This is a genomic window from Marinovum sp. J2-8, from assembly GCF_055808435.1.
In genome coordinates this window covers 1-114,248 of record NZ_JBVVRZ010000003.1, presented here as the reverse complement: position 1 = coordinate 114,248, position 114,248 = coordinate 1, and the positions used below count along the sequence as shown (strand labels likewise).

At 60.4% G+C, this 114,248-nt stretch carries 106 protein-coding genes and 12 pseudogenes (1 of these 118 running past the window's edge); 52 read left to right on the top strand and 66 right to left on the bottom strand.

Annotated features, from left to right (window positions below):
• Positions 1-34, bottom strand: the 5' end (the start) of a protein-coding gene (locus tag AC0L4F_RS09950; protein ID WP_244687934.1) for a hypothetical protein. It extends 401 nt beyond the left edge of the window; the window shows 34 of its 435 coding nt (coding positions 1-34); it begins with the start codon at positions 32-34; its stop codon lies beyond the left edge, outside the window.
• 161 nt (positions 35-195) lie between these two features.
• On the opposite strand from AC0L4F_RS09950, the gene AC0L4F_RS09945 reads away from it, so the two are divergent.
• The gene (locus tag AC0L4F_RS09945; protein WP_244687932.1) at positions 196-981 is read left to right on the top strand and encodes a TIGR00266 family protein; all 786 of its coding nucleotides are present in this window, start codon (positions 196-198) and stop codon (positions 979-981) included.
• Positions 982-1,133: 152 nt separating this feature from the next.
• On the opposite strand, the pseudogene pnp reads toward AC0L4F_RS09945, so the two are convergent.
• The 7 genes and pseudogenes from pnp to rbfA form a co-directional block, all read right to left on the bottom strand.
• Positions 1,134-3,267: pseudogene (gene pnp, locus AC0L4F_RS09940) on the bottom strand (polyribonucleotide nucleotidyltransferase).
• A gap of 311 nt (positions 3,268-3,578) precedes the next feature.
• Entirely contained in the window at positions 3,579-3,848 is a 270-nt protein-coding gene (gene rpsO / locus AC0L4F_RS09935) for a 30S ribosomal protein S15 (protein WP_244687929.1), read from the bottom strand.
• A gap of 185 nt (positions 3,849-4,033) precedes the next feature.
• Positions 4,034-5,152, bottom strand: coding sequence for a calcium-binding protein (locus tag AC0L4F_RS09930; RefSeq protein ID WP_244687927.1), 1,119 nt, complete (start codon positions 5,150-5,152; stop codon positions 4,034-4,036).
• A gap of 85 nt (positions 5,153-5,237) precedes the next feature.
• Positions 5,238-5,756, bottom strand: coding sequence for a DUF1643 domain-containing protein (locus AC0L4F_RS09925; protein ID WP_244687925.1), 519 nt, complete (start codon positions 5,754-5,756; stop codon positions 5,238-5,240).
• A gap of 3 nt (positions 5,757-5,759) precedes the next feature.
• Positions 5,760-6,668: a tRNA pseudouridine(55) synthase TruB gene (truB, locus tag AC0L4F_RS09920; RefSeq protein WP_244687923.1), complete on the bottom strand. Its 909-nt coding sequence runs from the start codon at positions 6,666-6,668 to the stop codon at positions 5,760-5,762.
• Positions 6,669-6,747: 79 nt separating this feature from the next.
• On the bottom strand, positions 6,748-7,479 hold the full coding sequence (locus AC0L4F_RS09915) for a phosphodiester glycosidase family protein (RefSeq protein ID WP_244687921.1): 732 nt from the start codon (positions 7,477-7,479) through the stop codon (positions 6,748-6,750).
• Positions 7,479-7,874 carry a 30S ribosome-binding factor RbfA gene (rbfA, locus tag AC0L4F_RS09910; RefSeq protein ID WP_244687918.1) on the bottom strand — a complete coding sequence of 132 codons (396 nt, stop codon included), beginning with the start codon at positions 7,872-7,874 and terminating at the stop codon, positions 7,479-7,481. Before rbfA ends, AC0L4F_RS09915 begins: the two co-directional genes overlap by 1 nt.
• A 93-nt stretch (positions 7,875-7,967) precedes the next feature.
• On the opposite strand from rbfA, the gene dapB reads away from it, so the two are divergent.
• A complete protein-coding gene (gene dapB / locus AC0L4F_RS09905) occupies positions 7,968-8,786 on the top strand; it encodes a 4-hydroxy-tetrahydrodipicolinate reductase (protein ID WP_244687916.1) in 819 nt (272 codons plus the stop codon).
• Positions 8,787-8,902: 116 nt separating this feature from the next.
• Here the strand turns inward: dapB and AC0L4F_RS09900 are convergent, their stop codons facing one another.
• Positions 8,903-9,094: a DUF1674 domain-containing protein gene (locus tag AC0L4F_RS09900; protein WP_244687914.1), complete on the bottom strand. Its 192-nt coding sequence runs from the start codon at positions 9,092-9,094 to the stop codon at positions 8,903-8,905.
• 72 nt (positions 9,095-9,166) lie between these two features.
• On the opposite strand from AC0L4F_RS09900, the gene AC0L4F_RS09895 reads away from it, so the two are divergent.
• The 5 genes and pseudogenes from AC0L4F_RS09895 (at position 9,167) to AC0L4F_RS09875 (ending at position 15,099) form a co-directional block, all read left to right on the top strand.
• On the top strand, positions 9,167-10,429 hold the full coding sequence (locus AC0L4F_RS09895) for an RsmB/NOP family class I SAM-dependent RNA methyltransferase (protein WP_244687912.1): 1,263 nt from the start codon (positions 9,167-9,169) through the stop codon (positions 10,427-10,429).
• A 131-nt stretch (positions 10,430-10,560) separates the two neighbouring features.
• Positions 10,561-12,309, top strand: a complete 1,749-nt coding sequence (locus tag AC0L4F_RS09890; protein WP_244687909.1) for a heparinase II/III family protein — start codon at positions 10,561-10,563, stop codon at positions 12,307-12,309.
• Positions 12,310-12,327: 18 nt separating this feature from the next.
• Positions 12,328-13,927, top strand: a pseudogene (purH, locus tag AC0L4F_RS09885) (bifunctional phosphoribosylaminoimidazolecarboxamide formyltransferase/IMP cyclohydrolase).
• Positions 13,928-13,985: 58 nt separating this feature from the next.
• Positions 13,986-14,495: a signal peptidase II gene (gene lspA, locus AC0L4F_RS09880; RefSeq protein WP_244687907.1), complete on the top strand. Its 510-nt coding sequence runs from the start codon at positions 13,986-13,988 to the stop codon at positions 14,493-14,495.
• A gap of 55 nt (positions 14,496-14,550) precedes the next feature.
• Entirely contained in the window at positions 14,551-15,099 is a 549-nt protein-coding gene (locus AC0L4F_RS09875; protein WP_336623641.1) for a DUF3035 domain-containing protein, read from the top strand.
• Between the two features lie 78 nt (positions 15,100-15,177).
• Here the strand turns inward: AC0L4F_RS09875 and AC0L4F_RS09870 are convergent, their stop codons facing one another.
• The 3 genes from AC0L4F_RS09870 to AC0L4F_RS09860 all read right to left on the bottom strand — a co-directional run bounded on the left by AC0L4F_RS09870 (position 15,178) and on the right by AC0L4F_RS09860 (position 17,503).
• Positions 15,178-15,723, bottom strand: coding sequence for an NADPH-dependent FMN reductase (locus AC0L4F_RS09870; RefSeq protein ID WP_244687905.1), 546 nt, complete (start codon positions 15,721-15,723; stop codon positions 15,178-15,180).
• A 160-nt stretch (positions 15,724-15,883) separates the two neighbouring features.
• Positions 15,884-16,540 (bottom strand): YiaD family glycine zipper/OmpA-like lipoprotein, encoded by a 657-nt coding sequence (locus tag AC0L4F_RS09865; RefSeq protein ID WP_442920387.1) that lies wholly within the window; start codon positions 16,538-16,540, stop codon positions 15,884-15,886.
• 123 nt (positions 16,541-16,663) lie between these two features.
• Positions 16,664-17,503, bottom strand: coding sequence for a methylated-DNA--[protein]-cysteine S-methyltransferase (locus tag AC0L4F_RS09860; RefSeq protein WP_244687901.1), 840 nt, complete (start codon positions 17,501-17,503; stop codon positions 16,664-16,666).
• 94 nt (positions 17,504-17,597) lie between these two features.
• Here AC0L4F_RS09860 and nth point away from each other — a divergent pair, with 94 nt between their 5' ends.
• Entirely contained in the window at positions 17,598-18,242 is a 645-nt protein-coding gene (gene nth, locus AC0L4F_RS09855) for an endonuclease III (protein WP_244687899.1), read from the top strand.
• Complete coding sequence (locus AC0L4F_RS09850) at positions 18,239-19,237, top strand: adenosine kinase (protein ID WP_244687896.1); 999 nt, start codon at positions 18,239-18,241, stop codon at positions 19,235-19,237. Before nth ends, AC0L4F_RS09850 begins: the two co-directional genes overlap by 4 nt.
• A gap of 128 nt (positions 19,238-19,365) precedes the next feature.
• On the opposite strand, the gene AC0L4F_RS09845 is transcribed toward AC0L4F_RS09850, so the two are convergent.
• Entirely contained in the window at positions 19,366-20,184 is an 819-nt protein-coding gene (locus AC0L4F_RS09845; RefSeq protein ID WP_244687894.1) for a sulfotransferase family protein, read from the bottom strand.
• A 139-nt stretch (positions 20,185-20,323) separates the two neighbouring features.
• On the opposite strand from AC0L4F_RS09845, the gene AC0L4F_RS09840 reads away from it, so the two are divergent.
• Positions 20,324-21,901 (top strand): DUF5928 domain-containing protein, encoded by a 1,578-nt coding sequence (locus AC0L4F_RS09840; RefSeq protein WP_244687891.1) that lies wholly within the window; start codon positions 20,324-20,326, stop codon positions 21,899-21,901.
• Between the two features lie 8 nt (positions 21,902-21,909).
• Positions 21,910-22,287, top strand: a complete 378-nt coding sequence (locus AC0L4F_RS09835; RefSeq protein WP_244687889.1) for an HIT domain-containing protein — start codon at positions 21,910-21,912, stop codon at positions 22,285-22,287.
• 51 nt (positions 22,288-22,338) lie between these two features.
• Here AC0L4F_RS09835 and AC0L4F_RS09830 read toward each other — a convergent pair whose 3' ends face one another.
• A complete protein-coding gene (locus tag AC0L4F_RS09830) occupies positions 22,339-23,244 on the bottom strand; it encodes a LysR family transcriptional regulator (RefSeq protein WP_244687887.1) in 906 nt (301 codons plus the stop codon).
• A gap of 283 nt (positions 23,245-23,527) precedes the next feature.
• Here AC0L4F_RS09830 and AC0L4F_RS09825 point away from each other — a divergent pair, with 283 nt between their 5' ends.
• The gene (locus AC0L4F_RS09825; protein WP_244687885.1) at positions 23,528-23,878 is read left to right on the top strand and encodes a VOC family protein; all 351 of its coding nucleotides are present in this window, start codon (positions 23,528-23,530) and stop codon (positions 23,876-23,878) included.
• A 66-nt stretch (positions 23,879-23,944) separates the two neighbouring features.
• Here the strand turns inward: AC0L4F_RS09825 and AC0L4F_RS09820 are convergent.
• The 4 genes and pseudogenes from AC0L4F_RS09820 to AC0L4F_RS09805 form a co-directional block, all read right to left on the bottom strand.
• Positions 23,945-25,971 (bottom strand): annotated as a pseudogene (locus tag AC0L4F_RS09820) (oxidoreductase).
• 339 nt (positions 25,972-26,310) lie between these two features.
• Positions 26,311-26,688 carry a hypothetical protein gene (locus tag AC0L4F_RS09815; protein ID WP_244687883.1) on the bottom strand — a complete coding sequence of 126 codons (378 nt, stop codon included), beginning with the start codon at positions 26,686-26,688 and terminating at the stop codon, positions 26,311-26,313.
• Positions 26,689-26,698: 10 nt separating this feature from the next.
• Positions 26,699-27,472: a DUF6478 family protein gene (locus AC0L4F_RS09810; RefSeq protein WP_244687880.1), complete on the bottom strand. Its 774-nt coding sequence runs from the start codon at positions 27,470-27,472 to the stop codon at positions 26,699-26,701.
• 133 nt (positions 27,473-27,605) lie between these two features.
• Positions 27,606-28,160, bottom strand: a complete 555-nt coding sequence (locus AC0L4F_RS09805) for a hypothetical protein (protein WP_244687878.1) — start codon at positions 28,158-28,160, stop codon at positions 27,606-27,608.
• Positions 28,161-28,754: 594 nt separating this feature from the next.
• On the opposite strand from AC0L4F_RS09805, the gene accD reads away from it, so the two are divergent.
• Entirely contained in the window at positions 28,755-29,699 is a 945-nt protein-coding gene (gene accD, locus AC0L4F_RS09800) for an acetyl-CoA carboxylase, carboxyltransferase subunit beta (RefSeq protein WP_244687875.1), read from the top strand.
• Entirely contained in the window at positions 29,696-30,982 is a 1,287-nt protein-coding gene (locus AC0L4F_RS09795) for a bifunctional folylpolyglutamate synthase/dihydrofolate synthase (RefSeq protein WP_244687873.1), read from the top strand. The genes accD and AC0L4F_RS09795 overlap by 4 nt, the downstream gene beginning before the upstream one ends.
• Positions 30,983-31,369: 387 nt before the next feature.
• Here the strand turns inward: AC0L4F_RS09795 and AC0L4F_RS09790 are convergent, their stop codons facing one another.
• From AC0L4F_RS09790 to trxA, 3 genes are read right to left on the bottom strand one after another with little or no spacing between them, the layout of a single operon-like run.
• A complete protein-coding gene (locus AC0L4F_RS09790; RefSeq protein ID WP_244687871.1) occupies positions 31,370-31,564 on the bottom strand; it encodes a Trm112 family protein in 195 nt (64 codons plus the stop codon).
• The gene (locus AC0L4F_RS09785; protein ID WP_244687868.1) at positions 31,561-32,205 is read right to left on the bottom strand and encodes an LON peptidase substrate-binding domain-containing protein; all 645 of its coding nucleotides are present in this window, start codon (positions 32,203-32,205) and stop codon (positions 31,561-31,563) included. The genes AC0L4F_RS09790 and AC0L4F_RS09785 overlap by 4 nt, the downstream gene beginning before the upstream one ends.
• Before the next feature lie 26 nt (positions 32,206-32,231).
• Complete coding sequence (gene trxA / locus AC0L4F_RS09780) at positions 32,232-33,152, bottom strand: thioredoxin (RefSeq protein ID WP_244687865.1); 921 nt, start codon at positions 33,150-33,152, stop codon at positions 32,232-32,234.
• 127 nt (positions 33,153-33,279) lie between these two features.
• Between trxA and AC0L4F_RS09775 the strand changes: the two genes are divergently transcribed.
• Entirely contained in the window at positions 33,280-33,921 is a 642-nt protein-coding gene (locus tag AC0L4F_RS09775) for an SGNH/GDSL hydrolase family protein (RefSeq protein ID WP_244687863.1), read from the top strand.
• A gap of 3 nt (positions 33,922-33,924) precedes the next feature.
• Here AC0L4F_RS09775 and AC0L4F_RS09770 read toward each other — a convergent pair whose 3' ends face one another.
• The 9 genes and pseudogenes from AC0L4F_RS09770 to AC0L4F_RS09730 form a co-directional block, all read right to left on the bottom strand.
• Positions 33,925-34,713 carry an exodeoxyribonuclease III gene (locus AC0L4F_RS09770; protein WP_244687860.1) on the bottom strand — a complete coding sequence of 263 codons (789 nt, stop codon included), beginning with the start codon at positions 34,711-34,713 and terminating at the stop codon, positions 33,925-33,927.
• A gap of 131 nt (positions 34,714-34,844) precedes the next feature.
• Complete coding sequence (locus tag AC0L4F_RS09765; RefSeq protein ID WP_244687858.1) at positions 34,845-35,135, bottom strand: DUF1330 domain-containing protein; 291 nt, start codon at positions 35,133-35,135, stop codon at positions 34,845-34,847.
• A 29-nt stretch (positions 35,136-35,164) separates the two neighbouring features.
• Positions 35,165-36,202, bottom strand: coding sequence for an extracellular solute-binding protein (locus tag AC0L4F_RS09760; protein ID WP_244688916.1), 1,038 nt, complete (start codon positions 36,200-36,202; stop codon positions 35,165-35,167).
• Positions 36,203-36,604: 402 nt separating this feature from the next.
• A pseudogene (locus AC0L4F_RS09755) lies at positions 36,605-37,204 on the bottom strand (caspase family protein); the annotation flags it as partial.
• 206 nt (positions 37,205-37,410) lie between these two features.
• Positions 37,411-38,586 carry an MFS transporter gene (locus AC0L4F_RS09750; RefSeq protein WP_244687856.1) on the bottom strand — a complete coding sequence of 392 codons (1,176 nt, stop codon included), beginning with the start codon at positions 38,584-38,586 and terminating at the stop codon, positions 37,411-37,413.
• Between the two features lie 27 nt (positions 38,587-38,613).
• Positions 38,614-39,816: a TIGR03862 family flavoprotein gene (locus tag AC0L4F_RS09745; RefSeq protein ID WP_244687853.1), complete on the bottom strand. Its 1,203-nt coding sequence runs from the start codon at positions 39,814-39,816 to the stop codon at positions 38,614-38,616.
• Positions 39,813-41,204 (bottom strand): mechanosensitive ion channel family protein, encoded by a 1,392-nt coding sequence (locus AC0L4F_RS09740; RefSeq protein ID WP_244687850.1) that lies wholly within the window; start codon positions 41,202-41,204, stop codon positions 39,813-39,815. The genes AC0L4F_RS09745 and AC0L4F_RS09740 overlap by 4 nt, the downstream gene beginning before the upstream one ends.
• A gap of 282 nt (positions 41,205-41,486) precedes the next feature.
• The gene (locus AC0L4F_RS09735; protein WP_244687848.1) at positions 41,487-42,101 is read right to left on the bottom strand and encodes an enoyl-CoA hydratase/isomerase family protein; all 615 of its coding nucleotides are present in this window, start codon (positions 42,099-42,101) and stop codon (positions 41,487-41,489) included.
• On the bottom strand, positions 42,098-42,826 hold the full coding sequence (locus AC0L4F_RS09730) for an SDR family oxidoreductase (protein WP_244687846.1): 729 nt from the start codon (positions 42,824-42,826) through the stop codon (positions 42,098-42,100). The genes AC0L4F_RS09735 and AC0L4F_RS09730 overlap by 4 nt, the downstream gene beginning before the upstream one ends.
• Positions 42,827-43,038: 212 nt before the next feature.
• Between AC0L4F_RS09730 and AC0L4F_RS09725 the strand changes: the two genes are divergently transcribed.
• A complete protein-coding gene (locus AC0L4F_RS09725) occupies positions 43,039-44,553 on the top strand; it encodes a DUF2125 domain-containing protein (RefSeq protein ID WP_244687843.1) in 1,515 nt (504 codons plus the stop codon).
• A gap of 85 nt (positions 44,554-44,638) precedes the next feature.
• Here the strand turns inward: AC0L4F_RS09725 and AC0L4F_RS09720 are convergent, their stop codons facing one another.
• Complete coding sequence (locus tag AC0L4F_RS09720) at positions 44,639-45,250, bottom strand: TetR/AcrR family transcriptional regulator (protein WP_244687841.1); 612 nt, start codon at positions 45,248-45,250, stop codon at positions 44,639-44,641.
• A gap of 141 nt (positions 45,251-45,391) precedes the next feature.
• Here AC0L4F_RS09720 and AC0L4F_RS09715 point away from each other — a divergent pair, with 141 nt between their 5' ends.
• The 3 genes from AC0L4F_RS09715 (at position 45,392) to AC0L4F_RS09705 (ending at position 48,074) form a co-directional block, all read left to right on the top strand.
• Positions 45,392-45,862, top strand: a complete 471-nt coding sequence (locus AC0L4F_RS09715) for an OsmC family protein (RefSeq protein WP_244687839.1) — start codon at positions 45,392-45,394, stop codon at positions 45,860-45,862.
• 93 nt (positions 45,863-45,955) lie between these two features.
• Positions 45,956-47,302: a TldD/PmbA family protein gene (locus tag AC0L4F_RS09710; RefSeq protein ID WP_244687837.1), complete on the top strand. Its 1,347-nt coding sequence runs from the start codon at positions 45,956-45,958 to the stop codon at positions 47,300-47,302.
• Positions 47,289-48,074 carry an inositol monophosphatase family protein gene (locus AC0L4F_RS09705; RefSeq protein ID WP_244687834.1) on the top strand — a complete coding sequence of 262 codons (786 nt, stop codon included), beginning with the start codon at positions 47,289-47,291 and terminating at the stop codon, positions 48,072-48,074. Before AC0L4F_RS09710 ends, AC0L4F_RS09705 begins: the two co-directional genes overlap by 14 nt.
• Positions 48,075-48,169: 95 nt before the next feature.
• Here AC0L4F_RS09705 and AC0L4F_RS09700 read toward each other — a convergent pair whose 3' ends face one another.
• From AC0L4F_RS09700 to AC0L4F_RS09690, 3 genes are all read right to left on the bottom strand, one after another.
• Positions 48,170-48,592, bottom strand: a complete 423-nt coding sequence (locus AC0L4F_RS09700; RefSeq protein ID WP_244687832.1) for a CoA-binding protein — start codon at positions 48,590-48,592, stop codon at positions 48,170-48,172.
• 182 nt (positions 48,593-48,774) lie between these two features.
• On the bottom strand, positions 48,775-49,881 hold the full coding sequence (locus tag AC0L4F_RS09695; protein WP_244687829.1) for a DUF2235 domain-containing protein: 1,107 nt from the start codon (positions 49,879-49,881) through the stop codon (positions 48,775-48,777).
• A complete protein-coding gene (locus AC0L4F_RS09690) occupies positions 49,859-52,156 on the bottom strand; it encodes a xanthine dehydrogenase family protein molybdopterin-binding subunit (RefSeq protein WP_244687827.1) in 2,298 nt (765 codons plus the stop codon). The genes AC0L4F_RS09695 and AC0L4F_RS09690 overlap by 23 nt, the downstream gene beginning before the upstream one ends.
• 190 nt (positions 52,157-52,346) lie before the next feature.
• On the opposite strand from AC0L4F_RS09690, the gene AC0L4F_RS09685 reads away from it, so the two are divergent.
• Positions 52,347-52,541, top strand: coding sequence for a hypothetical protein (locus tag AC0L4F_RS09685; RefSeq protein WP_244687825.1), 195 nt, complete (start codon positions 52,347-52,349; stop codon positions 52,539-52,541).
• Positions 52,542-52,575: 34 nt separating this feature from the next.
• On the opposite strand, the pseudogene AC0L4F_RS09680 reads toward AC0L4F_RS09685, so the two are convergent.
• Positions 52,576-53,417, bottom strand: a pseudogene (locus AC0L4F_RS09680) (LOG family protein).
• Between the two features lie 136 nt (positions 53,418-53,553).
• Here AC0L4F_RS09680 and AC0L4F_RS09675 point away from each other — a divergent pair.
• From AC0L4F_RS09675 to AC0L4F_RS09640, 8 genes are all read left to right on the top strand, one after another.
• Complete coding sequence (locus tag AC0L4F_RS09675) at positions 53,554-55,002, top strand: SH3 domain-containing protein (RefSeq protein WP_244687823.1); 1,449 nt, start codon at positions 53,554-53,556, stop codon at positions 55,000-55,002.
• Between the two features lie 87 nt (positions 55,003-55,089).
• Positions 55,090-55,917 (top strand): 2,3,4,5-tetrahydropyridine-2,6-dicarboxylate N-succinyltransferase, encoded by an 828-nt coding sequence (dapD, locus tag AC0L4F_RS09670; RefSeq protein ID WP_244687820.1) that lies wholly within the window; start codon positions 55,090-55,092, stop codon positions 55,915-55,917.
• 107 nt (positions 55,918-56,024) lie between these two features.
• A complete protein-coding gene (locus tag AC0L4F_RS09665; protein ID WP_244687818.1) occupies positions 56,025-56,375 on the top strand; it encodes a hypothetical protein in 351 nt (116 codons plus the stop codon).
• A gap of 198 nt (positions 56,376-56,573) precedes the next feature.
• Positions 56,574-57,746 carry a succinyl-diaminopimelate desuccinylase gene (dapE, locus tag AC0L4F_RS09660; protein ID WP_244687816.1) on the top strand — a complete coding sequence of 391 codons (1,173 nt, stop codon included), beginning with the start codon at positions 56,574-56,576 and terminating at the stop codon, positions 57,744-57,746.
• Positions 57,743-58,165 (top strand): GNAT family N-acetyltransferase, encoded by a 423-nt coding sequence (locus tag AC0L4F_RS09655; protein WP_244687813.1) that lies wholly within the window; start codon positions 57,743-57,745, stop codon positions 58,163-58,165. The genes dapE and AC0L4F_RS09655 overlap by 4 nt, the downstream gene beginning before the upstream one ends.
• On the top strand, positions 58,162-58,764 hold the full coding sequence (locus tag AC0L4F_RS09650) for a TIGR04282 family arsenosugar biosynthesis glycosyltransferase (protein WP_244687811.1): 603 nt from the start codon (positions 58,162-58,164) through the stop codon (positions 58,762-58,764). The genes AC0L4F_RS09655 and AC0L4F_RS09650 overlap by 4 nt, the downstream gene beginning before the upstream one ends.
• Positions 58,765-58,887: 123 nt before the next feature.
• The gene (gene rnr, locus AC0L4F_RS09645) at positions 58,888-61,164 is read left to right on the top strand and encodes a ribonuclease R (RefSeq protein WP_244687808.1); all 2,277 of its coding nucleotides are present in this window, start codon (positions 58,888-58,890) and stop codon (positions 61,162-61,164) included.
• A 79-nt stretch (positions 61,165-61,243) separates the two neighbouring features.
• A complete protein-coding gene (locus AC0L4F_RS09640; protein ID WP_244687806.1) occupies positions 61,244-62,536 on the top strand; it encodes an acetylornithine deacetylase/succinyl-diaminopimelate desuccinylase family protein in 1,293 nt (430 codons plus the stop codon).
• An 80-nt stretch (positions 62,537-62,616) separates the two neighbouring features.
• On the opposite strand, the gene panC is transcribed toward AC0L4F_RS09640, so the two are convergent.
• Positions 62,617-63,471 carry a pantoate--beta-alanine ligase gene (gene panC / locus AC0L4F_RS09635; RefSeq protein WP_244687803.1) on the bottom strand — a complete coding sequence of 285 codons (855 nt, stop codon included), beginning with the start codon at positions 63,469-63,471 and terminating at the stop codon, positions 62,617-62,619.
• A complete protein-coding gene (gene panB / locus AC0L4F_RS09630; RefSeq protein ID WP_244687801.1) occupies positions 63,468-64,316 on the bottom strand; it encodes a 3-methyl-2-oxobutanoate hydroxymethyltransferase in 849 nt (282 codons plus the stop codon). The genes panC and panB overlap by 4 nt, the downstream gene beginning before the upstream one ends.
• 184 nt (positions 64,317-64,500) lie before the next feature.
• Here panB and AC0L4F_RS09625 point away from each other — a divergent pair.
• The 6 genes and pseudogenes from AC0L4F_RS09625 to AC0L4F_RS09600 all read left to right on the top strand — a co-directional run bounded on the left by AC0L4F_RS09625 (position 64,501) and on the right by AC0L4F_RS09600 (position 69,513).
• A pseudogene (locus tag AC0L4F_RS09625) lies at positions 64,501-65,942 on the top strand (aldehyde dehydrogenase family protein).
• Between the two features lie 30 nt (positions 65,943-65,972).
• Positions 65,973-66,713 carry an SDR family oxidoreductase gene (locus tag AC0L4F_RS09620; RefSeq protein ID WP_244687799.1) on the top strand — a complete coding sequence of 247 codons (741 nt, stop codon included), beginning with the start codon at positions 65,973-65,975 and terminating at the stop codon, positions 66,711-66,713.
• The gene (locus AC0L4F_RS09615; RefSeq protein WP_244688915.1) at positions 66,710-67,060 is read left to right on the top strand and encodes a cupin domain-containing protein; all 351 of its coding nucleotides are present in this window, start codon (positions 66,710-66,712) and stop codon (positions 67,058-67,060) included. The genes AC0L4F_RS09620 and AC0L4F_RS09615 overlap by 4 nt, the downstream gene beginning before the upstream one ends.
• A 57-nt stretch (positions 67,061-67,117) precedes the next feature.
• Positions 67,118-68,125, top strand: coding sequence for a P1 family peptidase (locus AC0L4F_RS09610; protein ID WP_244688914.1), 1,008 nt, complete (start codon positions 67,118-67,120; stop codon positions 68,123-68,125).
• Positions 68,126-68,184: 59 nt separating this feature from the next.
• Positions 68,185-68,863 (top strand): annotated as a pseudogene (gene rpe, locus AC0L4F_RS09605) (ribulose-phosphate 3-epimerase).
• Positions 68,860-69,513, top strand: coding sequence for an HAD-IA family hydrolase (locus tag AC0L4F_RS09600; RefSeq protein ID WP_244687797.1), 654 nt, complete (start codon positions 68,860-68,862; stop codon positions 69,511-69,513). The pseudogene rpe and the gene AC0L4F_RS09600 overlap by 4 nt, the downstream one beginning before the upstream one ends.
• Before the next feature lie 96 nt (positions 69,514-69,609).
• Here the strand turns inward: AC0L4F_RS09600 and uvrC are convergent, their stop codons facing one another.
• The 8 genes from uvrC to hemE form a co-directional block, all read right to left on the bottom strand.
• On the bottom strand, positions 69,610-71,484 hold the full coding sequence (uvrC, locus tag AC0L4F_RS09595) for an excinuclease ABC subunit UvrC (protein WP_244687795.1): 1,875 nt from the start codon (positions 71,482-71,484) through the stop codon (positions 69,610-69,612).
• 686 nt (positions 71,485-72,170) lie between these two features.
• Entirely contained in the window at positions 72,171-72,950 is a 780-nt protein-coding gene (locus AC0L4F_RS09590; RefSeq protein ID WP_244687793.1) for an SDR family oxidoreductase, read from the bottom strand.
• A gap of 11 nt (positions 72,951-72,961) precedes the next feature.
• On the bottom strand, positions 72,962-73,921 hold the full coding sequence (locus tag AC0L4F_RS09585; RefSeq protein ID WP_244687790.1) for a calcium/sodium antiporter: 960 nt from the start codon (positions 73,919-73,921) through the stop codon (positions 72,962-72,964).
• Positions 73,918-74,109 carry a hypothetical protein gene (locus tag AC0L4F_RS09580; RefSeq protein WP_244687788.1) on the bottom strand — a complete coding sequence of 64 codons (192 nt, stop codon included), beginning with the start codon at positions 74,107-74,109 and terminating at the stop codon, positions 73,918-73,920. Before AC0L4F_RS09580 ends, AC0L4F_RS09585 begins: the two co-directional genes overlap by 4 nt.
• A 1-nt stretch (position 74,110) precedes the next feature.
• The gene (locus tag AC0L4F_RS09575; protein ID WP_244687786.1) at positions 74,111-74,908 is read right to left on the bottom strand and encodes a S49 family peptidase; all 798 of its coding nucleotides are present in this window, start codon (positions 74,906-74,908) and stop codon (positions 74,111-74,113) included.
• 130 nt (positions 74,909-75,038) lie between these two features.
• On the bottom strand, positions 75,039-75,800 hold the full coding sequence (locus AC0L4F_RS09570; RefSeq protein WP_244687783.1) for an ABC transporter permease: 762 nt from the start codon (positions 75,798-75,800) through the stop codon (positions 75,039-75,041).
• Complete coding sequence (locus tag AC0L4F_RS09565) at positions 75,797-76,735, bottom strand: ABC transporter ATP-binding protein (protein WP_280520547.1); 939 nt, start codon at positions 76,733-76,735, stop codon at positions 75,797-75,799. Before AC0L4F_RS09565 ends, AC0L4F_RS09570 begins: the two co-directional genes overlap by 4 nt.
• Before the next feature lie 113 nt (positions 76,736-76,848).
• Positions 76,849-77,886 (bottom strand): uroporphyrinogen decarboxylase, encoded by a 1,038-nt coding sequence (gene hemE, locus AC0L4F_RS09560; RefSeq protein WP_244687781.1) that lies wholly within the window; start codon positions 77,884-77,886, stop codon positions 76,849-76,851.
• A 100-nt stretch (positions 77,887-77,986) separates the two neighbouring features.
• Here hemE and hemC point away from each other — a divergent pair, with 100 nt between their 5' ends.
• The 3 genes and pseudogenes from hemC to AC0L4F_RS09545 all read left to right on the top strand — a co-directional run bounded on the left by hemC (position 77,987) and on the right by AC0L4F_RS09545 (position 80,777).
• Positions 77,987-78,949: a hydroxymethylbilane synthase gene (gene hemC / locus AC0L4F_RS09555; RefSeq protein WP_244687779.1), complete on the top strand. Its 963-nt coding sequence runs from the start codon at positions 77,987-77,989 to the stop codon at positions 78,947-78,949.
• Between the two features lie 141 nt (positions 78,950-79,090).
• Positions 79,091-79,849, top strand: a complete 759-nt coding sequence (locus AC0L4F_RS09550) for an electron transfer flavoprotein subunit beta/FixA family protein (protein ID WP_244687777.1) — start codon at positions 79,091-79,093, stop codon at positions 79,847-79,849.
• Positions 79,850-80,777: pseudogene (locus AC0L4F_RS09545) on the top strand (electron transfer flavoprotein subunit alpha/FixB family protein).
• A gap of 137 nt (positions 80,778-80,914) precedes the next feature.
• On the opposite strand, the gene AC0L4F_RS09540 reads toward AC0L4F_RS09545, so the two are convergent.
• On the bottom strand, positions 80,915-81,745 hold the full coding sequence (locus AC0L4F_RS09540; protein ID WP_244687775.1) for a DUF6473 family protein: 831 nt from the start codon (positions 81,743-81,745) through the stop codon (positions 80,915-80,917).
• Positions 81,746-81,915: 170 nt separating this feature from the next.
• Between AC0L4F_RS09540 and AC0L4F_RS09535 the strand changes: the two genes are divergently transcribed.
• Positions 81,916-82,791, top strand: coding sequence for a 3-hydroxybutyryl-CoA dehydrogenase (locus AC0L4F_RS09535; protein ID WP_244687773.1), 876 nt, complete (start codon positions 81,916-81,918; stop codon positions 82,789-82,791).
• Between the two features lie 86 nt (positions 82,792-82,877).
• Here AC0L4F_RS09535 and AC0L4F_RS09530 read toward each other — a convergent pair whose 3' ends face one another.
• The 7 genes and pseudogenes from AC0L4F_RS09530 to AC0L4F_RS09500 all read right to left on the bottom strand — a co-directional run bounded on the left by AC0L4F_RS09530 (position 82,878) and on the right by AC0L4F_RS09500 (position 88,283).
• Entirely contained in the window at positions 82,878-83,753 is an 876-nt protein-coding gene (locus AC0L4F_RS09530; RefSeq protein WP_244687770.1) for a lysophospholipid acyltransferase family protein, read from the bottom strand.
• A 40-nt stretch (positions 83,754-83,793) separates the two neighbouring features.
• Complete coding sequence (locus tag AC0L4F_RS09525; protein WP_244687768.1) at positions 83,794-84,072, bottom strand: HPr family phosphocarrier protein; 279 nt, start codon at positions 84,070-84,072, stop codon at positions 83,794-83,796.
• Positions 84,069-84,469, bottom strand: a pseudogene (locus AC0L4F_RS09520) (PTS sugar transporter subunit IIA). The gene AC0L4F_RS09525 and the pseudogene AC0L4F_RS09520 overlap by 4 nt, the downstream one beginning before the upstream one ends.
• A gap of 34 nt (positions 84,470-84,503) precedes the next feature.
• The gene (rapZ, locus tag AC0L4F_RS09515) at positions 84,504-85,391 is read right to left on the bottom strand and encodes an RNase adapter RapZ (protein ID WP_244687766.1); all 888 of its coding nucleotides are present in this window, start codon (positions 85,389-85,391) and stop codon (positions 84,504-84,506) included.
• A gap of 55 nt (positions 85,392-85,446) precedes the next feature.
• Positions 85,447-85,866, bottom strand: a complete 420-nt coding sequence (locus tag AC0L4F_RS09510) for an HPr kinase/phosphorylase (RefSeq protein ID WP_244687764.1) — start codon at positions 85,864-85,866, stop codon at positions 85,447-85,449.
• 6 nt (positions 85,867-85,872) lie between these two features.
• The gene (locus AC0L4F_RS09505; protein ID WP_244687762.1) at positions 85,873-87,582 is read right to left on the bottom strand and encodes a sensor histidine kinase; all 1,710 of its coding nucleotides are present in this window, start codon (positions 87,580-87,582) and stop codon (positions 85,873-85,875) included.
• Positions 87,582-88,283, bottom strand: a complete 702-nt coding sequence (locus AC0L4F_RS09500; RefSeq protein WP_244687760.1) for a response regulator transcription factor — start codon at positions 88,281-88,283, stop codon at positions 87,582-87,584. The genes AC0L4F_RS09505 and AC0L4F_RS09500 overlap by 1 nt, the downstream gene beginning before the upstream one ends.
• A 365-nt stretch (positions 88,284-88,648) precedes the next feature.
• Between AC0L4F_RS09500 and AC0L4F_RS09495 the strand changes: the two genes are divergently transcribed.
• Positions 88,649-90,247, top strand: coding sequence for a phosphoenolpyruvate carboxykinase (locus AC0L4F_RS09495; RefSeq protein WP_244687758.1), 1,599 nt, complete (start codon positions 88,649-88,651; stop codon positions 90,245-90,247).
• 63 nt (positions 90,248-90,310) lie between these two features.
• Here AC0L4F_RS09495 and lpxK read toward each other — a convergent pair whose 3' ends face one another.
• The 4 genes and pseudogenes from lpxK to AC0L4F_RS09475 all read right to left on the bottom strand — a co-directional run bounded on the left by lpxK (position 90,311) and on the right by AC0L4F_RS09475 (position 93,765).
• The gene (lpxK, locus tag AC0L4F_RS09490; RefSeq protein ID WP_244687756.1) at positions 90,311-91,303 is read right to left on the bottom strand and encodes a tetraacyldisaccharide 4'-kinase; all 993 of its coding nucleotides are present in this window, start codon (positions 91,301-91,303) and stop codon (positions 90,311-90,313) included.
• Positions 91,303-92,487, bottom strand: a complete 1,185-nt coding sequence (locus AC0L4F_RS09485; protein WP_244687754.1) for a 3-deoxy-D-manno-octulosonic acid transferase — start codon at positions 92,485-92,487, stop codon at positions 91,303-91,305. The genes lpxK and AC0L4F_RS09485 overlap by 1 nt, the downstream gene beginning before the upstream one ends.
• A gap of 47 nt (positions 92,488-92,534) precedes the next feature.
• On the bottom strand, positions 92,535-92,780 hold the full coding sequence (locus tag AC0L4F_RS09480) for a DUF4170 domain-containing protein (RefSeq protein WP_244687752.1): 246 nt from the start codon (positions 92,778-92,780) through the stop codon (positions 92,535-92,537).
• A 60-nt stretch (positions 92,781-92,840) separates the two neighbouring features.
• Positions 92,841-93,765 (bottom strand): annotated as a pseudogene (locus AC0L4F_RS09475) (hydrogen peroxide-inducible genes activator).
• A 196-nt stretch (positions 93,766-93,961) separates the two neighbouring features.
• On the opposite strand from AC0L4F_RS09475, the pseudogene katG reads away from it, so the two are divergent.
• Positions 93,962-96,138: pseudogene (gene katG / locus AC0L4F_RS09470) on the top strand (catalase/peroxidase HPI).
• Positions 96,139-96,222: 84 nt separating this feature from the next.
• On the opposite strand, the gene AC0L4F_RS09465 reads toward katG, so the two are convergent.
• Positions 96,223-96,573, bottom strand: a complete 351-nt coding sequence (locus AC0L4F_RS09465; RefSeq protein WP_244687749.1) for a VOC family protein — start codon at positions 96,571-96,573, stop codon at positions 96,223-96,225.
• A 205-nt stretch (positions 96,574-96,778) separates the two neighbouring features.
• On the opposite strand from AC0L4F_RS09465, the gene AC0L4F_RS09460 reads away from it, so the two are divergent.
• The 6 genes from AC0L4F_RS09460 to AC0L4F_RS09435 all read left to right on the top strand — a co-directional run bounded on the left by AC0L4F_RS09460 (position 96,779) and on the right by AC0L4F_RS09435 (position 102,468).
• Positions 96,779-98,035 (top strand): imelysin family protein, encoded by a 1,257-nt coding sequence (locus AC0L4F_RS09460; RefSeq protein ID WP_244687747.1) that lies wholly within the window; start codon positions 96,779-96,781, stop codon positions 98,033-98,035.
• A 72-nt stretch (positions 98,036-98,107) separates the two neighbouring features.
• Positions 98,108-98,353, top strand: a complete 246-nt coding sequence (locus AC0L4F_RS09455) for a (2Fe-2S)-binding protein (RefSeq protein ID WP_244687744.1) — start codon at positions 98,108-98,110, stop codon at positions 98,351-98,353.
• Entirely contained in the window at positions 98,350-98,835 is a 486-nt protein-coding gene (gene bfr / locus AC0L4F_RS09450; RefSeq protein WP_244687742.1) for a bacterioferritin, read from the top strand. The genes AC0L4F_RS09455 and bfr overlap by 4 nt, the downstream gene beginning before the upstream one ends.
• Positions 98,836-98,899: 64 nt before the next feature.
• Entirely contained in the window at positions 98,900-100,429 is a 1,530-nt protein-coding gene (locus AC0L4F_RS09445) for a di-heme oxidoreductase family protein (protein ID WP_244687740.1), read from the top strand.
• Positions 100,429-101,406: an imelysin family protein gene (locus AC0L4F_RS09440; protein WP_244687738.1), complete on the top strand. Its 978-nt coding sequence runs from the start codon at positions 100,429-100,431 to the stop codon at positions 101,404-101,406. The genes AC0L4F_RS09445 and AC0L4F_RS09440 overlap by 1 nt, the downstream gene beginning before the upstream one ends.
• Before the next feature lie 3 nt (positions 101,407-101,409).
• Positions 101,410-102,468, top strand: a complete 1,059-nt coding sequence (locus AC0L4F_RS09435; RefSeq protein WP_244687736.1) for a DUF1513 domain-containing protein — start codon at positions 101,410-101,412, stop codon at positions 102,466-102,468.
• Positions 102,469-102,483: 15 nt separating this feature from the next.
• Here the strand turns inward: AC0L4F_RS09435 and AC0L4F_RS09430 are convergent, their stop codons facing one another.
• Genes AC0L4F_RS09430 through AC0L4F_RS09415 form a run of 4 tightly spaced genes read right to left on the bottom strand, consistent with a single transcriptional unit; the run spans position 102,484 to position 104,307 of the window.
• A complete protein-coding gene (locus AC0L4F_RS09430) occupies positions 102,484-102,705 on the bottom strand; it encodes a hypothetical protein (RefSeq protein ID WP_244687734.1) in 222 nt (73 codons plus the stop codon).
• Positions 102,702-103,472, bottom strand: coding sequence for a hydroxypyruvate isomerase family protein (locus tag AC0L4F_RS09425; RefSeq protein ID WP_244687731.1), 771 nt, complete (start codon positions 103,470-103,472; stop codon positions 102,702-102,704). The genes AC0L4F_RS09430 and AC0L4F_RS09425 overlap by 4 nt, the downstream gene beginning before the upstream one ends.
• Positions 103,469-104,119 (bottom strand): 3-oxo-tetronate 4-phosphate decarboxylase, encoded by a 651-nt coding sequence (gene otnC, locus AC0L4F_RS09420; protein ID WP_244687729.1) that lies wholly within the window; start codon positions 104,117-104,119, stop codon positions 103,469-103,471. Before otnC ends, AC0L4F_RS09425 begins: the two co-directional genes overlap by 4 nt.
• Positions 104,116-104,307 (bottom strand): four-carbon acid sugar kinase family protein, encoded by a 192-nt coding sequence (locus AC0L4F_RS09415; protein ID WP_244687727.1) that lies wholly within the window; start codon positions 104,305-104,307, stop codon positions 104,116-104,118. The genes otnC and AC0L4F_RS09415 overlap by 4 nt, the downstream gene beginning before the upstream one ends.
• A gap of 206 nt (positions 104,308-104,513) precedes the next feature.
• Between AC0L4F_RS09415 and AC0L4F_RS09410 the strand changes: the two genes are divergently transcribed.
• Genes AC0L4F_RS09410 through AC0L4F_RS09400 form a run of 3 tightly spaced genes read left to right on the top strand, consistent with a single transcriptional unit; the run spans position 104,514 to position 107,104 of the window.
• A complete protein-coding gene (locus AC0L4F_RS09410) occupies positions 104,514-105,104 on the top strand; it encodes a VOC family protein (RefSeq protein WP_244687725.1) in 591 nt (196 codons plus the stop codon).
• A gap of 3 nt (positions 105,105-105,107) precedes the next feature.
• On the top strand, positions 105,108-106,034 hold the full coding sequence (locus AC0L4F_RS09405; RefSeq protein WP_244687723.1) for an aldo/keto reductase: 927 nt from the start codon (positions 105,108-105,110) through the stop codon (positions 106,032-106,034).
• Entirely contained in the window at positions 106,031-107,104 is a 1,074-nt protein-coding gene (locus AC0L4F_RS09400; protein WP_244687720.1) for an NAD(P)/FAD-dependent oxidoreductase, read from the top strand. Before AC0L4F_RS09405 ends, AC0L4F_RS09400 begins: the two co-directional genes overlap by 4 nt.
• 55 nt (positions 107,105-107,159) lie before the next feature.
• Here the strand turns inward: AC0L4F_RS09400 and serB are convergent, their stop codons facing one another.
• Positions 107,160-108,035 (bottom strand): phosphoserine phosphatase SerB, encoded by an 876-nt coding sequence (gene serB / locus AC0L4F_RS09395; protein ID WP_244687718.1) that lies wholly within the window; start codon positions 108,033-108,035, stop codon positions 107,160-107,162.
• Between the two features lie 230 nt (positions 108,036-108,265).
• Here serB and AC0L4F_RS09390 point away from each other — a divergent pair, with 230 nt between their 5' ends.
• Together AC0L4F_RS09390 and serA are read left to right on the top strand one after the other, a co-directional pair.
• Positions 108,266-109,420, top strand: a complete 1,155-nt coding sequence (locus AC0L4F_RS09390) for a phosphoserine transaminase (protein ID WP_244687716.1) — start codon at positions 108,266-108,268, stop codon at positions 109,418-109,420.
• A gap of 93 nt (positions 109,421-109,513) precedes the next feature.
• Positions 109,514-111,112 carry a phosphoglycerate dehydrogenase gene (gene serA, locus AC0L4F_RS09385; protein ID WP_244687714.1) on the top strand — a complete coding sequence of 533 codons (1,599 nt, stop codon included), beginning with the start codon at positions 109,514-109,516 and terminating at the stop codon, positions 111,110-111,112.
• Positions 111,113-111,253: 141 nt separating this feature from the next.
• Here the strand turns inward: serA and AC0L4F_RS09380 are convergent, their stop codons facing one another.
• Positions 111,254-111,553 carry a hypothetical protein gene (locus AC0L4F_RS09380; protein ID WP_348524084.1) on the bottom strand — a complete coding sequence of 100 codons (300 nt, stop codon included), beginning with the start codon at positions 111,551-111,553 and terminating at the stop codon, positions 111,254-111,256.
• A 226-nt stretch (positions 111,554-111,779) separates the two neighbouring features.
• On the opposite strand from AC0L4F_RS09380, the gene AC0L4F_RS09375 reads away from it, so the two are divergent.
• Positions 111,780-112,502 (top strand): metallophosphoesterase family protein, encoded by a 723-nt coding sequence (locus AC0L4F_RS09375; RefSeq protein WP_244687712.1) that lies wholly within the window; start codon positions 111,780-111,782, stop codon positions 112,500-112,502.
• A 49-nt stretch (positions 112,503-112,551) separates the two neighbouring features.
• Here AC0L4F_RS09375 and AC0L4F_RS09370 read toward each other — a convergent pair.
• Both AC0L4F_RS09370 and AC0L4F_RS09365 read right to left on the bottom strand, forming a co-directional pair.
• Positions 112,552-113,678 (bottom strand): annotated as a pseudogene (locus tag AC0L4F_RS09370) (saccharopine dehydrogenase family protein).
• 26 nt (positions 113,679-113,704) lie between these two features.
• On the bottom strand, positions 113,705-114,248 hold a 544-nt coding region (locus AC0L4F_RS09365; protein WP_473446305.1), incomplete at its 5' end, for a Rossmann-fold NAD(P)-binding domain-containing protein.

Genomic DNA, 114,248 nt, shown 5'->3' with positions numbered 1-114,248 from the left:
CGACGACAGTGACCGAAAATAGACTTTTGAACATGAACGCCCTCCACTCATTAACTTTGCAGAATCCGCCGCCCCAAACCACTGTGCTCCCTATCGGGGCCAAGCCGACAGGGACAGGGCAGGTATTCCGCCATTTCATCAAAGTAACATTCATGCGAATTTGTAAACGAATTTTTGGACACAAAGGACAGGCAGATGCTGTGCCACGAAGTTGATTACGAAGTTTTTGGCGACGATATGCAGATTGTCGAGGTCGAGTTGGACCCTGGCGAAACCGTGATCGCAGAAGCCGGTGCGATGAATTACATGGAAGACGGCATCACATTTGAAAGCAAGATGGGCGACGGCACCACCCCGACCAGCGGCGTCATGGGCGCATTGCTGAATGTCGGCAAACGGGTGCTGACCGGAGAGTCCATTTTCCTTACCCATTTCAGCAACACCGGGCAAGGCAAGCGCCGGGTCGCCTTTGCCGCACCCTATCCGGGCAAGATCATTCCAATGGATATGGCCGCTCTGGGGGGCGAGCTGATCTGCCAGAAAGATGCGTTTCTTTGCGCGGCCTTTGGCACCCGCACCGACATTGCGTTTCAAAAGAAGCTGGGCGCCGGGTTCTTTGGCGGTGAAGGGTTCATCCTGCAACGGCTGAATGGTGACGGCATGGCGTTTGTTCATGCGGGTGGCACGCTGATCCGGCGCGAATTGCGCGCGGGTGAAGTGCTGCGGGTGGATACCGGTTGTATCGCGGCGTTCACCTCTGGTGTCGATTATGACATCGAGCGCGCCGGCAATCTGAAGTCGATGGTCTTTGGTGGTGAGGGGTTGTTTTTGGCAACGCTGCGCGGGCCGGGAACCGTCTTCCTGCAAAGTCTGCCATTTTCGCGTCTGGCCGACCGTGTGCTGCAGGCCGGCAGCGTCGGCGGCAACAAGGGCGAAGGATCGGTTCTGGGCGGGTTGGGGGATCTGTTCGGCGACCGCTAACGCGCCCTCCTACTGGACGACCCAGTCCCGGACGTGATCCGGGACCTCAGGGAATTTGCCGCGCCGGGATCGACCGTTCAGGCAAAATTCCATAAAAAAAGCCCCGGACAATTATGCCCGGGGCCCTTGGGAGTTTCCGAAAGATCCGCAGATTACTCTGCGTCTTCTTCTTTCTTCGCGTCTTCGCCGGTTTCCTGATCGACGATTTTCATCGACAGGCGCACCTTGCCGCGGTCATCAAAGCCAAGCAATTTGACCCAGACTTCCTGGCCTTCCTTCAACACATCCGACGGATGGTTCAGGCGGCGGTTTTCGATCTGGGACACGTGGACCAGGCCATCGCGCTTGCCAAAGAAGTTCACAAAAGCGCCGAAATCGACGATTTTCACAACTTTGCCTTTGTAGATCTTGCCTTCTTCCGGCTCTGCCACGATCGAATGGATCATGTCATAAGCGCGTTTGATGGCTTCACCGTCTGCCGAGGCGATCTTGATGATGCCGTCGTCATTGATGTCGACCTTGGCACCCGATGTTTCGACGATCTCGCGGATCACCTTGCCGCCGGACCCGATGACTTCACGGATCTTGTCGGTTGGGATCTGCATGGTCTCGATGCGCGGTGCGTGGACGGAGAATTCCGAAGCGCCGGTCAGCGCCTTGGACATCTCACCCAGAATATGCATCCGGCCATCGCGCGCCTGTGCCAGCGCGTTTTTCATGATCTCGGGTGTGATGCCCGCAATCTTGATGTCCATTTGCAACGAGGTGATGCCGTTTTCGGTACCAGCAACCTTGAAATCCATATCGCCGAGGTGGTCTTCGTCACCCAGGATGTCCGACAGGATCGCATATTCGCCGTCTTCTTCCAGGATCAGACCCATGGCCACACCGGCAACCGCCGATTTCAACGGCACACCTGCGTCCATCATCGACAGCGAGCCGCCGCAAACCGATGCCATCGACGAAGAGCCGTTGGATTCGGTGATTTCCGACACCACACGCACGGTGTAGGGGAAATCGGTCGGCGGCAGGCAGAACCGCCTGCAACGCGCGCCATGCCAGTTTGCCGTGACCAATTTCACGACGACCCGGGCCAGACACACGGCCAACTTCGCCAACCGAATAGGGCGGGAAGTTATAGTGCAGCAGGAAGTTGGATTTGAAGTTGCCATGCAGCGCGTCGATGAATTGCTCGTCGTCGCCGGTGCCCAGCGTGGTCACAACCAAACCTTGGGTTTCGCCACGGGTGAACAGCGCCGAACCATGGGTCCGGGGCAGAAGGCCGGTTTCGCAGACGATGTCACGCACGTCGGCGGTGCCACGTCCGTCAATCCGCTTGCCGGTCTTGACCACGTCACCGCGCAGGATCGACGCTTCCAGCTTTTTCAGGGCGGAGCCAAGGTTGGCGTCTTCCAGCTGTTCTTCGGTCAGCGACGCTTTGATGGCGTCACGGGCGGCGGAAACGGCTGTTGTGCGTTCCTGTTTGTCAGTCAGGGCGAATGCGGCGCGCATCTGCTCTTCACCGGCGGCCTTCACGGCTGCAAACAGGTCGGCATAATCCGGTGCCTGGAAATCAAACGGCTCCTTGGCCGCTTCTTCCGCCAGCGAAATGATCAGGTCGATCACCGGTTGGATCTGCTCATGCGCAAAGTTCACCGCGCCCAGCATTTCTTCTTCCGACAGCTCGTATGCTTCGGATTCGACCATCATCACCGCATCTTTGGTGCCGGCCACAACCAGGTCCAGACGCTGTTCGGGGTTGAGGCGCAGATCCTGCATATCCTCGACTTCCGGGTTCAGCACATATTCGCCATCGACAAAGCCAACGCGAGCGCCGGCAATCGGGCCACGGAACGGCGCGCCGGAAATGGTCAGCGCAGCAGAGGCGGCGATCATTGCAACGATGTCGGGGTCATTGACCAGATCGTGGCTCAGAACCGTACACATCACCAGCACTTCGTGCTTGAAGCCATCCACAAACAGCGGGCGGATCGGACGGTCGATCAGGCGGGCAGTCAGGGTTTCTTTTTCGGTCGGGCGCGCTTCGCGCTTGAAAAAGCCACCGGGCACTTTGCCGGCCGCATAATATTTTTCTTGGTAATGCACGGTCAGAGGAAAGAAATCCTGACCCGGCTTGGGGCTTTTGGCGAAGGTCACGTTGGCCATGACGCTGGTTTCACCCAGTGTCGCGATGACCGAACCATCTGCCTGACGGGCAACCTTACCCGTTTCCAGTGTGAGCGTCTCCTCGCCCCACTGCATGCTTTTCTTCGAAATGTTGAACATTTACGTATCCTGTATGGGGCACTCCCGGGCGTATCCCGGGTCCCCGATTGATTGGCGGCCCCATTGCCGCCGACCCCTATATCATTTCATGCGCCGGGGTCCCTGCGTCACGTCTCAGATGCCGGGGCCATACAGGATTTTGCCAACAATGGGAAGTGCGCGTTTCGACGCCTGCCCGATCCATTGGCGCAGATGGGCGGGATACAGACGGCCATTAGGCAAAGAAAAACGCCCACCAACCGGCAGGCGTTTCCAAATTCATCCGCCAACGACACAGCTGTGCCGCCACGGGACCGCAAAGCCAAATGGCCTTAGCGGCGGATTTCCAGACGTTTGATGAGATCCTGGTAACGGGCCTCTTCTTTGCCTTTCAGGTAGTCCAGCAGTTTCCGGCGCTGTGCAACAAGCTTCAAAAGACCACGACGCGAGTGGTTGTCTTTCTTGTGGGTTTTGAAGTGCTCGGTCAGCGTGCGGATGCGCGAGGTCAGGATAGCCACCTGTACTTCGGGCGAACCTGTGTCGCCGTCTTTGGTGGCGAATTCTTTCATCACGCGGGCTTTTTCTTCGACTGTAATCGACATCGGGGTCTCCTTTCAGAAGATCAAGGGTTATGGCGCAAGCCGGGATGTCGTCCAGCAGGGCCCGTGGAGAAATCCGCCAGGCAAAAATGCATGGCGGATGGGGGCGTATAGGGCATTTGTCGATTGTTGAAAAGGGGGCTGTTGCGCCGCAGTCAGGCCGCGCAATCTTAACCACGATATCCGGGTCAGGCCGCCGGTGGCAGCACCTCGTAAACGGCGGCCTCTTCTTCTGTCACCAGCGAAATATCGCTTTCGGTGATGTCCGCACCGCCACGTACCATGGCCACCACAACGCCGTCGATTTCCATCTGGATCAGATCGGGATCATCCGAATCGGGCACAAGGGATATTTCCGCCACCGCATCGGGATCGTCGGTCACCACCAGCAATTGATCTTCGCCGCTGGAGAAATCGATGAACGTCACAACCTGTTCGGCGTCGGAATACAGCAGGATGTCATCTGCGCCTTCGCCGCCGGTCACCACATCGCCGTCATCCGCCAGGATCGTGTCATCACCATCATTGCCGTTCAGGAAGTCCGGTTCGTCCGCGCCGTCCTCTGTGCCGTCCAGCACATCATTGCCCGCGCCGCCAAACAGGGTGTCCGATCCAAACCCGCCATCCAGCGTGTCGTCGTCATGGCCGCCCAGAAGACCGTCGTTGCCTTCCTCGCCACGCAGCATATCCGCACCGGTGCCATCGGTCAGAAGGTCATCACCGCTGCCGCCAAACAAAAGATCGTCGCCAATATGACCGAACAATTCGTCATTCCCGGCATCGCCAAACAGCGAATCCTGTCCGGCCTCACCATGCAGGGTGTCGTTATCTTCACCGCCCCGCACCGCATCATCGCCGTCCCCGGCCCAGATCCAGTCTTCGCCATCGTCACCCGCCAGATCGTCATTGCCACCCTGACCGGCTATGGCATCACTGCCTGCACCGCCAGAAATGACCGAAGCACCATCACCGCCGGACAAGGTATCATTGCCTTCGGTGCCTGCGATTGCATCACCGGTTTCTGCACTTGTCGTGACCGAAGTTTCAGGCGGCTGAAGTGTTGCACTCGGGGGTTCAGCATTCTGGGCTTCGGAAACACGCTCCATCGACCCAGACTCCGATTCCTCGTCGTCGAGCCCATCGAAAAACTCGGCAGGTTCGATCATCCCTTCCGGGCCCGCTTCCTCGACCTCGTCCAAATCTGTTTCGGAACCGGTCGTTTCTTCGTCTTCATCCTCGCCAAAGACACCGATCATCATAACGGATCCAACGGCGGCCATGCCAAGCAAACCTGCAATCAATAACATTGTTTCACACCCTAATACCCCGGGCACAGTATGTTCCCGGCGCCCCGTTCGGTCAAATCCTTTACCGGCAGGTGGTTAATGACGGTTAGAACCCGGCCTGCCAGGGTTCGGGTTTCTGGCCATAGGACACATACAGCGGGTGCCGTGGCAGCCCGTGACGGGTCAAACCCAGTGTAAACAATTTGCCCGATGCAACATTCAGAAGCGGCAGCACCGCGCTGTCACGATCGTGCAACCGCCCGTGCACGCCCCAGGCCGCCAGGACCATATCCGCCGCAGCAAAGGCGTCAGCCAGAAACTGATCGTTTTCCGGCCCGATCGGTTCGGGCGCCGCGCGCAAGTCTTTGGGATCGGTTGCGCGAAACGCAAAAAGATTGACCACGTCCAATCCGCCGTACCCCAACAGACGCGCGCGTCTTTCGCAGCGCGCGATTGTCGGATCGTTCACCTTCTCGTTTGCGGTCGACGGGTTCAGCATGACAAAAGCCACCTGCCCCGCCGTCACATCCCAGCTGCGGCGCAACCGATACCGATAAAGCCCGCAGTCGGAATAAACCGCCTCGGACCTGCAATCCTCGGTTTCGTGGGTTTTGCGGACAACCATGCCTTAATCGAGGACAAACACCCGCGACGGCTGAATCTTGCCCGCGCGGTATTCGCCAACCGCCACCGGAACCCCCTGATGGCTGGCCCAGACCGTGTCGCCGAATTCTGCATTGCCGCCGGTCACCTCGGCCGGATTGCCATTGCGCAACCGGGTCAGCGCCTCGACCCCGCAATGCACCTCTGGCAGATCCTGCAATCCGGTTTCCAACGGCAGCAACAGGGCGTCGATTTCCGCCGTGCGCGCCAGCGCCTCGACCTGTTCCAACGTCACAGCGTTTTCAAGGTCAAACGGCCCGGACCAGATCCGGCGCAGGGTCACAACATGCCCCAAACAGCCCAGAACCCGCCCCAGATCGCGCGCGATGGACCGCACATAGCCACCTTTGCCACAGGTCATTTCAAAAACCGCGGTATCGGCATCGGGCCGATCAACCAGCAGCAATTCCTCAACCCAAAGCGGGCGGGCCGCGATTTCCACGGCTTCGCCATCGCGGGCCAGCTTGTAGGCGCGTTCACCGTCGATCTTGACGGCGGAAAACTGTGGCGGCACCTGTTCGATGTCGCCGACAAATTGGCCCAGCGCATCCTTGATCTGATCATCCGTCGGCAGGCTGTCCGAGGTATCAATCACCTCGCCGTCGGCATCATCGGTGTTGGTCGCCGCGCCCCAGCGCACGGTGAATTCATAGGCTTTCATCGCATCGGTCACAAAAGGCACGGTTTTGGTCGCCTCGCCCAGCGCCACCGCCAAAAGGCCAGTGGCCTCAGGATCGAGCGTGCCGGCATGTCCGGCTTTCTTGGCCTCGAACGCCCAGCGGATCTTGTTCACCACAGCGGTCGAGGTCGGCCCGGCGGGTTTGTCCACCACCAGCCAGCCAGAAATGTCGCGTCCCTTGCGTTTGCGTCCCATGTCGTCCCCGGATTGTCATCAGAACGGGCGGGATAAGTAACGGCGCGGGTCCCGTCAATAGGGCGTCGCCAAATGTCGGCTACGGCGCGACAACCGCGATAATCGGCCCCATGGCAAAGCCAAGATCATTGCGCCCGATATCCGGCGCATACATGCGCGAGATGTTTCCATCCAGAAACAGCGCATTCGGCAGCTTCAGCACATCGCGAAAGAAGCTGGCAAATTCCCAGAAGGTGACGGAATTGTTGGAAATCACAAACACCGCACGCTTGCCATCACGGGTGGCGCCGACGCCGTTGCGGATGTTGCGGGACGTGCTGTCGCGCAGGAACGCGGGGTGCAGGGCCCCGTCGATCACCAGCATTGGCCCGGATTGGGTGGCATGGTCGCACTGCGGCGTCCGCGCCAGATAGTCGAGGGTTTCAAACACCCGCGCCCGGTCGGCTGTGATGCAGAAAATCCCGTTCGGCAGCAGCCCGAAGTTGCCCGGACCCGCGTTCGAGACAACCCGCATATCCTCTTGGCCATCTTCGATATAATGGCCAACCGGCGCGCGATCAGTATGATACATGCCGCCATTGACCGCAAAACTCAGCGACTGGCCCCGGTTGCGCAGCGCCGTATCGAGTTTGGAAAAATGCCCATAAGGCGCGCCGTTTTCGTCGGCGCGAAACAGCCGCAGGTTTTCCGTGACAGGATCAACCGCGCAAACCGTGAACCGATTGCCGTCGTGGCGTTGGTTTTCGCAGGTGACCGCCGCCGCCTGTGACGACAGCGCAATCAGAAATGCAACAGCCAGCGCCCGAAACATCAATCGTCCAGATCGCGCCGCACGTCGTCCCTTTCGAACAGACGTCTGGTGTCGTCCATCCGGTCAAACGTGTCATCCAGCCGAAACCGCAGGTCAGGCGCGAATTTCAAGGTCAGCTGCTTGCTGACAAGATGGCGCAACTCACCTTTGTTGCGCGCCAGCAGCGCCACGACCTCGTCCCCGCCCTGCCCGCCCAGAGGGCAGACATAGACAGTGGCGATTCGCAGATCGGGGGATGTGCGCACCTCGCCCACCGTGATCGAAATACGGTTGAGGTCGGGGTCATGCACATCACCGCGCATCAGCACCTCGGACAATGTACGCCGGATCAGCTCGCCGACGCGAAGCTGACGTTGCGATGGGCCTTGCCCGTCATGAAAAGTATTCTTCGCCATACCTGCCAGATACGCTTTCGCAGGGGCTTTGCCAAGACGTGCAACGCGGGGTATGTGAAGACGGCCATGCGATAAGGCCAAGGAGACAATGAAATGACCGCACCCATTCCCGGAATCGTGATCACTGGGGCCTCTGGCCGCATGGGCCAGATGTTGATCCGCACCGTCTGTGCCAGTGACAAGATGCATCTGGTCGCGGCCCTGGAACGTGAAGGGCACGATTGGATCGGCCGCGATGTCGGCGCAGCCATGGGCGGCGCGGATCTGGGGGTTGTGGTCAGCGATGATCCGCTTGCGGCCTTTGCCAAAGCACAGGCGGTGATTGATTTCACCGCCCCGGATGCCACAGTGGAATTCGCGGCACTGGCCGCACAGGCACGGCTTTGCCATGTGATTGGCACCACCGGGATGGAGGAAAGCCACCTGACCCGGATCAAGGCCGCCGCGCGCCATGCGGTGATCGTGCGGGCCGGAAATATGTCATTGGGTGTGAACCTTTTGACGGTATTGGCCGAGAAAGTCGCCCGCGCATTGGATGACGATTATGACATCGAAGTGATCGAGGCGCATCACAACCGCAAGGTCGACGCACCATCAGGCACCGCATTGATGCTCGGAGAGGCCGCTGCCAAGGGGCGCGGCGTCGAACTGGCGGAGGTCTCTGACCGGGGCCGCGATGGCATTACCGGCGCACGAAAGAAGGGCGATATCGGGTTCGCCGTGATTCGCGGTGGCGATATTGTCGGTGAGCATGACGTGATGTTTGCCGCCGCCGGCGAACGCATCACGCTGCGCCATGTCGCCAGTGACCGGTCGGTCTTTGCCCGTGGCGCATTGAAAGCCGCGCTCTGGGGACAGGACCGGGCCCCGGGTGAATATGACATGATCGACGTGCTTGGGCTGGGCCAGTAGGGTTTCAAGGCCCAGTCAAAGCCCGGTCAGGGTCACCTGCGTTCAGGCCACGCAGGCCTTGGGGCGCTGCCCCAAACCCTGGGATATTTGTGAACAGAAGAAGGACCCGTTCCGCATCAGAAGTCGATGGCGAGGCCCTTTTTCTCCCAATCGCCATAGCGCACCGGTTCGGGACCATCGCGCCCGCCCAGTTCCGTTGGCAGCGGGTCGGCTTTGGCTGCTTCAATGCGGCGGGCATCGGCCTCTTCCAGCGCGCGACGGGCGGCTTCGGGCAATTTGGCGCGGCGTTCTGTTTCGGTTTCAGACATTTGGCTTTCCTCACGGCTTGAGCCTAGATATACGCGCTGAATTCTTATGGGCAAGCGGGCTGGAGGTCGCAGATGGCAGGATCGGCACGACAGGGCGCGTTATGGCTTTTGGGCCAGGTGCTGAATGACCGGCGGCTTTTGTCGGAATTGACCGGTGCGCCGCAGCATCAGCGGTTGGAACCCGGCGATCGCGCACGGGCCTTGCGGTTGACCCTGGAAACCCTGCGCGGGCTGGAACGGGCCGACCGGGTGGTGAAGCCCTATTTGCGCAAAATGCCGCCGCTGGCGGTGCGCAATGTGCTGCGATTGGCCACGGTTGAGCTGTGTCAGGGCGGGGATGCCCATGGTGTGGTCAACGAGGCCGTCGAATATGTGCGCCGGGGCAAACGGACCGCCAGTTATGGTGGCTTGGTCAATGCGGTCCTGCGCAAGGTGGCCACCGAGGGCGCGGAAAAATGGGCGGAATTGCGGGTGCCGCGGCTGGCGAAATGGCTGCGTCAGCCGCTGGTTCAGGCCTGGGGCGCCGACGCGGTGGCGGCCATGGAAGTGGTGCATTTTACCGGGGCGCCGCTGGACCTGAGCCTGAAGGCCGCGGATTGGGATCAAGGTCCGGCTGCGGATCTTGCGGCAGAGGTTTTGCCCACGGGGTCGCTACGGCTGAGCAACCCGGGCCAAGTCAGCGCCTTACCCGGCTTTGCCGAGGGCGCATGGTGGGTTCAGGATGCGGCGGCGGCCCTGCCTGTGCGTGGATTGAGCGATGTTTCCGGGTTGAAGGTGCTGGATATGTGCGCCGCGCCGGGCGGCAAGACATTGCAGCTGGCGGCGGGTGGCGCGGATGTGACCGCATTGGACATCTCGGAGAGCCGATTGGGACGGTTGCGCGAAAACCTGCAACGCACCGGCCTGACGGCAGCGATCGTGGCCTCGGATGCGCTGGCATTTCAGGGGACATTTGATGCGATTGTGCTGGATGCGCCCTGTTCCGCGACCGGCACGATCCGACGCCACCCCGACCTTCCGCTGGCGCGCGACGGGGCCGAGATTGGCGGGCTGATCGAATTGCAGGCCGCGATGATCGACCACGCGCTGACCCTTTTGAAGCCCGGCGGGCGGTTGATATACTGCACCTGTTCGCTTTTGCCGGACGAAGGTGAAAGCCAGATTGACGAGGCGCTGGAACGTCATCCGGGGCTGCGGGTTGTGCCAGAGGCATTTGATCTGCCCGGTATCGAGAAGGACTGGCGCAGCAGCGAAGGGGGCATTCGCCTGCGGCCGGATTACTGGGCCGAACGTGGCGGAATGGACGGTTTCTATATGGCCTGCCTGAGCCGCTGAGCCCGGCTGCCATCCTGCGCCAACCAGGCAACAGAACCGCCGGGGGAATGATTTTTCCAAGGTGACTTTGCCCGATCTGGCGGGTATGATTGGCGAAATGCCGCGCGCAAAGTGCGGATGAGGCAGAGCATATGTCCGAGAACGAAAGCTGGTCAGCGCGACGCACGCGCCTGATGCACCGGGTTCATGCCCGGTTGGCCGCGCGCGGGCGTGCGGCCACGGCATTTGTGTCCCAGCCAGAGCCGCGCACCATCGGCAGTTTCAATCGCGGACGCCAGTTGATTGCCGGAAACCTGATGTTTGCCGGGCATTTGATCGAGGCTGACGACGCCATGCTCTGGGACATAGAGCCGCCCGACGGGGCCTTTGTCGAACAGATTCATGGCTTTGGCTGGCTTGATGATCTGGCCGCCGTGGGGGACATGCGCGCACGCAATGTGGCGCAACGCTGGCTTTTGGGGTGGATCGAACGCTATGGCAACGGCTCGGGGCCGGGCTGGACCCCGGATCTGGCGGGGCGGCGGTTGGTGCGCTGGACCCATCATGCGATTTTCCTGTTGCGCGCGTTGGAAGCCGAGCATTCTGATCGGTTTTTCAAATCGCTGGCACATCAGACCCTGTTTCTTGGACGGCGCTGGTCCAAGGCGGCCCCCGGCCTGCCCCGGTTCGAGGCGCTGACTGGCCTGCTTTATGCGGGGCTGAGCCTGCGCGGGATGGAGGAATTCACTGCCTCGGCCAAAAACGCACTGGCGCGCGAATGCGGCAATCAGATTGATGAACAAGGTGGCATTCCCACCCGCAACCCCGAAGAGTTGCTTGAGGTGTTCACCCTGCTGACCTGGGCGGCGGCGGCGCTGGAAGAGACCGGGAACATGATTGCCCCGGCGCATCAGGCCGCCATCACCCGCATTGCCCCGACGCTGCGGGCGTTGCGCCACAGTGACGGCGGGTTGGCGCGGTTTCATGGCGGCGGACGCGGCATTGACGGGCGGCTGGATCAGGCGCTGTCGGCGTCCGGTGTGCGCCGCGGAGCCGAGGGGCTGGCCATGGGATTTGCCCGGCTGTCGGCGGGGCGTACCTCGGTGATTGTGGACGCCAGCCCACCGCCCGAAGGCGCAGCATCGTTCAACGCCCATGCCTCGACCCTGGCGTTCGAGGTGACCTCCGGGCGCAGACCGCTGATTGTCAGCTGTGGGTCCGGGGCGTTCTTTGGCGAAGATTGGCGGCGGGCCGGTCGGGCCACGCCGTCACATTCCACCTTGGCGTTGGAAGGCTATTCCAGCGCCCGTTTGGGTCGCGAAGGCCGGGTTGGCGGCGCACGGCGGGAAATGCTGGAAGATGCCCCGCGTGAGGTGCCGGTGGAAATCGGCCAGATGCCGGATGGGCTAAAGCTTGAGGCCGGGCATGATGGGTATGTTTCGACCCATGGGTTGACCCATGCGCGTATCCTGGAAATGACCTTTGATGGCCGTGGTCTGGTGGGCGAAGACATGTTGCTGGCGTTGAAAGCGCCGGACAAGAAGCGATTCGACCGGGTCCTGGCCGCTGCCGGGAAATCCGGCGTGCCCTATCACGCACGGTTTCATTTGCACCCCGATGTCGACGCCGAGGTCGATATGGGCGGCATGGCGGTGTCATTGGCGCTGCGATCCGGGGAAATATGGGTTTTTCGCCACGAAGGCACGGTTGAAATGTCGCTGGAACCCTCGGTTTATCTGGAATCCGGGCGATTGCGGCCCCGCGCGACGAAACAGATCGTTTTATCTCACCGGGCAATGGGCTATGCGACCCGCATCCGGTGGTCTTTGGCCAAGGCGCATGACACAGCCGTGGCAACCAGAGACCTGACCCGGGACGACGAATTCGATTTTGACAGCTGACCGCAGGACCCCGAAACCATGACCGATGCAAACCCTCTCGTGCCGATCCGGCGCGCCCTCCTTTCCGTATCCGACAAGACCGGGTTGATCGACCTTGGCCGTGCGCTGGATGAGCGCGGGGTTGAATTGCTGTCGACCGGCGGATCGGCCAAGGCCCTGCGCGATGCCGGGCTGACGGTGCGTGATGTGGCGGATGTGACCGGCTTTCCCGAAATGATGGATGGCCGGGTCAAGACTTTGCATCCCGGCGTACACGGCGGATTGCTGGCGCTGCGCGACAATGCCGACCATGTGGCGGCCATGGAGGAACACGGGATCGGCGCAATCGACCTGTTGGTGGTGAACCTCTATCCGTTTGAGGAAACCGTCGCCAAGGGCGCGGATTACGACACCTGTATCGAAAATATCGACATTGGCGGCCCGGCGATGATCCGCGCGGCGGCCAAGAACCACGGGTTTGTCACCACGGTGGTGGATGTCGAGGATTACGAAGCGCTGCTGCTGGAGCTGAATGCAAATTCCGGTGCCACATCCTATGCCTTCCGTCAGCGTCTGGCGCAGACCGCCTATGCCCGCACCGGGGCCTATGATGCGGCGGTGTCGTCCTGGATGGCGGATGCCTTGGGCGAGGTCGCCCCGCGCCGCCGTGCGGTGGCCGGACAGGTCAAACAAACCCTGCGCTATGGTGAGAACCCCCATCAGAAAGCGGCGTTCTACAGCGATGGCACAGAGCGCCCCGGCGTCGCGACAGCCGTGCAGCATCAGGGCAAGGAATTGTCCTATAACAACATCAATGACACCGACGCCGCGTTCGAGCTGGTGGCGGAATTTGCCCCAGAGGCCGGTCCGGCCTGTGCGATCATCAAACATGCCAACCCCTGTGGCGTGGCCCGTGGCACAACCCTGCTTGACGCCTATAAGTCGGCATTTGATTGTGACCGGACCTCGGCCTTTGGCGGGATTGTCGCGTTCAACCAACCGCTGGACGAAGAAACCGCGCAGGAAATCACCGGTATTTTCACCGAGGTGGTGATCGCGCCCGGTGCCAACGACGGCGCAATGCGTATTTTCAAAGAGAAGAAGAATCTGCGTCTGTTGACCACCGAAGGCTTGCCAGATGTCAAAGTCGGCGGTCAGGTGATGCGCCAGGTGGCCGGCGGCTTCCTGATGCAGGACAAGGATGTCGGCTATGTCGGGTTGGACGATCTGAAGGTGGTGACCAAACTGGCGCCGACCGATGCGCAGATGGCTGATCTTTTGTTTGCCTGGAAAGTGGCAAAACATGTGAAGTCCAACGCCATTGTCTATGTCCGCGATGGCGCGACCGTGGGTGTGGGCGCCAGGCCAGATGAGCCGTCTGGACAGCGCATTGATCGCCGCGAAAAAGGCCGAGCGTATGGCCGAGGCCATGGGATTGGAGACACCGTTGACCCAAGGCTCGGCCGTGGCGTCGGATGCGTTCTTCCCCTTCCCTGACGGGTTGCTGGAGGCCGCAGCGGCCGGGGCAACCGCAGTCATTCAACCGGGCGGATCAATGCGCGACGCAGATGTGATTGCGGCGGCGGATGAGGCCGGATTGGCCATGGTCTTTACAGGAATGCGCCATTTCCGGCACTAAGCCCGGGATAGCGACAGAAGGCAGAGCACGTATGGCAGGCACACAACGCAGCACACAGATGCGCACAATTTTTTGGGCAGCAATCTGGGTCTTTTTGCTGGATCAGATCAGCAAATATGTTGTCGTGCATCTGCTGGACCTGCGCACCTTGGGTGAAATCGACGTTTGGCCGCCCTTCATCAATCTGCGTATGGCATGGAATTCAGGCATCAACTTTGGCCTGTTTTCCGGCCATACCGACCTGGCCCGACTGGTGTTGATTTCAATTGCACTGGGCATTGTCGGGGTTGTGATTGTCTGGGTCTGGCGTGACCCGCCGGGGCGGATCGGGCGAATTTCTGCCGGTTTGCTGATTGGTGGCGCGCTGGGCAATGTCGTGGATCGGGCGATCTATGGCGCGGTGGCGGATTTCCTCAACATGTCCTGTTGCGGCCTGGAAAACCCATATGCCTTCAATCTGGCGGATATTGCGGTCTTTGCCGGGGCATTTGGGCTGGTGCTGTTTTCTGGGAATGATGCGGGACATGGTTCCGGCAACGACAAACGCCCGCGCAAAAAGGGCACGTGACCTTGGCCAAGGATTCCGTTAAGTCTTGGCCAGAGAGCAGGTGGAGAAGATACGTATGACGATGCCGCGCATTGCAAATCCGATTGCAAAGCTGAGTGTGTTGCTGGCCCTGATGGTCGGTCTTGCCGCCTGTGGAAATCGCGATATTGGTCTGCACGAATTGCGTGTGCGTGGCGATGGCCCGGAAGAATTCGCCATTGTGCCCGCCAAGCCGCTGGAAACACCCGAAAGCTTTGCCGCGCTGCCGACCCCGACACCGGGCGGCAACAATCGCACAGACCTGACACCCGAAGCAGATGCGGTCGCCGCCCTGGGCGGAGACGGCAATCGCGCCACCCCGCGCGGTGCTGGGGTTGGTGCAGGGGACGGCGCATTGGTGACCTATGCCTCGCGTCAGGGTGTGAACACCGGCATTCGGGCGCAACTGGCCGCCGAGGATCTGGAATTCCGCAAACGGGCGTCGCTTTTCACCTGGCAGATCATGCGTGAGGATCAATATTACGACGCCTACCGTCGTCAGGCGATTGATCCCTATCTGGTGCTACGTGCCTATCGCCGCGCCGGTGCGCGCACGCCGTCCGCGGTGCCACCCGGTTCCAATTGATTGCATGGCTGAAGGGATAGACCTTTCAGCAGCATGCAGTTGTGTTTCGGGGCGCTGCGTTTCCGGGGCTTGCGGCAGCTAGGCCGCTTTGGATTGAGCGGCGTTTCGCAATGCTGCCATCAAATCACCCAAAGACTTTTCTGTCCGTTCGTTGATCAAACGCCCGGACTCGTCGAATTGCTGACGGCCCTGCGCCAACAGAACCTCTGGTCCCTGCAAGATCCTTGGCCGAAACGCCACCATGCAAGACCGCAGCATGGTCTGCGTGCGTTCGCCGCCGGATCGACCGCTGGCTGACGACATGATGGCCACAGGCTTGTCCGCCCAGGGCGCGCCCTCGGTTCGGCTGACCCAATCCAGGGCGTTTTTCAACACGCCGGAAATACCTTTGTTATACTCTGGCCCGGAAATCACCACCGCATCCGCCGCGGCGATTTGGGTGGCCAGGCGCTGCACTTCGGCTGGAATACCCCGGTCTTCCACATCGCCATCATACAGCGGCAGATGCAGATCCGCTTCGATGAAGTCGCAGTCACCGAACAGGCGCGCCGCTTCTAACATCAATTTCCGGTTGGAGGATTCTGCCCGCAACGCCCCGGATATTCCCAATAGCTTCATCGGCATATCGCCCCCTTTTCTGACAGTGCAAAGTTGGATGTGATTGCACCACATGGCAAGGGGCATGGGCACATATCCACTGTGCGCCATCAAGCATCGCCAAAAATGAAAAGCCCCGGTTCGCGATAACCGCGCCGGGGCTTTTGCTATTCAAAAGACTGCTGATTTAGGCGTTGGGCAGGATCACAATCTCTACCCGACGGTTGCGGGCCTTGCCCTCTGGCGTCAGGTTATCCGAAATCGGCTGATCTTCGCCGCGACCGATGGTTTGAATCCGGCCCGACGACACGCCAGAAGCGGTCAGCACATTGGCCACCGATTGTGCGCGACGCTGCGACAGCGCCAAGTTGTAGCCGGCATCCCCATCGCTGTCGGTGTGGCCGACGATTTGCACTGTGGAATTCGGATAGGCCTGAAGGTTGCCCGCCATGGCGCGCAGATCGCGTTGCAGGTCAGGACGCACAGTCGCGTCATCCACAGCGAACAAAATGTCGTTCGGCAGTGTGACGATCAGACGGTCGCCGGTGTTGTTGATGGTGACATTGCCATTTTGCAGGCTGGCACGAAGGTCTTCTTCCTGTTGGTCCAGCTTGTTGCCGATCACCGCGCCAGCGCCAGCGCCCAGAACCGCGCCACCGATGATCCGGTTGCGTTTTTCTACCTCATTGCCGCCGGCAATCAGACCCGCTGCCGCACCGGCCAGACCACCAATAACCGCGCCTTGGCGGGCTTTCTGGTTCTGGTTCGGACCGTCGGTTGTGCAAGCTGCCAATGCGACGGTTGCCGCGGACACCAAAAGAAGGGATTTGTTCAGTCGAAGAATCATGTTTTGCCTCATAAGATACACGGTCTTTGCGTCGCGTTGTTCTATATATCAGGCGGGACTCTGCGCATGTTCAAACCTTCGTGCAAGGGGGAATCGGCGGAAGGTCGCTGCAGGGCGGAATTACGCCTCTGCCCGCGCGGATTCATAGGCCAGCAGCGCGCGTTTGACCGGCAAGCCCCAGTGATAGCCGCCCAAGCCGCCGGATTTGCGCAAGGCCCGGTGACAGGGGATCAGCCAGGAAATCGGATTGCGCCCGACCGCCGTGCCGACCGCGCGCACCGCACGCGGATTGCCGATGGACTGGGCAATTTCGGAATAGGTGGTGACATGACCCGACGGGATGGCCAACAGCGCCTCCCACACCTTGATCTGAAACGGCGCACCAATCAGATAGAGCGGCGTTTCTGCGCCGGCCACCTCGCCAAATGCGGCGCGCACCCACGGGACCAGCCGCTCCGGCGATTCGACAAATTCCGCCGTCGGCCAGCGGCCACAGAGATCGCGCATGCATTCGCCGTCGCCGGTTTCCGCCGCGAACCCCAATCCGCAGATCCCCTTGTCGCTGCCCATCACCAGGGCACGACCAAAGGGGCTGTCAAACCAACCCCAATAAAGCGTCAGCCCCGCGCCGCCATTGGCGTATTCGCCTGGGCTCATCGCCTCCCACCGCAGGAACAGGTCGTGCAATCGCCCACCACCGGACAGGCCCGCACCATTCGCGGCCTCCAACGTGGTAAACCGCTCGCGCAACAAGGACTTGGCATGGCCCAGCGCCAGATATTGCTGATACCGTTTGGGGGACACCCCCACCCATTTGGAAAACAGCCGCTGAAAATGGGCCGGGCTCATATGCATTTCGCCCGCCAAAGCATCCAGCGTCAGGGGTGTGTCGCTGGCGTCGATCAGGTCAATCGCACGGCGCATGATGTGATAGTGGTATCCGTCTTGCTGGTCCGTCATGGGGCTGATCTCCTTTGCCCGTAATCTAGACATCTGGCCCCGCCACCGCGACCCGAATGTTGCGCATAGCGTCCACCTGGGCCATAGAGCGCATATGGCAAAACAGCTTGATTATCATACGATCCGCGCGATCTTTGAACGGTTCCAAACCGCCGAGGCCGTGCCAAAGGGCGAATTGGACCACGTCAACGCCTATACGCTGGTGGTGGCCGTGGCGCTTTCGGCGCAGGCCACCGATGTGGGGGTCAACAGGGCCACCAAAGAGCTGTTCAAAATCGCCGACACGCCGCAGAAGATGCTGGATCTCGGCGAAGAGGCCTTGATCGAGCATATCAAGACCATCGGGCTGTACCGCAACAAGGCCAAGAACGTCATCAAGCTGTCGCGCATTCTGGTCGAAGACTACGGCGGCGAGGTGCCCAACAGCCGCGCCGCGCTGATCTCGCTGCCCGGCGTCGGGCGCAAGACGGCGAATGTGGTGCTGAACATGTGGTGGCAGTATCCGGCACAGGCCGTCGATACCCATATCTTTCGCGTTGGCAACCGGTCGGGCATTTGCCCGGGCAAGGATGTCGACGCCGTCGAACGCGCCATCGAGGATAATATCCCGGTGGATTTCCAACAACATGCGCATCACTGGCTGATTTTGCATGGGCGGTATCATTGCAAGGCGCGCAAGCCACAATGTGGCACCTGCCTGATCCGCGATCTCTGTGAATTTGAGGACAAGAACCTATGAAAACCTATCAGGTTGTCGGTATCGGCAACGCCGTGGTCGATGTGATCACCCAGGCCGACGACAGCTTTCTCGATCACATGGGCATCCAGAAGGGCATCATGCAGCTGATCGAAAAGGATCGCGCGGAAATGCTTTATGGTGCGATGGGTGAACGCAAACAGGCGGCAGGCGGATCGGTCGCCAATACGCTGGCGGGCATCGGCAATCTGGGGCTGCGCACGGCATTTGTCGGCCGGGTGCATGACGATGCGCTGGGGCGGTTCTATGCCGATGCGATGGAAAAGGCCGGCACGGCCTATGTCAACGCGCCGGTGCCGGGCGGCGATCTGCCGACCTCGCGCAGCATGATCTTTGTCTCGCCGGATGGCGAGCGGTCGATGAACACCTATCTGGGGATCTCTGCCGATCTGGGCCCGGATGACGTCGACGAAAACGTCGCGCGCAATGCCGAGGTGGTGTTTCTCGAAGGTTATCTGTTCGACAAGGACAAAAGCAAACAGGCGTTCATCCGCATGGCGCGCGCCTGTAGTGCCGCGGGTGGCAAATCGGGCATTGCGATTTCCGATCCCTTCTGTGTGGATCGCCACCGCGCCGATTTCCTGAACCTGATCGAACACGAACTGGATTACGTGATCGGCAACGCCGCTGAAATCAAATCCCTATATGAGACTGACGATCTGGATGCCGCGCTGGATAAGGTGGCGGCCATCTGTCCCCTGGTGGCCTGTACCCGGTCAGGTGACGGGGTCACGATCATTGCCGATGGCGTGCGCACGGATGTTGGCGTGCAAAAGATCACGCCGGTCGATGCCACGGGCGCGGGTGACGGGTTTGCGGCCGGCTTTCTCTATGGTCTGGTGACCGGGCAGGATATGGAAACGGCCGGGCGCATGGGCTGTACCGTCGCAGGCGAAGTGATCCGCCACATCGGGCCACGCGCGGAGACCGAATTGAAGCAGGTGTTCGAAGCAGCCGGCCTCGGCGAAGCAGGCTGATATCGCCAGCTGCGAACAGCAAGCCCCGGACATGATCCGGGGCCTCCTGGTCGACAAAATTGATATGAGGTCCCGGATCAGATCCGGGACTGCGACGGATATGCATCGGCGGGCTGTGGGATCAGGCGCTATTCCCCCAGCTTCGCATGCACCTCGTCAAGGTCGATCTCATCCACCGGCTGTTTGTTTGCCGGGTTGGCGACATCATATTTAAAGAGATCGAAATCCCGTTTGTACATTTCATAGACCAGATGCATCGACAGATCGTCGAAATAATCCTCGACCGGATGCAGCCGCTTTGGTCCGTGACCTTCGGATTCGTTGAAACGTGGAATGTCATCCAGTTTTATCGCATGCGGCGTTTCGATCGCATCCAGCACCTGGCTCATGCCCTCGTTGAATTTTTCGGTCCAGATGATCCGATCATACCGGCCACCGTTGGCGATAAAGGTCGACACATGGCCCGAGGTGGCGGACCAATGGATGTCGGGATCCATCGGTTGGCGCCAGCGAATCGTATCCCGGGCAAACAAAAGGAAGCGGCGGAAGCTGGCGATCTGGTCGAATTCGCCTTTGCCATCGTCGCCGCCAACCTCGATCCCGTATTTCTGAATCAGCATCGGCACCAAATTGCCGCGATACCGGTTGCCGTTGCGTTGGATGCCGCAGATCTTGTCAAAGAACGACGACAGGATGCGGGTATAAGGGTTGCGCACACAGGTAAAGGCATAGGCCTGATGCATCTTGACGTTGGCGTTGATCACCTGCTGGCTTTCTTCGCGCGCCCATTTATGCAGCCCCTGCGTCGCATCATGGATGTCGCCATCATAAAACGCGCCATGGTCGGAATAATACAGGATCTGACCGATGGTCGAGCAGGCACATTTCGGCACCACGCGGTACACCACGCTCTCACTTTCTGTCATCCAAGTGCCTGGAAAGCCCACTGTGTTCTGCCTCCTGCCGGTTTTTGCTTTTCAGCGACTATACGCTGGATTGAATTTCGTAATAAAGCCTGTTTATTCAATGGAAATTCAGCCTTAACCTGATACTGCGGCATAATCGTGGGGGAAATCACACAAAGTAATGGCCAAAATCGCCTTCATATTGCTGTGTCACAAGGATCCGGAGGCCATAATCAAACAGGCCCAGCGGCTGACCGCACGCGGCGATTATCTGTCGGTGCATTTTGATGCCCGCGCCCCAAAAGCATATTATGACCAGATCCGTGCCGCTTTGGATGGAAATGAACATGTCACCTTTGCGAAGCGGCGGCTCAAATGCGGTTGGGGGGAATGGAGCCTGGTGCAGGCCACCCTTTACGCCATCGAAGCGGCGGTCGAAGCGTTTCCCGAAGCGACGCATTTCTACATGCTGTCCGGCGATTGCATGCCGATCAAATCGGCCGAGTATGTGCATGAATTTCTTGATGAAAACGACGCCGACTTTATCGAAAGTTTTGATTTTTTCGAAAGCGACTGGATCAAGACCGGAATCCAGGCAGAGCGGCTGATCTACCGCCATTACTTCAACGAACGGCAAAACAAAACGCTGTTTTACGCGGCAATGAACCTGCAAAAGAAGCTGGGGCTGGAGCGTGAGATTCCGGCGGATCTGCAGATCATGATCGGCAGCCAATGGTGGTGCCTGCGCCGTCGCACAATCGAATTGATATTGGATTTTACCCGGGAACGCCGGGATGTGATGCGATTTTTCGCCACCACCTGGATTCCGGACGAGACATTTTTTCAAACCCTGGTGCGCCATCTGGTGCCGGAAGAAGAAATTCGCAGCCGCACGCTGACGTTTCTGATATTCTCCGACTACGGCATGCCGGTCAATTTTCACAATGACCATTATGACCTGTTGCTCAGCCAGGATTTTCTGTTCGCCCGCAAGATCAGCGCCGATGCGCATGAATTGAAGCGGCGGCTTGGGGTGCTTTACTCTTCGGATGGGGCAGAATTTCAGATCTCGAACGAGGGGCGCGGGCTCTATCATTTTCTGGCGGGGCGGGGCCGCGATGGCCGCCGTTTCGCACCACGCTTCTGGGAAAATGAAGGCTCGCTTGGGCGAAACCGCGAAATGCTGATTGTGGTGTGCAAGAAATGGCATGTGGCCAAACGTCTGGTGTCCCGCATTCAGCAGCTGACGAATATTCCCGCGGTCGAATATTTGTTCAACGAAAACAGCTGCCCGCTGCCGGATCTGGGCGGTATTCAGACCACAATGGACAAACGTCACCGCCACCGACGGGCCTTGCTGCGCATGTTGTTCGACAATTTCGATACCAACCGTTTGGTCATCTGCCTCGACCCCGCAAATGTCGATTTGTTGCAGGATTTTTACGGGGACCGGTCTGTGACCCGTATGCTGGAGGTCGAATGCGACTTTTCCGACAGCTACCTTGTGGGCCATGCCCAGCGCGTGGGTCTGGCCGGAGAGCGCACAAAACCCGATGCCTTGAAACGGCTGTTGCCGACAATTCGCAACGATCTGGCGTTTGAAAGCAACCAGATCCGCGATGCCGGATTTGTAAATCACAGCATGATGCGCGAAAGCGACCCGCCAGAGGTCAAGGCCCTGGCGCTTGCAGAATTTCTTCAGGCGACGCCAGAAACGTCACTGGAAATCGCCCTAACCGACAAACTTTTTGCTGATTGAGGACTGCCATGGCATATGCCTATGACGACCAGAACATTTTTGCCCGTATCCTGCGGGGCGAAATTCCCAGTGAACCGGTATTTGAATCCGAGCATTCACTCGCGTTCAAGGATATCACCCCCCAGGCGCCGACACATGTTCTGGTGATCCCGAAAGGCGCCTATGTCAGCTTTGACCACTTTGCGACGGAGGCCAGTGAAGCCGAAATCACCGATTACGTCCGCAGCATTGGGGCGGTCGCCAAGATCTGTGGTGTTTCGCTGGATCAGGGCGGCGGATTTCGCATGATCGCCAATGCCGGTCGTGACGGTGTCCAAGAGGTGCCACATCTTCATGTCCACATTCTGGGCGGGCGGTCGTTGGGCCGGATGCTGAACCCGGCATAACGGCAAAAGGCGGGAACACTCCCGCCTTTCCAATACCTTACTTGATTTGACTTACCATTCTGTCGGGCCTTTGTCGGCAAAGGAATGCACCAGAAAGTCGATAAAGGCACGCACCTTGGGCTGGGTGAACCGGCCCGGCGGGTAGACCGCGTAGATGCCTTGGGTCTCGTTTGGCAGGTCGGGAATTGCATCCATGACCAGACCCTGCGCCATTGCATCCGCATACAGGTAGGACGGAAGATACGCGATGCCCAGCCCGGCAACAGCGGCGTTCAGAAGCGATTGCCCGTCATTGACGCTCAGCCACCCGGCGGTACGCACCTGACGTTTTTCGCCAGAGGGGGCCGTGACCTTCCAGACATTGCCGCTGGATTGGTTGGAATAATGCAGCAGCTTGTGTTCGTTCAGATCGTCAATCCGTTGCGGGCGGCCATATTTTTCGAAATAGGCCGGGCTGGCGATCATGCGCTTGGTGGTCTCGGTCAGCTTGCGGGCGCGAAGCGTGCTGTCTTCCAGCTCTCCGATACGCACGGCCATGTCGAAACCTTCGGAAATCAGTTCGACATAACGATTGTTCAGAACCATGTTGACGGTGATGTCGGGGAATTCAGACAGGAAATCGCCCAAAATCGGTGACATGTGATTGACCCCGAAATCGGTCGCGACAGAAATGCGCAGCAATCCCGAAGGCGCCGATTGCATCGACGTGACAAGCGCATCTGCCTCGCCTGCGTCGTTCAGCACACGCCGCGCCCGGTCATAATAGGCCAGGCCAATTTCGGTGGGGCTGACGCGGCGGGTGGTGCGATTCAACAGCCGCGCACCCAAACGCGCTTCGAGCGAGGATACATGTTTGGACACAGCGGATTTCGAAATCCCCATCTTTCGCGCCGCATCGGTGAACCCGCCTTGATCGACCACTGTGGCAAACGCTTCCATTTCTGTCAGACGGTCCATAAAATATTCCTCGATATAAAAGTTACTCCACAGATCGTTTATGGATTTGAATTCGGGCAGCATCTGGGCCGAGGACTGACAATAAGGCGGTATTTGGTTAACTGTGCGAAAACAAGAAACAAGCCGCCGCACAGAAACCGGCCTTGCCCGGATGGGCCGACGTCATGCCCAAGCCCCTTGTTTTCATGAGGAAAACCCCGGCTTTCCGACGGAAATAATCCCTGAATGACCCAGGGTAAAGCGGTAAGCTTTATTAATTATTCTATAATCTGAGGTAAGTTGGATGGAAAAAGTAACTGGAATTGGCGGGGTCTTTATTCGGTCTTCAGATCCGGATGCATTGGCGGCCTGGTACACGACACATCTTGGCATCGACACCGGCATGTCGGTCTGGGCGCAACCCGCCGGACCAACGGTGTTTGCCCCCTTTCGCAAGGAAAGCGACTACTTTCCGACGTCGCAGCAGGTCATGTTGAACCTGCGCGTTGCAGATATGGATGCGATGACCGCCCAACTGAGGGCGGCGGGCATCGCGGTGGAAACCCGCTCCGAATGGGATGAGCCGGAAATCGGTCGGTTTGCCCGCATTCACGACCCCGACGGGAATGCCATCGAATTGTGGGAACCGGCCTAGGGTCACTAAGGCGGGGAATTTGGTGCGCGCGCCCAAGGTAGGCGCGCTGCACCGGAGATGCCTGCCTTATAGGTCCGCCGCCAGCCGCGTGCCTTGGTTTATCGCGCGTTTTGCATCCAGTTCCGCCGCGACATCCGCGCCGCCAATCACATGTGCGGTGATCCCGCGAGCCGCCAGATCATCGACCAGCGATCGTTCCGGCACCTGACCGGCGCACATCACGATGGTGTCCACTTCCAGAAGCTCCGGGTTTTCGCGTGCTTCGCCGCGCGACACCCAAAGGCCAGCATCGGTGATCCGCTCATAGTTCACCCCGGCCCGCATCTCGACCTGTTTCATCTTTAACGTCGCGCGGTGAATCCAGCCGGTGGTCTTGCCCAACCGCTTGCCCGGGCGTTCCGCCTTGCGCTGCAACAATGTCACCTGCCGTTGCGGTGCCTCGGGCTGTGGTCCTGCGGCCGCCAGCCCGCCCGGTGTCAACGCCGGGTCACCAACACCCCATTGCCGTTTCCATTCCTCTGTATCTTCGGTTGGCGATGGCAGCGCCTCGACCAGATATTCCGCGACATCAAAGCCAATGCCACCGGCCCCAATGATCGCCACCCGCGGGCCAACCACAGCCCCACCGCGCAGCACATCAATATAGCTGAGGACATTGGGCCCATCCTGCCCTGCGATGCCCGGATCACGGGGCGCGACGCCGGTGGCCAGAATGACCTCGTCAAACCCCGCCAGATCGTCGCCGGTCACCCGCGCACCCAACCGCAGGGTAACTGAGGATTGCGCCAGCATGGTCTTGTACCAGTCGACCAACCCGACAAATTCCTCTTTGCCGGGGATACGTTTCGCCATGTTGAGCTGGCCGCCGATCTCATCCGCTTGATCGAACAGGGTCACCGCATGTCCGCGATCCGCCGCCGTCAGCGCCGCCGACAGTCCAGCCGGACCAGCACCCACAACCGCCAGCGATTTTGCCGTTTCCGCAGGGGCGATCACCAGTTCAGTTTCATGGCAGGCGCGCGGGTTGACCAGACAGCTCGAAATCTTGCCGCTGAATGTATGGTCCAAACAGGCCTGGTTGCAGGCAATGCAGGGCGCAATGCGATCCCCCTGCCCCGCCGCCGCCTTGGCGACAAAATCCGCATCCGCCAGGAATGGCCGCGCCATCGACACCATATCCGCACATCCGGATTCAAGAACCTCTTCCGCCACCGCAGGCGTGTTGATCCGGTTCGAGGTGATGATCGGAATTCCAACCTTGCCCATCAGTTTCTTGGTGACCCAGGCAAAGGCCGCACGCGGAACAGAGGTGGCGATGGTCGGGATCCGCGCCTCATGCCAGCCGATACCGGTGTTAAGGATGTCGGCACCAGCGGCCTCGATCTCTTGGGCGAGTTGCACAACCTCGTCATGGGTCGACCCATTGGGCACCAGGTCGATCATCGACAGCCGGTAGATCACGATGAAATCCGCCCCAACGGCGGCGCGCACGCGTTTCACCACCTCGATCGGCAACCGCATCCGGTTTTCATAGCTGCCGCCCCAACTGTCCGTCCGTTTGTTGGTATGGGCGACCAGAAACTGGTTGATGAAATAGCCTTCGCTGCCCATCACCTCGACCCCGTCATAGTCGGCCTCGCGGGCGCGGGCGGCGGCGGTGGCAATGTCGGCGATCTGTTTTTCGATACCGTCTTCGTCCAGCTCCTTGGGGGGAAGGGCGAGATCGGCGATTTGATCGCACTGGGCGCGACACATTCGGGACCATAGGCATAACGTCCGGCGTGCAGGATCTGCATCGCAATCTTGCCCCCCGCGTCATGTACCCGGTCGGTGACACTGCGGTGATTGGCAATATCGTCCGGCGTGAACAACCCCGCCGCGCCGGGGAAAACCCCACCTTCGCGGTTCGGGGCCATGCCGCCGGTGACCATCAACCCAACCCCACCACGCGCCCGCGCCGCATAAAACTCGGCCACCCGTTTCCAGTCCTTGGTTTCTTCCAACCCGGTGTGCATCGACCCCATCAGCACGCGGTTTTTCAACACCGTATGCCCAAGGTCGAGCGGGCGGAACATATTGGGGTAGCTGGTCATATCTGGCGGCCTCCTCTTGCTGGTGCGAGGTCACCCGATGGCCGTGGAATTGTCACGCGGAACGTTGGGTCACAGCGCGCCGATAGAATTGCTGGTGGTGTCTCTGGCTCATGACGCCACAGCACCCTCAATCGGCGGCGTTCAGCACCGATGACACTGCGGATTTGCTAGCCAGGTCCGGTTTTGCCATCAATTGCATCGCCTTTGGGCACCTGCCCCCGCCCCGTAACCCAGGCACGAACAGGTGTCCGAAGATCCGGTCCCGGGCGGCCCACTTGCCGATCCCGGGGCGGAAACGCAGCATGAAATCAAACCTGTGGCCTTTTGTGGTGGGGGGGCTTACCCCGCCTCGCGGCAATGACTGCGAAACGCGCGTTTCAGCAAATCCAGCTCCGCCCGCAAGAGATCCACCTCGGTGCGGATGTCATCGCCCAGCGCCTCTCCCGCCATAAGCGAGAAACTTTCCAGCACATCACCGTTCCCGGCATCGGTAAAAACGATAGTATGGCTGCCCTCGCTCAGAAGTGCCGGAGGTATCCGAAACCGCACCTGCCACGTGCCGGTTTCGCCCTCTTTGCTGAGCTTGATGCCATCCAGCGCGCGATCCCCGTACATTACCTTGATCGACGGGTCGCCCGCGCCGGGCGCGCGGTCACGCAGCACCCCTTCCCAAACACCTTCGAAAAACCGGGTCTTGGTCAGCGTCAGTTCAGACATGGCACATTCCTTATATCTGGGCTCGCAGCCGGCGACTGAACGTCAGATCGCGCATCACCACCTGGTTCATCTGCGGCCCTTCGAAAATCAGGTCGATCCAGGCCTTGTCGATACGTTTTTCGTTCATCTTGGAATAGGCCAGATCAAATTCCACATGCCGATCACCGGATGTCAGCGGCAATTCCCGCACGATCTTTTCCGTATTCGGCCCGCTTTTGATGTTCAGCCGGGCAAAAATTTCCAACGGGCGTTCCATTTCAATCAAGAACTCCATGCGGATCACATGGGCCCGCGTCAGCCCGTCAACCGCCTGTTCCGGAAGATCCAGCGCTACCGACAGGTAAGAGCCGTCAAACCGGAACACATCCATGCGCACGCCAAACGGTGCGAGGTCAGATTTACGCGTATTGCGCAGCTGCCGCAGTGTCAGTTCGGATTCGGCGCAATCGTGGAACACGGTCAATTCCGCGCCCATTTGCGCGCCGGTTTCCACCGAAACCAGCCCCGGTATCGGCAAGGGCCCACGCCACAATTCCGGACGCCAGATCCAATCGCTGTCATGGGGGGCGGAAATCGCATTGCTGTCGATGGCGGGCAGGGCCAGACGATTTTCCGCGATATACAACAATTCATTCAGGTGATGGCGCAAGCGCCGGGCCTGTTTGCGTTGTTTTCGAAGGCGGGGCAAATCGGCTTCGGCCGCGCCCAGGACCGCCGCACGCCAGCGTTTCAATGTCGAGCGATGCCCGATCCGTTCCAAGATACTGCCTGACCGCCGTGCCATGACCCCTGCCTGTCCACCCGCTATGCAATTCCACGCTGAGATGACGCAGTCTTGCTGAAATTCCTTACAATTCTACAAACACCCGAATGTCTACAAACGCCTGAATGCCCCAGCCGGGTCAAGCGCTGTTGCGTCAGAGGTCACCGGAATTGCCCCCCGCGCCACTTTGCGCCGTGCGAATGCCCGCGGCCAGACCCGCCAGCAACATGCTGCCGCCCCGGCTGGCGATCTCGCCATTTTTGGGACCAAAGGCTGCCAGCGACACCATGTGACCGCCATGCACGAACACCGCCCGCCAATGCGGCTCGCCCAGGTCCGTCTCGGTTGCGGCCTGCCCCGATTGCATGCGCATCAACACAACACCGTTGTGCATTTGCTGCTCCAGGATCACCGCATCCGGGATTATGGCACGCAGGGCGTCGGTGGCAATCACCTCGCCCGCCGGGCGGCGGGGCCAGACCGTGACGCTTAACGCGCCCGGCGGCACGAAGGGCCCGGATTTGCCTTCGGTCAGCGCCCGACAGCCCGCCAAAAGCGCAAAACCGCCGCGCCCGCGCGCTTTCAGCGACTTTGGCTCGATGCACCACCCAGCGGGTGCATCGACGATAACGTCGCCATTTGCCAGCGCGACCTTTGTTTGCAGCGCAATGGTCTTTGTCCCGGATTTGGGCGCGTTCAGCGCCGCCAAGAACCCGAGCCCGCCGCCAGCATTGGACTGCGGCCTTGCAGCTGACGCAGACCCCGGCTGCGGCGCATCCTCTGGGATGTCCAAACCACACCCCGCCAGGGTGACGCCCGCGATCAGGCCGACCAGCGCGTATTTCCCCCAACCGGGACGCCCTGACCGAATTCCCTGGCGAAATCGCGTCCCGGACCAAAATTCTGAGTTATGCCGCATCCGTCGCAAAACCGGCTGGCCCGCACAATGGCCAGCGCCTCTCCCTTGGTGATGTCGGCCAAAACACCTTTTCCAAGGGGCAGGCCGACGCATTCGCGCGATTTTGACCGGACAGACCGGGGTCCGCAAGTCCCGTTAACCATCCGTTTTTTGTTTTCACCCCAAGGGTTTCATTCACAACACATCCCGCCCCATCGCCCACCCTATCGGCCACCCCATCCCTCCGGCCATCCCTCTGGCCCACTGGATTTGCAAAATCCGGCCGCGCCGGTCATCCAGCGTTCATCTATCGCTCATCCCTGCAAAGGGTTTGATTGCATTTCCCCGCCACGGGTCTTATTTCAGGCTGAAACCGCCTGCATCAGGCCAAAACACAGGTCGGACATGAACTGGATCACCAACTATGTGCGCCCGCACATCAACTCGATCTTCTCGCGCCGCGAGGTGCCGGAAAATCTCTGGACCAAATGTAGCGAATGCGGAACCATGCTGTTCCACCGCGAGCTTGCCGATAATCTGAATGTCTGCACCTCCTGTGGCCATCACATGGCGATCACGCCGCGCGACCGCTTTGCCGCGCTGTTCGATGGCGGCGTGTTTCACGAGGTTGACGTGCCAGAGGTGCTGGCCGATCCGCTGCAGTTCCGCGACCAGAAACGCTATCCGGACCGGATGAAGGCGGCGCAGAAGAAAACCGGTGAAAAAGACGCGATGCTGGTCGCCCAGGGCGAAATCGGCCGCACGCCAATCGTGGCTGCCGGGCAGGATTTTTCGTTCATGGGCGGGTCGATGGGCATGTATGTCGGCAATGCGATCATTGCGGCGGCCCAACGGGCAGTGGCCCAGAAATGCCCGCTGATCCTGTTTTCCGCAGCGGGCGGCGCGCGGATGCAAGAGGGCATTCTCAGCCTGATGCAGATGCCGCGCACCACCGTGGCGGTGCAGATGCTGAAAGAGGCCGGTCTGCCCTATATCGTGGTGCTGACCCATCCGACCACCGGCGGCGTAACCGCGTCTTATGCGATGTTGGGCGATGTCCAGATTGCCGAACCCAATGCGTTGATCGGCTTTGCCGGACAGCGGGTGATCGAACAAACCATCCGTGAAAAGCTGCCCGAAGGATTTCAGCGCGCTGAATATCTGTTGGAACACGGCATGTTGGACCGGGTGACACGACGCAAGGACATGCGCGACGAGCTGATCACCATCACCCGCATGCTGATGCAATTGCCGCCAGAGATCAAAGGCGATCTGCCCGCACCCGCCGAAGGGGACGACACCGGGGCGCTGACGCCGGACACGGCGGAAAAGCCTGCCACCCCGGAATGAGCGCGACCAAATCTGACGCCATCCTCGACCGGATGATGGCGCTGCACCCCAAGGTGATTGACCTGACGCTGGACCGGATGTGGCGGCTTTTGGCGGCCTTGGGCCATCCAGAGCGCGATCTGCCGCCGGTGATCCACATCGCCGGCACCAATGGCAAAGGCTCGACCCAGGCGATGATCCGCGCCGGGCTCGAGGCTGCGGGCAAACATGTGCACGCCTATACGTCGCCGCATCTGGCGCGGTTTCACGAACGCATTCGCCTGGCGGGTACGCTGATCACCGAAGATGCGCTCACCGCCCATCTGGATGAATGTTACGTCGCCAACGCGGGCGACACGATCACCTATTTCGAAATCACCACCTGTGCTGCGCTTTTGGCCATGGCGCGCACCCCGGCGGATTTTACCCTGCTGGAAGTCGGGCTTGGCGGGCGGCTGGACGCCACCAATGTGATCGACCGGCCGGCATTGACCGTGATCACCCCGGTCTCGATCGACCACGAACAATTCCTTGGCAATACACTGGCCAAGATCGCCGCCGAAAAGGCTGGCATCCTGAAACGCGGTGTCCCCTGTGTCGTTGGCCCGCAACCGGACGAGGCGATGGAGGTGATCGAGGCCACCGCCGCCAAACTTGGCGCGCCCCTGATCGCCCATGGCCAGCATTGGCATGCCTTCGAAGAACGCGGGCGCATGGTGTATCAGGATGAAAGCGGCCTGCTGGACCTGCCTTTGCCCAATCTGCCCGGCGCGCATCAGATCGACAATGGCGGCGCGGCGCTGGCGGCCTTGCGCCATCTTGGCTTTGCCGAACCCGCCTGCGAGGCGGCGGTCACGAACGCGGTCTGGCCTGCGCGCATGCAACATCTGACCTCTGGGCCATTGGTCGATCTGGTGCCCAATGCCCAACTGTGGCTCGACGGGGGGCACAACGCCGCTGCCGGCCAGGCGCTGGCGGCGCATCTGACACGGCTGCCGAAACGGCCAACCCATCTGATTTGCGGCATGTTGAACACCAAGGACATCGCCAACTACCTGCGCCCGCTTGCCGCGGTTGCCGACAGCCTGACCGCTGTGTCCATCCCCGGCGAGGCCAACACATTGCCCGCAGAAACCACCGCCGCCGCCGCGACATCCGTCGGATTGCCCGCACACACAGCCGCCTCGGTGGCCGGCGCCCTGCGCATGTTGTCCCGAAACAGCCCCGCCGACGGTGTGGGCCCGCGTATCTTGATCTGTGGATCGCTTTATCTTGCGGGTTCGGTCTTGCGCGAAAACGGCTAAGCCCTTGGCCCATCAGGATTTGCCGGATCAGAGCGCATCAGCCCCCGGCACTCATCAGCGAATCGCAAAAACGAATCAGGTAATCGTTGACTGATTCGGCGTCTTTTTGCTATATATGGCACAAGCTTTCGATACTGCGACAATATCTCCGCTAAATCTCCAAATCTGGCGGGGCATCCGCAAGGGGCGCATATTCTGCGCGGCCGGGCAATGTGCAGCTGTACCCAAATGGGGGTATCGCCGCGTGTTCGACCCCGGACGTGCACCCGGACGACCGAATACTCAGATAACGTTCAGACCTGTTCACACGACCAACAAGAAACAGGCCAAGAACCACGAGCAGCAGTCACTGGGGCCCTTCGGGGCCCCATTTTTCGTCAAGATCGGCTATTCGATCACCCGCGCTTCATCCACCAGCATCACCGGAATGCCGTTGCGGATCGGAAAGGCCAGCCCCGCCTTCTTCGAGACCAATTCCTGACGCTCGGCATCAAAACTCAACGGTTCCTGGGTGCGCGGGCACACCAGCGCCTCCAGCATCCGGCGGTCAAAGGTATCGGTCTTGGCAGGCGTGTCATTCATTGCATCAAATCCTCGGATGCGCCGCCCCGCAGGGCAAATTCAATCAGCGTGACAAGCGTTTCCCGCCGGGTCGCAAGCGAAGGCGCCTCCAGCAGCGCCTGTTTGTCCTCTGGCGACAGGTCAAGCAGCATGGAGAGCGAGTTGATCAACAGCTCCTCATCCGCATCACGCATGGTTTCCCAATCCGCCTCAAGCGAACGGGCCTCGAAAAACCGGTTCAGCAGCGTCATGAACTGCGCCCGATCCAGACCGGCATCATGTTCTGCATGACCCAGATCGCGGTCAAAGCCGCTCCAATCCACATCACAGCGCCGATAGGCCGAAAACCCGTCGACCTCGCGCTTGATCCGAAACCGCGAAATCCCGGTCAGGGTGATCATATATCGCCCGTCCTCGGTTTCGGAAAACTGGGTCAATCGCCCGGCACAGCCAATGGAATGCAGGCGGCCGTCCTTGCTTTCCGGGCCGGGATTCGGCTGCACCATCGCAATCAGCCGCTGCGGCGTTTTCATGCAATCCTCGATCATCGCAAGGTATCGCGGTTCAAAAATATGCAGCGGCAATCGCGACCGGGGCAACAAAAGCGCCCCGGGCAATGGAAACACCGGGAGAGTATCGGGGAGGTCGGCAGCTTTGATCATACCCCTAACCTAGCCCCCAAAAACGATCAGGCAAATATCATCGAGCTCAATTTGCGGCGACCGTTCAAAACAACCGGATCATTTGGCTTCAATGCGTCGAAAATCGTGAACATCTGCGTCTTGGCGGCGCCGTCGTTCCATTCACGATCCCGGCGGAACATTTCCAGCAATTCGGCAACCGCGCCTTCGGCATCACCCGCGGCATAGATCGCCTGGGCCAGATCAAGCCGCGCCTGCATGTCATCGGGATTGGCCGCCACGGCCGCGCGCAGATCGTCCAGCGGGCCGGCACCTGCCGCCTGTTTCGCCAGCTCCAGCTGGGCAAAGGCCGCCTCCAGTTCTGGCGCTTTGGAAATCTCGGCCGGGGCGCCGTTCAGGATCGCCTCGGCCTGTTCCAGATCGTCCAGCGCGATATGCGAACGCACCAAGCCGCTATAGGCTTTGGCATTGGTCGGCTCTTCGCCAAGGATTGCGGAAAACGTCTGGGCCGCATCAACCGCCGCGCCCTGTTCCAGCATTTCCTCGGCCGCCTCCAGCGCCTTATCCAATCCGCCGCTGGCATCGCCACCACCGGCCGCGACCACCCGTTCCACAAAAGCCTGAATTTCGGATTCCGGCACCGCGCCCTGGAAACCGTCAATCGGCTGGCCCTGCCAAAACGCATAGACCGTCGGGATGGATTGCACCCGCAACTGGCCGGCGATGGACTGTGCCTCATCCACATTGACCTTGGCCATCTGCACCGCGCCTTTGGCTTTGGTCACCGCAGCCTCCAGCATCGGGCCAAGCGTCTTGCACGGGCCGCACCATGGCGCCCAGAAATCGACGATCACCGGCACTTTCATCGAGGCTTCGACAACCTCGGCCATGAAGTCCGCTTCTGTGACGTCTTTGATCAACGCACCGCCCGCGGGGGCATTGTTCTGGGCTTGGCCGAATTCCAGCATGATCCGCTCCTTCAAATGGGTTTCGCCTGATATGGGCGTTGCCGCGGCGCATACAACGCAAAACGGCGGTTTACCTGTGGTTGGCGGCTATCTAGCATTGGCGGCGAGGATATTGAAAGGGCAAGAGATGACGCGCACCGTGATGACCTACGGCGATTCCAACACCCATGGAACCAAACCGATTGTCACGACCGGCGAATCCCGTCGGTTCAAACCGACCATCCGCTGGCCCCGGGTGATGGCATCGGCATTGGGCCCGCGATGGGCGCTGATCGAAGAAGGCCTGCCGGGGCGGACGACAGCGATTTCAGATCCGATCATGGGCCCGCATATGAACGGCGCTCTGGGGTTGAAAATCGCGCTGGCGTCTCACAAGCCTGTGGATGTGTTGACCATCATGTTGGGCACCAACGATCTGAAAACCCGGTTTTTTCCCAGCGGCCCGCGCATTGCGGCCGGTATTGCCGGGCTGCTGGATCATGCGCTGCACCGCGACGTGAGCCCCCATCACCCCAACATGAAAATTCTGTTGATCTGCCCGCCCGCGGTCAAGGAAGTTGGCCCGCTCCGGGGGGAATTCATCGGCGCCGCAGCGCATGGCCCGACCCTCGCCCCGGCGCTGGCCGAATTGGCCAAGGCGCGTGGCGTGGGGTTTTTCGACGCCGGATCAGTGATCGAAACCAGCGATGTCGACGGCGTGCATTTCGAAGCCGATGCCCATCAGCTGCTTGGGAACGCACTGGCCAAGGTGATTGCTGATCTGACCTGAGGGTCAGAGGTCGAAACTGGCAAAAACCGGGGCGTGATCGCTGGGCTTTTCCCAGCCACGCACCGCGCGCAGCACCCGGCTGTCATGACCCGCATTGGCGATATCCGGCGTTGCCCAAACATGATCAAGCCGCCGGCCCTTGTCCGCATTGTCCCAATCGGGCGAGCGATAGGACCACCAGCTATAGAGATTGCCGGTCGGAATATCCTTGCGGGTGATGTCCACCCAACCGCCAGCCTCCTGGGTCTGGGCAAGATGTTCGACCTCGATCGGGGTGTGCGACACCACTTTCAGCAGTTTCTTGTGGTCCCAAACGTCATCTTCGCGCGGCGCAATGTTCAGATCCCCGACTAGGATCGCCTTTTCGGGTGTCTCGGCATGAAACCAATCGCGCATCTCTGTCAGGTAGTCCAGTTTCTGACCGAATTTCTCGTTCACCGCGCGGTCAGGTTTGTCACCACCCGCGGGCACATAGAAATTGTGAATGGTCACCCCGTTTTCCAACTGCCCCGCCACATGGCGGGCATGGCCCAGCGCCGCAAAATCCCGGCCGCCGACATCGGTGATCGGCAGTTTCGACAGGATTGCCACACCGTTATAGCCCTTCTGGCCGCGCGCAACCATATAAGCATAACCCAGTTCCTGAAAGACATCGACCGGGATCTTGTCGACCGGGCTTTTGCATTCCTGCAAGCACAGCACATCCGGCGCCTCTTCGCCCAGCAAACGCGCCACAAGCGGGGCGCGCAGTCGCACGGAGTTGATGTTCCAGGTGGCAAGGGAAAAAGACATGCGCAGCGGCTCCGGCTGGGGAATGGATCGGGCGCGACAATGCCCCCGGCCCCTTCAGGATACAAGCCATTGGCCGCAAAACGGACCCGAAACCGGCGGTTTCCTTTGGTCAGCCTGTTTGCAGACCCCTGTTATTCCGCCCCTTCGACAATCACGAAACTCCCCTCGGCAGAAGCGCGGCGGATCTCTGCGACCGCCTGATATTCCGGGTCATCCCAGGCCGCCAGCGCGGCGGCATAGCTTGGGAATTCCAACACCACATGGCGTTCCTGGCTGTCGCCTTCGACCACCTTGGACTGACCGCCGCGCACGATGAAACGCCCGCCAGAGGCCGCCAATATGGGGGTGTCCCGGCGGATATACTCCTTGTAGGTTTCCGGGTCATGCACCGTGATATGTGCAATGATATAGCCTTTGGGCATTGGTCAGTTCCTTTGGTTGTGCGGGCCTGTCATTCGGCCAGCCAGGCCGCAAACCGATCATTCAGATCCAGAGAATGCCGCGCCCAGAAGTCGTAATTGTAGACAAAGGCATTGCGCATATTCGCCGGGGCAGTGGGGATATGGGCGGCCATGTCGACCCCCAGATCGGCATGAAAGCCCACGAATTCGGCCGAAGACGCACGCGCGGGGCCATAGGGAATGTATTTTGCCTGATCCGCCAAACGTTGGGTATCCGTGGCAAACCACAGGAAATCGCGCACCCGCGCCAGACGTTCCGCGGACAAACCGGTTGGAATGACCCAGACATCCAAATCCAACACCTGGGCATCCCACAACATGGCAACCGGTTGCTTTTGCTCTTCGATCAGCGAAAAGAACCGCCCATTCCAGCTGGACCCCATGACCACCTCGCCATCGGCCAAAAGCTGCGGCGTCTCGGCCCCGGCCTGCCACCAGATCACATGATCCTTGATCGTGTCGAGTTTCGCCAGCGCCCGCCGCTGTCCGGCATTGGTGGCCAGCACATCATAAATGTCGCTATGTGGCACGCCATCACACAGCAGCGCCCATTCCAGATTGTTGTTCGGACGCTTCTCCAACGCGCGTTTGCCGGGATAGCCGTCCAGATCAAACAACGCACAGATGTCACGCGGGGGCCGGTTGCCCACCAGATCGGTGCGATAGGCCACAACAGAGGAATAGACGATCTGTGGAATCGCACAGTCCGAAACCAGGAAGGGCCCAAAATCGCTGGAGGCAGAATTGCCATCCGGGGCGGGCGCGAGGAATGCATCCGGGTTGATGTCCATCACCAATCCCTTGTCGCACAGCCGAATGGCATCGGTGGCCACCACATCCACCAAATCCCACCCAAGGTCATTTCCTGCGGCCCTGGCCTTTGACAACAGTGACACGGCCTCAAACGAATTTTCGTGCCAAGTGATCGAAAGACCGGCATTTTTATCAGCATAAGGGGTGGTGTATGCTCTTTGCTGAGACCGTTGATAGGCGCCCCCCCAGCTGACCAGGTTCAGCGATTTCGACATCGTGACGTCGGACGTCGGTGGTGTGACCACGGCCTTTGGCTGCGGCTCTGGCTGCACTTTGGGCGGGGCGACGGCGGCAACCTGAACTTGGCAATTGCGTTTCAGATAAGCCTCGGCATTGCCGCGAAAGGGATGTGTGCCGCAGCTTTGCAAATAACCGTCAAAGGCAAAACAACTTGGGGCGCCTTTGGCCTCGGCGTAGAGCAAATCACAAAGTGAATCGGGCTCTGGTTGCACCACCGCCGCAGTGACTGTGCCGCAATCCTCGGTCAGGCAGGTATATCCCAAAGTCTGGTCGTAATAAGCGGGATGTTGCAGGTGGCCATCGAAATCCAGCGCCAGCCGGGCGGTTTCCACCTGGGCCTTGGCAATGGCGTCTTCAAGGAAAATACCGCGTTTCAGTTGCGGCAGGAACGTGCGAGTGAACACCGACATCTGCGCGCCCGGCGGATCGCTGGGCAAACGGTCCAGCGCCTCTTGCCCCTCCCCGGCGGAAAAGATCACAAAGGTGCCGGTGGCCGCCTTGACCGGGGCCAGACCACGGGTCATGCCGATACTCTTGCGCCCGGCCGGCGGTTCAAACGGATTGTTGCGACAGGCGTCAATAATCGCCACCGTCAGCGAAGCGCCGGCGGCCTCGACCTCGTCCAGAATGCCGTTCAAGCCATTTTTCAATGCGATGGACCGACGTTCCAACACCCGGTCACTGCCCTGGCGCGGCGCGTCTGTCGGGATCAGGTAATTGGTGGCCCCGTCGCTCCAGCCATGGCCGGAATAGACGATGACAACCTCATCCCCGAGGGAGATCCGGTTGAGAAAGCTGTCGAGCGCATCAATCGTATCGCCAAGGTCAAGATCCTGGTGATAGGAAACGGCATAGCCCAGATCGCCAAAAGCCTCGCTATAGGCGCGGGCATCTTCATGCGCATTGCGAAGATCGCTGAGCTGGCCATAATTTTCGTTGCCCAGCACAAAGGCCAACTTTGCCGCCTGTACCGGCATTGCAAATGCCAATAATCCGAACACAAATATCCAAAACCGCATGCCGCGCCCCGTTTTTCAATCCGCCGAGATGGGGGAACCCTAACCCGGCAGGGCAGCCTGATCAAAGCCCGAAGATTGGGGCGCGGGGTGGCAAATGGGGGCTCTGCCCCCGGCCTTTGGCCTCCCCCGGGATATTTTTTTAACAGAAGAAGGATTGGACGGGATCAATCCAGGCGATCGCGGCTGAAGAGATAGGGCAGCATTCCCGCCAGCGTCAGCGCGGCAAAGACCGCAAAGACCGGGGCATAGCTTTCGGCGATTGTGCCGGTTTGAGTTGCGATCTCCTGCACCCGGCCCGTCACCACCTGAGACAGGCCCACCCCGGCAATGCCAAACAGGTTCAGCAAGCTCACCCCCCGCCCGGCCAGATGCGGCGGCACGTAGCTGCGCCCATGGGCGAGGATCATCGGAAAGGCCATGCCGAAGAAGCCAACGACACAGAACAAGGCCACCGACAGTACCATCGTCGGCTGTGGCCAAAGCCAAAGCGTCACGGTCCCGCACAGCCCGAGGGCGCTGCCCGCGAGCACCACCCATTTCCGGCTGCCCAGCCAGCGGTCCAACGGACCATAGGCAAACGTGCCGGCAATCATCGCAACCCCCATGATCAGCGTGGCAATGCCAATCGCCCCCGCCGTCAAACCATGAACATCCCGCAAATACGGGCCGATCCACAGGGCGCGCAGCCCCCCGGCGGCGGCATAATTGACGAACATCATCGGAAAGATCAGCCAAAGGGCCGGGATGCGCAGCAGATCCAGCACCGACCCTTTCCTGGTGGTTTCCACCCGGGGTGGGTCCTGGACTGTGAAATGCAATCCCACCGCAATGGCCCCGGCCAGGGCCGCAAGCGCCCAGAGGGTTTCCCGCCAACCGATGGCTTCGACCAGCAGCGTCAGCGGCACGGTGCCCGCCAGATTGCCCAGGGTGCCCACCCCCAAGACCAGGGCCGCAAGCGACGCAAAGATCTCTGGGCGGTAATTGCGCGCAAAGATGTAGTAAGACGCCATCAACACCGGGGAGCACCCCATGCCGATCAATCCCATGGACAACATCACATGCAGCGGCGTTTGGGCCAGCGCAAAGGCCGCCGCCCCACCAGCCCCGCCGATCAGAAACAGGACCGCCGATGTCCGCCGGGGACCAAACCGGTCCAGAGCGGCCCCGACCGGGATCTGCATCGCCGCAAAGACCAAAAACCAGATGCCCGACGCCGTCGCGAGATCATCCGGCCGCGCCCCGATATCACGTTCCAGCACATCGGCCATCACCGCCAGAAACGACCGAAAAAACTGGCTGAAGACATAACTCAGCGTCAACAGGATCAAACCGGTATTCATGACACATCCCCCAATTCCGGTGATGCATTACATGGTGGTGGACCCGTGGCAAGCCGCCGCGTGCCGTGCTGCGGCCTGTCCGGCCCAGCGGCCACTCGCCAAACAGGCGGTCAAGAGATAGCCGCCTGTCGGGGCCTCCCAGTCCAGCATTTCGCCGGCCACAAACACCCCCGGCCTTGCGCGCAATTCCAACGCCGGTGACAAAGCGTCAAAGGTCACGCCGCCGCCGGTCGAGATCGCCTCGTCCATCGGGCGCGGCCCGGCGTGAATGACCGGCAAGGATTTGAGAAGCCTGGCCAAAGCCACCGGATCAGCGGGCAAGGGGCGGGCAAATTCCATCAGCAGCGCCTGTTGAACGCCATCGAGGCGCGCGGCCTTGCGACGGAAATTGGCGGCTGACATTTTGCCGCGCGGTCTGGCCAACCGATCGGCCAGCACATCCTGCGCCACATCCGGCGCCAGATCGACCGTCAGGCGCGCGCCATCGCGCACTGCGGCGGCAACGGCATAAATCCCGCCGCCCTCCAACCCGCGTTGGGAAATCACCGCTTCGCCCCGGCTGACACACGCGCCGGCATGCCAGGCCACGCCCTTGACCGGCATGCCGAACCGGGTGGCCATATGCGGCGACCAATCCACGCTCAACCCCATGTTGGCAGGTTTGAACGGCGCGACGCTCACCCCCTCGGCCTGTAATATCCCGGCCCAGGCACCATCCGATCCCAGCCGCGCCCAACTCGCCCCGCCCAGCGCAAGAACGGTGACATCCGCCGTAACCTCGACCCGCCCTTCGGGTGTTTCGAACAGCGCCACCGCGCCGTCCCAGCCCAGCCAATGCCAACGCGTGCGGCGGTCCACCCCCATGTCCTGGAGGCGCGCCAACCAGTTGCGCAGCAGAGGCGAGGCTTTCATGACCTGCGGAAACACCCGACCGGTTGGCCCGGTGAACAGCGTCTGATCCAGACCTTTGGCCCAGGCCATCACATCAGACGGGCCAAATTCATCCAGCATCGGGCGCAGCGCCGCGGCCCCTGTGCCATAGGCCGCAAGAAACGCCGCAAACGGCTGATCACGGGTCAGATTCAACCCGGACTTGCCCGCCATCAGGAATTTGCGCCCCAGTGACGGCTTGGCCTCTGCCAATAAAACGCCAATCCCCGCCTCGGCCAGCATCTCTGCTGCCATCAATCCGGCGGGGCCGCCGCCAATCACCAGCGCCGGAACTCTCATACCTTTCGGGTCACAGCCTTGGGCTTCTTGGGCCTGGCGCGTTCGGGCTTGGCGGCTGGCGCGAGGGCGCCCAAATCCCCCTTCACCTCGATCACACGATGCGGATAGGGGATTTCAATTCCGTTGTCCTTCAACGCGTTCCAAATCAGGAACAGCACATCGCTGGTGAATTTGTTCGGCCCGTCGTCCAGCCCGTTGACCCAGAATTCCACTGCAAAATCAATGCCACTGTCGCCAAACCCACGCAATTCGCAATCCGCCGGATAGGGCTCATCCAGCACGCGGGGGTGGGTCGATACGGCCTTTTCAATAATATCGGGCACCAGATTGATATCGGTATCATAGCTGACGGAAAACGGCGCCTCATAGCGGTTTGCGCTGCCCTGATCGGAATAATTCACCACGCGGGTGACAATGAAATCTTCGTTCGGAACAACAATCCAGCGGCCATCAAAGCTTTCCAGAATGGCGGCGCGGGCGGTCATCTTGATGATGGTGCCAGCCTCACCACCGTCCAGTTCGACGTAATCGCCCACGGTCGCCTGCCCTTCGAGCAGAAGGATCACGCCAGATATGAAATTCGACGCAATCTTTTGCAGACCAAACCCGATCCCGACACCCAGCGCCCCCGTTAGCACCGCGAGCGAGGTCAGCGGAATGCCCATGATATTCATAAAGACAAGGAACGCGACGCCGAAAATTGCGATTTCCGCGGCCTTTTCAGCCAGCTGCCGGGTGGCGGGGCGCATGTCCTCTTGTTTGTGGATCAGAGCCGCCGATTGATCTTTGGACCAGCGGCCAAACCAGAAAATGATGCCGCCCACGATGACAAATTGCACCAGCGACAACACCGAAAACGACAGATTGCCCAGGGGCACGACGGTATCCGCCAGCTTGGCCTGCACCAGATCCAGCAGACCCAGCACATAAAGCCCGGCAACCGGCAACAATACATATTTGCCCAGCATCTTGAACAGCGGATCCGCAATGATGTCACGCACCAGAATGCGCACCGCCAGGAACAGGAACAGACGCTTGCCAAAGGCGATGACCGCACCGCTGTCAAAGATCGACCGCACCACGCTTTCGCCGATCCCGGTGAACCCATAGGCCAGAAGCGGCAGCAAAAGCGGCAGGAATTGCAGAACAAAAAGCCGCGCCTTGGTCAAAAAGCCCAAATGACCTTCGGGTGGCGTCAACCAGCGCTGCAACAGCGGCTGCAACTTCTTGTTGGCATAGCGGGCCGCAAACCAGGCCACCAAAAGCAAGGCAAATTGCGACCAGGCCTCTGGGCTCAACAGCCAGGACATCGCCAGATCCCACCCCTGAAGCGCATAGCCCGCAGCCTGCTGTACTATCTCCGGCTGATTTGCGAGATCAAATTCCATTCACCAACTCCACGTCCCTAGGCCCCAGCCACAGATATTGCTCTGTGATGCCCCGCCCCGTTCACGGAAGCAAGTGATCCAGCCCTGCAAATGCGCGCAGCGCGGCGGTAACGGCAAACCGCACCCGATCAGGTCCCGATCCGACTTTCTTCTTGGGGTAAATATCCCGGGGGCTTGGGGGCTGGCCCCCAATTGAATCTTCCGCTTGGGGGCTGACCCCAATTGATCCTGCGACTTGGGGGACGATCCCGCCCCCGGTATCATGGCGTCGGCCACAACCTGTTACACCCCGGCACAGATCCGTTTTATGCCTTTGGCAATTTCGGGTTTGGCTGCCAGGGTATCGGCGGCCAGGCTCCGCACCTTATCCATCAAACTCTCGGGCGCGACGATACGATCCACCAGCCCGATGGCCAGTGCCTCATCAGACGAAACCCTGGCCCCGCCCATCAGGATCAGCTTGGCCCGCGACGGCCCGACCAATGCCGCCAAACGGCCCGGATCCGACGGTTGTGGCAGATAGCCCAGTTTCATCACCGGGTAAAAGAACCGCGCGCCGGGCACGGCAATCCGCAGATCACAGGCCAGCGCCATGCCAAAACTGCCCCCCGCCAGGGTGCCGTTCAACGCTGCAATCGTCAGCCCCGGCAATGCCGCAACCGCGCCGGACAGCCGTTCCCAGTCATCGGACACCGCCAGCCCGGCCTTGGCCGCGTCAAGGTCCGCCCCGGCGGAAAACACCTTGCCCGCGCCCGTCAGGACAAACACCTTCGCCTCAGCCGCGCTTTCGGCGATTTTGACCAGATCCTCCAACATCTCGGGTGTCAGTGAATTGGCCTTGTCGGGCCGGTTGATCGTCACCAGCCAGAAACCACCGTCGCGCGTGATCTCAATCACGCAATCAGCCCCAACTGACGCCGCCAAGCTTCGTCCCGCAGCTTCAACTCATCCCCAAGATGCGCATCTGCTTCGGGAAGACACATCCAGAGCAAAGCCTTGGCCACCCATTCCGGCGGGATATGATCGGACCAGTCCAATTCGCTGACCGCATTGATCCCGCTTGTCTTGATGTCGCGCTGCATCTGCGTCGCCACCGTGCCCGGAGACAGCCCAATGGCGCGAATGCCGTGATCGCGGCCTTCCATATCGGCGCTGCGGGTCAACATCGCCGCCCCGGCCTTGGACGCGCAATAGTGGCTCCACCCCTCCATCGGGGCATGCGCCGCACCGGAAGACACCGTCAGGATCGTGCCGCCGCCCGCCGCAATCATCACCGGCATCGCCGCGCGCATACCGTGGTAGACCCCCTTCAGGTTGATGTCGATCGCGTGGCTCCAGCCCTCTGGATCGGACTCGGACAGCAGCGAAATCGGTTCGATCACCCCGGCATTGCCGATCAGCACATCCAACCGGCCAAAGGTTTCCACCGCCGCGCGCACTGCGGCCTCGACCTCCCAGTAGCGGCTGACATCACAAGGCACGGCCAGGGCATCGGGGCCAATTTCCCCCGCCAGATCAGCAACGCTTTCCTCGCTCCGCGCGACCAAAACCACCTTTGCCCCGGCACCCGCAAATTCGCGTGCGGCGGCGGCACCGATGCCCCGGCTTGCTCCGGTGATCATCACGCATTTCCCACTCATCACTTGCGTCATATCGAACCTCTTGCCAAATCTCGTTTGACACTTACCTAGCCCCAAGGGTGGAACAGGTCCAGCAACGTCCGGCCGCGCGGGAAAACGCCGACACCCCAACAAAGGTAAGGAATGCCCCCCTTGACCAATAAATCCACGCAAGTGAAGTTGCGGCAGTCATTCACATGAAAGGTCCATTGATTATGTCATCTTGGAAAAAACTAACCGGAACAACGGCACTGGCCACTTTGGCCCTGGTGCAGTCCGCCGCCGCAGATGTGACCCCTGATCAGGTTTGGGCCGATCTCAAAGGCTATATGGAAGGCTATGGTTATACCGTGACCGCCACCGAAAACACGTCGGGCGACACGCTGACCCTATCAGAAATCGTGATGTCGATCCCCATTCCAGAGGCGAACACATCCGCCACCGTCAAGATGCCGGAAATCACCCTGACCCAGGATGGCGGCGCGGTCGATGTGGCCTGGCCTGCGGATATGAATGTGGTGCTGGATGTCGACAATTACGCCGACCCGGTGACCGCCACAATCCGCTATGAAACCGACGGTCTGGACATGACGGTGTCCGGTGCCCCCAATGACACGACCTGGGTCTATTCCGCGACCTCGACCAAGGTGTCTTTGGCCGAATTGATTGCCGATGGTGACAATGTCCCGGCCGAGGTGTTCCGCGGCGCGCTGGTCCTGACCGGGCTGAGCGGGCAATCGGCGATCAAAACCGACGAGATGCGCGACATCGCCCAAACCATGTCCATTGATAGCGTGAGCTATGATTTTGCCGGACGCGACCCCGACAATGCCGAAAACACAATGCTGTTCAAGGGCGGGCTGGAGGGGCTGAGCTATGGCAGCACAGGCAAATTGCCGCTGGAAATTGATCCCGAAGACCCCACAGCGCTGTTGCAGGTCATGGATATCGACGGTGAATTTTCTTACGACAGCGGCAATACGCAGTTCAACTTTGTCGAACATGGCGACGCGGTCAACTTTGCCTCATCTTCGGCGGGCGGCGTGTTCAACATGGCAATGACGCCACAGGCCTGGTCCTATGACTTCCTGGTCGATGATTATGACGTGCAGATGCAGGGCGGCGACATCCCCTTTCCCATCGCGTTGAAGGCTGACGAACTGGGCGGCAACCTTGCCCTGCCGGTTTCCAAAAGCGACGAACCCGCCGATGTGGCCGCGGGCATCACCCTCGGCAACTTTGTGATGAATGATCTGATCTGGAACATCTTTGATTCCGGCGCACAATTGCCGCGTGATCCCGCCACCATCAAGATCGACCTGACCGGCAAGGCGCGGATGTTGTTTGACCTGTTTGACCCTGATCAAGCCGAAGAAATGGCTATGTCGGACATGCCGGCCGAATTGCACGAGCTGACGCTGAATTCCTTGGTGATTGACGCGGTTGGCGCAGTTCTGACCGGATCGGGGGCCTTCACCTTTGACAATTCCGATCTGCAAACCTTTGGTGGCATGCCGCGCCCGCTGGGCGAGGTGAACGCAGAGCTGACCGGCGCAAATGCGCTGATCGACAAGCTGGTCACCATGGGCATCGTGCCCGAGGAGCAGGCCATGGGCGCACGGATGATGATGGGCATGTTTGCGGTGTCTGCCGGGGATGACGTGTTGAAGTCCAAAATCGAAGTGAACGAACAGGGCCATGTCCTGGCCAATGGTCAGCGCATTCAATAAGCGCGCCCCATTTTCGACACCAACATTCAGGGCGCGCCGCAAGGGGCGCCCTTTTTCGGGGTCCGCCAAGTTTTGACACGCGCGCTTAGGTCCCGACCGGCACGCCGCTCAGATATCCGGTGACCGAACGATCGACCCGTGCCATCAGCGCATCTGCGTCGGCCTCGCCTGCGGCAATCGCCGCGCTGCTCATGCCATCCCCAATCGCCAGCACATCCCGCGCCACGGTTTCGGGGTCGTCGACGTAATGTTCCGCCAAAACCGCCACGATCAGCGCCTGTTCCCGGGTCTTTTGTTGCCGCAAGGCCGGATCGGGCGGCAATTCCGCTTCGGCCCGTTCCAGCGCCGCAGCCAGAGCCGGGCGATCAAACCCATGCCGCAGGCGCACTGCCGTCATGGCGCGAATGATCTCTGCCAGCCCCGCGCCCTCCTGCGCTTGCGCGACCCTGTCCATATCATCAAACACCGCCTGCCGCCGGTCGCCGATCAGGGCGACAACGATGGACTGCTTGTTGGGAAAGTATTGATAAAGCGAGCCTATCGACACCCCGGCCTTTTGCGCCACGTGATTGGTGTTCAATCCGCGCTGGCCGGATTTGGCCAGAATCTCTGCGGCGGCGCGCAATATCGCATCACAGGTCTTGCGGCTGCGGGCCTGGCGCGGGGTCTTGCGGGGGTCCAGTTGTGGATCTTGCATCCATGGAATCCTAACGGCCGACCCGGCGCTGTGCAATACGCTGTTGACCCCCGCCACACCCCGTACCCGGTCAATCTCGGCCCTTGCCACTGCGGCGCGCTGCGCCATTGTGGTCACGACATAACCCAAGGGGGGCGCCCAATGGCCAAACACCATGATTTCACCACCGCCATTTCCTGGACCGGCAACCGCGGCAGCGGCACCAGCGCTTACCGCGCCTATGACCGGACCTGGGACATCGCAGTGCCGGGCAAACCGGTGGTGCATTGTTCCAACGACCCGATGCTGGGCGGCGATCCGACCCTGATGAACCCCGAAGATTTGATGCTGTCCGCGCTCTCGGCCTGTCACATGCTGTGGTATCTGCACCTGGCATCCGAGGCCGGGATCGCGGTTCAGGCCTATACCGACACGCCAATCGGACAGGGGGAAAGCACGCCCGACGGCGCCGGTCGTTTTATTCGGGCCACCCTGCACCCCCGGATCAAGGTGCCGATCGGCACAGATCTGGCCCGGGCCGAGGCGATCCATCATGAGATCCACAAGGTCTGTTTCATCGCCCGCTCGGTGAATTTCCCGGTCGATTACGCCCCGCAATTCATCGAAGTCTGATCCCGGGACGTGAAATCAGTTGCAGGCCGGCCTATGGCATGGCCTTGCACAGGCGGTCGCGGCACTTTACCTCTGCCGTCCAAGGAGACTGACATGCCGCAATCGTTGCAAGACCTGACCGAGGCGCTGCTTGCCGCCGCACGCGCCGCCGGCGCCGACACCGCTGATGCCATCGCCATGACCGGCACCTCGCTGAATGTCGACGTGCGCAGCGGCGCATTGGAACAGGCCGAACGGGCCGAAGGCACCGATATCGGCCTGCGGGTTCTGCTGGGGCAGCGACAGGCCAATGTCTCGTCCTCGGACACCCGGCCGGAAACTCTGGCCGCGATGGCGGAACGGGCGGTCGCCATGGCGCGTGAAGCGCCGGAAGACCCCTTTATCGGGCTGGCCGATCCCGCCCAATTGGCACACTCCACCGATGCCGGCGCGCTGGAATTACATGACCCCGCAGCAGAACCCGATCCGGCGATGCTGCAAGCGCGTGCCGAAGAAGCCGAAGCGGCGGCCATGGCGGTTGCCGGCGTGACACAGGTGCAATCCGCCTCTGCCGCCTATTCCGCCACTGCGGTGCATCTGGCCGCCAGCAACGGATTTTCCGCCGGGTATCGCCGCAGCGGATCTTCCCTGTCTTGTGTTGCCATCGCGGGCGAAGGCCTCACGATGGAGCGTGATTACGACGGCGACAGCCGGACCTTTGCAGCCGACCTGCGCGCCGCAGAGGATATTGGCCGCAGCGCCGGACAGCGCGCGGTTGAACGGATGGCCCCGCGCAAACCACCCACCGGCAGCTATCCGGTGCTGTTTGACGAACGCATTTCGGCCTCGATCATCGGCCATTTGATGTCTGCGGTGTCCGGCAGTGCGGTTGCACGTGGCGCATCCTTCCTGCGCGACGCGCTGGGCACACAGGTGCTGCCCGACACGCTGAGCCTGATCGAAGACCCGCACCGCCCCCGCGCCACCGCGTCACGCCCGTTCGATGCCGAAGGTCTGGCCACCCAGCGCCGCGCAATCATCGACAAGGGCGTGTTGACCGGCTGGACGCTGGATCTTGGCAATGCCCGCAAGCTGGGGATGCAAAGCACCGCCAATGCAGCGCGCGGCACCTCTGGTCCGCCGCATCCGACAAACTGGAACCTGGCACTGACCCAAGGCACGCAAAGCCGCGCCGATCTGATTGCCGACATGGGCACCGGGTTGATTGTTACCTCGCTGATCGGGTCGACCATCAATCCCAACACCGGCGATTATTCCCGTGGCGCCTCTGGTGTCTGGGTCGAAAACGGCCAGATCACCCATGCGGTGAACGAGGTGACGATTGCCAGCAATCTGCGCGACATGTTCGCCCGCCTGATCCCCGCCAATGATGCCCGCCCGCATCTGTCGCGGGTGGTGCCGTCCCTTTTGATCGAAGGCATGACACTTGCCGGGGCCTGAACGCCAGGAAACCGATCTCGCCCTTCTGCTGCGCGCCGCCCGCGCCGCAGGCGAGGTTGCGCTGACCTTCACCGGTCCCGAGGCGCGGGTCTGGGACAAGCCCGGCCTTGGTCCCGTCACCGAAGCCGATTTTGCGGTCAACGATGTGTTGCATGATATCCTGCGCAGCGCGCGGCCCGGTTATGGCTGGCTGAGCGAGGAAACCCCGGACGACAAATCCCGGCTGAATTGTGACGATGTGTTCATCATTGATCCGATCGACGGCACCCGCAGCTTTATCGAAGGCTCTGGCACTTGGGCGCATTCCATTGCGATTGCCCACCACGGAAAGGTGACCGCCGCAGTGATCCATCTGCCCGCGCGCGACCGGATCTTTGCCGCCGAGCAAGGTGGCGGAGCAACCCTGAACGGCAGCCCGATCCACACCGGCCAACGCAGCGCATTGACCGGCGCCCATATGATGGCGCCCAAACCCAATTTTGAACCCCGCCACTGGAAGGTCGCCCCGCCAGAGGTGCGCCGCGCCTTTCGCCCGTCTCTGGCCTATCGCATGGCGCTGATTGCGCAGGGGCGGTTTGATGCCATGCTGACCCTGCGCGCAACCTGGCATTGGGATATCGCGGCGGGCACATTGATTGCCGAAGAAGCCGGGGCCAAGGCCACCGCCGCCGATGGCAGTGAATTGGTGTTCAACACCGACACCCCGCAAAGCCCCGGCGTGCTGACCGCCAATCCCACATTGCATGCGGCGGTGCGGGCAGAATTAGCCTAGGCCAATAACGCCGACCTCACATCAAAACCGGATCAGCCATGATTGTGACGGGATGATCCCGGTGGAAACCGCAGGCACACGCCAGGGTCAGGGCGCTAGTCACCAATCAGCCGCGGATATTCGATTTTCGGGCATCGGTTCATGATCACGTCCACCCCGCGGCTTTGCAGCGTTGCGGCGGCGGCAGCATGCTCTACCCCGATCTGCATCCAGAAGGTTTTCAGGTTCGGCAGATGCGCCAAAGCCGCATCGGCAATCGCTGGCACGGCATCAGACCGGCGAAAGACGTCGACCATATCGACCTCTTTTGGCACCTGAGACAGATCGCTGCGGATCTCTTCGCCAAACAATTCCCGACCGGCATGTCCGGGATTGACCGGGATCACCCGATACCCCTTGAGCGCCAGGTAACGCGCCACATAGTGGCTGGGCCGCTCCGGGTTGAGCGACACCCCCACCACGGCAATCACGCGGGTGCGTTCCAATATGTGTTTAAGATCGTCGTCAGCATAGGTCATGGACATACTTCTATATCGACCGGGGCACAGAAAAAAGCGCCCAGCTAAATAACTGGGCGCAAGTGCGGAACGAGGGACAGTGAGGTCTCGCAAGGGTTCCGGCCTTGCGTCTCATGATGAACACGTAAGACACAGTTGAAAAAAAGAAAAGAAAAGCTCACCGACTTGTGAGTTTCCCGCGATCAGAGGTTACGGCGCATCACGGCAGAGGTCATTTCGCGCGACACCGCCATCAGACGGGCGAAATTGCCTTCGGCGCGGTCAAGATGGTCCTGCAACGTCGGGTGCAGCCGTTCCGACGGGTCGGTCATCCGCCGTCGCCCGGTGCGAAACACAAACAATTTGCTCCAGCCCCGCCACCCCCCGGTCGAGGGCGCATTGGGATCGGTCGGGAACCGGGCGCGCCAGCCATCAGGCAGCATCAGGCCGCAGCCCTCGGCCTTGCCCAGCATCCAGACCAGCGGGATATTGGACAGGGGCCGGGCGGCTTCGAACCCGCCAAGCTGGCCGCCGATGTCGCCGTGACTGCCGCGAAACCAGATCTGTTCAACCCCACCGGTCCAGCCTTCTGGTACGGTCCACAACACCGGCGCATAGGCCGCACGACGCTCATCATACGCCAGCGCGTGAAAGCCATGCCGCACCGTCGCGCCAAGATGGTGGTTGTGGAACGCGTGGCGATCCCCCGACATCCGCCAGAACACCGGAAAGCGCAGGCCCAGTGCCTTGACCGTGTCAAAGACCCCAACCATTTCGATCGGCGCGGTGTCGTGACAATAGGCGGCGCGAAATGCCCGGGCGGTGTCGCTTTCGGGGGCGGTTTCATAGTGGCGCCAGGCCTGGGATACATTGCGTTCCAACGAATGACGCGCGGTGACCAGCCCGACCCGGTCAATCAGCCCGGCCAGCGACCGCACCGCATAGGCCCCCCGCGAATACCCGATCAAAAAGATCCGGTCGCCGGGGCGATAGCGCGATGCAAGATAGCCATAGGCCCGCCGGATCTGGCGGTTGATCCCCTTGCCGGTCATCACGGCATAGGCCGCCCGCCAGTCGGGGAATTGCACGCCGGGTTCATAATACAGCGACAGATCACCCGGCGCGTCACAGAGCAGCTTGTAAATCAGGCCGATATTGGTTTCCTGTCCGTCACGCAGCGACGACATCGTGCCATCCAGCAGGATCACATGGGTCCGCTGGCCACGGCGCGGTCCGGTCCGGGTCTGCTTGAACCGAAGCTTGCGCGCCAGCCAGCCAGCGACCTGTTTATGCAGCCGTCTCAGACGCATCCTTTAGCATACTCCACACACGCATCGGCGTGAACGGCATGTCTGCCTGTCGCACACCACGGTCCCAAAGCGCATCCTGCACCGCATTGCCCATCGCGGCCATCGCGCCCACTGTTCCGGCTTCGCCACAGCCCTTCATCCCCATGGGATTGGCGGTCGAGGGCACCGGTTCCGTATCAAACCCAATCATGGGAAGATTATCCGCACGCGGCATGCCGTAATCCATGAACGTTGCCGTGAGCAACTGGCCCTCTTCATCGAAAACCACCCGTTCGGTGATCGCCTGACCGATGCCCTGGGCCACGCCGCCATGCACCTGGCCCTCTGCCAGCATCGGGTTGATCAGATTTCCGAAATCATCGACCACCGTATATCTGTCGACCGAAATCGCACCGGTTTCGGGATCGACCTCGACCTCGGCCACATGGGCGCCATTGGGATAGGACCGCCCCGGCAGTTTCGAACGCGCCGCATGGGTCAAAAGATCCTCGCGCCCGGCCTCCCGCGCCAATGCGGCGGCCTCCAGCAGGGTGGGTGTCATATTCGACCCCTCAGCCCGAAAGGTTTCATCATCGAAGGTCACTTTGCTCTCCTCGACGCCCATGGTATCCGCCAAAAACGGCGTGAATGCGGCCACGATATTGCTGACGGCGGTCAGCGTGACATTGGCCTGCGTCGTCACCGAACGTGACCCTCCGGTGCCGCCGCCCCGCGCAATCAGATCGCTGTCGCCCTGGATCACACGAATGCGGTCGGCGGGAATGCCGGTCTGATCGGAAAGGAATTTGGCGTAAACCGTTTCATGTCCCTGGCCGTTGGATTGTGTGCCGACATACATCGAAACGCTGCCATCCTCTTCGAACGCGACTTTCACGTCTTCCGAAGGATCGCCCAGAATGCTTTCGATATAGTAACAAAGCCCCATGCCCCGCAGTTTGCCTGCGGCTTCGGATTGCGCACGCCGCGCAAGGAATCCCGCCCGGTCCGCGGTGGTTTCCACCCGCGACAGCACGCGATTGAAATCGCCGACGTCGTATAATTCACCGGTCACCGACTGATAGGGGAACTTCTCGGGCGCGATGAAGTTCTTGCGGCGCAGCTCCCAGCCGTCCACATTCAGTTCCCGCGCCGCCCGGTCCATCAACCGTTCCAGCACGTAGATCGCCTCGGGTCGGCCCGCGCCGCGATAGGCATCGACCTGGGTGGTATTGGTATAATAGCCGCGCACCCCCATGAAGGCGGTCTGCACATCATAGACCCCCATCATGACCTTGGCGAAAAGCTCGGACTGGATTGGCTGGCCATAGCCGGAATTATACGCCCCGAGGTTGTTCCGGGTGTGGATGCGATAGGCCAAAATCCGGTGGTCGTCGTCAAAGGCCATCTCGGCCAGAGTGGTCAGATCCCGGCCGCCATTGTCGCTCAGCATCGCTTCGGTCCGCTCTGACATCCAGCGCACCGGCCGACCCAGCGCACGTGCGGCAAAGGCACAGACCACATGTTCGGGGTAATCCATGCCCTTCATGCCAAATCCGCCGCCGACATCCGGGTTGGTGATCCGCACCTGTTCCGGCGCCATCGCCATGGCCTTGGCGATCGAGGCCTTGGCGCCCCAGACCCCTTGTCCATTGATCGCCACATGCAGCCGCTCGCCCTCGACCTCGGCGTAACATCCGCGTGGCTCAAGCGAATTGACGATAATGCGGTTGTCGTCGATCTGTAGCGAGACCACTTTTGCCGCCGCATCAAAGGCCGCATTGGTCGCCGCTTCATCCCCGAGGCCATAATCATAGGCCAGATTGCCCGGCGCTTCGGGATGAATGTCATGCGCGCCTGTGTCCAGAGCCAGCGACACCGGAAGATCATCATAATCCAGCTCGATCAGCTCGGCGGCATCTTTGGCCTGTTGCAAGGTCTCGGCAAAGATCATTGCAATCGCTTCGCCGACAAACCGCAGCCGCCCCCGTGCCAGCACCGGGCGTTCCGGGCTGGCGCCGCGCGTCCCGTCGCGGTTGGGCACCGTGGCCCCCGCCATGCCCACATGCACGCCGGCCGCCTCCAGATCATCCAGTGTCACCACCAGATGCACCCCGTCGGCGTCACGCGCGTCGTCCACATTCAGCGTCGTGATCGCGCCATGCGCCACAGGCGAGCGAAATACAAACCCATGCAGCGCATTCTCGGGGGCGATATCATCAACATATCGACCCTGCCCTGTCAGAAACCGCGCATCCTCAACCCGTTTGACTGGTTGGCTCTTGCCGAACTTATCCATTTCCCGCTCCGTCGATGTTTGTCCCGACACTAGGGGTTTCCGCGCGACTGTCCAGCGGGCCGGGGGGCGAATTTCCAAAGCAGACCGCCGGTTGGCAACAGGAAAACACCCGCGCAAATTCGCCGCAATTGCGCGCGATGCAGGCCGCAATCCGACTGTACACACATTGAACCAACATGGGAGAGAAACAATGCAGACCACCGAGATCGACACGCTTCTGGCGCTTCTGGAACAGGAACGCATCAAGGCGCTCAGCGCACGGGAATGGGAACATCGTCTGGCCGGCTATGGCTATGCCATCAAGCGCACCGACCATGGCGATATGGTCACCGCCCTGCCCCATGGGCGCGAAATCTGTGCTTTGCCCGCGCAATCGGCGGCCTGACCCAGATTTCGCAACCAGATTGAGCGGGGGGGGTTTAACGCCCCGGCAGCCCGTCACGCAGGCCAGCGGCTTTCCAATTCCCGATCAGATCCGCCGCCTCCTGCGCCGTTTCAACAAACCGGAAAAGCTCAAGATCTTCTGCCGCAATGGTGCCAGCATCGGCCAATGCGTCCCAATTGATGATCTTTTCCCAGAATTCGCGCCCGAACAACAGAAACGGCACACGTTCCATGCGCCCGGTCTGAATCAGCGTCAGAGCCTCAAACATTTCATCCATCGTGCCGAACCCGCCCGGGAACACACAGATCGCCTTGGCCCGCATCAGGAAATGCATCTTGCGAATGGCGAAATAGTGGAAATTGAAACACAGCCCCGGCGTCACATATTCGTTTGGCGCCTGCTCATGCGGCAAAACGATATTCAAGCCGATGGATTGGCCCCCGGCCTCCATCGCGCCGCGATTTCCCGCCTCCATCACGCCCGGCCCGCCGCCGGTGACAACGACGTTTTCACGCCCGCCTGATTGCGCCGAAATCTCGGTCATGATCCGCGCGAAATCCCGTGCTTCTTCATAAAACCGCGACAGATCCGCCAGCGTCTTGGTGCGGGCGTTCTGCTTTTTCGCGGGTTCGGGAATGCGCGCACCGCCAAACAGAACGATGGTGCTTTCAACACCGGCCTCGGTCATCATCAGTTCCGGTTTCAACAACTCCAGCTGCAACCGGACCGGGCGCAATTCATCGCGGCACAGGAAATCATCATCCGCAAAGGCCAACCGATAGGCCGCGCACGTGTCTGGGGCGTATCCGGAATATCCCCCGCCGTTTCCCGGTCTTCATGGGCGTCGCGAAACGGGCTGTGGCGCTGTTCGGTCATGTGCGTCTCCTGTAGCGATGCGTTGCAATCGCCGTTGTAAGATGTTCAAAAAACACCTGTTATTGTCTAAGGCGATTAAATGGTGCCAACCATCGGGATGCAATGCTGCTTCGGCAAAATAAGCTTGGGAGAAATCATGAACCGTTTGAAACTTACGTTGTCCGCTTTGATTTTCTGTCTGGCTTGGCCATTTTCGGCCCTCGCGGCCACATTTGAGGTCCGCGATGATCTTGCGCCGCGCCTCTCGCAACTGACCCCGCTTTATTCTGCATATGTCGACCTGCCGGCGAACCGTGCAGACCTGCGCCGCCCGACGCGACCCGTACGGTCCGACGCGCCTTGGGTGATCAAAATGTCAGGCGTGATTGAAAAGGGCGACACAGACAAGCTTTGGGCGCTGGTCGAACGGATGCATGACCAAAAAAAGGGCTGGGGTTGGAGACTGGTGCTGGAAAGCCCGGGCGGCAATTTCCTTGAAGGGATCGCATTGGGCAGAAGCCTGGGGGCGCGGCTTGGCTCGCAGGATCCGGATTTCGTTGGCGTTTATGTCCTTGCGAATACCGAATGCCTGTCTGCCTGTGCCTTGGCGTTTTCGCTGGCGTCCGAGCGCCGCACATTGGACGATTTTGACAGCTACCGCTTTATCGAAGTTGGCGGGCGCATCGGCTTTCACATGGGCGCATTGCCCGATGGTCAGGCGTTTCAACAGGCCCAGGTCAAGGCCGTGATGGATCTGACCTATGACATCATGGCCGCCTATATGACGATCGTGACCGGCGAGTTGAACAAACCAGAGCTGATTGCCGAGGCGCTGAAACATCGATCCGCCGATAGTTTCTTTTACGTCGGGGCCAGTGACCGCGCCTATGATCTGGGTTTTATACCCGTGTCCACCGATCCGCTGTCCGAGCCGCTGCACTCCGCCGCGCTCAGCATGGCGCAGGTCTATCACCTCTGCACCAAACTGCGCGACATTTCACAGATCCCATTGACCACCGTCACTGAAATGGTTGGTGATCTGTTCCCAATTCCCAATGGCACCGTTTCCGATTTCTTCAAATCGCATCGCGGCACCGCGTTTCGCGGCAGTTTCCGGTCGGGCGAACACTGCCTGATGGCGCGCACCAGCGAGGGCAATCTCTTTCTTGATGTCACGCGCGATCCCCCCGAATGCATTGATAGCGAAAACGGATATGACGCATGGTGTGCCATTGACACCAGGGTCCAACGCCTCGCCACCAACGCCTTGCTGGCCGACATTAGCGCCTGCCACATGGGCCAGCTGCACCCCATGATCGATCCGGCATCAAATGTCCTGTCAGACGATGCGCCGTGGCGCCAAAGGTTTGGGCAGGCCGCGATCATGACGTCGGTCAATATGCGCGCCACCCCGTCGCTCAAGGCAGCGCGACTTGGCGAAGTCCCCGAAGGCACAAGGTTCCGGGTCCGCGGCTGTCAGGTGACAACGGACAATCAAGCGGTATGGCTAAAGCTCGATCACGCTGGGCGGACCGGTTGGATCAGCGCGCGCTTTGCCAACATTTTTGCCAGCACAAGCCTAAATAGTGACGACAGGTTCGACTAGGCCGTCTGTGCCGTGGTTGCCCCGCATCCGATTTTCCTATCTAAAGCGGCGCAGCATTGATCACAGCCCAACTGATGGAGATTCCCCATGTCCAACGCCCAACTTGAAACCGCCATCGAGGCGGCATGGGACGCCCGCGACACAATCACCCCCACCACCGGCGGTGAAACCCGCGAAGCCATCGAAGACACGCTGAACGCGCTGGATTCCGGCAAACTGCGCGTGGCAGAGCGCCAGGAAAACGGCGACTGGCATGTCAATCAATGGGCAAAGAAAGCCGTTCTTCTGGGCTTCCGCATCAAGGACATGGAACTGCAGGACAACGGCCCGCAAGGCTCTGGCTGGTGGGACAAGGTCGACAGCAAGTTCAAAGGCTGGGGCGACAACCAATGGCGCGCGGCCGGGTTCCGGGCCGTGCCAAACTGTGTTGTCCGCAAATCCGCCTATATCGCGCCCGGCGTGGTGCTGATGCCGTCGTTCGTGAACCTTGGCGCCTATGTCGACGAGGGCACCATGGTTGATACATGGGCCACGGTCGGCTCCTGTGCCCAGATCGGCAAGAACGTCCACCTTTCGGGCGGCGTCGGGATCGGCGGCGTGCTGGAACCCATGCAGGCCGGCCCGACCATCATCGAGGACAATTGCTTCATCGGCGCGCGTTCCGAAGTGGTCGAAGGCTGCATCGTGCGCGAAGGTTCGGTCCTTGGCATGGGGGTCTTCATCGGCCAGTCGACCAAGATCGTCGACCGCGAAACCGGCGAAGTGATGTACGGCGAAGTGCCGCCCTATTCCGTCGTTGTGGCAGGCTCGATGCCGTCCAAGAACAACGTCAACCTCTATTGCGCGGTGATCGTCAAACGCGTTGACGAGCGCACCCGCTCCAAAACCGGGATCAACGAACTTTTGCGCGACTGAGACCGCGTCGGGGCCGCGCCACACGCGACGCGGCTCCGCATTTCATCTGGCCAAAAATATCCCCGCCGGAGGCTCCCTCCCGCTGCCAAAAGCGCCAAAGGTTCACTATGACCAAACCGCCGAAAAAACCGCATCACGTCTACACCCTTGTTGTTCAGGTCGGCCGCAAATCCGGCGATGGCCTGCCCGAGGGCGCCACCGGTGCGGGGCTGATCTGCTATGCCTCTGGCGTGGATGAAGCCGAAGCCGTCCGCGAAACCGTCGCCATCCTGAAACAAGCCGACCTCGCGCCGCTGGACGTGACCGGCCATGGCACGCTGGACGAGCGGCGGCAAACCGGCGAAGACATCGACAAGACCGAAGCCGATCTGATGCAACGTGCTCTGGATAAGAATTCGGTGATCGTGGCGCAGATCACTCCGTTTTACGAACCGTTGACGGATCAAGACGCCCACTGAACCATCCCCCCCAAACACACTGGGCGGCGGCGGTCCGCAAATCCCTTCTCTGAATTTGGCACAGACCAACCCACCCTATGGCCGTTACCATTCCCGGCGGGCGGCCTAGCCCCGTCCGGCCCATTCTGCTAAGCGATACGGATCCAGAGCGCCAAGCCACTGCAATCAGGTCACAATCCCATGCCATCGGAGCCAGCCATGCCCGCTGAAAATCCCCCCCTCACATCCGCTGTTGATCCGGCAGATCTGACGGCCGCGCTGGTTCGCTGCCGCTCTGTCACCCCTGATGAAGGGGGCGCATTGGTCTTGCTGCAGGACATGCTGTCGTCCGCCGGGTTCGAATGCACAAGGGTGGATCAGGGCGGGATCAGCAATCTGTTTGCCCGCTGGGGCGCCAAGGGTCATGAAAAGACGTTTGGCTTCAATGGCCATACCGACGTGGTGCCGATCGGCAACCCCGATGACTGGACCCATGATCCCTTTGGTGCCGAGATCGTCGATGGTGTGCTTTACGGGCGCGGCAGCACCGATATGAAGTCCGGCGTCGCAGCCTTTGTTGCCGCCGCGATTGATCTGGTACGCGACGCCCCCCCCGAGGGCGCCTTGATCCTGGCCATCACCGGCGATGAAGAGGGCGACGCCGACCACGGCACCATCGAACTCTTGCAGCATATGGACCAACACGGCGAACAGATGTCCGTATGTCTGGTGGGAGAGCCGACCTGCCCCGACCACATGGGCCAGATGATGAAGATCGGGCGGCGCGGTTCGTTGAATGCATGGTTCACCGTGACCGGCGTGCAGGGGCATGCCGCCTATCCCCATCGCGCCAAAAATCCGCTTCCCGCTTTGGCGCGTCTGATGGATCAGCTGTCATCCCATGAATTGGACCGGGGCACCGCGCATTTTGATGCCTCCACTTTGGCGGTTGTCACCATCGACACCGGCAACCCGGCCACAAATGTCATCCCCGGCAGCTGCACCGCGACCGTCAACATCCGCTTCAACGATGCCCATACAGGCAAAGCGCTGCAAAACTGGCTTCAGTCCAGGGCAGACGCCGTCGCGGCCGAGTTTGGGGTGAAAATCGACCTGCGCGTCAAGATATCGGGAGAGAGTTTCGTGACCCCGCCGGGGCCCCTGTCCGATCTGGTGGCCGGTGCGGTCAAGGCCGAAACCGGTGTTGAGCCGGAACTCAGCACCACCGGCGGCACGTCTGATGCGCGGTTCGTCAAGGATCACTGCCCGGTGGTGGAATTCGGCCTTGTCGGCCGCAGCATGCATCAGGTTGATGAACATGTGGCCGTGGATCAGATCCATCAGTTGAAGGCGATTTATGCGCGTATCCTGAAGGATTATTTTGCAAAATGAATGCCACCATCACCCGCACCGACGATCTGGAAACCTGTCTGAAACTGCGATTTGCGGTGTTTGTCGACGAACAGGGCGTGCCCGCAGACATCGAACGCGACGCATATGACGCCACCGCCCTGCATCTTCTGGCGGTGCAGGATGGCACGCCGCTGGGCACCGCCCGCATTCTGCGCCATGGCACCACCGGCAAGATAGGCCGGGTCTGTGTGGTGAAACAGGCCCGTGGCACCGGATTGGGCGCGGCATTGATTGCGGCGGCACTGGACGAAATGCGCCTAGAAGGCGGATTTACCCGCGCCGCACTTGGTTCGCAGCTGCATGCGATCCCGTTCTATGAAAAACTGGGTTTTACCACCTATGGCGATGACTTCGACGACGCAGGCATTCCCCACCGGATGATGGAAAAGCCGCTTTGACCCGACATCTGATCTTGATGTTGAAGGAACCCCGCCCCGGTCGGGTCAAAACCCGGCTGGGCCGCGACATTGGCATGACCACCGCGGCGTGGTGGTTTCGCCATCAAACCGCGCGGTTGATCCGGCGTCTTGACGATCCGCGGTGGCAGTTGGTTTTGGCGGTATCGCCGGACCGTGACGGGATCGCCAGCCGGATCTGGCCCGCACATTTGCCCCGCGTGGCACAAGGCCGCGGCTCCCTGGGCGATCGCATGGCCCGGCTGATGCGCGCCATGCCCCCCGGTCCGGCCTGTATCATTGGCGGCGATATTCCCGGTATCACCCCGCCACATGTGGCACGTGCCTTTGCCTGCCTTGGCCACAACGATGCGGTTTTCGGCCCTGCGCCGGATGGCGGTTATTGGCTGGTCGGGCTGCGCCACCCAGGTCGTGCGCCCGCCGGTTTTCTGAAAGGTGTGCGCTGGTCCGGCCCCAATGCATTGGCCGACAGCCGCGCCACATTGCCCGGGGCACGCATTGCGCAAATTGACACGCTGGCGGATGTCGACACGGTGGACGATTTGCAAGGACTTGGTCAGACGGTCCAGTCTGTTCCCTAATGCAGTGAGGGGCACAAGGGGGCTCTGCCCCCGGCCTTTGGCCTCCCCCGGGATATTTTTGAACAGAAGAAGCCCGGGACTTTCGCGGTGACGATCCCCCGCGCACATGCTACGGCTTTGCACATGAGCCAATTGCCCACAAAATCCCAGATCCTTGACTGGATCGCCGCCAATCCGACGCTGACAGCCAAACGCGATATCGCCAAGGCCTTTGGCATCAAAGGCGCAGCCCGCATCGACCTCAAACGCCTGTTGAAGGAGTTGGAGGCCGAGGGCCATCTGGAAAAACGCAAGAAGACCTATCGCGATCCCGACCGGCTTCCGCCGGTGTCGGTCTTGCAGGTCAAAGCGCCGAATGCCGATGGCGATCTTTTTGCCAAACCGCTGGAATGGCACGGCGAAGGGGTGGAACCGATTGTGCTGGTGGTGCCGCGCGCGAGCGATCCGGCACTGGGCGAAGGCGACCGCATTCTGGCCCGCCTGCAAGTGGTGCAGGAAGAGGATCACAATTACGAGGCCCGCCTGATCCGTCGGATCGGCACCAACCCGCGCCGCATTCTGGGCGTCTTTGCCAAACGCACCGAAGGCGGGCGGATCAAACCGGTCGACAAAGGCGCGGACAAGGAATGGCAGGTCGCGGCCAACGATGTGCATGGGGCGAAAGACGGCGAATTGGTCGAGGCCGAATTGGCCGGCCCCAAGGGCCGCATGGGCCTGCCCCGCGCCCGTATTGTTGAACGGCTGGGCGATCCGACCGCGCCGCGCGCTGTATCGTTGATTGCGATCCACCAGCACGGCATTCCCGACGATTTCCCGGACGAGGTGATTGCCGAGGCCGACGCGATGAAGCCCGCCGGTCTGTCCGGGCGCGAAGACCTGCGCGATATGCCCCTTATCACCATTGATCCGGCGGATGCGCGCGATCACGATGATGCCTGTTACGCCCATGCCGACGACGATCCCAAGAACCCGGGCGGTCACATCGTCTGGGTCGCGATTGCCGATGTGGCCTGTTATGTGCGCCCCGGCTCTGCGCTGGACCACGAGGCCCGCAAGCGCGGCAATTCCAGCTATTTCCCCGATCGGGTGGTGCCAATGCTGCCCGACCGCTTGTCCGGCGATCTCTGCTCGCTGCACGAGGGTGTGCCGCGTGCCTGTATCGCGGTACGGATGCAGATTTCGGCGCGTGGCGAGAAACTCTCGCACCGGTTTGTCCGCGGTTTGATGCGTTCGCCTGCCTCGCTGCATTATCAGGAAGTGCAGGACGGCATGGATGGCCGCCCGAACGATAATGTGGCCGAACTGATGGACCCGGTGATCCGGCCACTTTATGCCGCATATGCTGCGCTTACAAAGGCCCGGGCCGACCGCCAGCCGCTTGATCTTGACCTGCCAGAGCGGCGCGTGGAGCTATCGGAAGAGGGCAAAGTCACCTCGATCAACTTCAAGGATCGGCTGGACGCGCATAAACTGATCGAGGAATTCATGATCCTCGCCAATGTGGCCGCCGCCGAAACCCTGATCGCCAAGAAGACCCCGCTTCTGTTCCGTGTGCACGAAGAACCGCCGCCCGAAAAGCTCAACTCCTTGCGTGAAACCGCTGAAAGCGCCGGGCTGACACTGGCCAAGGGCCAGGTTTTGAAGACCGCGCATCTGAACGGCCTGCTGCACGCCGCAGCGGGCACCGAGGAAAGCGAGTTGATCAATATCGCCACCCTGCGCTCCATGACCCAGGCCTATTACAGCCCGAAGAATTTCGGCCATTTCGGCCTGGCGCTGCAAAATTACGCGCATTTCACCTCGCCCATCCGGCGGTATTCCGACCTGATCGTGCATCGCGGGTTGATCTCGGCGCATGGCTGGGGGGACGACGGGCTGTCACATGTCGATATCGACAAGCTGGAGCCGACGGCCACCCATATCTCTGACACCGAACGCCGGTCGATGATTGCCGAACGCGACACCACGGATCGTTATCTGGCGGCCTTTTTGTCCGAACGCGTGGGCGAGGAATTCTCTGGCCGGGTTTCCGGTATTGCCCGCTTTGGCGCCTTTGTGAAACTGGATGAAACCGGGGCGGATGGGCTGATCCCGATGCGCAATCTGGGCCGCGAATATTTCCACTTTGATGCCAATACCGCCACGCTGATGGGGTCCGACACCGGGCTGACCATCACCATCGGCATGCGCGTCACCGTGCGGCTGACCGAAGCCGCGCCGGTCACGGGTGGCATCGCGCTGGAGTTGCTGGAAATCAACGGCGAGAAACCCCCTCAGGGCCACAGGAATGGCGGCGGCCCGCGCGGTCGCGGCGGGCCAAGGGGGCGCAGTGGGCCGTCGAAACGCAAACTTGTCAAATCCAAGAAAAAAGCCGCAAAAGTCAGCCGCAAGCGACGGTAATCGACACAAATGAACGCGATCTGAGGTGCAGGCGGCATCGCCGCTTGCACAACCGAACCGCAGGCGCAAAACTAGGCGCATGCACGATATTCAGACCCAATTGCGAAGCGAAATTACCGCCCGGCGCGACGACCTTGTGGCGCTGACCCAGGATTTGATCCGCATCCCGACGTTGAACCCGCCGGGCGACAAGTACCGCGAAATCTGTGATTTTCTGTCGGCGCGATTGCAGGCGCGCAACTTCGAAATTCAGATGATCCGCGCCATTGACGCCCCCGGCGACAGCGACCGCTATCCGCGCTGGAACATGATTGCACGACGCGACGGGACATGTGCGGGTGAATGTGTGCATTTCAACAGCCACACCGATGTGGTCGAGGTCGGCAAAGGCTGGACCGTCGATCCATTTGGCGGCGAGGTGCGCAATGGACGGGTCTATGGCCGGGGGGCCTGTGACATGAAGGGCGGGTTGGCCGCGTCGATTATCGCGGCCGAAGTGTTTGTGGATCTCTGCCCGGATTTTGCCGGCGCGGTGGAAATCAGCGCCACGGCGGACGAGGAATCAGGCGGGTACGGCGGTGTTGCCTATCTCGCGGAGCAGGGATTTTTCGCGCCCTCGCGCGTACAGCATGTGATCATTCCGGAACCGCTCAACAAGGATCGGATCTGCCTTGGCCACCGGGGCGCGTGGTGGGCGGAAATCGAAACCCTGGGGGAGATTGCCCATGGCGCGATGCCGTTTTTGGGCGATTGCGCGGTGCGCCACATGAGCGCGGTGATCGACCGTTTCGAAACCGATCTTTTCCCGGCCATGGCTGCACGACATACCGACATGCCGGTGGTGCCCGATGGCGCCAAAGCATCCACCATGAACATCAACTCCATCCACGGCGGCGAAAACGAGCAAGCGGCGGATTACACCGGCCTGCCGGCCTATTGCGTACCGGATTCCTGTCGCATGGTGATCGACCGCCGCTATCTGGCAGAAGAAAGCCATGCAAGCGTATCAGGCGAGGTGCGCGCGCTGCTGGAAGAGCTGAAAGCAACGCGGCCAAAATTTGACTACAGGCTGGAAGAAATCAACCATGTGGCCCCGTCGATGACAGACCAGGCCGCACCAATCGTCACAACAGTGGCCGGGGCAATTGAGACGGTGATGGGCCGCGCCCCCGATTACGTGGCATCGCCCGGAACCTACGATCAAAAACATATCGACCGGATCGGGCGGTTGAAGAATTGTATTGCCTATGGGCCGGGGGTTCTGGAGCTGGCGCATAAGCCAGACGAATGGGTTGGCATCGACGACATGATTGACAGTGCGCAGGTCATGGCCCTGTCCTTGGCGGACCTGTGTTTGCCGAAATCCCGGTAATGCGTATTTTTAAAGAGAAGAAGCACAATTTGATTTAAATTTTCGGCTTCTTCTCTTTCTTAAATACGCAAATCCCGTTGTCAGCTGATCTGCGGCACGTCGATGTTGTCAATCAACCGCACCCCGGCCAGATGCGCAGCCGCCAGCAAACGCGCGGGTTCGCTTGGCCGGTCCAGAAGCGAAAGCGTGTCACAATCGCGCAGTTCCAGATAGTCGACCGACAGGAAATCCGCCTTTTCCAAGGTCGCCAGCGCAGGCGGCACCAGGTCCGACATCGATTGCCCCGCCGCCAAGCCCGCCGCGATATCCTTCATCACCCGATACAATTGGGGTGCCTTGACCCGCGCACGATCAGACAAAAGCAGATTGCGCGAAGACATTGCCAGACCATCCATTTCCCGAATGGTCGGACAGCCGACAATCTCTGTCCCGAGGTTCAGATCACGGGACAGACGGCGCACGACCTGAAGCTGCTGGAAATCCTTTTCACCGAAAAACGCCAGATCGGCGGCGGTTTGGGTGAACAATTTGGTCACCACCGTGGTCACGCCATCGAAATGGCCGGGGCGATATGCGCCACACAAGACATCGGTCAACCCGGCCACAGAGACCCCGGTCGCGAACCCTGATGGATACATCGTATCCCCATCTGGTGCCCAGATGGCATCCACTGCAAACCGTTCCAGTTTGCGGGCGTCATCCTGTTCGGTGCGGGGGTAATTCTTTAGATCATCGGGGTTGTTGAATTGCTTTGGATTGACAAAGATCGTCACGATCACCCGGTCGGCGCGCTCTTTGGCGGCGGCAACCAGGCTGAGATGACCATCGTGCAATGCCCCCATCGTTGGCACCACGCCAATCACCTCTCCCGCCATGTGCCATGAACGGGTCAGGGCCCGCAGGGCATCAAGATCGCGAAGGATCGGAACGCTCACGCTTTTGTCTCCGTGGTCTTGGGCTGTGGGGCTTCATCGGCAAACACATGTTCCGGGCCGGGAAATTCGCGGGCGCGCACCTCTGCGGCAAAGGTCGCAATCGCGGCTTCGCCCTGTTCCCTCAGATTGGCATAACGTTTGACAAATTTCGGTTTGAACGCCGTGAACATCCCCAACATGTCATCCACCACCAGAATCTGGCCATCACATCCCGCCGAAGCACCGATGCCAATTGTCGGAATCCCGATCTTGAGCGTCAGGGCCTTGGCCAAGGTGTCCGGCACTTTTTCCAGCACAACGGCAAAAGCCCCTAAATCCGCAACCGCAATTGCATCATCGGTCAATTGCTTGGCACCATCGCCCCGGCCCTGCACCTTGTAGCCGCCAAGCGTGTTGATGGCCTGTGGTGTCAGGCCGATATGCGCCATCACCGGAATACCGCGTTTGGTCAGAAAGGCGATCGTTTCCGCCATCTCGACACCGCCCTCAAGCTTGACCGCGCCCGCGCCGGTTTCCGCCATCACGCGGGCGGCATTGCGAAACGCCTGCTGTGGGCTTTCTTCATAGCTCCCAAAAGGCAGGTCGACGACCATCATCGCCTGTTTCAACCCACGCGCCACGGCCTTGCCATGCAGAATCATCATGTCCAAAGTGGCATGCACAGTGGAGGACAGACCATGCAACACCATCGCCAGGCTGTCGCCAACCAGGACAAAGTCGCAATGCGCATCCATCATTTCGGCCATTGGCGTGGTATAGGCGGTGAGGGACACAATCGGTGTACCCCCTTTGCGTGCGCGGATATCATCCGGCATCGGGGCAGTTTTGCGGGCGGTCGCGCTCATTTGCGGGCCTCCGGTTGCTTCATTCTGACCCGATGTAGCAGCGCAACTCTGGGGAATCCAGATGTCTTGGCATTTTGCCACGCAAGATCACATCCCCCTCAGGCCCACTGGCGCAATGATAATTCCCCGCTTGCGATCAGAATGCGCCTGTTCGATGGTATACCAAAACCGGAGGTGCCCCAAGATGTTGCCTGAATTGCCGTTTGATCCGTCGCTGATCCTGATAGATGGCCAATGGCGCCCGGCGGAGGACCGCGCAACTCTGGCACTGTTAAACCCTTCGGACACCACCACTTTGGCACAGATTGCGCGCGGCAGTGCGGCCGATATTGATGCCGGTGTCGCGGCGGCACGGGGCGCATTGGATGGCGATTGGGGGCGGATGGCACCGGTGGAACGTGGCCAATCCTGACCCGGCTGGGCGATTTGGTGCGCGCACGACTGGATTGGCTTGCCGAGCTGGAGGCGCTGGATGTCGGCAAACCGCTGACCCAGGCGCGCAACGATGCCGTGGCCCTGGCGCGGTACTGTGAATTTTATGGCGGCGCGGCGGACAAGGTACATGGCCAGACCATTCCCTATCTTGACGGCTATACCGTCTATACCCTGCGGCAACCGCATGGGGTGACCGGCCATATCATCCCATGGAACTATCCCATGCAGATCATTGGCCGCTCGGTTGGTGCGGCCTTGGCGATGGGCAATGCCTGTGTGCTGAAACCCGCCGAGGAGGCCTGCATGACCGCGCTCGCCTTTGCCTGGCTGGCAGAGCAGGCCGGCTTGCCGCCCGGCGCGCTGAATGTCGTGCCCGGCCTGGGGGCCGAGGCCGGTGCCGCATTGGCCGGACATCCCGGCATCCAGCACGTCAGCTTCACCGGCTCTGTTGCCACCGGCAGCACGGTGCAGACCCTGGCCGCGCGCAATGTGGTGCCCGTGACGTTGGAGCTGGGCGGAAAATCCCCGCAAGTGGTGTTTGACGATGCCGACCTCGACGCCGCGTTGCCATTCCTGGTCAATGCCGGCATCCAGAACGCCGGTCAGACCTGTTCGGCCTCGTCCCGCGTGTTGGTGCACCGTGACCTGCACGAAACATTGCGCGACCGAATGGCAGAGCGTTACGCCGCTCTTCAGGTCGGCCCGGCCATGGCGGATCTTGACGTCGGGCCGATGATTTCCGCCCGGCAACAGGGGATTGTCAGCGGGTTTCTGACCCAGGCCGGCGACCTGACCATCGCGGCACAGGCCAGGATCCCCGATGGCCCCGGGCATTACGCCCCGCCAACGCTTCTGGACAATGTGCCGCCCGACCACCCGTTGGCGCAGCAGGAAATCTTTGGCCCGGTTCAGGCGATCATCCCGTTTGACAGCGAAGAAGAGGCACTCCGCATCGCCAATGGCACCGATTACGGATTGGTGGCCGGGGTCTGGACCCGCGATGGCGCACGCCAGATGCGCATGGCACGCGCTTTGCACTCTGGGCAGGTCTATATCAACAACTACGGTGCCGGCGGCGGGGTCGAACTGCCTTTTGGCGGCATCGGAAAATCCGGCCACGGCCGGGAAAAAGGCTTTGAGGCACTTTACGGGTTTTCGTCTTTGAAAACCGTTGCGGCCTATCACGGCTAGGACCACCAACACTCTGAGGGGAGGCAAAACATGAGATTGCAGGGCAAAACCGCCATCGTCACCGGCGCAGGATCGGGATTTGGCGCCGGAATCGCACATAAATTCCTGATCGAGGGCGCGCAGGTCATGCTGGCCGACATCAACTATGAAGCGGCACGCAACGTCGCCGAAGAATACGGCGGCGTGGGGCAACGTGTTGATGTGGCCGACGGCGCCAGCGTCCAGCATATGATCGACAAGGCCACCGAACTGATGGGCGACATCGACATTCTAGTCAACAATGCCGGCGTCACCCATTTGCCCGCCCCGATGGAAGACGTCAGCGAAGACGATTTCGACCGGGTCTTCGCCGTGAATTGCAAATCTGTCTATTACACCGCCAAATCGGTGCTGCCCCTGATGAAGGCGCGCGGCACCGGCGCAATCCTCAACATCGCCTCAACCGCAGGCGTCTCTCCCCGTCCTAATCTGAATTGGTACAATTCTTCAAAGGGCTGGATGAACACCGCGACCAAGGCGATGGCCATCGAACTGGCCCCGCATGGCATTCGCGTCAATGCGGTCAATCCGGTCGCGGGCGACACGCCGCTGCTGGCGTCATTTCTGGGGGAAGACACCCCGGAACGGCGTGATGCCTTTTTGTCGACCATTCCCTTGGGGCGGTTTTCCATGCCCGAAGACATCGCAAATGCCGCCTGCTACCTCTGCTCGGACGAGGCCAGTCTGGTCACCGGGGTTTGTATGGAAGTGGACGGGGGCCGATGCATATGAAGACCATCAATCTGGCCGAAAAGCTGGCAATGTTCGACCGCCACTGGGCCCCGCATGTTGTCGGATACTACAACGGCAACGATGTGATGGTGGTGAAATTTCAGGGCGAATTTCCCTTTCACCTGCATGAAGATACCGATGATTTCTTTCTGGTCCTCGAAGGGGAAATGGTGATGGATCTTGATCGGACATCCCATCCGGTCAAGGCCGGCGAATTGTTCATCGTGCCACGCGGCGTCACCCATCGGCCCCGCGCCGAACAGGAATGCAAGGTTCTGCTGATCGAACCCAAGGGCGAGCCGAACACCGGCGATCCCGCCACCGCCGCACCGAAACCACATATCTAGACTTCTTCTCTTTTCAAATACGCAATCCTCCCCCCGCCACAGGAACCAGCGATGCAGATGACCCCCGGCCCCCGAAACCTCATCACCGATATCGCGGGGCTGCGTGTCGGCAACGCCAGCGATGCGGGGCTGAAATCCGGTTGCACCGTGCTGGTCGGCGACGCGCCCTTTGTGACCTCGGTCGCGGTGATGGGCGGCGCCCCCGGCACGCGTGAGACCGACCTCCTCGCGCCAGATAAAATGGCCCCTGCGGTCGATGCATTGGTCTTGTCCGGCGGCTCGGCCTTTGGTCTGGCCGCGGCACAGGGCGTGATGGACACGCTCGCCGAACAGGGTCGCGGTTTTGCGGTCGGCCCGGCACGGGTGCCCCTGGTGCCCGCCGCGATCCTGTTTGACCTGCTGAATGGCGGCAATAAAGCCTGGGCCAGCAATCCCTATCCGGACCTCGGAAAAACGGCCCTACTGGCGGCCACGCATGACTTCCCCCTTGGCACCACCGGTGCAGGCACCGGCGCCAGCACCGCAATGCTAAAAGGCGGATTGGGCTCGGCCAGTGTCCTGCTCGACGACGGCATCACCGTCGGCGCATTGGTCGCCGCAAATCCCGTGGGCTGTGTCACGACACCCGGCGAACGCCATTTCTGGGCATCTCCGTTTGAAATCGATGGTGAATTCGGCCAGCTCGGCCCCGACCCCGCGCCAACACACCGCGACCTGCGCCACAGCCGCAAACTCGCGGCGATGGCGGCGCAGGGCAATACCACCATCGCCATTGTCGCCACCGATGCACAGCTGACCAAGGCCCAGGCCCAGCGCATGGCCACCGCCGCCCATGACGGCATCGCCCGCGCCATCGTGCCCGCGCATACCCCAATGGATGGAGACCTGATCTTTGCCGCCAGCACCGGCGCCCAGGACCTGACAGCACCGGACTGGCAGATGCTCAACATTTGCCATGCCGCCGCCTGTTGCCTGTCACGCGCCATTGCCCGCGCCGTCTACCATGCCGCGCCCGCCCCCGACGATCGCATGCCCTGTTGGTCTGCGGCAAATTCGACCGGCTAACTGGACCTCTGTGCCGCAAATCCATATGACACAGGCAAACCGCTGCAGGAGCCTGCCACATGTCCTTTGACCGTTCCGTCAAAATCGCCCCCTCGATCCTCTCCGCCGACTTTGCCAACTTCGGCCAGGAAATCCGCGCCATCGAAGACCAGGGCGCCGATTGGGTACATGTCGACGTGATGGATGGCCATTTCGTGCCAAACCTGACCTTCGGCCCTCCGGCGGTCAAGGCGTTCCGCCCGCATGTGAAAACTTTCATGGACGTCCACCTGATGATCGCGCCGGTCGACCCCTATATCGACGCCTATGCCGAAGCAGGCACCGATATGCTGACCGCCCATGTCGAGGCCGGCCCGCACATCCACCGCACGCTTCAGGCGATCCGCGCCGCAGGCATGAAATCCGGTGTCGCGCTCAACCCCGGCACCCCGGCCGAGGCAGTCACCGAATTGCTCGATCTGGCCGACATGGTGCTGGTGATGACGGTGAACCCCGGCTTTGGCGGCCAGAAATTCATCGACATGACCGCCAAGATCCGCAAAATCCGTGCCGCCATCGGCGACCGCGACATCCATATCCAGGTCGACGGCGGCGTTGATCCCAAAACCGCCCCCCTGGTGGTCGAGGCCGGTGCCGATGTGCTGGTTGCCGGCTCCTGCCGTGTTCCGGGGCGGCTCCGTCGACAAACCCGAAATCTATGGCGACAACATGCGCGCCATCCGGGACAGCCTGACATGAGCCTGACAATCGCCTTTGACCTCGACGGCACTCTGATCGACAGCGTGCCGCAAATCGCCGCTTCGGTGAACACCGGACTGGCAAAATTCGATATCCCCGCATTGGCGGAACCCACGGTAAAGGGCTTCGTCGGGCGGGGCTTTCCCAAACTGATCGAACAGGTCATCGCCCACCTTGACCTGCCGGCCGACCACTATGCCCCGCTGCACGACACCATCCTGCAGGAATATGTCACCGTGCCAACCCCGCCTTCGGTGATCTACCCCGGCGCGCTTGGGGCGCTGAACACGCTGCGTGCAGACGGCCACAGCCTGACGATCTGCACCAACAAACCCTATGACGCGACGGTGAAATGCCTCGACGATACCGGCCTCGCGCCCCTGTTTGACCGGGTGATCGGCGGCGACAGCCTGCCAACACGCAAACCCGACCCCGCCATGCTTTTCGCCGCCCTCGATGGTGCGGAAAAACCGCTCTACATCGGCGACAGCGAAACCGACGCCGAAACCGCCGTGGCGGCAAACATCACCTTCCTGCTTTATACCGAAGGCTATCGCAAAACCCCGGTCGCGGATCTGCCGCACAGCGCCGCGTTTTCGCATTTCGACGCGCTCCCGGATCTTGTCCGGTCCCAGGCTTCTTCTGTTTGAAAGTATCCCGGGGTGTTTGAGGGGCAGCGCCCCTCAAGGCCTGCGTGGCCTGAACGCAAAGCAACCTGCGCGCGCCCGCGCACCGTTTGAAAACGCCTAACCGGCCTCGTGAAAAAACGCATAGATTTTTTCGGCCAGCGCCTCTGACACACCATCCACGGCCCGAAGATCCGCCAGATTGGCGCGGCTCACCGCCTTGGCAGATCCGAAATGCGCCAAGAGCGCGCGTTTGCGTGCGGCCCCCACGCCCGGCACCTCGTCCAGCGGCGTTGCGCCGACCGCCTTGGACCGTTTTGCACGATGGGTGCCGATGGCGAACCGATGCGCCTCATCCCGCATCCGCTGAATGAAATACAGCACCGGATCATTGCGTCGTAGCGCCATCGGGCGCGTGCCAATGCGGTGAAATTCCTCTTTGCCCTGATCACGATCAACACCTTTGGCGACGCCGACCATCGGAATATCTTCGACCCCGTATTCCCGCATGATCTCGGCCACGGCAGACACCTGACCCGCGCCGCCGTCAATCAGCAAGAGGTCCGGCCACATGCCCTTTACCCGTTCCGGGTCTTCCTTTTGCAGCCGCTTGAACCGCCGGGTCAGCACCTCTTTCATCATGCCGAAATCATCACCCGGAGTCAGGTCATCACCCTTGATGTTGAACTTGCGGTACTGGTTTTTCAAAAACCCTTCCGGTCCAGCGACAATCATCGCCCCAACCGCATGCGCGCCCTGGATGTGGCTGTTGTCATAGGTTTCGATCCGCTGCGGCGTTTTTTCCAACCCAAACGCCTCGGCCACGCCGCGCAGCAGCTTCGCCTGGGTCGCGGTCTCGGCCATCTTGCGGCCCAGACTTTCGCGTGCATTGCGCACCGCCGATTTAATCAACTCGGCCTTTTCACCGCGCTGAGGCACCAAAAGCGTCACCTTGCGCCCCGCCTTCTGGCTCAGCGCATCAGCCATCAGATCGTCATTCTCGATCCCATGGCTCAGGATCAATTGTTTCGGCGGCTCCTTGCTGTCGTAGAACTGGCCGATAAAGGCCTCCAACACCTCCGCCGCATCCACATCTTCGCCCACCCGGGGATAGAAATCGCGATTGCCCCAGTTTTGATTGGCGCGAATGAAAAACACCTGCACGCAGGCCTGTCCGTCCTCCAGATGCAGTGCAATCAGATCGGCCTCTTCCACCGTGCGAGGGTTGATGCCCTGCGCCGTCTGCACCTGGGTCAGCGCGCGAATACGGTCGCGCAACGCGGCGGCGCGTTCGAATTCCATCGCATCAGACGCCTCCTGCATTTCTCCTGCCAGCTTTTCCTGCACATGGGTCGACCGCCCCGACAGGAACCGCTGGGCGTCCGCCACGCTTTCCCCATAATCCGCTTCGGAGATCTTGCCGACACAGGGCGCGCTGCAACGTTTGATCTGATACAGCAGACAGGGCCGCGTGCGCCCCTCAAACATCGAATCCGAACAATTTCGAAGCTGAAACACCTTTTGCAGCTGGTTCAAGGTCCGGTTCACCGCCCCGGCACTGGCAAAGGGGCCGTAATAGGCGCCCTTGTCCTTTTTCGCGCCGCGATGCTTGTGGATCATCGGAAATCCGTGATCCGTCACATGAATATTGGGAAAGCTTTTGTCGTCGCGCAGCAGCACGTTGTACTTTGGCTTCAACTGCTTGATCAGGTTCTGTTCCAGCAGCAGCGCCTCGGTTTCGGTGCGCGTGGTCAGGAACATCATCGAGTGCGTATCGCGGATCATCCGCGCGATGCGCGGGCTGTGCCCAGCGGGACGGGCATAATTCGACACCCGCGCCCGCAGGTTACGCGCCTTGCCGACATAGAGCACAGCGTTCTTCGCATCCAGCATACGATAGACCCCCGGCGCACTGCCGAGTGTCTTCAGATAGGCCGCAATACAGGCGTGGCCGGTGGGTTGGGGCGGGATCTTGTCTTCAGGCGCATCGGTCATGGCGGCAACCTATGATTCCCGGCGGGGCGCTGCAACGGCACCATGCCCAAGGCAAGCAAGATAAACCCCCAAGGGCTGTGGATAAGTCTGGGCACAAATTGCGCCCCCAGGGCAAAACCCGTTGGGTTTCAAATAGTTTATATAAAATGCTCGGAATTGGGCCGACGGGTTTAACATACTGATTATTTACCCTTTATTGCCGCAACTTTCATCAAAATGGTTAACAGGATGTGGATTTTGCGGCGACGTGAAAGGGCCATTGATCTGCCGGTGGATGAAATTAAAACCCTGCGTCAAAACCGCAAGATGTCATCCAGAGCCGGTTCAAATTTCTTTGCTCCGTTGAAGACGCAAGAAAAAGTCGGATTTCGCCGCCGCAACGCCAAATTTTCGATTCCCCGACACCCGAGATTTCGAACTCTACAGCAAGGCAAAACAAATCCACCGTTTCTGTGGATAACTACGGGGACTAGTTTAGATGACGGGGAATTTTCTCTGTTATTCAGGCGGGTTGATCAATTTGCCTAATTTTTAGGCTTCACCGCAACATCCTGACATCAAAGGGAAATTTTTATTTCCCTTGATAAATATCTGAAAACATTAACAATTTGTAACAATTCGACAGATCGTTTTTGGCCGGTGCACAACTTCCGTCGGGTCAAGGCCAAAAGCGACCCAATCGAGGTTTATTCAACCCCCAGCACATCCGGCGTTTGCCAGCCAAGATGTTGACCGCCGTCCACGCAAATCAACTGCCCCGTGACCGCCGGAGCGTCCAGAAGATACCCAAGGGCCGCAGTGATATCGGCGGCATTTGCCCCACGTCCCAATACCGTCGCGGCCCGCTGGCGGGCAAAATGGTCTGCGCTTTGCCGACCGCCCTGCAATGTCGGGCCGGGGCCAATGGCATTGACCCGCACATCCGGGGCCAGCCCCTGTGCTGCGGTCTGGGTCAAGGCCCATAACCCCATCTTGGCCAGCGTATAGGTCATGAATTCCGGTGTCAGCTTGCGCACCCTCTGGTCGATCATATTGACCACCAAGGCCTGTGCCATCGGTTCCCCATTGTCGTCGGCCACCGCCGGAGGCACCTGTGCCGCCAAAGCCTGGGTCAGGACAAAGGGCGCCCGCAGATTGCTCTCCATATGGCGATCCCAGGAGGAGCGCGTCGCACTCTGCAACGTGTCGTATTCAAAGATGGATGCATTGTTGACCAGCACGGTTATCGGGCCGCCCAGTTCAATGGCAGCCTGTGGCAGAAGCGCCTGTGTCGCGCCCTCGTCCAGCAGATCGGCCTGCAATGTGACGGCTTTACGCCCCATGGCGCGGATCTCTGCCGCGGCGCTGTCCGCCGCATCGGCAGAGCTGGCGTAGTGCAACGCCACGTCAAATCCCCGCCCGGCCAGATAGATCGCCATAGCGCGACCCAACCGTTTGCCCGCCCCTGTCACCAATGCCCGCATCATGCCCTCGTCGATTAGATGATCACTATGGTGACATAAGCGAGATAAAGAATGGTCAACACCGCCCCCCAAATCCGCGAAATATTCCAACGCAGCAGGACAAAAGGCGCAAGCAACAGCGACGCCCCGAGCATCACCCAAAGATCAAACCGCAAGAAGGTCGGATCAACCGGGATCGGACCAATCAACGCCGCAACACCGATAATTGCCAGCAGATTGAACATGTTCGACCCGATCACATTGCCCAGCGCCACATCGGCCTGACGGCGCAACGCCGCCATCACCGTGGTGGCCAACTCAGGCAGCGACGTGCCCAGAGCAACCAGCGTCAAGCCAATCACCGTGTCCGAAACCCCATACATCCGCGCAATATGCGATGCATTGTCGACCAGAATATCCGCGCCCAAAGGCAGACCAATCAACCCCAGAAGCAGGAACATCCAGATCTTCCACCAGGGCATATTCGGATCGGCCCCTTCCAGATCCTCCAACTCCGCCTCCTCTGAGGCGACCCTGGTTTCGCGGCGGTGGGCCAGCGCGTCTTTGGTGGCAATCCAAAGCATGACGGCAAGTGCCGCCAAAAGCACCAGCGCTGACACCCAGGTAAAGCTGCCACAAAAGGCCAGCGCGATGAACAACGCCGTGGCGGCGAGCATCTGAAAGTAGGATTTTCGCGTGTCACAATCCGACGTGTGCAAGGTCGCCAAAATCGCCGGAATACCCAACACCATCAGGATATTGGCGGTGTTTGACCCGACCACATTGCCAAGGGCAAGCCCCGGCGCACCTTCGTGCACCGCCGCAATCGCGATCAGAAGTTCAGGCGCCGAAGTGCCAAAGGCAACGATTGTCAGGCTGACGATCAGCGCCGGAATGCCAACCCGCAACGACAGGTTCACCGCCCCCTTGACCAAGGCATCGCCAGCCAAAAGCAAGATCACCAGCCCCAGCACACAGAGCAGCCACACTATCATCCACGTTTTCCCTTGTTTCCACCACAGGGACATTTGCCCTTGCCGATACGATACCGCCCACAGGACCGGCATTTGTCTGATCCAAGGTATTTGCCGCCAAGTTTGCGCACATTGGGCAGCCGCAGCTTGCCGAACATCGCCAGCACACCCATACCAATCAGAAATAAAGTGACTATCTTGACGATCACATCACAGCCCGAACCGGGCATAGGCCGCCCGTTCTTCGATCTGTCCCAGCGCATCTTCGACCAATGACAGCCCCAAGCGTTGCGCCAAGGACCGGCTGCGACCGTAGCGGCGGAATTTCACCTTGTCGCCAAAGCGCTCTTTCATCACCGCATCCAGATGTCCGATGCCGTCGATCAGCCCCACCTGCTGGGCACGTTCGCCGATCCAGACCTCACCCGTGAACAAATCCGGATGATCGGCCAGCTTGTCACCGCGCCGCTCCTTGATTTGATGGATAAAATTGACGTGCAATTGATCCAGAAGCCGCCGCAAGCGGGTCACATCCTCTTCCTTTTCCGGTTGGAACGGATCGAGGAAGCTTTTGGAGGTGCCAGCGGTATGCACCCGACGCTCAAGCCCTTGTCGGGCCAAGAACACATTCGCCCCGAACCCTGCAGAGATCACACCGATCGAGCCAAGGATCGAGGAATGATCGGCAAAAATCTCATCCGCGGCACTGGCCAGCCAATAGCCGCCCGAAGCGGCCACATCTTCGACGAAGGCGAACACGGGAATGTCTTTTTCCGCGGCCAATCGGCGAATGCGGGCGGCAATCAACGAAGATTGCACCGGCGAGCCACCAGGAGAGTTGATTTCAAGCGCAACTGCGTCTGGTTTGCCGCGTTTGAATGCCTTTTCCAGCAAGGGCGCCAGCCCGCTGTCGGTCAATGAACCCCGCCCGCCGGTGCCGATGGCGCCGCTCAGACGGATGACGGCCACGTTCGGCCCGGATTTCACGAATGGAAGCCAATGTTTCATGTTTGGGCATGTAGACAGGCCCACGCCGACAAACAAGGTTCGCGCGGGGCAAACTTTTGGTCACGCCAAGTTCACCCCGCCGCAGCGTTGCAAGAAAGTCACGATGGCCCGTCGACCGGGGCCGGGCCGGTCAGGACCGAATGCGCCAGCCGGTTCGGAAAATCCACCACACAATCCCCAGACAGAGCGCGGTAAACCCGGCAATCGCCAGCAAACTCAGACCGATCGGCACATCCGATGTGCCAAAGAACGACCAGCGAAAGCCGGAAATAAGATAGACCACCGGGTTGAAAAACGAAATCGTCTGCCAGATCGGCGGCAACATCGAAATCGAATAGAACGACCCGCCAAGGAACACCAAGGGCGTGACCACCAGCAACGGGATCAATTGCAGCTGCTCGAAATTCTTGGCCCAGATGCCAATAATGAATCCGAACAACGCGAAGGACACGCAGGTCAGCACCAGAAATGCCAGCATGGCAAAGGGATGCATGATGGTGATGTCGACAAACAACGCGGATGTCGCAAGGATCACCAAACCGATGAACATCGCCTTGGTCGCCGCCGCACCCGCAAATCCGATCACGATTTCCAGAAAATTCACCGGGGCAGACAGAAGTTCAAAAATCGTCCCGATGAATTTCGGGAAATAGATCCCGAAAGAGGCGTTGGAAATGCCTTGGGTCATCACCGTCAGCATGATCAACCCCGGCACAATGAACGCGCCATAGCTGATGCCCTCGACCTGGTCGATGCGGCTGCCGATGGCGGTGCCAAAGACCACAAAGTACAGCGAGGTTGAAATCACCGGCGAAATGAAGCTCTGCGCGAGGGTGCGAAAGAACCGCGCCATTTCAACCATATAAATGGATTTTACCGCCTGCAGGTTCATGCTGCATCCTCCTGATCTGTCTCGGACACGAGATCGACGAAAATTTCTTCGAGACTGGATTGCCGGGTTAGCAGATCCCGCATTTGCAGGCCCGCCGCCGCTAGATCCGCCAGCAATTTGGTAATCCCGGTGCGGTCGCCTTTGGTGTCATAGCTATAGCGCAGGGTCTGGCCATCACTGATCAAGTCCAGATCATACCCCGCCAGAACGGCAGGCAATTCCACCACCGGCGCGGTCAATTCAATATCCAGCGTCTTTTTGCCCATACGCGCCATCAGCGCCGCCTTTTCCTCCAGCAAGAGCAATTCGCCCTTGGCGATCACCCCCACGCGGTCGGCGATTGCCTCGGCTTCTTCGATGTAATGGGTGGTCAGGATGATGGTGACCCCGGACGCCTTCAGATCCGCCACCACGTTCCACATATCCTTGCGCAGCTCTACATCGACCCCGGCGGTCGGTTCATCAAGGAACAGCACGCGGGGTTCGTGGCTTAGCGCCTTGGCGATCAACACCCGGCGCTTCATGCCGCCGGACAGTTCCATCGTCTTGGATTTCCGTTTGTCCCACAGCGACAATTGCCGCAGCACCGTTTCGATATGCGCATCGTCGCGCGGCAAGCCGAACAAACCACGGGAATACCGCACAGTGTTCCAGACGGTTTCAAATGGTTCGAGGTGAATTTCCTGCGGCACCAGACCGATCATCGCCCGCGCCGCACGAAAATCCCGCTGAATGTCATGGCCGCCGACCGTGACACTGCCGGAGCTGGGGTTAACGATGCCGCAAACCGTTGAAATCAGTGTCGTCTTTCCCGCCCCATTCGGACCGAGCAGAGCAAGGATCTCGCCCTCTTCAATGGCAAGCGTGACACCTTTGAGCGCCTCGAACCCGCCATCATAGACCTTTTTCAGGTCCAGAATATCCACAATTGACATGATCGCCCCTTCCCTGACTGCGAGGGGCTAATTTAATCACGCGCAGATGTGACACAACGTGCAAATCGCAATGCAGGGTGCCTTGCGCATTGACGCACAGTCGACGAATTTCGTCAGGTGTTTCGCACCGTATCAATCATCAATTGTACGTTTTCCGGGTCCGCATCCGGCGTAATCCCGTGACCAAGATTGAAAATATGCGGCCCGTTGCGCAATGCAGCGACGATTTGGCGGGTGTCCTCGACCAGCGCCGAACCACCGGTCACCATGTGACGTGAGGCCAGATTGCCCTGCACACAGCCATCGACCTGCACATGCGTCGCGGCCCATGCGGCATCCACCGAATTGTCCAGCGCCACGCAATCGGCCCCTGTCGCCTTGTGGAACCCGATGTATTTTTCACCGGCCTCACGCGGAAAGGCGATGACCGGCGTATTGGGGTGCTTTGCCTTCAACGCAGAAATGATCCGCTTGGCCGGCTCCAATGCATAGCGTTGAAAATCATCACCTTTCAGCGACCCAGCCCAGCTATCAAACAGTTTGACCACCTCGGCCCCGGCATCAATCTGCATGGAAAGATAATCAATTGTCGCCTCGGTGATCCGATCCAAAAGCGCCTCGAACAGGGGGCGGTTTTCATCTTTCAACGCATGGGCCGGCCCCTGATCCGGGGTGCCACGCCCGGCAATCATATAGGTCGCCACGGTCCAGGGCGCACCGGCAAAACCGATCAGCGTGGTCTCTGGCGGCAATTCCCCGGTCAAAATGCGCAGGGTTTCGTAAATCGGCGCCAGTGTGTCGTGAATGTCTGTTGCCGGTTTCAGCGCATCGAAGTCGCGCTGTTCGGTCACCGTCGACAGACGCGGGCCTTCGCCGGTGACAAACCAAAGATCCGCGCCAAGCGCCTGGGGCACCAGCAAAATATCGGCAAACAGGATCGCCGCATCAAAGCCATATCGCCGGATCGGCTGCAATGTGACCTCCGCCGCCAGATCAGAGTTGTAGCACAGCGACAGAAAATCACCGGCCTGGGCACGTGTCGCGCGATACTCGGGCAGATACCGCCCCGCCTGCCGCATCATCCAGATCGGCGGGGTTGGCAGGGTCTCACCGGCAAGGGCGCGCAGGATGGGTTTGGTCGCTTTGGTCATGCCGGTCTCCGCAATTTGTTTTCCGGTTGGTCCCCCGCCACTGCGGCGATGTCAAGGCGGGCGCTTGTCACCCCTCTGGGCCGGGGCTAGACAGTGGAGCATGACGCACACCCTGCCCTCGCCCGCCTCTCCGCTGAAAATCGGCACCCGTGGATCGCCTTTGGCCCTGGCCCAAGCACATGAGACCCGCGACAGAATCGCTGCGGCCTTTGATCTGCCTGCCGAGGCGTTTCGCATCGTGGTGATCAAAACCACCGGCGACGACCGCGCGCTGATTGCCAGCGACACCCCGCTCAAGGAATTGGGCGGCAAGGGGCTGTTTACCCGCGAAATCGAAGCGGCGCTGCTGGAGGGCGGCATCGATATTGCGGTGCATTCGATGAAAGACATGCCCGTGGACCAGCCTGCCGGATTGGTGCTGGATTGTTTCCTGCCGCGCGAGGACGTGCGCGATGCCTTTGTCTCACCGCAGTTCCGCGGCATCGCCGAATTGCCCGAAGGCGCGATTGTCGGCACCTCCTCACTGCGGCGACGGGCGCAATTGTTGCACCAGCGGCCCGATCTGACGGTCGTTCAATTTCGTGGCAACGTACAGACAAGGCTGAAAAAACTGTCTGATGGCGTGGCCACATGCACGTTTCTGGCTATGGCGGGCCTGACCCGATTGGGCATGTTGACCGATGTCCCGGCACAGGCGATTTCCGCAAATGACATGTTGCCCGCCGTCGCCCAGGGCGCAATTGGCATCGAACGGCGCATCCATGACACAAACACCGCCGCTCTGCTGGAACCGATCCACCATCCGGAAACCGCACAGCGGCTGGCGGCAGAGCGTGCTTTTCTCGCGGCTTTGGACGGATCTTGTGAAACACCGATTGCCGGGTTGGCGGAATTGGATGGCGGCACGCTCCATCTGCGCGGCGAGGTTCTGCGCCCCGATGGAACCGAGGTTCTGTGTGATGCTGCCAGCGCCCCCATCACCGATGGCGCCGCGCTGGGCCATGACATGGGGCGGCGGCTTTTGGCGCAGGTCGGGCCGGGTTTCTTTGACTGGCGCGCATGACACCAAAGAAACGCCGCGTCCTTTAGCGCCAACAGGCGATTTTGACCTGTTGCGCAACAATATGACCGATTATCAACGCCCAGAAGAATTATCAATCCGAGTCGCACAGCCCGTGCGAGAACCACAAGGAGAGTTACGCAGATGAAGGTTCTAGTCCCCGTCAAACGCGTGATCGATTATAATGTGAAGGTTCGTGTGAAAGCGGACGGGAGCGGTGTCGATCTTGCAAACGTGAAGATGTCGATGAACCCGTTTGACGAGATCGCAGTGGAAGAGGCGATTCGCCTGAAAGAAGCTGGCAAGGTCGAAGAGATCGTCGCGGTGTCCATTGGGGTCAAACAGGCGCAGGAAACCCTTCGTACTGCGCTGGCGATGGGTGCGGACCGGGCGATCCTGGTGGTGGCTGCGGACGACGTGCACAACGATATCGAACCTTTGGCCGTGGCCAAGATCCTGGCCAAGATCACCGAAGAAGAGGCCCCCGGCCTTGTGCTTTGTGGCAAACAGGCAATCGACAACGACATGAACGCCACCGGCCAGATGACCGCGGCGCTGCTTGGCTGGTCGCAGGCGACCTTTGCCAGCGAAGTCGACATCGACGGCGACACCGCAAAAGTCACGCGTGAGGTCGACGGCGGCCTGCAAACCATCAGCGTCAAGATGCCGGCGGTTGTGACCGTCGATCTGCGCCTGAACGAACCGCGCTACGCCAGCCTGCCCAACATCATGAAGGCCAAGAAGAAGCCGCTGGACGAAAAAACACCGGCTGATTACGGCGTTGATGTCACGCCGCGTCTGGAAATTGTGAAAACCGAAGAGCCCGCCGCCCGCCAGGCCGGTGAAATCGTCGGGTCTGTTGATGATTTGATCGCGAAACTCAAAGCTGCGGGGGCTGTGTAAATGGCTGTACTCCTTCTTGCCGAAGTCAATGATGGCGCTCTGAACCTTGACGCAACTGCCAAGGCCGTGACCGCGGTTGCCGCACTTGGCGACGTGCATGTGCTTTGCGCCGGCGGATCTGCCGCCGATGCCGGGGCCGATGCCGCGAAAATTGCGGGCGTGGCCAAGGTTTTGGTGGCCGAAGATGCCTCTCTGGGCCATCGGCTGGCGGAATCCACCGCCGCATTGATCGTCAGCCTGGCCGGCGATTATGAACATATCGTTGCCCCGGCCACGACCGACGCAAAGAACGTGTTGCCACGGGTTGCGGCACTTCTGGATGTGATGGTGATTTCGGATGTTTCCGGCGTGGTGGATGGCGCGACATTCGAACGCCCGATCTATGCGGGCAATGCGATCCAGACCGTAAAATCCAGCGATTTCCAAAAAGGTGGTGTCGATCCGCACCTCGACCTTTGACGCCGCAGGCGCACAGGACGCGGCCCCGGTCGATACCGTTTCCGCCGCTGCAGATCCCGGTCTTTCGACCTGGGTCGAGGACAAACTGGCCGCCAGCGACCGCCCGGAACTGACCTCGGCGGGTGTTGTTGTGTCCGGTGGGCGCGGCGTCGGCTCGGAAGAGGACTTCAAGATCATCGAAGCCCTGGCTGACAAGCTTGGCGCGGCGGTTGGCGCGTCGCGCGCGGCGGTCGACAGCGGCTTTGCGCCCAACGATTGGCAGGTCGGCCAAACCGGCAAGGTCGTGGCGCCGGATCTCTATATCGCGGTTGGTATTTCCGGGGCAATTCAACACCTTGCCGGGATGAAAGACAGCAAGATCATCGTCGCGATCAACAAGGACGAAGAGGCCCCGATCTTCCAGGTCGCGGACTATGGCCTGGTCGCGGACCTGTTCACAGCCGTTCCGGAACTGACCGAAAAGCTCTGAAACCGGGGCGCACACGGTGCACTCGAAACGTTAAAGACCCGCCAATTTGGCGGGTCTTTTTGTGCGGGCAATCTGCCATCAGCCAAGGTGTGTCGCGCTATCAAACGCCGGGCACCTCAGGCACGACGCGAAACGTCCTAGTGACGGTGGTGCAAAATTCCGGCCAATTCTGCGGTCAGCGCATTTGCCGCTTCTTCATGGGCGATCGGCCCCATCATTTCGCGCGCGGCCCCCTCTTCGACCGGGCTGAACATCATGCCCTCTGTGCCCTGCCGCAAGGCCCGGTCACTGGCCGTCACCTCGACAACGCCCGATACTTTGTCGCTCAGCTCGTTGACCATATCGGCCGTGACAAACAAGGGATCAGAGAAGCTGTCCTCTTCGTTTGACGGCGCGTGATCGGCGAACCACAACAGCACAACCGGGCCTTTGATCTGGTTCAGCAACAGCGACATGCGCGCGCTCCAGGCGGTCTGAAGCTCTTGCCGCACCATATTGAACCTCTCTGGGCCAAGTTTTTCCAGCTCGACCAACAGATGCCGCGTGAAATGAAACTCGGTGAAATCCACCTCTCGGTAGATCGCCTTGAGCATCGCAGTTGCCTTGACAAACCGGTCGTTGCGGCGCGGATGCACCGTATACAACCGATTGGACATATTCTGTGCGCCCATGATCTGAATCACCGTGGCGCTGGACTGGTTTGCGGCCCCCAACAAGGCAGCATCATTTACAAATGCATCTATGCCGGCGTTGACACAGCCGAAATTCACACAAGGCAGATTAAGCGTGTCTTCCGTCAGGGACGGGAACGGTGCTTCGATAAATTTGCCATAGGTTTCCGTACCGCCGAAAAAAGCGACATAATCGCCCTTTAGCTTGCGGCGTGGCCCGCGAAATACAAGCCGCGACGTGCCATACCGGCACGGCAGATAGTCGGGGGTCGATCCCCCCGGAAGTTCATAGGTCATCTCACCCACCTAGTTTTAATACTCACCCAAAGCCAACATGAGGTGATTCGATTTCCAAAAGGCTAAATGGCGGATTTAAGGCGATGTTTAGTGAATTCGCCGCAGATGCATGGTCTTGCCCTTGCCATGCGAAGCCGCCTATTGTCGGATGAACGACATAGGGGCAGGGCATGGATATTCATTCAATCGGCGTGATCGGCGCGGGCCAGATGGGCAATGGCATTGCCCATGTGATGGCTGTGGCGGGCTATGATGTCGTGATGAACGATGTTTCAGAAGATGCCTTGCTGGCCGCGGTGGCGCGTATCGACAAGAATATCGGGCGCCAGGTGTCCAAAGGCACGCTGTCCGCCGATGACAAGGCCGCCGCAATGGCGCGGATTTCCACCAGCCTGGAACTGGCCGAACTGGGCCAAACCGATCTGGTGATCGAAGCGGCCACGGAACGCGAAACAGTCAAACAGCAGATTTTCGATAACCTGCTGCCGCATTTGAAACCCAACACCATCCTGACGTCGAATACATCGTCGATTTCAATCACACGTCTGGCCAGCCGGACCGACCGCCCAGAGAAATTCATGGGGTTCCATTTCATGAACCCGGTGCCGGTCATGCAATTGGTCGAATTGATCCGTGGCATTGCCACCGATCAGGACACCTATCAATCCTGCTTGGCAGTTGTGCAAAAGCTGGGCAAGACCGCAGCATCCGCCGAAGATTTCCCGGCCTTCATCGTCAATCGCATCCTGATGCCGATGATCAACGAGGCGGTCTATACGCTCTACGAAGGCGTGGGCAATGTCACCTCGATTGATCAGGCCATGAAGCTGGGGACAAACCACCCGATGGGTCCGCTGGAGCTAGCGGATTTCATTGGTCTGGATACCTGTCTGGCGATCATGAATGTGTTGCATGATGGGCTGGCGGACACAAAATACCGCCCCTGCCCGCTTCTGACAAAATATGTCGAGGCTGGCTGGCTGGGCCGCAAGACCAAACGCGGCTTTTACGATTACCGGGGCGACGCACCAATCCCGACGCGCTAATTCCGGAACGGGGCCGACAGGCTGTCAGCCCCTGACCGCAGGCCAGCGCGCCAACGGCGGCCCGTCCGGGTCACCCGTGACGGGGCTTAACGCCCAAGGCTGAGCGTATGTTCCCGCAGCCACTTCATCATTTGACGTGGCTTGCCGTCCCAGGTGCGGATTTCTTCTGGTGTGATTGGCGTCCCGATGATCGGCGATTGCGGCCGATTGCAGGAATGCATCACCTCATGAATCAATAGCCCCTGCCGGATTGTCGCCGAAATCTTGTTGGCGATCTGATAGGCACGGGAATTCTGGCCCGGGAAATGGATCGGCACCACCGTCGCGCCGGACCGCACGATCATCTTGGCGGTAAAGGGGTTCCAGACCGCTTCGACAGCCTCGCCAAAAAAGGTTTCAGAGGCCGCAACAACACCAGACGGGAACAGCACCACAACACCACCGGATTTCAGGTGATCCATCGTCTTCTGCCGCATTTCCAGACTTTCAATGCGGGCATTTTCTTCGTGCGGAAAGGGCACGGGGATCATGAATTGCTCGATCTCCTTGACCCCGGACAAGAGGCTTCTGGTCAGGATACGGTAATCGGTACGCACCCGCCCGATCAATTCCGCCATCACCATGCCATCCACCAAACCATGCGGATGGTTGGCCACAACGATCACCGGGCCAGTGGCGGGGATCTGGTCGATTTGTTCCTGCGGCGTCAGCAGGTCGATTTTCATCAACCCAAGCGCCTGGCCAAAAAACGCGTGCCCTTCAGCCGGGCCCATCCGCTCAAATCGACGCACCAGACGCAAGAGCGGCAACTTACCGGTCAGCCATTCCAGCGCGCGGATGGTTGTCGCCTTCCACGGATTTGTAAACGTATTGGCATATGACAGCTTACGCTTGTCATAAGGCACTTGCTGGCCCGCCGTCGGCGTCTTGCGCCCGGCTGCGGATTGCGCGGTGTCCACCATTTTGCCGTCCAGCGTCCTTCCCAGCGGGCCTATACCGGCCCTAGCAGTCTTCTCCAAACCGGTCCGCGACCAGCGCTTCGACAGCATCGGCCAGCGCCTGGGCGTCGGGGCCCGAAGTCTGGACCTCAATAGTGGTTCCTTTGGACGCTGCCAACATCAAAAGCCCCATGATGGAATCGCCCCCGGCGCTCATCCCGTCACGCGCAACTTCGGCTGAGGCATCGAAACCTTCGACCACCTCCACCAGTTTTGCCGAGGCGCGGGCGTGCAACCCTTTTTCATTGACGATCTTCAAGGCACGGGTCACGGTCTCTGTCATATATTTTGATCCGATGAAATGTTCTGGCTATCCATATACTTGCGTCCGGCCTCTGTCGCCTGGCGAACGGCATCTGCCACCCCAAGATCGCGGCTTTTCGCCAATTTGATCAACATGGGCAAATTCGCGCCGTACAGGATGCGCCTATTGGACGGGGCGCAGGCCCGCAATGACAGATTGGACGGCGATCCGCCAAACATATCGGTCACAATCACAACGCCGCCGCCCTGATCCACAAATCAGCGGCGACACAGATTTCTTCCTGCTTGTCCGCGCGCACGTGGTCAGGTTCGATTGAGATCGCAAAGATTCCCGGCTGTTTCCCGACCACATGTTCAATTGCCGCCAGGTATTCCCTGGCCAGCCCGCCATGTGCCACGATCACGATTCCGATCAAATTCGACGGTCTCCCACTCATTTTTCCGACATCCTTATGCCGGATCCGGGGACGCCAACGTGCGCCGCTCCAGTTCTCGATGTCTAATTGACACTCGCCAGCCCGCTTGTGCAAGCCCATGCGCTACGCTTTCCGTTAAGGCAACGGAACGATGTTTGCCCCCCGTACAGCCCAAAGCTGCAGAGAAGTGCGCCTTACCCTCTTCGCGTGCAGCGGGCAGTTGAAACAGCAATAGGTCGAGCACCTTTTCCTGAAACGGGGCACATCGCGGATCGGTGGCAATGTGATCAACGACACGGCGATCCTGCCCCGTCAGCGGGCGCAATTCGGGTTGCCAATGCGGGTTGATCAGGAACCGGCAATCAAACACCACGTCGGCCGCACGTGGCAGGCCGCGCTTGTAGGAAAACGATTGGATCGACACCGCAAGATCGTGGCTGCTGTCGACACCGAAGAGGCGATACATCTCAGCGCGCAATTCATGCGGTGACAGCGTCGAGGTGTCGATTAAAATGCTTGCCTGATCGCGCAGGGGGGCCAGAATTTCGAATTCACGGGCAATCCCGGCCTCTGGCGTGCCATCAGGGGCCATCGGGTGGCGGCGGCGGGTTTCCGAATACCGATTGACCAGCACATTGGCACTCGCATCCAGAAACAACAGATCGGCGGCCTGCCCCGTTTGGGCAGCAATATCGGCCAACAACCCAAACAGCGCCGCGGGCGAAAAATCCCGCGTGCGCACATCCAGCCCCAGCGCCATATCGCGGCTCTGCCCGCCTTCCAACAGGCGCGGGGCCAGGGACAGGGGCAGGTTGTCGATGGTCTCATACCCCAGATCCTCCAACGCATTCAGCGCGGTAGAGCGCCCGGCGCCAGAAGGGCCGGTCAACAGGACAAGGCGGGGTGTGATCGGAAGTTCCATCTCTATTGGTTCCTGTTGTACCGGTCTGTTACACGGGCAGCGGCAAAGCCCCCTATCAACCCTGCAGAAGGTATTGTCGAATTGCCGCAGGAAAATACCCCTGCGCGACTTTGTGAAGCATCGGGATTTGCACCCCGGCATAGGACCAGTGGCGAACCGGCGGCAAACGCTGTGATTCTATGCGATCCAAATTAACGGCAAGTGACAATGGCACCGCCCCCTGGAACGGCACCGTCAGGATGCCAACGAACCGCGCCTCGATCTGGCCCTGGATTGCCGCCGGACAATCAGCGATCAGCGCAGCCCCGCGGCGGGTGACAATCGTGCGGTCATCCGCCACCAAAACGCCGCCCAGCGCCAAAAGCTCCAAGGCCAGGGCCGATTTTCCGCTGCCCGAAGCCCCAAGGATGATCACGCCGCGATCTGCAAATGCCACCGTACTGGCATGAACCGGCGTGTCAGCCGCGACGGCCATCACGCATCAAACCGGCAGACCAACGACGAAACGTGCGCCCAGCGGCTCCGAGGTAATGTCCGCCTCTGTCGGGCGAATGTTCTCGGCCCAGATCACACCATCATGGGCCTCGACAATCTGTTTCGAAATCGCCAGCCCAAGACCCGAGTTATTGCCGAAATCTGCCTCTGGCCGATGGGAATAAAACCGCTTGAAGATCTTGCCCAGCGCCTCTTCCGGGATGCCGGGACCGGTGTCTTCGACAACCACAAGCACCCGGTTTTCCCGTTGCCGCGCCCAGACCCGAATGGCATCGCCGTCTTCGCAGAAACTGATCGCATTGGTGATCAGATTGACAAAGACCTGGGCCAATCGCGCCTCCAGCCCATGCACCAAAATCGGATCGGCGGGCAGATCGGTGATGAATTCAACCCCTTTGCCATGCGCATCCTTGCCCAAGTGGTCGCTCAAACTTCCAAGCAATGCCAGCAGGTTAAACTGGGCCTGATCTTCCTTGACCAATTCGCTGTCCAACCGCGAGGCATCCGAAATATCGCTGACCAGGCGGTCCAACCTGCGCACGTCATGCTCAATCACGCCCAGAAGCTTGTCGCGATGATCCTCGCGTTTGACCATGCGCAATGATCCAACAGCGGACCGCAACGAGGCGAGCGGATTTTTGATTTCATGTGCAACGTCGGCGGCAAATTGTTCGTTGGCATCAATCCGATCATAAAGAGCGGTGACCATGCCACGCAATGCGCCCGACAGGCGGCCGATTTCATCCGGGCGCGCGGTCAGATCGGGAATGCGAATCCGGCCCGTCAGCTCCTTGCGGCGGTCGCGGTCGCGGCCCAGCTCTGCCGCTTCGGCAAGATCCGAGATCGGATTGGAAATGGTCGACGCCAACACCAGCGACAGACCGATAGAGACCAATGTGGCCACCAGAAACATCTGCAACACGCGCTCGCGTTCGGTGCGCACCAGCCGGTCAATCTCGCCCGCGGCCGAGACCAACACAACCGCACCAATCGGGCGGCCATTTTGTTCAATCGGGCTGCCGACGGTAAAGACCGAGCCGCCATCGTGGGATTCCGTGGTGCGCACTGTGGTCTGACCGGCCAGCGCCGGTTCCGCCAATGCGATCAAATGTTCTTCGAAAGCTGCAATGCGATCTTCTTCGGAATCGGTGACCAGCCCGGCCACCGCATCCCAGATAGACGCCAGAAGATCGGTGATCAGGGTCCGGCCTTCTGCTTCGGTTTCAACGTCACCAATGGTCGATGCGGACCGTCCGACAATGTTTTGCCCCTGATCGAAGACAAAAACCTCTGCCCCGCGCCGCAGCGCGATCCCCTCCAGCGTGGCGCCGACATCCAGCCCATCGCCAGAGGCGAGGTTGACCGGGGCGGTGCCGGGCAGCAACACCTCGAACACGTCGGCGATCAGCTCTGCTTCACCGACAAGCCCCTGGGCGCGCTGCGCGGCAAGGCCATCGCGCGACGAATTGAGGTACAGAATACCGCCAACCAGCACATTCAACGCAATCAGGTTGAACATGATGATCTTGCGGGTCAGTGGCGAGGTGCGCAGTGAAAAGAAGCCGCGCCGCGCCCGCCGATCCTGCAATTCCTGTTCGACGGTGCCGTCCGGGGCGACCCAATCGTCGCCAAGAACCACATCACCGCGCCGCTTGGAGCCTGCGTTGGGCACAGCCATCTCCTCGACCAGCGCCATTATTCTTCGTTGTACCGGTAACCGATACCGTAAAGCGTTTCGATGGCCGAAAAGTCGTCATCAACAGAGCGCATCTTCTTGCGCAGACGTTTGATGTGGCTGTCGATGGTGCGGTCATCGACATAAACCTGATCGTCATAGGCCACATCCATCAGCTGATCGCGCGATTTCACGAAACCCGGACGCTGGGCCAGGGCCTGCAGCAACAGGAATTCGGTCACCGTCAACGCCACATCCTTGCCCTTCCAGGCCACAGCGTGACGCAGTGGATCCATGCGCAGATCACCGCGATCCATCACCTTGGTTTCTTCGGTGTCGCCTACAATATCATTGTCCATCGCATCCTGGCGCCGCAGCAATGCGCGAATACGTTCGACCAGAAGCCGCTGGGAAAACGGTTTTTTCACATAGTCATCCGCGCCCATGCGCAGACCCAGCACTTCGTCAATCTCGTCGTCTTTGGAGGTCAGAAAAATCACCGGCATGGTGGTTTTCTGGCGCAGCCGCTGCAACAAATCCATGCCGTCCATACGCGGCATCTTGATATCCAGCACAGCCATGTCCGGAAGACGTTTATTGAATGCATCCAATGCGGATTGGCCATCATTATATGTTTCGACCTCAAAGCCTTCGGCCTCAAGCGTCATGGAAACGGATGTCAGAATATTCCTGTCATCGTCCACAAGGGCGATTTTAGACATTTGTTTGTCCTTATACTGCTCGGCTGCCTTAATTTTTCCCCATTATGCCTTGATTTGCGGCGCGCAATCAATCCTTAACTGCGAAATCGGGCAACCGACCTGCCCCAAGCAGACCCGAAAAGTACAAACGAATGACTAAATTGTCGCATTGATTGCTGGATTTCGTGCCCACATCGACACGGCCACGAAATATGATTGCGCTAAATGGCAATTTGATTGCGCTAACTTGCGCATGCCTCCTGTTCACGAGCCAAAAAGCCATGTTACACCGAATTCACCGGAGCCAATGCCTTGGCTGCGGGGACGGCGCTTTTGCCGCCAAAACCACGACTTCCGCCATTTCTGCGGATACATGGAGAGACAAGATGACATTAGGACGGGTCAACCCGCAGTTCCGGCTAGAAGATCAGGGGATCGAAGGACTGGGCAATGTCTATTATAACTTTATGAAGCAGGCGCTGATCGAAGCCGCCCTGCAACGTAAAGAGGGCCAGCTCGGCAAAGGCGGCGCATTCCTTGTCTCGACCGGAAAATTCACCGGTCGCTCCCCCAAGGACAAACATGTCGTCAAAACAGACACGGTCGCTGACACGATCTGGTGGGAAAACAACGCCGCCATGTCGCCCGAAGGTTTTGACAATCTTTACAACGACATGCTGGCCCACATGAAGGGCCGCGACTATTTTGTGCAGGATCTGGTCGGCGGGGCGGACCCGGCACATTCGATCGACGTGCGCATGGTCACGGAACTGGCCTGGCACGGGCTGTTCATCCGCCACATGCTGCGGCGGCCTGATCGTGAGGATCTGAACGAATTCGTGGCGGATTTCACCGTCATCAATTGCCCCAGCTTCAAGGCAGACCCGGAACGGCACAATTGCCGGTCCGATACCGTGATCGCGATGAATTTCGACCGCAAGCTGATCCTGATCGGCGGCACCGAATATGCGGGCGAAAACAAGAAATCTGTCTTTACCCTGCTGAACTATCTGCTGCCGGAAAAAGGCATCATGCCGATGCACTGCTCGGCCAATCATGCGGTGGGCAATCCGGTGGACACGGCTGTGTTCTTTGGCCTGTCCGGCACCGGCAAAACCACGCTGTCGGCCGATCCTTCGCGTATTCTGATCGGGGATGACGAACACGGCTGGTCCGATCGCGGCACCTTCAATTTCGAAGGCGGCTGCTATGCCAAGACCATCAACCTCAGCGCGACGGCAGAGCCGGAAATCTATGCCACCACGTCGAAATTCGCGACGGTGATCGAAAACATGGTCTTTGACGAAGAGACCAAGGAACTCGATTTCGAAGACGACAGCCTGACCGCAAACATGCGCTGCGCCTATCCGTTGGAATACATCTCCAATGCCTCGTCCAGCGCGCTGGGGGGGCACCCCAAGAATATCATCATGCTGACCTGTGATGCCTTTGGTGTGCTGCCCCCGATTGCCCGGTTGACCCCGGCGCAGGCGATGTATCACTTCCTGTCCGGCTTCACCTCCAAGGTGGCGGGCACCGAACGTGGCGTGACAGAGCCAGAGCCGACCTTTTCGACCTGTTTCGGGGCGCCCTTCATGCCGCGCCGTCCAGAAGCCTATGGCAATCTGCTGCGCGAAAAGATCGCCAAGCACGGCGCAACCTGCTGGCTGGTGAACACCGGCTGGACCGGTGGCGCCTATGGAACCGGCAGCCGGATGCCGATCAAGGCAACCCGCGCCTTGTTGACGGCGGCGCTGGACGGATCGCTGGCCGATGCCGAGTTCCGCAAAGACCCGAACTTTGGCTTTGACGTGCCCACCGACGTACCCGGCGTGCCCGAGGTTCTGCTGGATCCGCGCCGCACCTGGGGTGCCAAGGACGCTTATGACGCCCAGGCGGCCAAGCTGGTCCAGATGTTCGCCGACAACTTTGCGCAATACGTCCCGTTCATTGACGATGACGTCAAGGCCGCGGCTATCGGCTAAACCATTGGGCGGGCCCGACCTTGCCCGTCATGCTAAAATTGATCCATCCCATTCCGGGGTGGATCACAAAAACAGCCGATCCAAGGCCGCGACAAGTGCCGCATCGTCGTCAATTGTCAGACGGACCGGCAGGGTCAGCACCTTTTGGCGAAAGCCCGTCGGCAGACGCACGGCGTCTTTCTCGGTACAGACCATCTGCGCCCCCAAACTTTCCGCTTCTTTTTGCAACCGGGCCATGATGGCGGGCGTCAAGGGCTGGTGATCCTCCAGCGCCTCGCCGCGAATGACCTCGGCCCCAAGCGCACGCAGGGTGGCAAAGAATTTCTCTGGATGGCCGATACCGGCAAAGGCCAGCACCCGCAGCCCCGCCCAATCCATCCCGGTTTGCAGCGGTTGCAACTGGCCGCGCAGATGCGGCAGGGTGATGTGCCCGGCCCATTGCGTCGAAAACGCGTCGTGAGCAGCCTTGCCGCCAATCGACAAGATCAGATCCGCACGCTTCATCCCCACGGCAACCGGTTCGCGCAAAGGACCGGCCGGCAAACAGCGGCCATTGCCAAACCCTTTGGCCGCATCGACAACAATCAACGACAGGTCACGGGCCAGTCCGGGGTTTTGCAATCCGTCGTCCATCACCAGAACATCGGCCCCAGCCGCCATTGCATGGCGTGCACCGGCCGCACGGTCCCGCGCGACAACCACCGGCGCAAAGGCCGCCAGCAATAACGGCTCGTCGCCGACGTCGCCCGCGCCATGCCGACGGGCGTCCACCGTGACCGGGCCGGTCAACTGTCCACCATGCCCCCGCGACAGCACAAAAGGCTGACGCCCACGCGCAATCAGCCGGGTAACAATGTCGATCACCGTCGGGGTTTTACCCGTGCCGCCGGCATTCAGGTTCCCCACACAGATCACCGGCACATCCGCCCGCAGATCTGGGGCCCTGGCCACCCGTTGCGCCGTGGCCCGCGCGGTCAGCGCCGCCAAGGGTGCCAACAGGCGCGCCGCAATTGCGGGCCGGGCGGGCGATGTGAACCAAAAATCAGGAGCGCGCATCAAATGACCTCGGCCAGATCAAGGGTGTCATGGATCAGATCCATGATCCGATCCGTCACCTGTGCGCCCTCGGACACGATTTCCCAGGCGGCCAGCGACATCGCCGCCGCCCGGTCCGGCGCAATCAGCTGTTTCAGCGCATTGGTCAGCGTATCGGTATCACGCACGATGCGCGCGGCACCGGCCTCTGCCAGGCGCGAATAGGCGTGCAGATGTCGCCCGATATTGGGGCCATACAAGATCGCAGATCCCAGCGCCGCAGGTTCGAACGGATCACATCCACCATGACCCGCCACCAATGACGATGCCATGAAAGACGCCGGAGACAGCCGATACCACAGCCCCATTTCGCCATAGGTGTCGGCCAACAAGACCTCGGTCCCGTCATCCGGGAATTCGCCATCCGACCAGCGGACATAGGACATGCCGCCGCGTTGCATCCTTTCGGCCATTTCATCGCCCATTTCCGGGCGGTCCGGCACCAGAACCAACATCAGCCGATGCGCCCAGCGCGACACGGCGCGATGCGCCCGCAGGATGGTGGCAAGCTCCTCGGGTTGTACCATCGCCGCCAGCCAGACCGGCCGGGTGCCAATCGCCTCTCGCAGAGCGTCCAGATCGGACTGGTTACAGGGGATGGCGGCACTGCCCTCTTGCAGCGGTCCGGTGATGGTCAGATCATCTTCGGCCAATCCCAATTTCCGCAACCGACGCGCCGCATTGGCATCGCTGGCCATGATCATGGTGAAATAGCCTAGCGCGGCGGGCGTCGGATCCGGAAGATAGGGCACAGGCCGGGTGTTGAATCCGGTTTCGCTGGCATCCACCAGATAAAGCGGCACCCCCTCTTCGGCGGCGGTGACAATATGGGACACCACCAGATCGCCGCAGGTCCACAAACAGAGTTCCGGGCGCCAATGATCAAGAAAGGCCATGACATCCTCGGGATGCAATCCCGGCGCATCCGCCAAAATGATATTGCGTTTCAACCGCTTTGGTCCGGTCACGCCGGGGGCCAGCGTCACCAGCACAAATGCATTCTGCCGCTGGGACACCAGCCGCGCCGACAATTGCATGATGGCAGAAATGCGCTGGCCACGCGTTGCATGCACCCAGACAACCACCCCATTCGGACGCGGCGGGTATTGCACCGGCTCACGTTCGCGGCGGCGCGCCCATGTCATATGGGCCTGCACCGAAAGAACGCGTTGGGGAATGACTGGGGTCTTGGTCAGCTGTCGGCCTCTTTGGCGGCGGCGGCCTTGTCCTCACCCTCTAACATCCGATGCAGATGCGAGATGAAATAACGCATGTGGGCATTGTCCACCGTACGCTGGGCCGCGTCTTTCCATGCGTCATAAGCGCTTTCGTAATCCGGGTAAATCCCGACAACATGAATGTCATCGACATCCTTGAATGTATTTTCCGACGGGTCGACAAGTTCGCCACCGAAAACCAGATGCAGGCGCTGGGTCATGTCAGGCACTCCAGGGGTTGGATTGAATTTGCCCTGACCCTACAGCGGCGTGGCACGGGGTCAAGTTCGCGCAGCCGCCGTTGCCCCCAGATCACCCAAGGTGCCCACACCGCGCACCACATTGGCGACATCGGCCAATTCCTGGGCCAGTGGCGAAGATTTGCGCCAGACCATGCCAATTGTGCGGCTGGGTCGGGGGGCGGCGAATTGTGCCACCGCCACATCCGCCGATCGGGTTTCTACCGGCACCGCCATTTCCGGGATCAATGTCACGCCGATACCGGCCGCAACCATCTGAACCAATGTCGAAAGCGAGGAGCTGTCCAGCCCATCCCGCGACAGGGCCGAACGGATATTGCAGAAGCTGAGCGCCTGATCACGAAAACAATGGCCCTCTTCCAACAGAAGCAAGCGCATTTCGCGCAGCTGGTCGCGGTCGGGCACCGGGCGGTCGGCATCCGCCGAAGGCCGCACCAGAACGAAATCTTCGGTAAACAACGCCACTTCCGTCAACCAATGCTCGGAAATCGGCAGCGCCAGAATGGCCGCGTCCAACCGCCCCTCGCCCAGCTCATGGATCAGGGTCTCGGTACGGGATTCGCGCACCTGGAGGTCGATACCGGGATAGCCCAGCGACAAAGCCCCGATCAGCCGCGGCAGAAGATACGGGGCAATCGTCGGGATGATGCCGATGCGCAACCGCCCAACCAACCGCCCCCGCGCCGCGCGGGCCAGATCGCCCAGCTCGTCCACAGAGCGCAGGATCGCGCGGGTCCGCTCGGCAAAGGTTTCGCCAAATCCGGTCAGGCGCGCCTGCCGTGTGCCGCGTTCGAACAACACGGCACCCAGAGTGGTCTCCAACTCCTTGATCTGAACCGACAAGGCCGGTTGCGACACCGAACAGGCCGCAGCGGCACGCCCAAAATGACCGTGGCGGGCCAGAGAACTCAAAATAACGAAGCTGTCGCAGCGTGATATTTTCCATAGGATTTTCTTATCAGACTTATCCAGAAATACAATTTTCTTGTATCGCATTCCTTTGTTACCGTCACCTCAGGATCAAGAGGGAGGATTCGTCACACACAGCCGCTGCCCGTATCGCGGGACGGCACCCTGTCGCGTCTGCGACCCTCTTGGCGACACTGAAACACCCCACCACATCCAACATCGGAGATGTAGACATGGACGGAAACGACACACCCACCGGCGGCAAATGCCCGGTCATGCACGGCGGCATGACCTCTTCCGGCACATCAGTCATGGACTGGTGGCCGAATGCGCTGAACCTCAGCATTCTGCACCAACACGACACCAAAACCGACCCGATGGGCCGCGACTTCAACTATCGTGAGGCGCTGAAATCGCTGGACGTCGAGGCGCTGAAATCCGATCTGCGCGCTTTGATGCACGACAGCCAGGACTGGTGGCCCGCCGATTGGGGCAGCTATGTCGGCATGTTCGCGCGTGTCGCATGGCATGCGGCGGGATCTTATCGTCTGGCCGATGGCCGTGGCGGCGGCGGCACAGGCAACCAACGGTTTGCGCCGCTGAATTCCTGGCCGGACAACGTCAACACCGACAAGGGCCGCCGCCTTCTTTGGCCAATCAAGAAGAAATACGGCAACAAGATCTCCTGGGCGGATCTGATCATCCTGTCCGGCACCATTGCCTATGAAGAAGCCGGGCTCAAAACCTATGGTTTTGCCTTTGGCCGCGAAGACATCTGGCACCCCGAAGAAGACGTCTATTGGGGTTCGGAAAAAGAGTGGCTGGCGCCGTCCGATGGCCGCTATGGCGACGTTGAAAAGCCCGAGACAATGGAAAACCCACTGTCTGCGGTGCAAATGGGCCTGATCTACGTCAACCCAGAGGGCGTGAACGGCCAACCCGACCCGATGAAAACCGCCGCTCAGGTGCGCGAAACATTCGCGCGCATGGCGATGAACGACGAAGAAACCGCCGCCCTGACCGCCGGGGGTCACACCATCGGCAAAAGCCACGGCAATGGCTCTGCCGATGATCTTTCGGCGGACCCGGAAGCGGCGGATGTGGAATATCAGGGCATCGGCTGGATGAACACCAAGGGCCGTGGCGTGGGCCGCGACACCGTTGTGTCCGGCATCGAAGGCGCCTGGACCGCCAACCCGACCAAATGGGATATGGGCTGGTTCGAGATGCTGTTCGGCCACGAATGGGAATTGCGGAAATCGCCCGCAGGCGCATGGCAATGGGAACCGGTGGACATCAAGGAAGAAGACATGCCGGTCGATGTCGAAGATCCGTCGATCCGCTGCATGCCGATCATGACCGACGCCGACATGGCGATGAAGGTCGACCCGGCCTATAATGCCATCTGCCAGAAGTTTGCCGCTGATCCGGCTTATTTCTCGGACACATTTGCCCGCGCATGGTTCAAACTGACCCACCGCGATATGGGCCCTAAAGTGCGTTACATCGGCCCGGATGTCCCATCCGAAGATCTGATCTGGCAAGATCCGATCCCGGCAGGTGCTACCGATTATGATGTCGATGCGGTCAAGGCAAAGATCGCCGCAAGCGGCCTGAGCCTGGCCGAAATGGTCTGCACCGCATGGGACAGCGCCCGCACCTATCGCGGATCGGACATGCGCGGTGGGGCCAATGGTGCCCGTATCCGGCTGGCGCCGCAAAAGGATTGGGTCGGCAACGAACCCGAACGTCTGGCCAAGGTGCTGGCGGTGCTGGAACCAATTGCCGCCGCATCCGGCGCATCGCTTGCCGACGTGATTGTGCTGGCCGGCAATGTCGGGATCGAACAGGCGCTGAAGGCCGCGGTCACGACATCGCCGTGCCGTTTGCCCCCGGTCGTGGGGATGCATCGGAGGAGATGACCGATGCCGACAGCTTTGATGCTCTGGAACCGCTGGCCGATGGCTATCGCAACTTCCTGAAAGAGCATTATGCCGTCAGCGCCGAGGAAATGCTGCTGGACCGGACACAATTGATGGGCCTGACGGCGCATGAAATGACCGTTCTGGTTGGCGGCATGCGGGTGATGGGCACCAACTTTGGCGGGACAAGCCATGGCGTGTTCACCGACCGTGTCGGCGCGTTGACCAATGACTTCTTTGTCAACCTGACCGACATGGGCAATTCGTGGAAACCCACCGGCCGCACCACCTATGACATTGCGGATCGCAAGACCGGTGATGTGAAATGGACGGCGACACGCGCCGATCTGGTGTTCGGGTCGAATTCCATCCTGCGCGCCTATGCCGAGGTCTATGCCCAGGACGACAACGCCGAAAAGTTTGCCCGCGATTTTGTCGCCGCATGGACCAAGGTGATGAATGCCGACCGGTTTGATCTGACCGCCTAGGCCAGCCAAGTCTGACATCTGATCCCGCCCGGACATTGGTTCGGGCGGGATTTCTATTTCAGGACCAACTGCACGGCACAGGGATCACAGATCCAGATCGTGAAAGAAGTGCAGGATATTGCCGTCACCATCCCGCGCGGTGAATTGGCGCAATCCCCAAGGCCGGTCCGCAAGCGGGTCGACAATCTCGGCGCCCCGCTGGATGAGATCGGCATGAACGGCCACAACATCCTCTGCAAAGATCCAGACAACAGCCGGTGCGCCAGCGCCTGCGCCTGCGCGCAGAAACAACGCGCATTCCCCATGTGACACCGCGCCGATCCGACCCTCAGGATTATGCCATCGGATGTCGAATCCGAAACGGTCACGATAATGGATTTGCGCGGATATCACATCGCGCACCGGCAGTTCCGGGGTGGCGGGGGCAAGTTTCATGAGGCGTTTCCCAGATCGCGGCTGACGTCAATTCCCCAAGGCTAACACATAGGTCGCGGGCGATGCAGCCGCCTGCATTTGTCCGACTAAAAAAGTCAGCATTGACATTTCCAACAGATAAAGTCAGGTATTTGGCAACCCGTCCGGCACTCGGAAATTCACGTGTAGGCATCCGGACATTCCAAGACGCAAAGGACACCCCGATATGAAATCCCTGACGATTGCGATGGCATTGACCGCCACAACCGCGCTGCCCGCCTTTGCAGGCAAAGCCGAGGTGCTGAACACCTATGCCGATATCGCCCAAGCCGGATATGAAGACAGCCTGACCACCGCGCGCACCCTGCAGACCGCAGTCGAGGCGCTGATTGCCGAGCCATCCGCCGAGGCGCTGCAAACCGCCCGCGCCGCATGGCTTGCTGCGCGCGTTCCCTATCAACAGACCGAGGTGTTCCGCTTTGGTAACGCCATCGTTGATGACTGGGAAGGCAAGGTAAACGCCTGGCCGCTGGATGAGGGTTTGATTGACTATGTTGACGCGGCCTATGGCGGCGCAACTGATGAAAACGAATATGCGGTTCTGAACGTGGTGGCGAACCCGGAATTCACCCTGTCTGGCACCGACATCGACGCCTCTGACATCACCCCCGAACTGATCTCCGAGACGCTGCACGAGGCCGATGAAGTCGAATCAAACGTCGCATCCGGCTATCACGCGATTGAATTCCTGCTCTGGGGGCAGGATCTGAACGGGACCGAACATGGCGCGGGCAACCGTCCCTGGACCGATTTCGGCACTGGTGACGACTGCACCAACAACAATTGCGACCGTCGGGGCGCATATCTTCAGGCTGCGACCGATCTTTTGGTGGCGGATCTGGAATGGATGGCCGCACAATGGGCCGAAGGCGGCGAAGGTCGCACCGCCGTGACCGCCGACGAAGACGCCGGCATCGTGGCAATCCTGACCGGCATGGGATCGCTGTCTTATGGCGAACAAGCGGGCGAGCGGATGAAACTGGGCGTGATGCTGAACGACCCGGAAGAAGAGCATGACTGCTTCTCGGACAACACCCACAACAGCCATTACTATGACGGATTGGGCGTGCAGAACGTCTATCTTGGCGAATATGTCCGGGTGGATGGCACGGTTGTGTCCGGTGAAAGCCTGTCGTCGCTGGTCGCCGCCGCAGATGCCGCCACCGACGCCGCCCTGCGCACGGCCCTCAGCCATACAATGATGGAACTGGGCCAGATCAAGACCGCCGCCGAGGCGGGCTTCTCTTATGACCAGATGCTGGAACGCGGCAACGAAGCCGGTGAAGCGTTGATCATGGGGGCGGTTGACGGTCTGGTTGCCCAGACCCGCGAAATCGAACGCGCGGTCAGCGCGCTGGAGCTGGATCAAATCGGCTTTGAAGGCTCCGACAGCCTCGACAATCCCAACGCGGTTTTCCAGTAAATCCGACCGACTTCCAATAAGCCAATTGCCGGGGCGCGCCTTTGCCCCGGCCCTTTGCCCAAGGGGAACATCATGATTGTCTGCCATTGCCAAAACATCCGCGACACCGACATCCACGCCGCCATGGATTGGATGCGGGCCGCCGACAGTGACACGATCATCACCCCCGGCAAAATCTATCGCGCATTGGGCAAGCGCGCCGATTGTGGCGGATGTTTGCCACTGTTTCTGGACACGATGGCAAATAGCCCCAGTATTGAAGTTCCAGCCAACCTGCAAAACCTGCGGGATCGCAAGAAAAGGAGTACGTCACGATGAAGGGCGACAAAAAAGTCATCGAATATCTGAACGCCGCATTGCGGTCGGAATTGACCGCAGTCAGCCAATATTGGCTGCATTACCGGCTGCAAGAAGACTGGGGTTTTGGTCATCTGGCGGATAAATCCCGCGCCGAAAGCATCGAAGAGATGCACCATGCTGACAAGTTGATTCAGCGCATCCTGTTTCTTGAGGGCCATCCGAACCTGCAAAAACTGGACCCGCTGCGCATTGGCGAAAACGTCAAGGAAACGCTGGAGGCCGATCTGGCCGGCGAACATGACGCTCGCACGCTTTATATCGAGGCCCGCGAACATTGCGACAAGGTCGGCGACTATGTGTCCAAGAACCTGTTCGAGGCATTGATCACCGACGAAGAAGGTCACATCGACTTTCTTGAAACCCAGATCGACCTTTATGGCACTTTGGGCGACGCCAAGTATGGACAGCTTCAGGCCAAACCGGCAAACGAAGCGGAATAATCCCATTTCGGCGCGCCGCACCGGTGGCGCGCCAGTAAGGTTTGGCACGATGCGATGTTCACTGATGGTCCTCGCCCTGCTGGGCGCGGCAATGGCGGCGGATGCCGAGACAGTTACGCTGGATGATTTGCATCTGAACATCATCGCGCGATCCGACGCCGAAGCGGACCGTATTGCCGGTGTCGTCGCGCCGACCACAGATTTCACCAAAGCAGAAGCCTTTGAAACCAATCCGGGCGGGGCCGCCACGGTGCGGGCGCGCAGTGATGCGGATGCCTATTCGCAGCCCTCGGCCAATATTGGCTTTGACGGCGAATTGGACTTCAAGCTTGGCAATGGCCTGTTTCGCAAGCTCTGGGTGTCTTCGCCCTCGTCTACGCTGGCCTCTGATGGATTGGGTCCGCTGTACAATGCCCGGTCGTGTCAGCGATGCCATCTAAAGGACGGGCGCGGCCATACACCCGAAGGCGAAGCGGATTCGCGGGTGTCCATGTTCCTGCGCCTGTCGGTACCCGCCCCGGCGGATGCCCCGGCCACCCGGTTGGAACGTTATCTGGCCGGTATCGGCGTCGACACCCCCCGCACCCGACCAGAGCCCACCTACGGCGGGCAGCTTCAGGATCTGGCGATGCAGGGTCACGCCGCCGAAGCGCAGATGGTGGTACAGTACAATGACGTCGCCCTGCCGCTGTCTGGCGGCGAAATCGCGATGCTGCGGGTCCCGGAATATGACCTGCGCGATCCCGGCTATGGCCCGCTGGCCGACAATGTCCAACTGTCGCCCCGCGTTGCCCCGCCAATGATCGGCCTCGGGCTGATCGAGGCAATTCCGGCGGCGGATATTCTGGCACAGGCCGACCCGGACGACCGCGACGGCGACGGCATTTCCGGGCGCGCCGCAATCAATTGGTCGCTGGTGCATGATGCGCCGATGCTGGGCCGGTTCGGCTGGAAAGGCGGCAAGCCGACGGTCGAAGAACAAAGCGCCGCCGCCTTTGCCGGTGACATCGGGATTTCCAGCCCGCTGTTTCCTGCGGGGGGCGGCGATTGCACCCCGGCGCAATCCGCCTGTCAGAATGCGCCACATGGCGACGGCGACGACCGGGTGTTCGAGATTGACCAGATCGGCATGGATCTCGTCGCCTTTTACTCGCGCAATCTTGGTGTCCCGGCGCGGCGCGATGTCGACGATCCGGTGGTGCTGCGCGGCAAACAGATCTTTTACGACACCGGCTGCGCCGCCTGTCACACGCCGAAATACGTCACCCATCGGCTGGTCGACCGCGACCCCCAGTCGTTTCAGCTGATCTGGCCCTATTCGGACTTCCTGTTGCACGACATGGGCGATGCCCTGGCCGACAATCGCCCCGAAAGCGTGGCAACGGGGCGGGAATGGCGCACCCCGCCGCTTTGGGGGATCGGCCTGAGCCAACAGGTCAGCGGTCACAGTCAATTCCTGCATGACGGTCGCGCGCGGTCCTTGCTTGAGGCCGTGTTGTGGCACGGCGGCGAGGCCGAGACCGCCAAGACCCAAGTGGTCGACATGCCACCCCAAGACCGCGCCGCCCTGATCCGTTTCCTGGAGAGCCTGTGATGAAGTCCCTGATTGCCGCCGTTGCGGTTTGCGTCGCCACCACGGCCCATGCCGATCTGCCCCACGTGCTGGACGACCATATTCGCCCAGCCATTGCGAATTTCGCCAACGCCAGTGCGGCGCTCCATGAGGTCGCGGTTCAGGATTGTTCGGCACCGGCGGTGATCCCGGCCTATCACCAAGCGTTCGATGCCTGGCTGGGCGCCAGCCATTTGACCTTTGGTCCGATTGAACGCGACGGGCGGGCGCTGGCGATTGCATTCTGGCCAGACAGCCGCGGCGCCTGCCCAAAGGCGCTGGCGCAATTGATCGCCGACGCCGATCCCGTCGTGGATGATCCGGTGGAATTTGCCGAAGTCTCGGTTGCCGCGCGCGGCTTCTTTGGCCTGGAACATCTGCTGTATGGCGACAGTTTCACCGCGCAGGATTACACCTGTCGGCTGGTGATCGCCATCGCCGCCGATCTGGAACGGATGGCCGGGGACATCGCAACCGATTGGGCGGATTACGCCCAGGTGATGACCAGCGCCGGCGCAGAGGACAACACCACCTATCTTGCCCCGCGCGAAGTCGATCAGACGCTTTACACCGCGCTGCTGACGGGGGTGGAGTTCACCAAAGATCAACGCCTTGGCCGTCCCTTGGGCACATTTGACCGCCCGCGCCCAACCCGTGCCGAGGCGCGGCGCTCCGAACGTTCGCTGCGCAATGTGGTGCTGTCGCTAACGGCGCTGCGCAATCTGGCCCGCGCCATGGCGGATGCGCCGATTCCGGCATCCGAAGCGGCCTTTGACGCCGCCTTTGATACGGCGGCGGCGCTGGACGACCCGATTTTTGCCGGGGTCTCCAACCCCACTGGCCGCTTGCGGGTCGAGATCCTGCAACAAAAGGTGGCCTATGTGCGCGATGCGCTGGCGGCGGAAATTGGCGGGGGCATGGGGCTGAGCCAGGGGTTCAACTCTGCCGACGGGGACTAGCCCATGCAACGGCGTGCGTTTCTTGCGGCCCTTCTGGCCGGCGCGTCGCTGCCTGGCGCGACATGGGCAGATGCCAACAATCCGTCATTCCTTGCGGCCGCAAGAGAGGGCGACGGCGGCTATACCTTGTTTGGGCTGGATGACAGGGGCCATGACCTGTTTCGCATTGCGCTTCCCGGTCGCGGCCATGCGGCCACCGCCCACCCCACCGCGCCAGAGGCCGTGGCATTTGCCCGTCGCCCCGGCGATTTCGCGCTGGTCATTGACTGTATGCGCGGCACAATCAGCCATCGTCTGACCACCCCCAAAGGGCGGCATTTTTACGGCCACGGCGCATTCATTGCCGGGGGTCGCGTGCTGGTCACCACTGAAAACGACATTGCCAGCGGTCAGGGGCTTCTTGGGCTGTGGGCGCGCGATGACGGCTATGCCCGCATCGGCGAAATCACCTCAGGCGGGATCGGCCCGCATGAGGTTCTGGCGCTGCCCGGGGATGTCCTTGCGGTCGCCAATGGCGGCATTCGCACCCATCCCGACCATGGGCGCGACAAGCTGAACCTGGACACCATGCGCCCGAACCTCAGCTACCTGACGGCCGAGGGCGCGTTGCTGGAACAGGTGACCCTGCCCGCAGCGCTGCACCATGCTTCGATCCGGCACATCGCCTGGGACGCGGGCGTGCTGGCCTTTGCGATGCAATGGCAGGGTGCGCTGCCGGATGCGGTGCCGCTTCTGGGCCTGCACCAGCGTGGAGCACCGCCCGTGCTCTGCACCGCCCCCGAGGCCGAGCAATTGGCGATGCAGGGCTATGCCGGCAGCGTGGCAATCGCCGGGGAGACGGTTGGCATTACCTCGCCGCGTGGCGGGCGAGTGCATCTGTTTGATCGCAACGGCGCATTTCAGCAAAGCCATTTGCGGGCGGATGTCTGTGGGCTGGCGGCGGGGACCGCCGGGCTTGTCGCAACCGATGGATTGGGCGGCATTCTGGCGGTGCGGGACCGGCTGAAACCGCTGTCCCATGCGACACGCGCCTGGGACAATCATCTGGTGCCGGTTGGGTGATGGCCGCCTGAGGGGTCACTCCTCTTTGTCGAGCGGCGCCTGGTGTTCCCAGTTGAAAAAGAAATGATAACCGCACCAGGCCACCGCCGCACCAAAGAGCAGCCCCCAGACATAATTGCCATTGATCAGCTCAAACACCGTCCATCCACCGGTGACCCCGACCAGCGCAATGCGCCGCCACAGCGGGTTGAACATCGGATGACGCACGTCCAATTGCTGGCTAAGCGATTTTGTCATGTCCGGCCCCCTATCGTCTTCATCCACCCCAAAGTGGCATCGGTGTCCCCGCCCGGTTTGTATTCCGCCCCCAGCGCCGCGCCATAGCCCAGCCCCGACAAGACCCCGAAAATATAGGCATAATTGATCTCGCCATGGTCCGGTGCGCCGCGATCCGGGACCGATGCAAACTGAATATGGCCAATCCACGGCATCAAGGCTTCGATCCTGTTGCTCAGATCGCCCTCCATCAATTGCACATGGTAGCAATCAAACATCAGTTTCAGATTGTCCGCCCCCACCGCATCAATCAGATCCAGCGCCTGTTCCGTCCTGCTAAGGAAATAGCCCGGCGCGTCGTATTTGTTGAGCGGCTCAATCAGGATGGTAAACCCCTGCTGCGCCGCCCGTTTGCAGGCATATTTCAGGTTGCCGACAAAGGTGCGTTGCGCCGCGGCACCGCTGGTAAAACCGGCCATCACATGGATATTGGCGGCACCGATGATCCGGGCATAATCCAGCGCGACATCAATCGCGGCACGCGCCTCGGCCTCGCGTCCGGGCAGCGCGCTAAGACCGTTTTCACCCGCCGCCAGATTGCCCCGGCTTGTGTTCAAACCCAGCATGGACAGGCCGGTTTCGTCCAGCGCCGCGCGCACCTCTTCCGCCGGGATGTCATAAGGCCAATGGCATTCCACCGCATCAAAACCTGCGGCTTTGGCGGCGCGAATGGCATCTGGCAGCGGGCGGTCATTCCACAGAAATCCCAGATTGGCAGAAAACTTCATCCGTCCCACTCCACATTAAATTTCGTCACCAGTTTCTGCACCATATCCGGGCCGATTTCGCGCGGGTTCAGACCACGGGTCATCATTGCCAGACGCGCGGTATCCTCCAGCTCTTCGATGGCGTTGCAGGCGGCCTCGATATCCTTGCCCGCCACAACCGGCCCATGATTGGCCAGCATGACGGCACTGCGTTTACCCGCCAGACCGCGCACGGCCTCGCCCATCTCTGGGTCGCCGGGCAGGAAGAACGGCAACAGCTTGACCCGGCCCAGTTTCATGATGCCATAAGGCGTGAGCGGTGGCAGGAAATTATCCTCATCCGCATCCGGCATCATCGACAGCGCAACCGAGTGGCAGGAATGCAGATGCACCACCGCGCCCGCCGTGCTGCGGGTGTCATAAAACGCCGAATGCAGCGGCATTTCCTTGGTCGGTTTGTCACCGCTGATATGTGTGCCATTGGCGTCAAAGCGGCTGAGCCGTCCGGGATCGAGCCGCCCGAAACTGGTGCCGGTGGGGCTGACCAACAGCCCGCCATCTTCGGTCCGGGCCGAGATATTGCCGGTGCTGCCGCCGGTCAGGCCACGGTCGAACATGGATTTCGCCAGCAGGCAGATCTGTTCGCGCAAGCGGGCCTCGACGCTCATGACGCCAGTCTTTCCTGTGCATCGGTAAAGAAGGTCTCGGAGCCGAAATTGCCGGATTTCAGGGTCAGCGCGATCTGCTGACCGCCCGATTGGCAATAGGTCCAGGGCACGCCACTGCGGGCCAAGAGCCCAGCCAAATCGGTCGCGCCGGTGAAATCATCCGCGATACAGCCCAATACGGTTGTCATCCCGCCCCCCTCTTTGCATCCTGCAAGCCCCCAGTTGGCACATCTCTGCCAGCAGAGCTTGCCGCAATGTCATGTCAATTTCAGGTGAATACAACCAAAACTGTTAGCGGGTGACAGGAATGACCGGGTTGGCGGCCACTTCTGCCTGCACCCCCTCGCTTTTTGGCAATCAATTGCTATCGTGCCGCCAAAGGGAGGATGCCATCATGAAAAAGCTTCAGGTTCAGGGCGTGCACCACATCACGCTGACCGGTGCCGATCGCCAAACCAGCCTTGATTTCTGGGAAGGTGTGCTGGGCATGCCGTTCATTTTCGATCAACCCAATCTGGACAACCCGGACGAGGGCCATCTGTATTTCGACCCCGGCGATGGGCGGCTCATCACCATATTCACCAATGAAAAGCGCCAGGCGACGCATAAAACGACCCCCGCCGATCCGGGCTGTGTGCATCATCTGGCGTTCAATGTCTCCAGGGCGACGTTCAGCCAATGCGCCGACCGGCTTGATGCGCGCGGGATCACCCATTCCGGCATCAAGGATCGCGGCTTCATGGATTCGATCTATTTCCGCGAGCCGCTGGGCCTGTTGATTGAACTTGCCTGTTACCGATTTGAGCCGCCGATGGGCTGTACCCATGCCGATGTGATGATCGAAGCGCATCGCATCCGAACGGCGGCGGGCGACTATAATATCGCCGAGGTACATCTGGCAGATGCGATCGAGCGTCTGGTAACCCGGCGGCAACAATCGCTGAGCGACGACCGCAGCCCCAAAGACCCCTATGTCAAAGGATAGACCATGTCATTGACCACAATCGACGGCACACCGATCAGCCGCTTTGCCTTTGGCGCGATGCAGTTCGGCGGCAAAGCCGATGAGGCCGCTTCACGCGCAATGTTTGACGCATGTCGCGCAGCGGGCATCAATCATTTCGACACCGCACATGCCTATAACAACGGCCAATCCGAAGAGATTTTGGGCGGATGCATCACCGACCGCGATCAGGTGTTCATTGCCACCAAGGCAAATTACTCTGGCGGATCTGCCCCCGACAACATCCGCAAAAGCTTTGACGAAAGCAGCCGGCGATTGGGGCTGGAAACGGTCGATCTGTTTTACATGCACCGTTGGGACGACCGCACCCCGCTGGAAGAAACCTTCAAGGCACTGGCCGAATTGCAGCATCAAAAGCGCATTCGCTATATCGGCGTGTCGAACTATGCCGCCTGGCAGGTCATGAAGGCCCAAGCGGTTGCGGCGGAATTTGGCACCGAAATTGATGCCATCCAGCCGATGTATAATCTGGTAAAACGTCAGGCAGAGGTCGAACTCCTGCCGATGTGTGCCAGCGAATATATCACGGCCTTTCCCTATTCGCCGCTGGGCGGTGGATTGCTGACCGGGAAATACGCCAATGGCCAGGCCGGGCGGCTGGCCGAAGACACGAAATATGCACAACGGTATGGCCCGGACTGGATGCAGGATGCCGCTGCCGGGCTGACCGATATCGCGCGCGAGCTGGGCACACATCCCGCTACGCTGGCGGTGGCCTGGGCGGCACGCCATTCGGCTGCGCCACATCCAATCATTTCGGCCCGCTCGGTGGCGCAATTGCAACCGTCGCTGGACGCGCTTGCATTCGGCATGGATGATGCGCTGTACCAACGTCTGACCGATCTGACGCCGACACCGCCCCCCGCCACCGATCGGCTGGAGGAGGCGTGACAGATATCGTGATCATCGGCGGCGGCATTGCGGGCGTCTCTGCCGCCGCGCGGCTGGCCGCCCATGGCACCGTCACCCTGCTCGAGGCCGAGGACCATCTTGCCTATCATGCTTCTGGTCGCTCAGCGGCCATGTTCCTTGACAGCTATGGCAACGCGGTGGTGCAGGCCCTGAACCGCGCCAGCGCGCCCTATCTGCATCAAAGCGACGGCGGCGTCCTGCGCCCGCGCAACATGCTGCTGGTGGCCGGCCCGGATCAGGCGGCACAATTCTCTCACGACGCGGCGGAACTTGCATTGACCGAAATCCCGATGGCCGACGCCCGGGCCCAGGTGCCGATCCTGAACCCGGCCACCTGCGGCTTTGCCGCGTCGGGGCCGGTGTTCGACCTCGACACGGATCTATTGCTGCAAAACTTCCGCAGAAGGGCACTGGCGGACGGCGCCACACTGCTGACCGGATCGCGCGTCACCGCCCTGACGCGGCGCGGCGGGCGCTGGCATCTCGACACCCAAAGCGGGGCGCATACGGCTGATATCGTGATCAATGCCGCAGGGGCCTGGGCGGATAAGATTGCGGGTCTGGCCGGGGCGCCACGGATCGGCCTGCAACCCATGCGCCGCTCGATGGCCCGCATCCCGGCCCCCGGCGGGCAGGACGTCCGCGACTGGCCTTTCCTGCTGGCCGCCGGCGACGCATGGTATGCCAAACCAGAGGCTGGCAGCCTTCTGATCTCTCCTGCGGACGAAGATCCGCTGCCGCCACAGGACGCCTGGGCCGATGACATGGTCCTGGCCGAAGGTCTGGCACGATACGAGGCGATGGTCACCGAACCCGTGACCCGCGTCACGGCGAACTGGGCCGGGCTGCGCACCTTCGCGCCGGACAGAACGCTGGTGGTCGGGGCCTGCCCAACCACACCCGGCTTTTTCTGGCTGGCGGGCCAGGGCGGCTATGGGTTTCAAACCGCGGTCGCGACATCGCAACTCATCGCCGATTTCACGCTTGAACGGGCTCCTGCCCTGGCACCACATGTGGTCGCCGCACTCGACCCTGGGCGTTTCGCCTGACATTCATCTGACCAGAAATATCCCGGGTGTCGCAGGATAAATCCGCACAGCAAACTTAGGTCTCGGACACAAAATCCGATTTTGCATAGCCCTGCAAATACAGCAGGGCGGTCAAATCGCCATGATTCACCCGAATATCGCATTCCGCCGCCACCGAAGGCTTGGCATGTAGCGCAACCCCCGCGCCGGCACGACCCAACATGCCAAGATCATTGGCCCCATCGCCCACCGCGATCACATCCGCCTCCGCCAGATCCAGACGTGCGGTGATCTGCTCCAGCGCCTCGACCTTGGCCTGACGGCCCAGAATCGGAAGACCGACCTCGCCGGTCAGAACACCATCAGCGATGATCAGCGTGTTTGCACGGTTTTCGTGAAACCCCAGCCGCTCGGCCACGCGCGCGGTAAAGGCGGTAAAGCCGCCCGACACAAGGGCGCAATAGGCACCATTTGCCGTCATCGTCGCCAGCAACACCTTGCCGCCCGGCATCAGCGTGATCCGGTTTTCCAGCACCTGACCGATGATGGCCTCCGGCAGGCCCTTCAACAAACCAACCCGTTCACGCAGCGCACCGTCAAAATCCAATTCACCGTTCATCGCCCGCGCCGTGATCTCCTTCACCCGCGCGCCGACCCCGGCCTCTTCGGCCAGCTCATCAATGCATTCCTGCTGGATCATCGTACTGTCCATATCAGCCAGAAGCATCTTTTTGCGCCGCCCCTGTGCCGGTTGCACACTCAGGTCGACACCCAGTGCCTGCATATCCTGCCAAACCTGCCAGCGATTGTCCGGCATCACATCAAGCGGGAATTCTGCCGCTTCATCCGCGGCCAGCCAGATCAGATCCCCCCCGCCCCAGGCATTGCGCAGCGCTTCGGTTGCTGCGGGTGTCAGGTCACCGGGTTTGGCAATCAGGGTGCAAATATACATCGGTCGCGGCCTTTCTCTGTCCGGCCTGCCCCTACCGCACCGGCCGCAAAAATACCACTGCCAGATTGAGGTCGGCATGGCGTTTCCTATCGGAACGGCCTGCGCCTGTCTTTCTGACCCTATGGTTCCCCCCGCGACGTTTTTGCTGTTGTGCAAATCGCAAAGCCCAATATTGCGGCAAGCGGGACACCCTTCCCCAACGAAGGGCGCTTATCTGGAAGGATAGCTACATGGCTATGCAAATACCGGCCACTCGGCCGACGAATCCGCGTTTCTCCTCTGGCCCCTGTGCCAAAATCCCCACATTCGAATTGTCAAAGCTGTCGGACGCCGCCCTTGGCCGGTCGCACCGCGCTGCCGTGGGCAAGGCCAAGCTGAAAGCGGCCATCGAGGAAACCCGCGAGATCCTGAACATCCCCGCCGACTATAAAATCGGTATTGTGCCTGCCTCCGACACCGGTGCGGTGGAAATGGCGATGTGGTCGCTGCTGGGCGAACGCAAGGTCACCATGTGCGCCTGGGAAAGCTTTGGCGCGGGCTGGGTCACCGATGTGGTCAAACAGCTGAAACTGGATGCCGAGATCAAGACCGCCGACTATGGCGAAATCGTTGACATGGCCGCAGTCGATTACGCGACCGACGTCGTGTTCACCTGGAACGGCACCACGTCGGGCGTGCGCATGCCGAATGGCGATGCCATCCCCGCCGACCGGGACGGGCTGACCATCTGCGACGCCACCTCGGCCGCTTTCGCGATGGACCTGCCTTGGGACAAGCTGGATGTGACCACTTTCTCCTGGCAGAAGGTGCTGGGCGGCGAAGCGGCACATGGCATGCTGATCCTGAGCCCGCGCGCGGTGGAACGGCTGGAAAGCTATACCCCGGCATGGCCCCTGCCCAAGATTTTCCGCCTGACCAAAGGCGGCAAGCTGATCGAAGGTATCTTCAAGGGTGAAACCATCAACACGCCCTCGATGCTGGCGGTTGAAGATTACCTTGTGTCACTGGACTGGGCACGCTCGGTTGGTGGGCTGCAAGGGCTGATCGCACGCGCCAACGCCAATGCCGGTGCCATTCAGGCGTTTTGTGAGGCCAATGACTGGATTACCAATCTCGCCGTCGATGCGGCGACACAATCCAACACCAGCGTCTGCCTGAAATTCACCGATGATCGCATCACCGATGGCGCTGTTTTTGCCAAAGCGGTCGCCAAACGGCTTGAAGCCGAAGGCGTGGCACTGGATGTCGGCGCCTATCGCGATGCACCTGCCGGTCTGCGGATCTGGTGCGGTGGCACGGTGGAAACCGCAGACGTCGAAGCGATGTTGCCTTGGCTGGCATGGGCGTTTGACGCCGAAATCGCGGCGCTGTCCGAAGCCGCCTGACACAGAGCTAACAGTGTCCCGGACTTGATCCGGGACCTCACTCCAAACACCCTTATCAGGAGGCCCCGGATCACGTCCGGGGCATGTATCGCAATGACCGCACCCAGAGTTCTCATTTCCGACAAACTGTCCGAAGCCGCCGTTCAGATTTTCCGCGACCGTGGCATCGACGTTGATTTCCAGCCCGACCTTGGCAAAGACAAGGACAAGCTGGCCGAAGTGATTGGCCAATACGATGGTCTGGCCATCCGTTCGGCGACCAAAGTCACCGAAAAGATCCTTGAAAACGCCACCAACCTCAAGGTGATCGGCCGCGCCGGTATCGGCACCGACAACATCGACAAGCCCGCCGCGTCGAAAAAAGGCGTGATCGTGATGAACACGCCCTTTGGCAACATGATCACCACTGCCGAACACGCGATTGCCATGATGTTCGCCGTTGCACGGCAAATCCCCGAGGCCAGCGCCTCGACCCATGCCGGCAAATGGGAAAAGTCGAAATTCATGGGGGTCGAACTGACCAACAAGACGCTTGGCGTGATCGGTGCCGGCAACATCGGTGGCATCGTCTGCGACCGGGCGCAGGGCCTGAAAATGAAGGTCGTGGCCTATGACCCCTATCTGAGCCAGGACAAGGCCGACAAGATCGGTGTGGAAAAGGTTGAACTGGACGAGCTTCTGGCCCGCGCCGATTTCATCACTTTGCACGTGCCGCTGACCGACAGCACCCGCAACATCCTGAGCCGGGAAAACATCGCCAAAACCAAAAAGGGCGTGCGGATCATCAACTGTGCCCGTGGCGGTCTGGTCGACGAAGAAGCCCTGGCAGATGCCTTGAAATCCGGCCATGTGGCGGGCGCGGCGTTTGACGTGTTCACCGAAGAACCGGCCAAGGAAAACCCGCTGTTCAACCTGCCCAACGTTGTCTGCACCCCGCATTTGGGCGCGGCCACCACCGAAGCCCAGGAAAACGTGGCGCTGCAAGTGGCAGAGCAGATGTCGAACTATCTGCTGACCGGCGCGGTGGAAAACGCGCTGAACATGCCATCGGTCACCGCCGAAGAAGCCAAGGTCATGGGCCCATGGGTCAAACTGGCCGGTCATCTTGGGGCCTTCATCGGCCAGATGACCGATGATCCGATCAAGGCGATCAACATCCTGTATGACGGTTCCGTTGCCGAAATGAACCTCGCGGCGCTGAACTGTGCCGCCATTGCCGGGATCATCAAACCGTCCAACGCCGAGGTCAACATGGTCTCTGCCCCGGTTGTCGCCGAAGAACGCGGCATCAAGATCTCGACCACCAACCAGCATAAATCCGGGGCCTTTGACGGCTATGTCAAGGTGACCGTGGTCACCGAAACCCGCGAACGGTCGATTGCCGGCACGGTGTTTTCGGATGGCAAACCGCGTTTCATCCAGATCAAAGGCATCAATATCGACGCCGAAATCGGGTCGCATATGCTCTACACCACCAACGAGGACATGCCGGGCATCATCGGCACCCTGGGCAAGACTCTGGGCGAAAACAGCGTCAACATCGCCAACTTTACCCTGGGTCGTCACGACAAAGGCGGCGAGGCGATTGCCCTGCTGTATGTCGACGATGTGGTTCCCGCACCGGTGCTGAACAAGCTGAAGGAAACCGGCATGTTCCGTCAGGTCAAGCCGCTGCAATTCGAAGTGGCCTAAAGGTCGCTTAGAACGGCTGCCGATCTGAATTGGCTGAAATCACAACGGGCGTCGCGACATCGCGGCGCCCGTTTTTTTGATCGCATCTCCGGTCGATTTTGCAGGCGGTTTTTTCGACGGATTTTTAGTGATCGCTTTGTTTCAGGCAGTTTTGCGCCCGGTGCGCACCAGAACAAACAAAAACAGCAGCATCGAGACGACCGCAACAACCGAGCCAAGTTTGGCCAATATGTCGCCTTTGCCCTGAATGGCCAGGACAATGCCCGGCACCAAAAGACCAAGCGCCACCACCGCAGCCGCGAAATGCAGCTTTGGCAAAAGCCCCTGTTCGGCCCCCGGAACCAATTGATAATAAAACGCAAAAATTGCCATACTGACCCACCCCAAGAGGTTAAGATGGGCATGCGCCGGTGCCAGGGTGTGATCCCCGGTTGCCGACATTTGAATCCCCAAAGCATGCCCAGGATCACCGCAACGGTCCCGACCAAGAGGAATGAATAGGAAATCGGTTTCATAATGTCCCTCACTTTTGTCATGGAATTCATGCGTCAGCTTAGTCACCGCCCCCACGTCCGGCAAAGGATTTAAAAAGTCTGATGCCGGGGCAACCAGGGGTGCAACTGTCACAGTGAGATGATAACCGGGGCGCAAAAGCAGGATGTGACCGATGAAACCAACCTATGCCATTGGCGATATACACGGCCAGTACGACATGTTGTGCAATGTTCTGGACTGGATCGAAACTGACGGCGGCCCGGATGCCAATGTGGTGTTTTTGGGCGATTTGGTGGATCGCGGGCCAAATTCGCGCGGCGTGATCGAACATCTGATCCAAGGCTTGGCCGAGGGCCGCAACTGGACGGTTTTGATGGGCAATCATGACCGGATGTTCCGCCGCTTTGTCGACGATGGCACCCAGCATGACCCGCGTATCCTGTCGGGTATTGGCTGGCTCAACCCGCGTTTGGGCGGGCCGATGACGCTGGCCTCTTATGGTGTGGAAGATGCGGAAAACCGCGAGGTCACCGACCTGATGCAGGCGGCGCAGGCCGCAGTGCCCGCCGCACATCGCAGCTTTCTCGCGGGATTGCCGACATCGCATCGGGAACCCGGCCTGATATTTGTCCACGCCGGCATCCGCCCCGGTGTCCCGCTGGAGGATCAGGACGAAGACGATCTGGTCTGGATTCGCGAACCTTTCCTGAGCGAAACCAATCCCTTTGAGGCCTTGATCGTGCATGGGCACACCGCGCTTGACGCGCCAATGTTTTATGGCAACCGCGTCAATCTCGACAGTGGCGCAGGATATGGTCGACCGCTGTCGGTCGGGGTGTTTGAAGCGGGCAAGGTCTATTCACTGACCGAATTGGGCCGGTCGCTTTTGTCCTGAATGCGCGGCGGCCTTTGGGCCGCCGAAGCCGCTATTGGCGCGCCGCGTCTTAGCTGTGATCAATCACCGCAAGATGCTGCACCAACTGGGCGATTTCGCCCATCCATCTTTGGCGAAGCTTCGGTTCCGACGGCGCGGCTTGCACACCGGGCGAGAAGTCTCCGGCCAGCGCAGTTTCAACGGCCAAGGCCACCGGAACCGACACCAACCGCGCCATCGCACTGCCGCGCGCATCGCCCCAGGCATCCATCACATGGGTCTTGTGCCAGACCACGCCGCTGCTGTCCGAGGCTGACAGCGACACACACATCACCACCCGGTCCGGTTCGCCGTCGCCATAGGCGTTTTCCCCCAGAACACGTCCGACATTTCACGCAGGCGCAGATCGCTGGCGGTTTCGACCTCGGCAAACACGTCTTTCCACGCCTCCGCCCAGCCGTTCAACCGCAGGGTGCCCCGCACAAAGGTTTCGATGCGCCAGGTCGGATCAAAGCGATATTCCTCGACAAAGGGCAGGCTGTCGCGGTTTGGATAGACCTCAAAACTTTCCGGCGCCGGCAGCGGCGCGGTGTAATGGCCAAGCGCGTCCCAGGGCCGTTCCGCCACAAAAGGCATGAAGTTTCGAATGGATTTCGACGGGCTTTTCAGCGCCTTCAACACCCCCAGCGGCGACCAGGAAAATTTGTATTTGAACGGGTTTGGGTGTTTCGGCACGCCGCCGCAATAGGACAGGAAATTCAATGCGTTGGATGCATCGCATCTTGGGCTGGACCGATAATCCGCCACCAGCGCATGCGCCATCAGATGATCAATCCCCGGGTCGAGACCAACCTCGTTCACCAGACTGACGCCTTTGATCTGGGCCTTGGCATGCAGGGCGCGCATTTCGGGGCTGATATAGCTGGACGACACAAAATCCGCCGATTTGACAATCGCCAATTCCGCCAGACGGACATGCCAGTCAGCAGGCAACATCGAAACCACAACATCCTTTGGCTGCAACTCTGCAGCCAGCGCATCAATGTCGAACACCTTGATCCGATTGGTCAGATCCCCCACGGCATCCCGCGCCTTGTCCAGCGTCCGGTTCCACACCGTGACCTCATGGCCGGCCTCGATCAACCGCCGCAGGCCGGGAACCGCAGAAAGCCCGGTGCCGCACCAATGGATTGTCATATGTTCATACCCCGCTGATATGTCGGTCAATCTGCCTTGGCACGCCCCCACACACCAGAAGATATGTCACCCAGTGTCAAAAGCGAGGGCAGGAGCTGAGCCGCATAATCCTGCGAGCTTTCGACCGGCAGCATCGAGGGCAGATTGTCGATCGCGGTCACATCCAATGGCGGCAGATCCTGCACCCGCAGGGCGGGACTGTCCCATGTTGTGGTGCGATCATAGACCTTGATCGGGGAAAAATCACTGTCAGGATCACAGGCGATATCGCCGATGACGGTCAATTTGCGCGGCGATGTCTTGGCCGATGCCGGTACAAACACCGGCGTGCCGGGACGCGCCAGAATGCAGTTGAAGAAGATGTCATGCTGCAACACCTCCGGGAATGGCCCGCCAGAGGCGGTTTCGGCCATGTCCCATTTGCATACATCCACCCCCATCGCATCACAAAGATCCGCCGCCCCGGTGCCAACCCGGCCCAATGCCCCGATCACCAGCGCCGTCGGGCGCGGTTTGCCGGTAAGCGACAGAAGATCTTCCAATTCCTCGGTCAAATGCGCCGCCGAGGGA

Coding starts and splice junctions, on each gene's coding strand:
- AC0L4F_RS09945 (WP_244687932.1), top strand. CDS start 196: ATGCTGTGCCACGAAGTTGATTACGAAGTTTTTGGCGACGATATGCAG.
- rpsO (WP_244687929.1), bottom strand. CDS start 3,848: ATGTCGATTACAGTCGAAGAAAAAGCCCGCGTGATGAAAGAATTCGCC.
- AC0L4F_RS09930 (WP_244687927.1), bottom strand. CDS start 5,152: ATGTTATTGATTGCAGGTTTGCTTGGCATGGCCGCCGTTGGATCCGTT.
- AC0L4F_RS09925 (WP_244687925.1), bottom strand. CDS start 5,756: ATGGTTGTCCGCAAAACCCACGAAACCGAGGATTGCAGGTCCGAGGCG.
- truB (WP_244687923.1), bottom strand. CDS start 6,668: ATGGGACGCAAACGCAAGGGACGCGACATTTCTGGCTGGCTGGTGGTG.
- AC0L4F_RS09915 (WP_244687921.1), bottom strand. CDS start 7,479: ATGTTTCGGGCGCTGGCTGTTGCATTTCTGATTGCGCTGTCGTCACAG.
- rbfA (WP_244687918.1), bottom strand. CDS start 7,874: ATGGCGAAGAATACTTTTCATGACGGGCAAGGCCCATCGCAACGTCAG.
- dapB (WP_244687916.1), top strand. CDS start 7,968: ATGACCGCACCCATTCCCGGAATCGTGATCACTGGGGCCTCTGGCCGC.
- AC0L4F_RS09900 (WP_244687914.1), bottom strand. CDS start 9,094: ATGTCTGAAACCGAAACAGAACGCCGCGCCAAATTGCCCGAAGCCGCC.
- AC0L4F_RS09895 (WP_244687912.1), top strand. CDS start 9,167: ATGGCAGGATCGGCACGACAGGGCGCGTTATGGCTTTTGGGCCAGGTG.
- AC0L4F_RS09890 (WP_244687909.1), top strand. CDS start 10,561: ATGTCCGAGAACGAAAGCTGGTCAGCGCGACGCACGCGCCTGATGCAC.
- lspA (WP_244687907.1), top strand. CDS start 13,986: ATGCGCACAATTTTTTGGGCAGCAATCTGGGTCTTTTTGCTGGATCAG.
- AC0L4F_RS09875 (WP_336623641.1), top strand. CDS start 14,551: ATGACGATGCCGCGCATTGCAAATCCGATTGCAAAGCTGAGTGTGTTG.
- AC0L4F_RS09870 (WP_244687905.1), bottom strand. CDS start 15,723: ATGCCGATGAAGCTATTGGGAATATCCGGGGCGTTGCGGGCAGAATCC.
- AC0L4F_RS09860 (WP_244687901.1), bottom strand. CDS start 17,503: ATGACGGACCAGCAAGACGGATACCACTATCACATCATGCGCCGTGCG.
- nth (WP_244687899.1), top strand. CDS start 17,598: ATGGCAAAACAGCTTGATTATCATACGATCCGCGCGATCTTTGAACGG.
- AC0L4F_RS09850 (WP_244687896.1), top strand. CDS start 18,239: ATGAAAACCTATCAGGTTGTCGGTATCGGCAACGCCGTGGTCGATGTG.
- AC0L4F_RS09840 (WP_244687891.1), top strand. CDS start 20,324: ATGGCCAAAATCGCCTTCATATTGCTGTGTCACAAGGATCCGGAGGCC.
- AC0L4F_RS09835 (WP_244687889.1), top strand. CDS start 21,910: ATGGCATATGCCTATGACGACCAGAACATTTTTGCCCGTATCCTGCGG.
- AC0L4F_RS09830 (WP_244687887.1), bottom strand. CDS start 23,244: ATGGACCGTCTGACAGAAATGGAAGCGTTTGCCACAGTGGTCGATCAA.
- AC0L4F_RS09825 (WP_244687885.1), top strand. CDS start 23,528: ATGGAAAAAGTAACTGGAATTGGCGGGGTCTTTATTCGGTCTTCAGAT.
- AC0L4F_RS09815 (WP_244687883.1), bottom strand. CDS start 26,688: ATGTCTGAACTGACGCTGACCAAGACCCGGTTTTTCGAAGGTGTTTGG.
- AC0L4F_RS09810 (WP_244687880.1), bottom strand. CDS start 27,472: ATGGCACGGCGGTCAGGCAGTATCTTGGAACGGATCGGGCATCGCTCG.
- accD (WP_244687875.1), top strand. CDS start 28,755: ATGAACTGGATCACCAACTATGTGCGCCCGCACATCAACTCGATCTTC.
- AC0L4F_RS09795 (WP_244687873.1), top strand. CDS start 29,696: ATGAGCGCGACCAAATCTGACGCCATCCTCGACCGGATGATGGCGCTG.
- AC0L4F_RS09790 (WP_244687871.1), bottom strand. CDS start 31,564: ATGAATGACACGCCTGCCAAGACCGATACCTTTGACCGCCGGATGCTG.
- AC0L4F_RS09785 (WP_244687868.1), bottom strand. CDS start 32,205: ATGATCAAAGCTGCCGACCTCCCCGATACTCTCCCGGTGTTTCCATTG.
- trxA (WP_244687865.1), bottom strand. CDS start 33,152: ATGCTGGAATTCGGCCAAGCCCAGAACAATGCCCCCGCGGGCGGTGCG.
- AC0L4F_RS09775 (WP_244687863.1), top strand. CDS start 33,280: ATGACGCGCACCGTGATGACCTACGGCGATTCCAACACCCATGGAACC.
- AC0L4F_RS09770 (WP_244687860.1), bottom strand. CDS start 34,713: ATGTCTTTTTCCCTTGCCACCTGGAACATCAACTCCGTGCGACTGCGC.
- AC0L4F_RS09765 (WP_244687858.1), bottom strand. CDS start 35,135: ATGCCCAAAGGCTATATCATTGCACATATCACGGTGCATGACCCGGAA.
- AC0L4F_RS09760 (WP_244688916.1), bottom strand. CDS start 36,202: ATGTCGAAATCGCTGAACCTGGTCAGCTGGGGGGGCGCCTATCAACGG.
- AC0L4F_RS09750 (WP_244687856.1), bottom strand. CDS start 38,586: ATGAATACCGGTTTGATCCTGTTGACGCTGAGTTATGTCTTCAGCCAG.
- AC0L4F_RS09745 (WP_244687853.1), bottom strand. CDS start 39,816: ATGAGAGTTCCGGCGCTGGTGATTGGCGGCGGCCCCGCCGGATTGATG.
- AC0L4F_RS09740 (WP_244687850.1), bottom strand. CDS start 41,204: ATGGAATTTGATCTCGCAAATCAGCCGGAGATAGTACAGCAGGCTGCG.
- AC0L4F_RS09730 (WP_244687846.1), bottom strand. CDS start 42,826: ATGATCACCGGAGCAAGCCGGGGCATCGGTGCCGCCGCCGCACGCGAA.
- AC0L4F_RS09725 (WP_244687843.1), top strand. CDS start 43,039: ATGTCATCTTGGAAAAAACTAACCGGAACAACGGCACTGGCCACTTTG.
- AC0L4F_RS09720 (WP_244687841.1), bottom strand. CDS start 45,250: ATGCAAGATCCACAACTGGACCCCCGCAAGACCCCGCGCCAGGCCCGC.
- AC0L4F_RS09715 (WP_244687839.1), top strand. CDS start 45,392: ATGGCCAAACACCATGATTTCACCACCGCCATTTCCTGGACCGGCAAC.
- AC0L4F_RS09710 (WP_244687837.1), top strand. CDS start 45,956: ATGCCGCAATCGTTGCAAGACCTGACCGAGGCGCTGCTTGCCGCCGCA.
- AC0L4F_RS09700 (WP_244687832.1), bottom strand. CDS start 48,592: ATGACCTATGCTGACGACGATCTTAAACACATATTGGAACGCACCCGC.
- AC0L4F_RS09695 (WP_244687829.1), bottom strand. CDS start 49,881: ATGCGTCTGAGACGGCTGCATAAACAGGTCGCTGGCTGGCTGGCGCGC.
- AC0L4F_RS09690 (WP_244687827.1), bottom strand. CDS start 52,156: ATGGATAAGTTCGGCAAGAGCCAACCAGTCAAACGGGTTGAGGATGCG.
- AC0L4F_RS09685 (WP_244687825.1), top strand. CDS start 52,347: ATGCAGACCACCGAGATCGACACGCTTCTGGCGCTTCTGGAACAGGAA.
- AC0L4F_RS09675 (WP_244687823.1), top strand. CDS start 53,554: ATGAACCGTTTGAAACTTACGTTGTCCGCTTTGATTTTCTGTCTGGCT.
- dapD (WP_244687820.1), top strand. CDS start 55,090: ATGTCCAACGCCCAACTTGAAACCGCCATCGAGGCGGCATGGGACGCC.
- AC0L4F_RS09665 (WP_244687818.1), top strand. CDS start 56,025: ATGACCAAACCGCCGAAAAAACCGCATCACGTCTACACCCTTGTTGTT.
- dapE (WP_244687816.1), top strand. CDS start 56,574: ATGCCCGCTGAAAATCCCCCCCTCACATCCGCTGTTGATCCGGCAGAT.
- AC0L4F_RS09655 (WP_244687813.1), top strand. CDS start 57,743: ATGAATGCCACCATCACCCGCACCGACGATCTGGAAACCTGTCTGAAA.
- rnr (WP_244687808.1), top strand. CDS start 58,888: ATGAGCCAATTGCCCACAAAATCCCAGATCCTTGACTGGATCGCCGCC.
- AC0L4F_RS09640 (WP_244687806.1), top strand. CDS start 61,244: ATGCACGATATTCAGACCCAATTGCGAAGCGAAATTACCGCCCGGCGC.
- panB (WP_244687801.1), bottom strand. CDS start 64,316: ATGAGCGCGACCGCCCGCAAAACTGCCCCGATGCCGGATGATATCCGC.
- AC0L4F_RS09620 (WP_244687799.1), top strand. CDS start 65,973: ATGAGATTGCAGGGCAAAACCGCCATCGTCACCGGCGCAGGATCGGGA.
- AC0L4F_RS09615 (WP_244688915.1), top strand. CDS start 66,710: ATGAAGACCATCAATCTGGCCGAAAAGCTGGCAATGTTCGACCGCCAC.
- AC0L4F_RS09610 (WP_244688914.1), top strand. CDS start 67,118: ATGACCCCCGGCCCCCGAAACCTCATCACCGATATCGCGGGGCTGCGT.
- AC0L4F_RS09600 (WP_244687797.1), top strand. CDS start 68,860: ATGAGCCTGACAATCGCCTTTGACCTCGACGGCACTCTGATCGACAGC.
- uvrC (WP_244687795.1), bottom strand. CDS start 71,484: ATGACCGATGCGCCTGAAGACAAGATCCCGCCCCAACCCACCGGCCAC.
- AC0L4F_RS09590 (WP_244687793.1), bottom strand. CDS start 72,950: ATGATGCGGGCATTGGTGACAGGGGCGGGCAAACGGTTGGGTCGCGCT.
- AC0L4F_RS09585 (WP_244687790.1), bottom strand. CDS start 73,921: ATGATAGTGTGGCTGCTCTGTGTGCTGGGGCTGGTGATCTTGCTTTTG.
- AC0L4F_RS09575 (WP_244687786.1), bottom strand. CDS start 74,908: ATGAAACATTGGCTTCCATTCGTGAAATCCGGGCCGAACGTGGCCGTC.
- AC0L4F_RS09570 (WP_244687783.1), bottom strand. CDS start 75,800: ATGAACCTGCAGGCGGTAAAATCCATTTATATGGTTGAAATGGCGCGG.
- AC0L4F_RS09565 (WP_280520547.1), bottom strand. CDS start 76,735: ATGTCAATTGTGGATATTCTGGACCTGAAAAAGGTCTATGATGGCGGG.
- hemE (WP_244687781.1), bottom strand. CDS start 77,886: ATGACCAAAGCGACCAAACCCATCCTGCGCGCCCTTGCCGGTGAGACC.
- hemC (WP_244687779.1), top strand. CDS start 77,987: ATGACGCACACCCTGCCCTCGCCCGCCTCTCCGCTGAAAATCGGCACC.
- AC0L4F_RS09550 (WP_244687777.1), top strand. CDS start 79,091: ATGAAGGTTCTAGTCCCCGTCAAACGCGTGATCGATTATAATGTGAAG.
- AC0L4F_RS09540 (WP_244687775.1), bottom strand. CDS start 81,745: ATGACCTATGAACTTCCGGGGGGATCGACCCCCGACTATCTGCCGTGC.
- AC0L4F_RS09535 (WP_244687773.1), top strand. CDS start 81,916: ATGGATATTCATTCAATCGGCGTGATCGGCGCGGGCCAGATGGGCAAT.
- AC0L4F_RS09530 (WP_244687770.1), bottom strand. CDS start 83,753: ATGGTGGACACCGCGCAATCCGCAGCCGGGCGCAAGACGCCGACGGCG.
- AC0L4F_RS09525 (WP_244687768.1), bottom strand. CDS start 84,072: ATGACAGAGACCGTGACCCGTGCCTTGAAGATCGTCAATGAAAAAGGG.
- rapZ (WP_244687766.1), bottom strand. CDS start 85,391: ATGGAACTTCCGATCACACCCCGCCTTGTCCTGTTGACCGGCCCTTCT.
- AC0L4F_RS09510 (WP_244687764.1), bottom strand. CDS start 85,866: ATGGCCGTCGCGGCTGACACGCCGGTTCATGCCAGTACGGTGGCATTT.
- AC0L4F_RS09505 (WP_244687762.1), bottom strand. CDS start 87,582: ATGGCGCTGGTCGAGGAGATGGCTGTGCCCAACGCAGGCTCCAAGCGG.
- AC0L4F_RS09500 (WP_244687760.1), bottom strand. CDS start 88,283: ATGTCTAAAATCGCCCTTGTGGACGATGACAGGAATATTCTGACATCC.
- AC0L4F_RS09495 (WP_244687758.1), top strand. CDS start 88,649: ATGACATTAGGACGGGTCAACCCGCAGTTCCGGCTAGAAGATCAGGGG.
- lpxK (WP_244687756.1), bottom strand. CDS start 91,303: ATGCGCGCTCCTGATTTTTGGTTCACATCGCCCGCCCGGCCCGCAATT.
- AC0L4F_RS09485 (WP_244687754.1), bottom strand. CDS start 92,487: ATGACATGGGCGCGCCGCCGCGAACGTGAGCCGGTGCAATACCCGCCG.
- AC0L4F_RS09480 (WP_244687752.1), bottom strand. CDS start 92,780: ATGACCCAGCGCCTGCATCTGGTTTTCGGTGGCGAACTTGTCGACCCG.
- AC0L4F_RS09465 (WP_244687749.1), bottom strand. CDS start 96,573: ATGAAACTTGCCCCCGCCACCCCGGAACTGCCGGTGCGCGATGTGATA.
- AC0L4F_RS09460 (WP_244687747.1), top strand. CDS start 96,779: ATGAAATCCCTGACGATTGCGATGGCATTGACCGCCACAACCGCGCTG.
- AC0L4F_RS09455 (WP_244687744.1), top strand. CDS start 98,108: ATGATTGTCTGCCATTGCCAAAACATCCGCGACACCGACATCCACGCC.
- bfr (WP_244687742.1), top strand. CDS start 98,350: ATGAAGGGCGACAAAAAAGTCATCGAATATCTGAACGCCGCATTGCGG.
- AC0L4F_RS09445 (WP_244687740.1), top strand. CDS start 98,900: ATGGTCCTCGCCCTGCTGGGCGCGGCAATGGCGGCGGATGCCGAGACA.
- AC0L4F_RS09440 (WP_244687738.1), top strand. CDS start 100,429: ATGAAGTCCCTGATTGCCGCCGTTGCGGTTTGCGTCGCCACCACGGCC.
- AC0L4F_RS09435 (WP_244687736.1), top strand. CDS start 101,410: ATGCAACGGCGTGCGTTTCTTGCGGCCCTTCTGGCCGGCGCGTCGCTG.
- AC0L4F_RS09430 (WP_244687734.1), bottom strand. CDS start 102,705: ATGACAAAATCGCTTAGCCAGCAATTGGACGTGCGTCATCCGATGTTC.
- AC0L4F_RS09425 (WP_244687731.1), bottom strand. CDS start 103,472: ATGAAGTTTTCTGCCAATCTGGGATTTCTGTGGAATGACCGCCCGCTG.
- otnC (WP_244687729.1), bottom strand. CDS start 104,119: ATGAGCGTCGAGGCCCGCTTGCGCGAACAGATCTGCCTGCTGGCGAAA.
- AC0L4F_RS09415 (WP_244687727.1), bottom strand. CDS start 104,307: ATGACAACCGTATTGGGCTGTATCGCGGATGATTTCACCGGCGCGACC.
- AC0L4F_RS09410 (WP_244687725.1), top strand. CDS start 104,514: ATGAAAAAGCTTCAGGTTCAGGGCGTGCACCACATCACGCTGACCGGT.
- AC0L4F_RS09405 (WP_244687723.1), top strand. CDS start 105,108: ATGTCATTGACCACAATCGACGGCACACCGATCAGCCGCTTTGCCTTT.
- serB (WP_244687718.1), bottom strand. CDS start 108,035: ATGTATATTTGCACCCTGATTGCCAAACCCGGTGACCTGACACCCGCA.
- AC0L4F_RS09390 (WP_244687716.1), top strand. CDS start 108,266: ATGGCTATGCAAATACCGGCCACTCGGCCGACGAATCCGCGTTTCTCC.
- serA (WP_244687714.1), top strand. CDS start 109,514: ATGACCGCACCCAGAGTTCTCATTTCCGACAAACTGTCCGAAGCCGCC.
- AC0L4F_RS09380 (WP_348524084.1), bottom strand. CDS start 111,553: ATGTCGGCAACCGGGGATCACACCCTGGCACCGGCGCATGCCCATCTT.
- AC0L4F_RS09375 (WP_244687712.1), top strand. CDS start 111,780: ATGAAACCAACCTATGCCATTGGCGATATACACGGCCAGTACGACATG.